At 59.2% G+C, this 115343-nt stretch carries 99 protein-coding genes, 1 tRNA gene, 2 pseudogenes and 1 riboswitch (2 of these 103 cut by a window edge); of the genes and pseudogenes, 52 read left to right on the top strand and 50 right to left on the bottom strand.

Annotated elements, in window-relative coordinates; all coding sequences use genetic code 11:
* The 3 genes from AAA138_RS01675 to AAA138_RS01665 form a co-directional block, all read left to right on the top strand.
* Positions 1 to 1074, top strand: the 3' portion of a protein-coding gene (locus tag AAA138_RS01675) for a hypothetical protein (protein WP_349089312.1). It extends 531 nt beyond the left edge of the window; 1074 of the gene's 1605 nt are visible here — the last part of the coding sequence; its start codon lies beyond the left edge, outside the window; its stop codon occupies positions 1072 to 1074.
* A 271-nt stretch (positions 1075 to 1345) separates the two neighbouring features.
* The gene (locus AAA138_RS01670; protein WP_349089311.1) at positions 1346 to 3127 is read left to right on the top strand and encodes a hypothetical protein; all 1782 of its coding nucleotides are present in this window, start codon (positions 1346 to 1348) and stop codon (positions 3125 to 3127) included.
* Between the two features lie 207 nt (positions 3128 to 3334).
* Positions 3335 to 4000 (top strand): alpha/beta hydrolase-fold protein, encoded by a 666-nt coding sequence (locus AAA138_RS01665; protein ID WP_349089310.1) that lies wholly within the window; start codon positions 3335 to 3337, stop codon positions 3998 to 4000.
* A 61-nt stretch (positions 4001 to 4061) separates the two neighbouring features.
* Here the strand turns inward: AAA138_RS01665 and AAA138_RS01660 are convergent, their stop codons facing one another.
* From AAA138_RS01660 to AAA138_RS01645, 4 genes are all read right to left on the bottom strand, one after another.
* Positions 4062 to 5396 (bottom strand): uracil-xanthine permease family protein, encoded by a 1335-nt coding sequence (locus AAA138_RS01660; protein WP_349089309.1) that lies wholly within the window; start codon positions 5394 to 5396, stop codon positions 4062 to 4064.
* Positions 5397 to 5518: 122 nt separating this feature from the next.
* On the bottom strand, positions 5519 to 6652 hold the full coding sequence (locus AAA138_RS01655; RefSeq protein ID WP_349089308.1) for a 5-methyltetrahydropteroyltriglutamate--homocysteine S-methyltransferase: 1134 nt from the start codon (positions 6650 to 6652) through the stop codon (positions 5519 to 5521).
* Between the two features lie 155 nt (positions 6653 to 6807).
* Positions 6808 to 7704 carry a LysR family transcriptional regulator gene (locus AAA138_RS01650; RefSeq protein WP_349089307.1) on the bottom strand — a complete coding sequence of 299 codons (897 nt, stop codon included), beginning with the start codon at positions 7702 to 7704 and terminating at the stop codon, positions 6808 to 6810.
* A 10-nt stretch (positions 7705 to 7714) separates the two neighbouring features.
* Positions 7715 to 8623: an HAD family hydrolase gene (locus AAA138_RS01645; protein WP_349089306.1), complete on the bottom strand. Its 909-nt coding sequence runs from the start codon at positions 8621 to 8623 to the stop codon at positions 7715 to 7717.
* Between the two features lie 93 nt (positions 8624 to 8716).
* Positions 8717 to 8827: riboswitch (TPP riboswitch) on the top strand.
* A gap of 51 nt (positions 8828 to 8878) precedes the next feature.
* On the opposite strand from AAA138_RS01645, the gene thiM reads away from it, so the two are divergent.
* From thiM to AAA138_RS01630, 3 genes are read left to right on the top strand one after another with little or no spacing between them, the layout of a single operon-like run.
* Positions 8879 to 9718 (top strand): hydroxyethylthiazole kinase, encoded by an 840-nt coding sequence (gene thiM / locus AAA138_RS01640; RefSeq protein WP_349089305.1) that lies wholly within the window; start codon positions 8879 to 8881, stop codon positions 9716 to 9718.
* A gap of 3 nt (positions 9719 to 9721) precedes the next feature.
* A complete protein-coding gene (locus AAA138_RS01635; protein WP_349089304.1) occupies positions 9722 to 10063 on the top strand; it encodes a thiamine-binding protein in 342 nt (113 codons plus the stop codon).
* A complete protein-coding gene (locus AAA138_RS01630; protein WP_022093951.1) occupies positions 10060 to 10755 on the top strand; it encodes a thiamine phosphate synthase in 696 nt (231 codons plus the stop codon). The genes AAA138_RS01635 and AAA138_RS01630 overlap by 4 nt, the downstream gene beginning before the upstream one ends.
* Before the next feature lie 101 nt (positions 10756 to 10856).
* Here the strand turns inward: AAA138_RS01630 and AAA138_RS01625 are convergent, their stop codons facing one another.
* Entirely contained in the window at positions 10857 to 11726 is an 870-nt protein-coding gene (locus tag AAA138_RS01625) for a patatin family protein (RefSeq protein ID WP_349089303.1), read from the bottom strand.
* A 322-nt stretch (positions 11727 to 12048) separates the two neighbouring features.
* Between AAA138_RS01625 and AAA138_RS01620 the strand changes: the two genes are divergently transcribed.
* The 7 genes from AAA138_RS01620 to AAA138_RS01590 all read left to right on the top strand — a co-directional run bounded on the left by AAA138_RS01620 (position 12049) and on the right by AAA138_RS01590 (position 20675).
* On the top strand, positions 12049 to 14766 hold the full coding sequence (locus AAA138_RS01620; protein WP_349089302.1) for an EAL domain-containing protein: 2718 nt from the start codon (positions 12049 to 12051) through the stop codon (positions 14764 to 14766).
* A 127-nt stretch (positions 14767 to 14893) separates the two neighbouring features.
* The gene (locus AAA138_RS01615; protein WP_349089301.1) at positions 14894 to 16423 is read left to right on the top strand and encodes a diguanylate cyclase; all 1530 of its coding nucleotides are present in this window, start codon (positions 14894 to 14896) and stop codon (positions 16421 to 16423) included.
* Positions 16424 to 16534: 111 nt separating this feature from the next.
* Positions 16535 to 17158, top strand: a complete 624-nt coding sequence (locus AAA138_RS01610) for a flavodoxin family protein (protein WP_349089300.1) — start codon at positions 16535 to 16537, stop codon at positions 17156 to 17158.
* 12 nt (positions 17159 to 17170) lie between these two features.
* Positions 17171 to 17512 (top strand): ArsC/Spx/MgsR family protein, encoded by a 342-nt coding sequence (locus AAA138_RS01605; protein WP_022093957.1) that lies wholly within the window; start codon positions 17171 to 17173, stop codon positions 17510 to 17512.
* A gap of 86 nt (positions 17513 to 17598) precedes the next feature.
* Positions 17599 to 18729, top strand: coding sequence for a GTP-binding protein (locus tag AAA138_RS01600; protein ID WP_117797701.1), 1131 nt, complete (start codon positions 17599 to 17601; stop codon positions 18727 to 18729).
* Positions 18730 to 18830: 101 nt separating this feature from the next.
* Complete coding sequence (locus AAA138_RS01595) at positions 18831 to 19430, top strand: tRNA (cytidine(34)-2'-O)-methyltransferase (protein ID WP_349089299.1); 600 nt, start codon at positions 18831 to 18833, stop codon at positions 19428 to 19430.
* Positions 19431 to 19574: 144 nt separating this feature from the next.
* Positions 19575 to 20675, top strand: coding sequence for an ATP-binding protein (locus AAA138_RS01590; protein ID WP_324252968.1), 1101 nt, complete (start codon positions 19575 to 19577; stop codon positions 20673 to 20675).
* A gap of 40 nt (positions 20676 to 20715) precedes the next feature.
* Here AAA138_RS01590 and AAA138_RS01585 read toward each other — a convergent pair whose 3' ends face one another.
* The 4 genes from AAA138_RS01585 to AAA138_RS01570 form a co-directional block, all read right to left on the bottom strand.
* The gene (locus AAA138_RS01585; protein WP_349089298.1) at positions 20716 to 23211 is read right to left on the bottom strand and encodes an excinuclease ABC subunit UvrA; all 2496 of its coding nucleotides are present in this window, start codon (positions 23209 to 23211) and stop codon (positions 20716 to 20718) included.
* A 10-nt stretch (positions 23212 to 23221) separates the two neighbouring features.
* Complete coding sequence (locus AAA138_RS01580; RefSeq protein ID WP_349089297.1) at positions 23222 to 24340, bottom strand: ATP-binding protein; 1119 nt, start codon at positions 24338 to 24340, stop codon at positions 23222 to 23224.
* A gap of 93 nt (positions 24341 to 24433) precedes the next feature.
* Positions 24434 to 26437 carry a translation factor GTPase family protein gene (locus tag AAA138_RS01575; RefSeq protein ID WP_349089296.1) on the bottom strand — a complete coding sequence of 668 codons (2004 nt, stop codon included), beginning with the start codon at positions 26435 to 26437 and terminating at the stop codon, positions 24434 to 24436.
* Positions 26438 to 26743: 306 nt separating this feature from the next.
* A complete protein-coding gene (locus AAA138_RS01570) occupies positions 26744 to 27232 on the bottom strand; it encodes an N-acetyltransferase (RefSeq protein ID WP_195621516.1) in 489 nt (162 codons plus the stop codon).
* Between the two features lie 77 nt (positions 27233 to 27309).
* On the opposite strand from AAA138_RS01570, the gene AAA138_RS01565 reads away from it, so the two are divergent.
* Positions 27310 to 27606 (top strand): hypothetical protein, encoded by a 297-nt coding sequence (locus AAA138_RS01565; RefSeq protein ID WP_349089295.1) that lies wholly within the window; start codon positions 27310 to 27312, stop codon positions 27604 to 27606.
* A gap of 48 nt (positions 27607 to 27654) precedes the next feature.
* Here AAA138_RS01565 and AAA138_RS01560 read toward each other — a convergent pair whose 3' ends face one another.
* A complete protein-coding gene (locus AAA138_RS01560) occupies positions 27655 to 28359 on the bottom strand; it encodes a class I SAM-dependent methyltransferase (protein WP_349089294.1) in 705 nt (234 codons plus the stop codon).
* A gap of 436 nt (positions 28360 to 28795) precedes the next feature.
* On the opposite strand from AAA138_RS01560, the gene AAA138_RS01555 reads away from it, so the two are divergent.
* Positions 28796 to 29197: a hypothetical protein gene (locus AAA138_RS01555; protein WP_349089293.1), complete on the top strand. Its 402-nt coding sequence runs from the start codon at positions 28796 to 28798 to the stop codon at positions 29195 to 29197.
* A gap of 128 nt (positions 29198 to 29325) precedes the next feature.
* Here AAA138_RS01555 and AAA138_RS01550 read toward each other — a convergent pair whose 3' ends face one another.
* Complete coding sequence (locus AAA138_RS01550; protein ID WP_349089292.1) at positions 29326 to 30141, bottom strand: putative RNA methyltransferase; 816 nt, start codon at positions 30139 to 30141, stop codon at positions 29326 to 29328.
* 178 nt (positions 30142 to 30319) lie between these two features.
* On the opposite strand from AAA138_RS01550, the gene AAA138_RS01545 reads away from it, so the two are divergent.
* Positions 30320 to 31702, top strand: a complete 1383-nt coding sequence (locus AAA138_RS01545; RefSeq protein WP_349089291.1) for an MATE family efflux transporter — start codon at positions 30320 to 30322, stop codon at positions 31700 to 31702.
* Between the two features lie 27 nt (positions 31703 to 31729).
* Here AAA138_RS01545 and AAA138_RS01540 read toward each other — a convergent pair whose 3' ends face one another.
* A complete protein-coding gene (locus AAA138_RS01540; protein WP_349089290.1) occupies positions 31730 to 32596 on the bottom strand; it encodes a LysR family transcriptional regulator in 867 nt (288 codons plus the stop codon).
* Between the two features lie 158 nt (positions 32597 to 32754).
* Here AAA138_RS01540 and AAA138_RS01535 point away from each other — a divergent pair, with 158 nt between their 5' ends.
* The gene (locus AAA138_RS01535) at positions 32755 to 33657 is read left to right on the top strand and encodes a DMT family transporter (protein WP_349089289.1); all 903 of its coding nucleotides are present in this window, start codon (positions 32755 to 32757) and stop codon (positions 33655 to 33657) included.
* A gap of 88 nt (positions 33658 to 33745) precedes the next feature.
* Entirely contained in the window at positions 33746 to 34471 is a 726-nt protein-coding gene (locus AAA138_RS01530; RefSeq protein WP_349088460.1) for a uracil-DNA glycosylase, read from the top strand.
* Positions 34472 to 34521: 50 nt separating this feature from the next.
* Here AAA138_RS01530 and AAA138_RS01525 read toward each other — a convergent pair whose 3' ends face one another.
* The 3 genes from AAA138_RS01525 to AAA138_RS01515 all read right to left on the bottom strand — a co-directional run bounded on the left by AAA138_RS01525 (position 34522) and on the right by AAA138_RS01515 (position 37703).
* Positions 34522 to 35202, bottom strand: a complete 681-nt coding sequence (locus tag AAA138_RS01525) for an SDR family oxidoreductase (protein ID WP_349089288.1) — start codon at positions 35200 to 35202, stop codon at positions 34522 to 34524.
* A gap of 9 nt (positions 35203 to 35211) precedes the next feature.
* Positions 35212 to 35934, bottom strand: a complete 723-nt coding sequence (locus AAA138_RS01520) for a VUT family protein (protein WP_229090641.1) — start codon at positions 35932 to 35934, stop codon at positions 35212 to 35214.
* 155 nt (positions 35935 to 36089) lie between these two features.
* Positions 36090 to 37703 carry a peptide chain release factor 3 gene (locus tag AAA138_RS01515; RefSeq protein WP_055252215.1) on the bottom strand — a complete coding sequence of 538 codons (1614 nt, stop codon included), beginning with the start codon at positions 37701 to 37703 and terminating at the stop codon, positions 36090 to 36092.
* Between the two features lie 552 nt (positions 37704 to 38255).
* Between AAA138_RS01515 and AAA138_RS01510 the strand changes: the two genes are divergently transcribed.
* The 4 genes from AAA138_RS01510 to AAA138_RS01495 all read left to right on the top strand — a co-directional run bounded on the left by AAA138_RS01510 (position 38256) and on the right by AAA138_RS01495 (position 41562).
* Positions 38256 to 38636, top strand: a complete 381-nt coding sequence (locus AAA138_RS01510) for a GntR family transcriptional regulator (protein WP_117820855.1) — start codon at positions 38256 to 38258, stop codon at positions 38634 to 38636.
* 23 nt (positions 38637 to 38659) lie between these two features.
* The gene (locus AAA138_RS01505; protein ID WP_195625359.1) at positions 38660 to 39541 is read left to right on the top strand and encodes an ABC transporter ATP-binding protein; all 882 of its coding nucleotides are present in this window, start codon (positions 38660 to 38662) and stop codon (positions 39539 to 39541) included.
* Positions 39538 to 40236 carry an ABC-2 transporter permease gene (locus AAA138_RS01500; protein ID WP_195568652.1) on the top strand — a complete coding sequence of 233 codons (699 nt, stop codon included), beginning with the start codon at positions 39538 to 39540 and terminating at the stop codon, positions 40234 to 40236. The genes AAA138_RS01505 and AAA138_RS01500 overlap by 4 nt, the downstream gene beginning before the upstream one ends.
* 450 nt (positions 40237 to 40686) lie before the next feature.
* Complete coding sequence (locus AAA138_RS01495) at positions 40687 to 41562, top strand: EamA family transporter (protein ID WP_195625358.1); 876 nt, start codon at positions 40687 to 40689, stop codon at positions 41560 to 41562.
* 92 nt (positions 41563 to 41654) lie between these two features.
* Here AAA138_RS01495 and AAA138_RS01490 read toward each other — a convergent pair whose 3' ends face one another.
* The 3 genes from AAA138_RS01490 to AAA138_RS01480 form a co-directional block, all read right to left on the bottom strand.
* The gene (locus AAA138_RS01490; protein WP_349089287.1) at positions 41655 to 42944 is read right to left on the bottom strand and encodes a chloride channel protein; all 1290 of its coding nucleotides are present in this window, start codon (positions 42942 to 42944) and stop codon (positions 41655 to 41657) included.
* A 125-nt stretch (positions 42945 to 43069) separates the two neighbouring features.
* Entirely contained in the window at positions 43070 to 43603 is a 534-nt protein-coding gene (locus AAA138_RS01485; protein WP_349073756.1) for a TIGR00730 family Rossman fold protein, read from the bottom strand.
* A gap of 34 nt (positions 43604 to 43637) precedes the next feature.
* On the bottom strand, positions 43638 to 44063 hold the full coding sequence (locus AAA138_RS01480) for a potassium channel family protein (protein ID WP_271757070.1): 426 nt from the start codon (positions 44061 to 44063) through the stop codon (positions 43638 to 43640).
* Positions 44064 to 44308: 245 nt separating this feature from the next.
* Between AAA138_RS01480 and AAA138_RS01475 the strand changes: the two genes are divergently transcribed.
* The 3 genes from AAA138_RS01475 (at position 44309) to AAA138_RS01465 (ending at position 47634) form a co-directional block, all read left to right on the top strand.
* Positions 44309 to 45628, top strand: coding sequence for a transporter substrate-binding domain-containing protein (locus tag AAA138_RS01475; RefSeq protein ID WP_349089286.1), 1320 nt, complete (start codon positions 44309 to 44311; stop codon positions 45626 to 45628).
* A 248-nt stretch (positions 45629 to 45876) separates the two neighbouring features.
* Positions 45877 to 47112: an ATP-binding protein gene (locus AAA138_RS01470; protein ID WP_349089285.1), complete on the top strand. Its 1236-nt coding sequence runs from the start codon at positions 45877 to 45879 to the stop codon at positions 47110 to 47112.
* A 42-nt stretch (positions 47113 to 47154) separates the two neighbouring features.
* A complete protein-coding gene (locus tag AAA138_RS01465; protein WP_349073759.1) occupies positions 47155 to 47634 on the top strand; it encodes a pyridoxamine 5'-phosphate oxidase family protein in 480 nt (159 codons plus the stop codon).
* A gap of 95 nt (positions 47635 to 47729) precedes the next feature.
* Here AAA138_RS01465 and AAA138_RS01460 read toward each other — a convergent pair whose 3' ends face one another.
* Both AAA138_RS01460 and tsaA read right to left on the bottom strand, forming a co-directional pair.
* On the bottom strand, positions 47730 to 48944 hold the full coding sequence (locus AAA138_RS01460; RefSeq protein ID WP_349089284.1) for an aminotransferase class I/II-fold pyridoxal phosphate-dependent enzyme: 1215 nt from the start codon (positions 48942 to 48944) through the stop codon (positions 47730 to 47732).
* A gap of 111 nt (positions 48945 to 49055) precedes the next feature.
* Positions 49056 to 49793 carry a tRNA (N6-threonylcarbamoyladenosine(37)-N6)-methyltransferase TrmO gene (gene tsaA / locus AAA138_RS01455; RefSeq protein ID WP_349073760.1) on the bottom strand — a complete coding sequence of 246 codons (738 nt, stop codon included), beginning with the start codon at positions 49791 to 49793 and terminating at the stop codon, positions 49056 to 49058.
* Between the two features lie 141 nt (positions 49794 to 49934).
* On the opposite strand from tsaA, the gene AAA138_RS01450 reads away from it, so the two are divergent.
* The 3 genes from AAA138_RS01450 (at position 49935) to AAA138_RS01440 (ending at position 52162) form a co-directional block, all read left to right on the top strand.
* Positions 49935 to 50762, top strand: a complete 828-nt coding sequence (locus AAA138_RS01450) for a TipAS antibiotic-recognition domain-containing protein (protein ID WP_349089283.1) — start codon at positions 49935 to 49937, stop codon at positions 50760 to 50762.
* Between the two features lie 51 nt (positions 50763 to 50813).
* On the top strand, positions 50814 to 51059 hold the full coding sequence (locus AAA138_RS01445) for a glutaredoxin (protein WP_349089282.1): 246 nt from the start codon (positions 50814 to 50816) through the stop codon (positions 51057 to 51059).
* Between the two features lie 836 nt (positions 51060 to 51895).
* Positions 51896 to 52162: a ribbon-helix-helix protein, CopG family gene (locus AAA138_RS01440; RefSeq protein WP_349073763.1), complete on the top strand. Its 267-nt coding sequence runs from the start codon at positions 51896 to 51898 to the stop codon at positions 52160 to 52162.
* Between the two features lie 151 nt (positions 52163 to 52313).
* On the opposite strand, the gene AAA138_RS01435 is transcribed toward AAA138_RS01440, so the two are convergent.
* Complete coding sequence (locus AAA138_RS01435; RefSeq protein ID WP_349089281.1) at positions 52314 to 53267, bottom strand: tRNA-dihydrouridine synthase family protein; 954 nt, start codon at positions 53265 to 53267, stop codon at positions 52314 to 52316.
* Between the two features lie 396 nt (positions 53268 to 53663).
* Between AAA138_RS01435 and AAA138_RS01430 the strand changes: the two genes are divergently transcribed.
* Positions 53664 to 54677: a hypothetical protein gene (locus AAA138_RS01430; protein ID WP_349089280.1), complete on the top strand. Its 1014-nt coding sequence runs from the start codon at positions 53664 to 53666 to the stop codon at positions 54675 to 54677.
* Between the two features lie 271 nt (positions 54678 to 54948).
* Here the strand turns inward: AAA138_RS01430 and AAA138_RS01425 are convergent, their stop codons facing one another.
* From AAA138_RS01425 to AAA138_RS01410, 4 genes are all read right to left on the bottom strand, one after another.
* Complete coding sequence (locus AAA138_RS01425; protein ID WP_349089279.1) at positions 54949 to 58197, bottom strand: ABC transporter ATP-binding protein/permease; 3249 nt, start codon at positions 58195 to 58197, stop codon at positions 54949 to 54951.
* A 254-nt stretch (positions 58198 to 58451) separates the two neighbouring features.
* Positions 58452 to 59423, bottom strand: coding sequence for a TlpA disulfide reductase family protein (locus AAA138_RS01420; protein ID WP_349089278.1), 972 nt, complete (start codon positions 59421 to 59423; stop codon positions 58452 to 58454).
* Positions 59424 to 59453: 30 nt separating this feature from the next.
* Entirely contained in the window at positions 59454 to 60356 is a 903-nt protein-coding gene (locus AAA138_RS01415; protein WP_349089277.1) for a 4Fe-4S binding protein, read from the bottom strand.
* Positions 60349 to 60495, bottom strand: a complete 147-nt coding sequence (locus AAA138_RS01410; RefSeq protein ID WP_040219972.1) for a CD1871A family CXXC motif-containing protein — start codon at positions 60493 to 60495, stop codon at positions 60349 to 60351. Before AAA138_RS01410 ends, AAA138_RS01415 begins: the two co-directional genes overlap by 8 nt.
* Before the next feature lie 90 nt (positions 60496 to 60585).
* On the opposite strand from AAA138_RS01410, the gene AAA138_RS01405 reads away from it, so the two are divergent.
* The 5 genes from AAA138_RS01405 to AAA138_RS01385 all read left to right on the top strand — a co-directional run bounded on the left by AAA138_RS01405 (position 60586) and on the right by AAA138_RS01385 (position 68003).
* Entirely contained in the window at positions 60586 to 61260 is a 675-nt protein-coding gene (locus AAA138_RS01405) for a response regulator transcription factor (protein ID WP_349089276.1), read from the top strand.
* Entirely contained in the window at positions 61257 to 62408 is a 1152-nt protein-coding gene (locus AAA138_RS01400; RefSeq protein ID WP_349089275.1) for an ATP-binding protein, read from the top strand. Before AAA138_RS01405 ends, AAA138_RS01400 begins: the two co-directional genes overlap by 4 nt.
* A gap of 68 nt (positions 62409 to 62476) precedes the next feature.
* Complete coding sequence (locus AAA138_RS01395) at positions 62477 to 63481, top strand: LuxR C-terminal-related transcriptional regulator (protein WP_349089274.1); 1005 nt, start codon at positions 62477 to 62479, stop codon at positions 63479 to 63481.
* A gap of 155 nt (positions 63482 to 63636) precedes the next feature.
* Positions 63637 to 66549: a hypothetical protein gene (locus tag AAA138_RS01390; RefSeq protein ID WP_349089273.1), complete on the top strand. Its 2913-nt coding sequence runs from the start codon at positions 63637 to 63639 to the stop codon at positions 66547 to 66549.
* Complete coding sequence (locus AAA138_RS01385) at positions 66483 to 68003, top strand: hypothetical protein (protein WP_349089272.1); 1521 nt, start codon at positions 66483 to 66485, stop codon at positions 68001 to 68003. Before AAA138_RS01390 ends, AAA138_RS01385 begins: the two co-directional genes overlap by 67 nt.
* Positions 68004 to 68092: 89 nt before the next feature.
* On the opposite strand, the gene AAA138_RS01380 is transcribed toward AAA138_RS01385, so the two are convergent.
* The gene (locus AAA138_RS01380; RefSeq protein WP_349089271.1) at positions 68093 to 68677 is read right to left on the bottom strand and encodes a hypothetical protein; all 585 of its coding nucleotides are present in this window, start codon (positions 68675 to 68677) and stop codon (positions 68093 to 68095) included.
* A 9-nt stretch (positions 68678 to 68686) separates the two neighbouring features.
* On the bottom strand, positions 68687 to 68917 hold the full coding sequence (locus AAA138_RS01375; RefSeq protein WP_055286736.1) for a helix-turn-helix transcriptional regulator: 231 nt from the start codon (positions 68915 to 68917) through the stop codon (positions 68687 to 68689).
* 319 nt (positions 68918 to 69236) lie between these two features.
* Here AAA138_RS01375 and AAA138_RS01370 point away from each other — a divergent pair, with 319 nt between their 5' ends.
* Both AAA138_RS01370 and AAA138_RS01365 read left to right on the top strand, forming a co-directional pair.
* Positions 69237 to 71234, top strand: a complete 1998-nt coding sequence (locus AAA138_RS01370; RefSeq protein WP_117820832.1) for a toprim domain-containing protein — start codon at positions 69237 to 69239, stop codon at positions 71232 to 71234.
* A gap of 45 nt (positions 71235 to 71279) precedes the next feature.
* On the top strand, positions 71280 to 73520 hold the full coding sequence (locus tag AAA138_RS01365; protein WP_349089270.1) for a DNA gyrase subunit A: 2241 nt from the start codon (positions 71280 to 71282) through the stop codon (positions 73518 to 73520).
* Positions 73521 to 73623: 103 nt separating this feature from the next.
* Here AAA138_RS01365 and AAA138_RS01360 read toward each other — a convergent pair whose 3' ends face one another.
* The 5 genes from AAA138_RS01360 to AAA138_RS01340 all read right to left on the bottom strand — a co-directional run bounded on the left by AAA138_RS01360 (position 73624) and on the right by AAA138_RS01340 (position 76641).
* The gene (locus tag AAA138_RS01360; protein WP_349089269.1) at positions 73624 to 74154 is read right to left on the bottom strand and encodes a flavodoxin family protein; all 531 of its coding nucleotides are present in this window, start codon (positions 74152 to 74154) and stop codon (positions 73624 to 73626) included.
* A gap of 148 nt (positions 74155 to 74302) precedes the next feature.
* Complete coding sequence (locus AAA138_RS01355) at positions 74303 to 74941, bottom strand: alpha/beta hydrolase (protein WP_349089268.1); 639 nt, start codon at positions 74939 to 74941, stop codon at positions 74303 to 74305.
* 38 nt (positions 74942 to 74979) lie between these two features.
* Entirely contained in the window at positions 74980 to 75273 is a 294-nt protein-coding gene (locus AAA138_RS01350; protein WP_349089267.1) for an alpha/beta hydrolase, read from the bottom strand.
* A 2-nt stretch (positions 75274 to 75275) separates the two neighbouring features.
* Positions 75276 to 76040: a carboxymuconolactone decarboxylase family protein gene (locus AAA138_RS01345; RefSeq protein WP_349089266.1), complete on the bottom strand. Its 765-nt coding sequence runs from the start codon at positions 76038 to 76040 to the stop codon at positions 75276 to 75278.
* A 61-nt stretch (positions 76041 to 76101) separates the two neighbouring features.
* The gene (locus AAA138_RS01340; RefSeq protein WP_349089265.1) at positions 76102 to 76641 is read right to left on the bottom strand and encodes a flavodoxin family protein; all 540 of its coding nucleotides are present in this window, start codon (positions 76639 to 76641) and stop codon (positions 76102 to 76104) included.
* A 105-nt stretch (positions 76642 to 76746) separates the two neighbouring features.
* Between AAA138_RS01340 and AAA138_RS01335 the strand changes: the two genes are divergently transcribed.
* The 5 genes and pseudogenes from AAA138_RS01335 (at position 76747) to AAA138_RS01315 (ending at position 81301) form a co-directional block, all read left to right on the top strand.
* Positions 76747 to 77187, top strand: a complete 441-nt coding sequence (locus AAA138_RS01335; protein ID WP_349089264.1) for a MerR family transcriptional regulator — start codon at positions 76747 to 76749, stop codon at positions 77185 to 77187.
* 478 nt (positions 77188 to 77665) lie between these two features.
* A pseudogene (locus tag AAA138_RS01330) lies at positions 77666 to 78199 on the top strand (YjdF family protein).
* Positions 78200 to 79421: 1222 nt separating this feature from the next.
* Positions 79422 to 80051 (top strand): class I SAM-dependent methyltransferase, encoded by a 630-nt coding sequence (locus AAA138_RS01325; protein WP_349089263.1) that lies wholly within the window; start codon positions 79422 to 79424, stop codon positions 80049 to 80051.
* Positions 80038 to 80403, top strand: a complete 366-nt coding sequence (locus tag AAA138_RS01320; RefSeq protein ID WP_349089262.1) for a class I SAM-dependent methyltransferase — start codon at positions 80038 to 80040, stop codon at positions 80401 to 80403. Before AAA138_RS01325 ends, AAA138_RS01320 begins: the two co-directional genes overlap by 14 nt.
* 67 nt (positions 80404 to 80470) lie before the next feature.
* The gene (locus tag AAA138_RS01315) at positions 80471 to 81301 is read left to right on the top strand and encodes a class I SAM-dependent methyltransferase (RefSeq protein ID WP_349089261.1); all 831 of its coding nucleotides are present in this window, start codon (positions 80471 to 80473) and stop codon (positions 81299 to 81301) included.
* Positions 81302 to 81396: 95 nt separating this feature from the next.
* Here the strand turns inward: AAA138_RS01315 and AAA138_RS01310 are convergent, their stop codons facing one another.
* From AAA138_RS01310 to AAA138_RS01275, 8 genes and pseudogenes are all read right to left on the bottom strand, one after another.
* Positions 81397 to 82281, bottom strand: a complete 885-nt coding sequence (locus AAA138_RS01310) for an ROK family protein (protein ID WP_349089260.1) — start codon at positions 82279 to 82281, stop codon at positions 81397 to 81399.
* 79 nt (positions 82282 to 82360) lie between these two features.
* Complete coding sequence (locus tag AAA138_RS01305) at positions 82361 to 83485, bottom strand: glycoside hydrolase family 172 protein (RefSeq protein WP_172676343.1); 1125 nt, start codon at positions 83483 to 83485, stop codon at positions 82361 to 82363.
* Positions 83486 to 83497: 12 nt separating this feature from the next.
* Positions 83498 to 83896 carry a hypothetical protein gene (locus tag AAA138_RS01300; protein ID WP_316366619.1) on the bottom strand — a complete coding sequence of 133 codons (399 nt, stop codon included), beginning with the start codon at positions 83894 to 83896 and terminating at the stop codon, positions 83498 to 83500.
* A gap of 26 nt (positions 83897 to 83922) precedes the next feature.
* Positions 83923 to 84753 (bottom strand): PTS system mannose/fructose/sorbose family transporter subunit IID, encoded by an 831-nt coding sequence (locus AAA138_RS01295; RefSeq protein WP_260698762.1) that lies wholly within the window; start codon positions 84751 to 84753, stop codon positions 83923 to 83925.
* Between the two features lie 2 nt (positions 84754 to 84755).
* The gene (locus AAA138_RS01290; protein WP_349089259.1) at positions 84756 to 85541 is read right to left on the bottom strand and encodes a PTS sugar transporter subunit IIC; all 786 of its coding nucleotides are present in this window, start codon (positions 85539 to 85541) and stop codon (positions 84756 to 84758) included.
* Positions 85542 to 85550: 9 nt separating this feature from the next.
* On the bottom strand, positions 85551 to 86024 hold the full coding sequence (locus tag AAA138_RS01285; protein ID WP_349089258.1) for a PTS sugar transporter subunit IIB: 474 nt from the start codon (positions 86022 to 86024) through the stop codon (positions 85551 to 85553).
* Positions 86025 to 86145: 121 nt separating this feature from the next.
* On the bottom strand, positions 86146 to 88887 hold the full coding sequence (locus AAA138_RS01280) for a PRD domain-containing protein (protein ID WP_349089257.1): 2742 nt from the start codon (positions 88885 to 88887) through the stop codon (positions 86146 to 86148).
* Positions 88888 to 89113: 226 nt separating this feature from the next.
* Positions 89114 to 89335: pseudogene (locus AAA138_RS01275) on the bottom strand (5'-methylthioadenosine/adenosylhomocysteine nucleosidase); the annotation flags it as partial.
* Between the two features lie 66 nt (positions 89336 to 89401).
* Here AAA138_RS01275 and AAA138_RS01270 point away from each other — a divergent pair.
* Positions 89402 to 89569, top strand: coding sequence for a hypothetical protein (locus tag AAA138_RS01270; RefSeq protein WP_349089256.1), 168 nt, complete (start codon positions 89402 to 89404; stop codon positions 89567 to 89569).
* Positions 89570 to 90066: 497 nt separating this feature from the next.
* Here the strand turns inward: AAA138_RS01270 and tet(W) are convergent, their stop codons facing one another.
* Together tet(W) and AAA138_RS01260 are read right to left on the bottom strand one after the other, a co-directional pair.
* Positions 90067 to 91986, bottom strand: a complete 1920-nt coding sequence (tet(W), locus tag AAA138_RS01265) for a tetracycline resistance ribosomal protection protein Tet(W) (RefSeq protein ID WP_349089255.1) — start codon at positions 91984 to 91986, stop codon at positions 90067 to 90069.
* A 392-nt stretch (positions 91987 to 92378) separates the two neighbouring features.
* The gene (locus AAA138_RS01260; protein WP_233541788.1) at positions 92379 to 93566 is read right to left on the bottom strand and encodes a plasmid recombination protein; all 1188 of its coding nucleotides are present in this window, start codon (positions 93564 to 93566) and stop codon (positions 92379 to 92381) included.
* Positions 93567 to 93829: 263 nt separating this feature from the next.
* Between AAA138_RS01260 and AAA138_RS01255 the strand changes: the two genes are divergently transcribed.
* The 4 genes from AAA138_RS01255 (at position 93830) to abc-f (ending at position 100016) form a co-directional block, all read left to right on the top strand.
* A complete protein-coding gene (locus AAA138_RS01255) occupies positions 93830 to 94297 on the top strand; it encodes an XRE family transcriptional regulator (protein ID WP_349089254.1) in 468 nt (155 codons plus the stop codon).
* Between the two features lie 642 nt (positions 94298 to 94939).
* The gene (locus tag AAA138_RS01250) at positions 94940 to 95902 is read left to right on the top strand and encodes an Abi family protein (RefSeq protein ID WP_075844146.1); all 963 of its coding nucleotides are present in this window, start codon (positions 94940 to 94942) and stop codon (positions 95900 to 95902) included.
* A 1144-nt stretch (positions 95903 to 97046) separates the two neighbouring features.
* Entirely contained in the window at positions 97047 to 98285 is a 1239-nt protein-coding gene (locus tag AAA138_RS01245; RefSeq protein WP_349089253.1) for an MFS transporter, read from the top strand.
* Positions 98286 to 98546: 261 nt separating this feature from the next.
* The gene (gene abc-f, locus AAA138_RS01240; protein WP_005987409.1) at positions 98547 to 100016 is read left to right on the top strand and encodes a ribosomal protection-like ABC-F family protein; all 1470 of its coding nucleotides are present in this window, start codon (positions 98547 to 98549) and stop codon (positions 100014 to 100016) included.
* A gap of 205 nt (positions 100017 to 100221) precedes the next feature.
* Here the strand turns inward: abc-f and guaA are convergent, their stop codons facing one another.
* Complete coding sequence (gene guaA, locus AAA138_RS01235; protein ID WP_117635915.1) at positions 100222 to 101820, bottom strand: glutamine-hydrolyzing GMP synthase; 1599 nt, start codon at positions 101818 to 101820, stop codon at positions 100222 to 100224.
* A gap of 268 nt (positions 101821 to 102088) precedes the next feature.
* On the opposite strand from guaA, the gene AAA138_RS01230 reads away from it, so the two are divergent.
* A complete protein-coding gene (locus AAA138_RS01230) occupies positions 102089 to 103102 on the top strand; it encodes an asparaginase (protein WP_349089252.1) in 1014 nt (337 codons plus the stop codon).
* A gap of 22 nt (positions 103103 to 103124) precedes the next feature.
* Here AAA138_RS01230 and AAA138_RS01225 read toward each other — a convergent pair whose 3' ends face one another.
* Complete coding sequence (locus AAA138_RS01225; protein WP_035136926.1) at positions 103125 to 103343, bottom strand: helix-turn-helix transcriptional regulator; 219 nt, start codon at positions 103341 to 103343, stop codon at positions 103125 to 103127.
* A 76-nt stretch (positions 103344 to 103419) separates the two neighbouring features.
* Here AAA138_RS01225 and AAA138_RS01220 point away from each other — a divergent pair, with 76 nt between their 5' ends.
* On the top strand, positions 103420 to 103809 hold the full coding sequence (locus AAA138_RS01220; protein WP_349089251.1) for a hypothetical protein: 390 nt from the start codon (positions 103420 to 103422) through the stop codon (positions 103807 to 103809).
* A gap of 9 nt (positions 103810 to 103818) precedes the next feature.
* Here the strand turns inward: AAA138_RS01220 and AAA138_RS01215 are convergent, their stop codons facing one another.
* The 5 genes from AAA138_RS01215 to AAA138_RS01195 form a co-directional block, all read right to left on the bottom strand.
* The gene (locus AAA138_RS01215; RefSeq protein ID WP_055309951.1) at positions 103819 to 104202 is read right to left on the bottom strand and encodes a DUF1648 domain-containing protein; all 384 of its coding nucleotides are present in this window, start codon (positions 104200 to 104202) and stop codon (positions 103819 to 103821) included.
* A gap of 11 nt (positions 104203 to 104213) precedes the next feature.
* Entirely contained in the window at positions 104214 to 105290 is a 1077-nt protein-coding gene (ychF, locus tag AAA138_RS01210; protein WP_055309950.1) for a redox-regulated ATPase YchF, read from the bottom strand.
* A gap of 114 nt (positions 105291 to 105404) precedes the next feature.
* Positions 105405 to 106658: a 4Fe-4S binding protein gene (locus tag AAA138_RS01205; protein ID WP_316366601.1), complete on the bottom strand. Its 1254-nt coding sequence runs from the start codon at positions 106656 to 106658 to the stop codon at positions 105405 to 105407.
* A gap of 151 nt (positions 106659 to 106809) precedes the next feature.
* The gene (locus AAA138_RS01200; RefSeq protein ID WP_349089250.1) at positions 106810 to 107877 is read right to left on the bottom strand and encodes a glycerol dehydrogenase; all 1068 of its coding nucleotides are present in this window, start codon (positions 107875 to 107877) and stop codon (positions 106810 to 106812) included.
* A gap of 120 nt (positions 107878 to 107997) precedes the next feature.
* A complete protein-coding gene (locus AAA138_RS01195) occupies positions 107998 to 109221 on the bottom strand; it encodes an iron-containing alcohol dehydrogenase (protein WP_117583326.1) in 1224 nt (407 codons plus the stop codon).
* 500 nt (positions 109222 to 109721) lie between these two features.
* Between AAA138_RS01195 and AAA138_RS01190 the strand changes: the two genes are divergently transcribed.
* From AAA138_RS01190 to AAA138_RS01175, 4 genes are all read left to right on the top strand, one after another.
* The gene (locus tag AAA138_RS01190) at positions 109722 to 110798 is read left to right on the top strand and encodes a hypothetical protein (RefSeq protein ID WP_349089249.1); all 1077 of its coding nucleotides are present in this window, start codon (positions 109722 to 109724) and stop codon (positions 110796 to 110798) included.
* Positions 110798 to 111841 (top strand): hypothetical protein, encoded by a 1044-nt coding sequence (locus AAA138_RS01185; protein ID WP_349089248.1) that lies wholly within the window; start codon positions 110798 to 110800, stop codon positions 111839 to 111841. Before AAA138_RS01190 ends, AAA138_RS01185 begins: the two co-directional genes overlap by 1 nt.
* A 45-nt stretch (positions 111842 to 111886) precedes the next feature.
* Entirely contained in the window at positions 111887 to 114064 is a 2178-nt protein-coding gene (locus tag AAA138_RS01180) for a MurT ligase domain-containing protein (RefSeq protein ID WP_349089247.1), read from the top strand.
* 220 nt (positions 114065 to 114284) lie between these two features.
* Positions 114285 to 114361 (top strand) — tRNA-Glu (locus AAA138_RS01175).
* A gap of 263 nt (positions 114362 to 114624) precedes the next feature.
* Here AAA138_RS01175 and AAA138_RS01170 read toward each other — a convergent pair.
* Positions 114625 to 115343, bottom strand: partial view of a glutamine synthetase III gene (locus AAA138_RS01170; protein WP_349089246.1) — the 3' end only. Its footprint extends 1369 nt past the window's final position; only the last 719 of its 2088 coding nucleotides appear in the window; its start codon lies off the right edge, out of view; it ends in the stop codon at positions 114625 to 114627.

The raw sequence follows: 115343 nt of genomic DNA, 5'->3' as shown, positions 1-115343 counted from the left end.
GGCAGTGACCTGATCATCAAAGGCGGTGGCAAGGTAGAAGCAAGCTCGATAGAAGAAGCGGCGATTTGGGCTGACGGCAACATCGACATCTTGGGCGGCAGCCAGGTTAAGGCAAACTCCGAGGAGGATCTTGCCGTCGACACTGAGGGCAGTCTCGCGATCACGAACGCCTCCCTTGACGCAAGCGGTGTTGAATATGGTGTCTATGCCTACAAGGGCATCACGCTCGATGGCGCAACCGTGACGGTCCGTACAAGCGCGAGTGGCGGCCAGGCCATCGCCCTCATCACCGACGGGGACGACATCGTCATCAAGAATGGTTCCATCGTGGACGCGTTCGCGGAAGGCAAATTCTCGGTTGCAATCTCTACCAGAAACCACCAGCCAAACGTCGCTGGCGGCCACATCCACATCAGCGACTCCGTTGTTAAGGCTATAGCCCGCTATATCGAGACCGGTGGCGATGGCCCCGATCACTACAGCAACGACCAAAGCGGCGCGGTCATCCCTGAGCCTAGGGGTCTGAACATCGGTATCTTCGCCCAGACCTACGAGGGCATCACGCCCGCGAGTATCTCGATCGTCCGCAGCAAGCTCACGGCCGAGGGAGACACGGCGGCAATCTTCGCTCTTGCCATAAGCGAGGATGGCAAGGCGATTGGCACCATCGAGATCGAAGGCGCTCCCATCCAGACGCCCGCAGGCGGCAAGATCATTAACTATCGCTACGAAGAAGAGTACGGCCCCAGCATCTCCTACGAGGCAGGTCAAACCATCGGCACGGGCGACGCCACGATCGACTCCCCCTACGATGCAGCCGTCGCCAAGAGCACGGTCATCGTGCCTCCCGAGGAGACCAAACCCGAGGAGAAGCCCGGCGAGACCAAGCCCGAGGGCTCCAAGTCCGAGGGCACGAAGACAACCAAGACCGTTGCAGTTGCAGCCACGGGAGCCAAGATCGCCGGCAAACTCGCGGCAACCGGCGACGCCTCGAGCGCAGCCATCGTGGCAGCCACCCTTGCGGGAACAGCCGCCATCGCCGTAGGCGCCGTGGTGAGCCGCAAGCGCTCGTAAACACTTTTTCGCACGGGACGGGTGGATCGCGGCCCTTGCCTTCCTCGTCTACTTCTTCGTAGCGTAAGGGCAAGGCTGCAAAAGCTGAACAATAAAGCGCGGAATCGCCATGCGGCCCCGCGCTTTTCTTTTAGCGCCGGTCCCTGCGCCGGCGTGCGGCCTATTTCTCCCCCATTTTGGCCATTTTGCCCTCCAAACGGCACTACCGCCGGCAACATCCAGCAGATACGCTGAATCTAGTCGTATAGGCCCTATGAGAACGGGAGCAACCATGGCAGCCTTGTTCACGACCCCCAGACGCAATGACACTACCGCCGGAACCCATGTTGCCGAACCCGACGTTCGCCGTCGCATAGGACTCGCGCACGGCAGCTGGCGCCGCGTGACGCGCCGCATCGTCGCGGGCGCCGTGTGCGCGCTCACGGTGAGCTCGCTGCTCAAGCCGAGCGTCTCGCTCGCAGCGGAATGGGTCAAGGTCGGCGGCAACAAGTACAACACCGCGGCGAGCGACGAGGCCGGTACCTGGTCGTGGGACGGCGCCGACGACTTGAAGCTCAACAACTATAACGGCGGCGAGATCCAGGCCGCAGGCAAGCTCAACGTGAATTACTCGGGAACCAACATCGTCACTGCCGAATGGATCGAAAGCATCAAGGTTTCTCATGGCACTAACGAGAATGCCGAGCTCAATATCCAAGGCGACGAGGGCGGCACGCTCAGCGTGACATCTACTGAGGACGCTATCCTCTCCACGGGTAATATCAACATCGACGGAGCCGGATCCGTCAACGCCACGAGCACTGGGTTTGATGCCATCAATGCCGGAGGTGATCTCGCTATCAAAGGTTCGGGCAACGTCAACGCCACGGGTGCATCGGATGGCATCAGGGCAAACGGCAATATCACGATTGACGACAGCGGAGCCGTCACCGCCAGGGCTACCAAGGACAAGGGCATTGGAGCCGACAAGAACCTCACCATCAAGGGTGGCGGGACGGTCGAGGCAAGCTCAGCCGATGGTGAGGCCCTTTGGAGCGGCGGCAATATCAACATCTCGGACGGCAGCCAGGTCAAGGCAAGCTCCGAGAAAGACGCTGCCGTCGAGGCCAAGGGCAGTCTCGCGGTCACGAACGCCTCCCTTGACGCAAGCGGTGTTGAATATGGTGTCTATGCCTACAAGGGCGTTACGCTCGATCACGCGACCGTGATGGTCCGTACCAGCGCGAACGGCGGCCAGGCCATCGCCCTCATCACTGACGGGGACGACATCGTCATCAAGAACGGCTCCACCGTGAACGCGTTTGCGGAAGGCGAGGTTTCGGCTGCATTCTCCACCAGAAACGATCGACCCAACGAGAAGGGCGGCCACATCTATATCAGCGACTCCGTTGTCAAGGCCATAGCCCGCTATGTCGAGAACGGCGACGGCCCCATCCCCTACAGCGAAAACCAAGATGGCGAGACGAGGCGCGAACCCCAAGGCGAGAACATCGGCATCATCGCCCAGACCAGCGAGGGCGTCACACCCGCAGTCATCTCGATCATCCGCAGCAAGGTAACGGCCGAAGGAGATACAGCGGCAATCTTTGCCCGTGCCATGAGCGCTGACGGCAAGACAATCGGCACCATCAAGATTGAGAACGCCGCCATCCAGACGCCCGAAGGCGGCAAGGTCATTGACTATCGCAAGCTCCGTGACGGCATCTACGAGGCAGGCCAGGCCATCGGCACGGGCGACGCCACGGTCGACTCCCTCTATATCAAAGCAGTCGCCAAAAGTACGACCATCGCACCTCCCGAGGTAGCCAAGCCGGAAGACCCCAAGCCCGACGAGACCAAGCCCGCAGAAAGCAAGCCCGCGGAGTCCAAACAGAACCCCAAGCCTGAGGGCTCAAAGCCGACCAAGGCCGTTGCGGCTTCAACCACGAAAGCCAAGACTACCGGCGTGCTCGCGGCAACCGGCGACACCTCGGGTGCGGCCATCGTGGCAACCGTCCTTGCGGGAACAGCCGCTATCGCCGCAGGCACCATGGCGAGCCGTAAGCGTTCTTAAACGCCTCTGCGCACATGGCAGCTCCCGCGAAGGCCCCGAGCCCCAGCACCGTTTAACAACGCCACCGCCGAGCTCCCCTCCGGCGGTGGCGTTTTCCATATGAGTCCGCAGGGGATGCACGAGATTGTCTTTGGTCTAGCCCAACCGGCATACGCTGGCGTGCGACAATTGGGGCTGCCGATATCACAACACTGAGAGAAGCCCGTCATGGAAGCGCATCAAAAGCAGATAACCGTTTATTCGAATCATACGGAAAGCGCGCCTGTCATCTACCTTCCTGTGGTCGTGGGCGACGGCAGCGAGGTTTATAAGTGTTGCCGAGAGCTCGACTGTCCGCCATTCGCCCTCGTCACCATTGGCGGGCTCGATTGGAATCGCGAGCTGAGCCCCTGGGCATGCGACGGGACCGTACGCGATGCCGAGCCTTTCGGCGGCCAAGCTGCCGGTTTTCTTGATGAGCTGCTGAATCAGATAATCCCCCAGGTGGAGTCGTCGCTTCCTCAGCCGCCCACCTGGCGCGGCATTGCCGGCTACTCGCTCGCGGGCCTCTTTTCGCTTTGGGCCCTCTGGCAAACCGACGCCTTTGGCCGCGCGGCGAGCGCATCGGGGTCGCTATGGTTTCCCGACTTTGTCGATTGCGCCAGCACGGCGCCATTTGCCGGCAGTCCACAAGCTGTCTATCTTTCGCTCGGCAAAAAGGAAACCAAGACGCCCAACCGCATGATGCGGCATGTACTCGACGACACACGCGCGATGGAAGCGTTGCTCGTCGAGCGCGGCATTCCAACAACGCTGGAGCTCAACCCCGGCAATCACTTTGCCCAAACCGACTTGCGCATGGCCCGCGGCATCCACTGGATACTGACACATTAAAAATGGTGCCCACGCGTATATACGCATGGGCACCATATCTTGTTTTAGCTGAACGCAGCTGCTACTCAGCAGCCTCCTCAAGCTCGGAGACATCAAACTCAAAGTCGTTACCCGGCAGGATGGCGTTGAGCACAATGCCCACCAGTGAGCCCACGGCAATGCCGGACAGTGAAATGGTCACGCCGCCCAGCTCCAACACGATGGCGCCGGCGGCGCTGTACGCGATGCCGAGCGAAAGCACGAGCACCAGCGCGGCAACCAGCACGTTGCGGTTGTTCTGGAAATCGACCTGGTTCTCGATGAGATTGCGGACGCCCACAGCGCTGATCATGCCGTAGAGCACGAGCGACACACCGCCGATAACGCATGCCGGCATGGCGGCGATGACCGCGGCGAACTTGGGGCAGAACGAAAGCACGATGGCGCAACACGCGGCAATTCGAATTACGCGCGGGTCGAACACGCGCGTCAGGGCGAGCACGCCGGTGTTCTCACCATACGTAGTGTTGGCCGGAGCGCCAAAGAGCGAAGCCAGAATCGTGGCAAGGCCGTCGCCGAGCAGCGTGCGATGCAGACCGGGATCGGCAATGTAGTTGCGCTCGCAAGTCGAACCGATAGCAGAGATATCGCCGATATGCTCGATCATGGTCGCGAAGGCCAGCGGCATGATGGTGATGATGGCCGTCGTGGCAAGACCGCTATCGAACTGCGGCCCAAAGAGCGCAAACACGGTGTTGTCCCACACGATGGGCAGACCGACCCAGGGAGCGGCTGCGACGCCCGAAAAATCGACCTCGCCCAGCGCAGTCGCAACGGCATAGCTCACCACAACGCCCAGCAGAATCGGCACAATCTTAACCATGCCACGGCCCCAGATGTTGCAGATGATGATCACGGCCACGGCGATAACGGCGACAAGCCAGTTGGTCTGGCAGTTGGCGATGGCAGAGCTCGCCAGAATCAAGCCGATGGAAATGACGATGGGGCCAGTCACCACCGGCGGAAAGAAACGCATGACGCGCTTGGCGCCAAACGCGCGGAAGAGCGCCGCCAGCACCGGATAGAGCAGGCCGGCGCAAGCTACGCCCAAGCAAGCGTAGGGCAAAAGCTCCGTCTCGCCGTTGGGGGCGATGGCCGCGTAGCCGGCGATAAAGGCAAACGACGAGCCCAGAAAGGCCGGCACCTTGCCGCGCGACAGGAAGTGGAACAGCAGCGTGCCCAAGCCGGCAAACAAAAGCGTTGCCGATACCGAGAGGCCGGTGAGCACGGGCACCAGCACGGTGGCGCCAAACATGGCAAACAGGTGCTGTAGGCCGAGCAGGAACATGCGCGGGCGGCCGAGCGACGATGCGTCGTAGATGGCATCGCTGAGGGCGGGCGTCGAGGACTGGGACATGGATGTCCTTTCAAATGGAAGGGCGATCAGGCATATCGGATAACCTGCCCGAACGATACGATCCGAACCATTGTACGCGATACACTATGCCTCGCACGCGCCGCCACCTGCAAACACTAGCGCTATTTCCAAACGCACTCGGCAATGCGCTTGACCAGCGCGATCTTTGCCCATTGCTCATCCTCGGTCAGCTTGTTGCCAATCTCGCAGCTGGCAAAGCCGCACTGAGGCGACAGATACAGGTTCTCGAGCGGCACGTACTTTGCGGCTTCACGGATGCGCTCGACGATAACATCCTCGTTCTCGAGCTCTGCCGCCTTGGTGGTTACCAAGCCCAGCACGACCTTCTTGCCCGGGGCAACGTACTTGAGCGGCTCAAAACCGCCGGCGCGCGGCGTATCGAACTCCAGGTAAAATGCATCGACATCCTCGTTTGCAAACAGGTACGGCGCGATGGGGTCGTAGCCGCCCTCGAAGGCATAGGTGGAGTGGTAGTTGCCGCGGCACACATGCGTGTTGATGACCAGATCGTCGGGCTTGTCCGCGATGGCGGCATTGTTGAGCGCCACGCCCAGCTCGCTTACCTTTTGCAGGTCGACCGGGCTCATGCCGGTTTTGGCGACAAAATCGGTGTCGCAGTAGATGCCCCAGGTGCAGTCATCAAACTGGATGTTGCGGCAGCCTGCTGCGTACAGGTCGGCGATCACCGTGCGATAAGCGGCTGCGATGGCGTCGGCAAGTTCCTCATCGGTCTTATAGACAGCGCGCAGGCTCTCCTGCTGGCCGTCGCAGCGGTCGAGCGTGACTTCGGAGAACGTCTGGATCGGCGCCGGAATGGTTTGCCGCGCGACCTGGCCCTCCCCCTCGAGCGCCTTGACAAATTTAAAGTGCTCGACGAACGGATGGTTCTCGCCGCTAATGGGGCCGGTTACCACGGCGGTGTCGGCTGTGGTCTCCTCGTCGTGGAACATATAGCCCGTACGCGAGGTACGGCGTTCAATGCCGTTGAGCCCCCACATAAAGTCGAGGTGCCAGTAACTGCGGCGAAACTCGCCATCGGTAATCACCTGCAGGCCAGCGGACTTTTGCTTGTCCACCAGGTCGCGAATGGCCTCATCCTCGACGGCCTTAAGGCCGGCGGCGTCGAGTGTGCCCGCAGCATAGGCGGCACGGGCGTCCTTTACGGCCTGTGGACGAAGAAAGCTGCCGACGATATCGGCGCGAAACGGCGCGTTCAGCGTGGTTAAAGCACTCATAGATATCTCCCTTTGAATTGGTTGCTTTACTGGGACAAAGTATGAGCGCTCATATGGCCATCGTAAAATATATGTTTATAACAGTTCGATATAGATGCTTCCTATATCAGTTGGGACCGCCATTAAGAGATTTGAGCCGTGCAGAACGCAGCAGTCTAAATATGCTGGCGGATCGCGTCGATATAAGCTTGGCCGTAGCGCGTGAGCGTCGTGTTCTTGCGCGTAATGATGCCGATCTCCATGTACTCGTCCACATCGAGCGGAATCGAGATGATGCCGGGGCCGTTGAGCTCATGGCTGATCACGCCCGAACACACCGTGTAGCCGTTAAGGCCCATAGCCAGGTTGAACAGTGTCGCACGGTCACGCACGCGGATATTCTTGCGGCGCTCAAAGGTCGAGGTCAGTTCCTCGGAATAGTAGAACGAGTTATAACTGCCCTGCTCATAGGACAAGAACGGGTAGTCTTCCAAGTCCTCGAGCGTCACGCTGGCGCGGTCCGCCAGTGGATGGTCGGCACATACAAAGACATGCGGCGCGGCGCAGAAGAGCCCCTCGAATACGAGCTCGTTGGCGGCGAGCATGCGCTCGACAACCTCGCGGTTATGCTCGGATAAGTACAGGATGCCCAGTTCGCTTTTCATATGCGCGACGTCCTCGATAATCTCGTGGGTCTGCTCCTCGCGCAGGGTAAAGTCGTAGCGCGCGGCATCGAACTCGCGGATCACGTCGACAAACGCGTTAACGGCAAAGGAATAATGCTGGCAGCTCACACTAAAGTGCGGCACCTGCTCGGACGCGCCCTTGTACTTGCCTTCGAGCAGATCGGCCTGGTCGAGCACCTGGCGCGCGTAGCCCAAGAAGGTCTCGCCCTCCTCGGACACAATGACACCCTTGTTGGTGCGCTCAAAGATATGCACACCCATCTCGTTTTCGAGATCGCGGATCGATGCGGTAATCGAAGGCTGCGACACAAAGAGCCGGCGCGAGGCCTCGGTAATGCTGCCGCATTCGGCAACTTTGACGACATATCTGAGCTGCTGAAGCTTCATAGCTTTCTCCCTAGACGTTCGTGACGTCGAAACCCGTCGCATCCATCTGACGCATAAACGGCGGTATCTCCCCCGTCGCGGCGCAGGCGGCAATCTGATGCAGAGCCCCGGCAACCGCATCGTCTGCCGCAGCGCCGATATGCCAGCGCGCGGCAGCCGTGACAGCCTCGTTGGCATTGGCGACTGCAACGGAGTTGGGAACGGCACCGATCATGGGCAGGTCGTTATCGGAATCGCCAAATACGACCACCTCGTCGGGCGTCAGGCCCAAAGCGCGCGCCAGCTCCAGCGCAGCGCAGCCCTTGTCCCAACCAGCCGGAAGGATGTCAAACAGGCGCACGCGGTTGTTGGGAAACACAAGCGAGAGCTCCGGCACCTCGGCGGCAATGTGCTCGCGCAGCTCAGTGAGCTCTTCGCGCGAGCGGGCGCTCCAGATATTCGCCTTGTATACCGGGGCATCATCGACAACAGGACGGCACGGGGCCTCTTCGCCCTTGAGCCACGCGTTGCCGCCCGACTCCATGGCGCGGCGCACGCGCTCGGGGTCGCCCGTCACGCAATAGGCATCGTTATCCCAAAAGTCGTCACCCAGGCTGTAGACCTTTAGATAGGTATCGTCGGTCTCTTGCTCGAGGTAATCGGCCAGACGCGTCAGGGCACCGTTGTCGGTCGCGCGCGAAGCGACCACCTGACCGTCGACAAACATTACCTGGCCGTTACAGAATGCGCCAGTCGAAAAACACTCGGAACGGTTTTTGAACATCCAGCCCATCGCGGACGGCTGACGACCCGAAACCGGCCCAAAGTGCAGACCCGCCGCCTGCATGGCATGAATACCCTCAATGGCGTAGTCGCTGGCGCCGTCATGCCCGGCTGGAATCAGCGTATCGTCCATATCGGTCAGCACAAGTTTAATCATAAGGCCCCCATTCGTATCGGTCCTACCTATTGTAACGACCCGCCAAAATAAACCTGTCCCTTTTTGGCAGGTGCGTTAGTATAGGGAACAACAGATTCGATGCGGGAGTGCCGGCGGTGCAAACCACAAGGCTGAGAGGGCATGGGGCCCAATCCTTTGAACCTGTCAGTTAATGCTGGCGTAGGGAGCATGCCGCCTTTACAGGGGCGCTGTCTATGCACAGCGCCCCTTTTCTATGCCAAGGAGGCATGTGCAGTGATTGATTCGGAACAGCTTAAGCAACATATGGTCAAGGCCGTGGATGAGATTCGCGCCACCAATCCGATGGCCGGCTCCATCACCAACACGGTGACGATCGACTTTGTCGCCAACGCGCAGCTCGCCGTGGGCGGTTCGGCCGCCATGGTCTATCTGCCCGACGAGGGCGAGGCGCTCGTTGCCGGCGGCGGCGCCATCTATCTCAACATGGGCACGCTCTTCCCCATCTACGAGCAGACGATTCCCCGCGCGGCCAAGGCGGCACACGACGCCGGCAAGCCCTGGGTGCTCGATCCGGTGGGCCTGGGCATCGGCAGCCTGCGCACCCAGCTGGTAAACGAGCTCAAGCAGTACAAGCCCGCCATCGTACGCGGCAACGCCTCCGAGATCATCGCGCTCGCCGGCCTGTGGGGCCTTGAGGGCGAGGCGGCTGATCTGAGCCGCGTGCGCGGTGTCGATACCACCGACACGGTCGACGCCGCCTGCGCCGCTGCCGTGGCGCTCGCTCGCTACACCGGCGGCGCCGTAGTGGTCTCGGGCGAAGTCGACCTAATCACCGACGGCACGACCGTGGCCAAGTCCCACGGCGGCAGCCCGCTCATGTCCAAGATCACCGGCTGCGGCTGCTCGCAGGGCGGCGTGCTGGCCGTGTACGCCTGCGCTGCCGATCCGTTTACGGCAGCCGTCTGCGGCACCGCCGTCTACAACGTTGCCGGCACGCGCGCCGCCGCTGTCGCCGATGCCCCGGCAAGCTTTAAGGTCGCCTTTATCGACGAGCTCTACCGCGCAACCGCCCAGGACATTGCCGATAACCAACTCGAGCTCGAGGAGGCATAGGCCATGTCCGAGCCCACAACCAATGCCGGCATGAACACGCTCGTCGCCGTGGCCATCGCCCCGTGCGGCACCGGCGATGAGCTCTCCGCCGAGGTCGCCGAGGTCGTGCGCGTCATACGCGAGAGCGGCCTTCCCAACCGCACCACCTCGATGTTTACCGAGATCGAAGGCGACTGGGACGAGGTCATGCAGGTCGTGCGCGACGCGACCTTTGTTCTGGCAAACAAGGGCATCCGCACCGAAGTCGTGCTCAAAGCCGATATTCGTCCCGGATTTACCGACACCATGACCGGCAAGCTCGAGCGCATGGAAGCACAGATCAAGAAGCAGGAGGAAGCACGATGAGCATCCGCGACAACCTTGATATCTCGGCCTACCTAGTACTCGGCCCCGAAAACACGCTGGGACGCCCCGTGGGCGATGTGGTGGCCCAGGCGCTCGACGCAGGCTTTACCTGCATCCAGGTGCGCTCCAAGGTGGCAAGCGCCCGCGAGATCATCGCACTGACCGGCGACGCCGCGCAGGCAATCGCACAGGCTGGCAAGACCGGTCAGGTCGCCCTGTTAATCGACGACCGCCTGGACTGCGTACTCGCCGCGCGCGAGCAGGGTATTGCTGTCGATGGCGTGCATGTAGGCCAGAGCGATATTCCCGTCGAGGTCTGCCGCAAACTTTTGGGCCCCGATGCCATCGTGGGCCTTTCGGCCCGTTGCGAGGAGATGCTCGAGTACGTCAAGACCGCCGACATGAGCCTGGTCGACTACCTGGGCATCGGCCCGCTCCACGAGACCGAGACCAAGCGCGACTGCGGACGCGCAGCCGATGGCTCCATCATCACCAAGAGCTTTGAGGATCTGGCCGCACTCCACGCGGCAAGCCCCGTGCCCATCGTAGTGGGCGGCGGCGTCAAGACGGCCGACCTGCCGCAGCTCAAGGCCACCGGCGTCGATGGCTTCTTTGTGGTAAGCGCCGTCTGCAGTGCCGACGACCCCCACGCTGCCGCCAAGGAGCTTGTCGACACCTGGCAGCAGGCATAAGCCTAGGCCGAGCAGTTTATTCGCAGTCTCATATCTTCTAGAGCGGAAAGCGCATCCCAGTTTGGACCTCCATTCCGGGATGCACTTTCCGCATGCGACCCTTACCCCGCCAGATATGCTTCCAACGCCGGCAAAGTCGCCTCCGCATCGCGGCGACCGACCTGGTAGATGCGCTCGAGCTCATCCGGTTCGCGGCATAGCGACGGCACCTTCACCGATTCGCTCGGACGCACCACAAAGATATCGCCGGCGGCCTCACGACGTGCCAGGTCATCGAGCGTGGTATTGTAAACCTCATGCCGGTGCTCAAGCGCTGCGACAAACTCCGGGTAGTGACGGAACACGCGACGCAGCATGGGCATCACGCTGTTGGGCTGCTTCACAAAGCCCGCCGGCTGCGTGAGTACCACGATATTGCGGTCATACCCCTGTGAAAACAACCAAGCGCTGGGAATGGAATCGGCCACGCCACCATCCAGATACTTATGCCCGTCAATAGCAACGGGACGCGTCGCCACAGGAATCGCCGACGATGCCCGGATCCACTCGATATCCCTCTCGTCGCCATAGGGCAGGTCGTGGTAGACGGCCTTGCCCGTCTCGATATCAGTACACACGCACGTAAACCGCATGGGACAGGCGCGATACGCCTCCAAGTCAATGGGATCGCGCTCGATAGGCACCTCGTGATAGGCAAAATCGGCATTGAACATGTCGCCGGTCCGCAGCCAGCTTGCTACACCCGCATAGCGCTTGTCGGCACAATAGGCCTTGTTGTAGCGAATGGCACGTCCGATCTGCCGCGATTTAAAGTTGTAGCCAAACGCCGCGCCCGCCGAGACACCCACCATATGGTCGCAGGTCAAGCCGTGCTCCATCCAAACGTCGAGCACGCCCGCCGTATACATACCGCGGTAGCCGCCTCCCTCGAGTGCCAGCCCCACCGTGCGCGTCGTATCCGGCTGTGCCATGCGACCATCTCCGTTCCTGCGTTTAAAACCGGGACAAGTATACCCGTCAACATATATCGTCTCAGTCGCATTTTTATCGGACATCGCATCGTCGCGCTACCATTTGTCGAATAATAGCCGCCCACAGCATGTGCACCCATATATAATTCTGCACTGTTGTTTATACTACTCAGCAGTTATCAACAGCGAACATTAGCCGGTAAATTAACCCAACAACGCAGCGAGGCGGGGCCTGGATACACGCAAAGCGCCGAACAACAACGCGTGTGCACAACGAGCTCGCCCGACGCAATTCGCCCGACCTCAGAAAGCCGCTTACGACATGGATACTGTCAGCAATTACACCGAAACGCTCGAAAAGACCGTTCGCGACCTTCTCGAGCGCCAGGATGATCTGATTAGGACTGCCTTTACCGACCAGCTTACCGGGCTTGGCAACCGTGGCGGCTTTGCCCGTTCCCTCGAGGAGCTCTGGGAGCAGGACACCCCCGTTACCATGGCGTTCATCGATATCGACAATCTCAAGCACTGCAACGACGTCTTTGGGCATGACGAGGGCAACCGCTATATCTTGCAGGTAAGCCTCTATCTCAAGCTGTATATGAAAGTGGACGAGGCGGCGTTTCGCATAGGCGGCGACGAGTTTGCCATCCTGTCTACGATTGCAACCGAGGACGACCTCGCCGAACGTCTGGAACACTGCCGAACGATCCTGCTCAAAAACAACGATTCCGAGATGCCCCACTCGTTTAGCTATGGAGTGTCGCATGCCGACCCCGCCCTGGGCGAAGCCACCAACCGTATGACACTCGATGCCGACCATCGCATGTACGACTACAAGCTACGTCATGCCGTGCACCTCGATCGACGTAATATCACGCAAGTCCACGCCGACGACTTCGAAATAAGCGATCGTATTTTCGACGCCTTTTCGATGCTCAACGAAGGTCGTTATTTCTTTATCGAGAACTTGTACAAACATCGCACCCTTTGGTCACAAGGTGCCTTGCGCGATCTTGGCCTTCCCTCAGAGCACATAGACAACTGTCGCGATTACTGGAAAACGCGCGTCCATCCCGACGACCTTGAGGCCTTCGTCAACGACATCGACCAAGTCTACAACGGTACCAAGCACCGTCGCGTCATGCAGTATCGTGTGCGCAACGCCGTCGGCGACTACGTCCTTTGCCGTGCTCGCGGGTTTCGTATCGACGGCGACGGAAATGTCCCCTCGCTCTATGTCGGCGAGCTCGTCAACCACTCACTTGCCGAAACCGTCGACGCCGCCACAGGCCTCGGAACGCAGCGCATGCTGGTCAATGCCATCGATACCTGCCGCCTCGACCGTTGCAAGACAGGGCTTATAGCGGTGCGCGTTCGTGGCACGACAAAGCTCAACGAGCTCTACGGGGCCGAGGCTGTCGACAACATGCTTGCCGAATACGCGGGCCGCATGCTGTCGATCACCCGCGGCAGGAGCCGGGTCTACCGTTCACGAAGCGTCCAGTTTGTCGTGCTCAGCAACGATTTGGACCACGAGGCATTCGAGCAACTGACCCGCCACCTTAAAGAGGCCGTTTTCGCTCCTGTGCAAATCGCAGGCGACACCATTGCTCCCGTCTGTCTTGTCGTCCCAACCTTTTACGAACGCCTGGACTCCCAAGCATCGACTGTTTTGGGCGAACTCGATCGTCGCCTTCGCACAGCTGGCGGGCTTGTCCCCAACGACAGCCTCCCTATACCCGAGGTCGAACGCAAAAGCGCAATCGCCGAACGCATCGATATGCTCACGGGCCTCTATCGACCCAGCGAGTTTATGCGGCGCGCCAACGCATTTCTCGAGGCAAGGCGCGACGGCACCTGGTGCATCGCCACGGTCGACATGGGCCACATGCGCCTGTTTAACGAATGGTATGGACAGGCCGAGGGCGACCGCGTACTCGCCGATGTGGGCACGGTCCTCAAGGACATCGAGAATGCCGATATGGGCATCGCAGGGTACTGGGGCCAAGATGACTTTTGCGTACTCATCCCTTTTAAGCACATCACCGTCCATCAAATCTACAACCGCGTTCGCGAGGCCGTAGCCAGACATGATGATGGCGTAGGTTTTTGGCCGTCCATGGGCGTTTACCCCATCGACTCCAATGAGGAAATCACTATCGACGCGCAGGCCAAGGCCATGTTTACCAATCGACGCGCCAAAAACGACTTTAAGGAGCGCATTGCCGTTTTCCGCCCCGAGGAATATGAGCATGAGGTTGCGTTCCACCACACGCTAACCGAGTTCCAGTATGCGCTCTCAAACGGCCGCATCACGTACTACCTGCAGCCCCAGGTCGACATGGAAACCGGTGAGATTATTGGCGCCGAAGCACTCACCCGCTGGATTGACAAGGACGGCTCTCTCATTTCGCCCGCAACGTTTATCCCCGCACTCGAGGAAAGCGGCTTTGTGGTGACGCTCGACAAGTACATTTGGCAGGGTGTCGCCTCGTGGCTGCGCGAGCGCATCGATCGAGGGCTTCGTGTGGTTCCGGTTTCGCTTAATGTGTCGCGCGTGGATATCCTTGCCTGCGACGTTGCCGAGCATATGGGGGCGCTCGCCGCCCAATACAACCTACCGCCCGAGCTCATGCGTATCGAGATCACTGAGACGGCTTATACGGGGGAGTCCGAGGCCGTGGACAAACTGACGGCCGACCTGCACACCCGCGGCTTCTCGACCTATATGGACGATTTTGGCACCGGTCAGTCCACGCTCGCGATGCTCAAGAACGTCAACGTCGACGTCATCAAGCTCGACCGCGCCTTTGTACCCACCGATCGCGATCAAGGCCGCAGCACGCAAATCATTTCATCGATGCTCGAAATGGCGCAGTCGCTCCATCTGCCCGTCGAGGTCGAAGGCGTCGAGACAAATGAGCAGGCGAACATGCTACGACAAATGGGCGCCCGCTACGCTCAGGGCTTCCTCTACTACCGCCCCATGCCGGCGAAGGATTTTGAGGCATTGCTCGATGGTGGCAATAACGACTGATACGCTCGCGCGCAAAACGCCACCGCCGAAGGGGGCATTTGCCTCCATTAGCTGACTTATATCCCCAATTCAAACCGAATTGGGGATATGATACAAACCATTGTTCCGCCCAAGGAGGTTATCCATCATGAACGAGTCATATCGCCTGGGCGAGCAATCGATTATTGCCTATCTTCAGCGACTTGCGAATGGCATCTCGACCGCCGAACTCGATGTTGCTGCGCTGCCTGCTGAGCTACGCGCCGTTGGTGAGCAACTGCAAAAGACGCATGCTATCCTGCAACAAGAGCGCCAGCTGCTTGAGCGCAACGCCTATATCGATCCGCTCACCAACTTGGGCAACCGCAACGGACTCGACCGTCACGTCGAGCAACTCTGGCGCAAAGGCGACCCCTTCACCTGCGCCTATATTGACATCGACCATCTCAAACATTGCAATGATAGGTTTGGCCACGCCGAAGGCAATCGCTATATTCTGAGCATCTGCCGCACGCTCTCCGAAACCATGGAGCACGATGAGATGCTGTTCCGTATCGGTGGAGACGAGTTTGTGCTTATCTCGCTCTCTGCAAACGAGACTGAACTCGAGCAGCGCTTGGAGCAGGTACGTGCCGGGCTGATCGAAGCGAGCTCAGGCGGCAAGGCGCCCATGATCGGCAGCTTTAGCTTTGGCTGCTCGCGCGTCGATCCACTTGCCGGCGACACGCGTCGCCAGATGACGATGGATGCCGATCGCAAGATGTATCGCTATAAGCTTATGCATCGTGTGCAGCAACCGAAAGACAATGACGCGCCGCAACGCCCAATCGTCGATCAACTTCCTTGCAACGACCGCGTATTCCAAGCGATCTCCATGAGCTCCGAGACGCGCTATCCGTTCATCCTTAACCTCGATACTGGAGAATCGCAATGGTCGGTTAACGCCGTGCGCGATTTTGACCTGCCTTCCCAGCACCCTTTTAACTCACTCGACATGTGGCTCGCCCGCGTTCATCCCGAGGACCGCGACAACGTACGCGCCGAGCTCGACATGGTGATAAACGGCACGTGGCACTTCCACTACATGCAGTATCGCGTAATGGATGCCACCGGAAAATACGTGCTTTGCGACTGCACGGGCTACCGCTTGGACGGCACCGATACCGAGCCCAGCATGTATGTGGGCATTATCATCAACCGAAGCCTAGCAGATACGACCGACTCGGTAACGGGCCTGGGCGATGTCCACGCGCTGGTCAACGCTATTGGAGAGATGCGTCGCGTGGCGCGCGAGGCAGGCTTTATTGCCATTAAGGTCGACGATATCGCCGAGGTCAATGCCCGCTTTGGATTCGATGCAGGCGACCGTGTGCTCGCCGAAAGCGCCGCCTGCCTCATGGATTGTTCGCGCGGCAAGGGCCGCCTGTTCCGCTCGACGGGGCCAACGTTCGTGGCGCTTTTCGATGAGCTCGGCCCCGAGGCAATCGACGAGCTCGCAGACGAAATCGAGCGGTTCCTGGGTTCTCCTGTGCTCATCGGCTCGCTTGAATATCAGCCACCCATTCGTGTGGCCACGCTTCATCTGGACGCTGTCGATCGACAGCCCGTTTCCATTTTGAACGAGCTCAAAGCGTTGCTTAAAGAGGCACCGCAAGTACCAGGCACCAAGCTGGACTAGCGTTGTGGGGCGCGATGTGAAACACAAGCCGTTTCACATCGCGCCCCACGCCATCTACCCTCTCGTGCGATAATCCTCCGCAGAAGTCACCGACAGCAGAGGGAGTTTGTGATGAAAGTTCTTTTGGTCAATGGCAGCCCCAAGGCAAACGGCAACACCGCCCGCGCACTCGCCGAGGTCGCCGAGCAGCTCAATGCCGAAGGCATTGATACCGAGGTGTTTCAGCTGGGCGCCAAGCCCATTCGCGATTGCATCGGTTGCGGCCAGTGCGGCAAACTTGGCGGTCGCTGCACCTTTGACGATGACGTGGTGAACGAGCTCATCGCTGCCGCCGAGCAAGCAGATGGTTTTGTCTTTGGCTCACCCGTCTACTATGCGCACCCCAGCGGACGCATCCTTTCGGCCCTCGATCGCGCCTTCTATGCAGGCGGGCATGCCTTTGAGCACAAACCCGGCGCCGCGGTCGCCGTCGCCCGTCGCGGCGGCACGTCAACCACGTTCGATGTGCTCAACAAGTACTTCACCATTAAGCAAATGCCCGTAGTTGCTTCCACCTACTGGAACAACGTGTTTGGCCGCGTGCCCGGCGACGCCGATGGGGACGCCGAAGGCCTTGCCACCATGCGAAATATCGGCAAAAACATGGCGTGGCTCCTGCGCTGCATCGAGGCAGGACAGGCCGCCGGCATCAACGCACCCGAGGCAGATCACGCAACGACCAACTTCATTCGATAGAGCGGCGGAACCATGAATATTCAAATCTTCGGGACTAAGAAGTCGTTCGACACCAAAAAGGCCCAGCGCTATTTTAAGGAGCGCCGCATTAAGGTGCAGTTTATCGACCTTAAGGAAAAGGAGATGAGCAAGGGCGAGCTCACGAGCGTGATGCAAGCGGTCGGCGGCATCGACAAGCTGCTCAACCCCAAAGCCAAGGACGAGGAAACGCTCGCGCTCATCCAGCACCTTACCCCCAGTCAGCGCTTCGACAAGCTGCTCGAGAACCAGCAGGTCTTGGCCGAACCCATCGTGCGCAACGGCAAAAAGGCCACCGTCGGTTATTGCCCCGATGTATGGGGAGCCTGGGAGTAGCTTGTGTTATTTGCCGGCGCGTGGGTATAAGAGCAGGCGTTTGGCATAAGATTCAACTGTAAGCCATGTCTAACAAAGGAGGGCACATGCCCAACAAACCCGTGAAGATCATCATGCTTACCGGATACCTCGGTGCCGGCAAGACCACGCTGCTCAACCACATCCTCGCTAACGACGGCGGTATCCGCGCCGCCGTGATCGTCAACGATATCGGCGAGATCAATGTGGACGCCAGCCTTATCGCCGACGGCGGCCTTTCCGAGACCGACGACCTCATCCCGCTCACCAACGGCTGCATCTGCTGCACGCTTTCGGATGACCTGGCCAACCAGCTGCAGGGCATCGCCGATTCGGGCAACTTCGATTACATCATCATCGAGGCCTCGGGCATTTGCGAGCCCATCCCCATCGCCTACACCATCTCGAGCTTCTGCGACGAGGCCAAGGTGGGCGGCGAGCCTAAGCTCGCGCTCGACAACATCGTGGCCGTGGTCGACTGCGCCCGCATGTACGACGAGTTCAACGGCGGTCGCGACCTACTGGCCGAGGATATCGACGAGGACGACATCGAGAGCCTGCTCATCCAGCAGATCGAGTTCTGCTCCACGCTTATCCTCAACAAGACCGATACCGTGACGCCCGAGCAGATCGCCGAGCTTAAGGCCATCGTGCGCAGCCTGCAGAAGGACGCTGTGATTGTCGAGGCTCAAAACGGCGAGGTCCCCATGGAGGAGCTGCTCGACACCGACCGCTTCGACTTTATGCGCGCCTACAACTCCGCCGCCTGGATCGAGGCCATGGAGCATCCCGAGGAGCACGACGACCCCGAGGTGCTCGAGTACGACATCGAGACCTTTGTGTACTCGCGCCGCAAGCCGTTTGACCTGCAGAAGTTCACCGATTTTGTTGAGCAGGAGTGGCCCGACGAGGTCATTCGCGTCAAGGGTCCGCTGTGGCAGACCGGCGATCCGGACATGTGCTACATGTTTGAGCAGGCCGGCCACCAGATGCGCCTGATGGAGAACGGCCTGTTTGTCGACTCGGCGCCCGAAGGCGAGAAGCAGAAGATCATCGACGAGAACCCCGAGATCATGCAGATTTGGGACGACGAGACGGGCGACCGTATGACGAGTCTGTGCATCATCGGCCGTCACATGGACAAGGATGCGCTCATCGCTTCCCTCGATGCCTGCCTGACCGACTGGCACCGCGCCTAGGTTTATCCAAGCGGGCATTTTCCCGCCTACGTAACCGCCAAACCACCACGAAGGTGCCTGTCCCCTTCGTGGTGGTTTTTCGTTCTGAGCCAAGGAGATTCATGTTAAACATCGTGCTGTATGCGCCCGAAATCCCGGCCAATACGGGCAATATCGGCCGTACCTGCGTGGTCACCGGCGCCCGTCTACATCTGGTGGAGCCACTGGGCTTTTCGCTCGACGACAAGACAGTACGTCGCGCCGGCCTGGGCTACTGGCAAAACTTGGACGTGACCACCTATGCCGGCTGGGAGGATTTCCTTGCACGCAATGGTCTCTCCCCTGCCGACGAACGCCTGCATCTGCTGACCAAAAAGGCACGCCGCACCTATGCGCAGAGTGCCTACCGCGATGGCGACTACTTGGTCTTTGGCAGCGAGAGCTCGGGCATTCCCGAGCCACTGCTTGCCGCGGCGCCCGAGCGTTGCGAGCGCATCCCGATGCTGCGCGATTGCGACTCACTCGATAACGCCGAAGCTTGGGAAGCTCACGAGGAATCGCTGGGGCATACCGAGGACAGCCACGAGGCCATCCTTCAACAGGATATCTGCGGCAACTTCGTCAACCCGGACGACTACCGCATCAGCGCACTTAACCTCTCCAACAGCGCCGCCATCGTCCTCTACGAGGCCCTGCGCCAGGCAGGCTTTCCGGGAATGTGACAAAGGAACTATCCCTTTGTCACATTCAAGCGCCACGCCGATGGCACACGCGCCTAATTGATGCTCTAGATAAAGAGCCCTCACTTTTAATCAGAATTAACTAAAGTAAAATGAAGTTAAACGACGGTGTGAAAGGAGAGCCTTGTGGAATATCTCGAGAACCCGTTTACCCCCAGTTTTGGTGAGGTTCCTGCCCATCTCGCTGGCAGACAACAGATTATTCGGGATTTGGACCGCGCCTTCTTGAGCCAGCGTAGGCGCCCAGAATTGACCTCGATCTTCTCAGGCGCGCGTGGAACCGGTAAAACCGCTCTCATGTCGTCGCTCGCGACAAGGGCGGAATCCCACGGCTGGATTGCCGTAAAGACGACCGCGCTCCCGGGAATGCTTGAGGAAATCGAGTTCGGGGCGAAACGTGCTGCCGGCCATCTTATCGACCCGTCTAAGAACTTCGAAGTCACCGGTCTCGGAATTGCACCGCTCGGCAGCATCGAAGTCAATCGCGTTCACGATGCCTCAACCTGGCGTTATCGCATGAGCGACATCATCGACCAGCTCAACGAGGCTGGCACCGGTCTGCTCGTCACAGTTGACGAGGTGGACCCGACACTCGACGAGATGATTCAGCTTGCAGCGACGTATCAGCACTTTGTGACCGATGGGAAACGCGTCGCCCTGCTCATGGCGGGACTTCCCAACAACGTCTCGACGTTGCTGAACCACAAGACGGTCTCGTTCCTTCGCCGCGCCCAACAATATCATCTGGGTCGCATTGCCGACTATGACGTACGCGAGGCCTTGATTCGCACAATCCAGGAAAACGATCGCCTGGCAGATGCTGGGGGAATCGATAGAGCCGTTCGCTCGATCTCTGGTTTTCCCTTCCTATTGCAACTCGTAGGCTACCGTGCCTGGGATCTCACAAGCGATTCGAAGGAAATCTCGTCACGCGACTTTGACCTGGGAATCAAAATCGCGCGCGACGAGATGGACGACCGAATCCTCGCGGCAACCTATCGGGAACTCACTGCAGAGGACAAGCGATTCCTCATCGCCATGCTCGATGACGAGGAAGAGTCCACCACCGCCGACCTTGTCGAGCGCCTTAAGCGTTCGCCGCAGCAGGTCTCCCGCTACCGACGCCGAATGATAGATGCCGGCATCATCGGGGAACGAGGACGAGGGCTCGTCGCATTTGAATTGCCATTCTTCCGCGACTATCTCGCGGCTCAATGCGTGAAATAGGCATCAATGAGGCAAAGGGGCTGTCCCTTTGCCTCATTGTCTATAGGTAGCGGCCGGTGATGCTTGCGGAGCAGGCCACGATGTCGCCCGGCGTACCGGCGCAGACGATTTGCCCGCCCGCGTCGCCACCGCCCGGGCCCATGTCGATCACGTAATCGGCGTTACGGATAAGGTCGGGATCGTGTTCGATCACGATAACCGTGGCGCCCTTGGCAACGAGGCCGTCAAACACACTCAGCAACAACTGAACATCGAGCGGATGCAGGCCAATCGTGGGTTCGTCGAACACGAATACGGCATCATCCTGCACGCGGCCCATCTCGCTCGCGAGCTTAAGGCGCTGTGCCTCGCCGCCCGAAAGCGCCGGCGTGGGCTCACCGAGCGTGAGATAGCCCAAGCCCAAGTCGTGCAAGGTCTGCAAGCGCGCCTGAACCTTCTTGAGCCCCAGTGTGGCGTCGATGGCCTCGTCCACACTCATGTCCATGAGCTGCGGCAACGTAAGGAGACTCCCGTCCTTGCCCTCGCGATGGATATGCGAAGCCGCGTCTGCATAACGTGAGCCGCGACATGCCGGGCAGACGATCTCGACGTCGGGCAAAAACTGCACGTCGAGTGATATCGAGCCCGTGCCATCGCACGTAGGGCAGCGCAAGGCGCCGGTGTTGTAGCTAAAGGCACCCGCCTTGTAGCCGGCTGCCTTGGCCTCGGACGTACGGGCGAAGGCGCGACGCAGCTCGTCATGAATGTCGGCATAAGTCGCCACTGTCGAGCGCACGTTGGCGCCGATAGGCGTAGCGTCAATCAGGTTTGCGCGGGCAATGCCCTCGGCATCGACCCAGCGCACATGTTTTGGCAGGCGCTCGCCGGCTGCCTGCGCCTTGAGCGCCGGGATGAGCGTCTCGAGCACCAACGTCGTCTTGCCCGAACCCGAAACGCCCGTCACCGCGACAAGGCGGCCGCGCGGGATATCGACTTCGAGCGGTTTGACGGTATGGATGGCCTCGGTTGCCATGCGGATATGGCCCTGGTCGAACATTTCCTCATCAGTCACCTGCGGACGCAAGCGCTTGGACTCTGAGCGCAAAAACGGCGCGATGCGACTGCCCTGCGATTGCTCGACCTCGTCTACCGTACCAGCGGCGATCACATTGCCGCCGCCTGCTCCGGCAACGGGACCCATCTCGACCAGATAGTCGGCATCCGCCAGTACGCGCGTATCGTGGTCGACAACAACCACGGTGTTACCGTCATCCACCAGATCTCGCATCACGCCTACCAGGCCGTCGACATTGGCAGGATGCAAGCCGATCGAAGGCTCGTCCAGCACATAAAGCACGCCTGTCGATCGGTTACGCACCACGCGAGCAAGCTGCACGCGTTGGCGCTCACCCGTGGAAAGCGTGGCGCCGGCGCGGTCGAGTGAAAGGTAATCGAGACCCAAGTCGACCAGACGACGGGCCGCGCTCAAAAACGAATCGCAGATATCCGTCGCCATGGGCCGCATCTCGGGCGGCAAGAATGCGGGCACCCCGCGCACCCACTCAATCGCCTCGCCCAGCGTCATAGCCGCCGCCTGCGCCAGATTGATACCGCGCACCTGGGGCTGGCGCGCAGCCTCGGAGAGACGCGTGCCGCCGCAATCGCGGCATGGGCCCTCGCGCAAAAAGCGCGCAACGCGTTTTAAGCCCTTATCGTCCTTGACCTTGGCGAGCGCATTCTCGACGGTATAGACGGCGTTGTAATAGGTAAAGTCGAGTGGCGTAGCGCCCTCGCCGTTTTTGGGCACGTAGAGGATGTGCTTCTTAACCGCCGGACCATGAAACACGATGTCGCGCTCTTGAGGCGTGAGCTGGTTAAACGGCACGTCGGTGCGCACGCCCATCTCGCCGGCCACCTGCTTCATCAGATCCCACATGAGCGTGCCCCAAGGAAGCACCGCGCCCTCGTTGATAGTCTTTGACTCGTCGGGTACCAAGCTCGCCTCGTCCACCTCGCGCATGACACCGGTGCCGCCGCAGGTGGGACACGCACCGCCACTGTTAAAGGCAAGGTCCTCGGCACTCGGCGCGTAGAACTCGCGGCCGCATGTCGGACACGTGAGCGACAGGCCCGCAGCCACGTTAAGGCTCGGCTCCACGCGTGCCCCGCAATGCGGGCACACGTGATGGGCGCAACGGCTAAAGAGCAGACGCAGGCTGTTGTTGAGCTCGGTCATGGTACCAAAGGTCGAACGCACGCCCGGCACGCTGGGGCGCTGATGCAATGCGAGCGCCGCCGGCACGTGCAGCACCTCGTCCACCTGGGCGTGTTCGGCCTGCGTCAGGCGACGTCGAGTATAGGTGCTGAGTGCTTCCAAGTAGCGACGCGAGCCCTCGGCATAAAGAACCCCCAGCGCCAGCGAACTCTTGCCCGAACCCGATACGCCGGCAATGCCCACGAGCCTTCCCAGCGGAATATCGATATCGATGTCCTTGAGGTTATGGACGCGCGCACCGCGCACCTCGATAGCCTGCGGGCCCATCTTCTGTTCCGTCACCTTTATCACCCTACTCATGCCATAAAACTCGATCGCGAATGTACGCGCCCAGCATGGGCACGGTAAACCGGACGAGGCCGTATCCGGCAGCCTCGATGATGCGCTCGCGAATCAGGCTTGCGCGATATTTACTCGCCCAGCTTTGGGTTCGGTCGCAACGCTCAATGATGTCCGCCATGCGCGTCGGCTTGTCCTCGTCAACCGCCATAGCCTCGATAAAGAGGCGCTGTGGACTGCGCAGCCCGTAATACAGGGGCGCGTCAACCGCTTCGTAGAACTCGGAGACGGCATCCGCGTGCCCAGCCTCAACATCGCGCTCTTCAATGACCTGCGAGTTACGTCGGACAGCAGAGCGCCACATGTAATAGCCCACCAGCTGGACCATATAGGGATGCCCCATGCTCCTGCGCGCCGCAAGGTCCGCCGTCTCCGCATCAATGTAAAGACCAGCGTCTTTGACCGTCTGGACATACGAATCGCGCACCTTGGGCAAAGATATCGCTCCCAACGTACGCTGCTGGGCACGCCGCAAAAACGTTACGCTCGGCTCTTCGAGCAAATCGTCAACCATGCTGGGTAAGCCGGCGAACACCAGCGCAAGACCGCGCTGGTCGCTATCGGGCAAGCCCGTGGCATCCTGATCTCCGAGCACTTGCTGGTAGAGAACGGCAAGAGCCGCCAGTTCCTCGATAGACGCAGATTGCGCCTCGTCAATCGCAAACAATATGCCCTTGCCTGGACCGAGCTTCTTGAGGCGCTCGTTGACCAGCCCCCGCAACGTTTCGCCCTTTGCCCGCGCCGCCTCGACCGACGTCCGGCCAAACGACGGACCGAACCCCAACGACTTCACAACGGGTTTATTCGAGCAAAGCGCGTCGGCCAAGCGGTCGCATAAGCCAAGCGAAGCGGAATCGGAGACAACCGCCCATCCGCGTTCGTTGGCCAGACGTTGCAGCTCCCGCAGGAGAACCGTCTTGCCGCAGCCGCGGTTTCCCGTAATGAGCATGAGCCTACCCGGCGCTCCGGCGCCGTTGTCGAGTCCTTCCTCAAAATCTTCGATGACCGACTCGCGGCCGATGAGTATCGGAGGCCGCTTGCCGGCAGTGGGCTTAAAGGGATTTGGATTCATGTCGGACTCCTCGGATTGGCAAACCCTGCCTATAGTTATACCAACTTATACCGAGTTATACCAACAGCAGGTGACAAAGGTGCCGCCCTTCTATCACCTATGGCCGAAAAACTCGGCGTCCGCCGCTCGCCAGGGGCGGAAGGTGGCGGGATCGACCTTTACGTGAGCTGCGGCGGGCACGTCGTACCATTTGACCGTGTAGCCGGCGCCGTGAGAGCAAAAGACCGAGTCGGGCGTGTTGGGCAGATCGGCCTCGGGCTCATAGGCGGCCGCCTCGATGACGCGCTCGGCATCATGGCAAGCCGCATAGCCGGCGAACTCTAGGTACAGATGTCCGCGACCACTCGTGTAGGCAGCCACCTCCAGCGCGTAATCCTGCACCTCAGATGCCGGCACGCAACCCACAAGCTTCGCCCGGTCTCCCGCCATCGTCGGCGGCTCGTACTCGGCACCCATGCGCGTGGCATCCGAGAGCGCCCGACCCACGCACTCCCCCGGCACCTCGAGCTCAAAGCGATACCACGGCTCCAACAGCACCGCCGCGCCGGCGTCGCGCGCCTGCATGAGCCCCTGGCGAATCGCGCGGTACGTGGCCTGGCGAAAATCGCCGCCCTCGGTGTGTTTGGCATGCGCGCGGCCACCTGTGAGCGTAATGCGCACATCGGTGATGGGCGAGCCGGTCAGCACGCCCAGGTGATCGCGCTCCATGGCGTTGGTGAGTGCCAAACGCTGCCAGTTAAGATCGAGCTCGTCGGTCGAGGTCACGGTGCCAAACTGTACGCCCAAACCCGCTGCCAACGGCTCCAGGCACAGATGCACCTCGGCATAGTGGCGCAGTGGCTCAAAGTGGCCCACGCCCTCGACCGGCTGCGAAATAGTCTCCTTATAGAGAATGCCGCCGGGCTCAAACTCGACCGCAAGGCCAAAACGATCGGCAAGCACGCGCTGCACGACTTCGAGCTGCACCGCTCCCATGAGCTGCAGATGTATTTGCTCGAGATGCGTATTCCAGCTTACGCCGAGCATAGGATCCTCGTCGGCCAGCTCAGTCAACGCTTTGAACACCGCATGGACATCGTGTTCGCCCGGAAGCACCGTATAGGTGAGGACCGGCGCAATGACGGGTGCATCGCACGCGGATTCCGCGCCCAAGGCGTCCCCTGGGCGAACGTGCGCAAGGCCCGTCACGGCACAAATGCCGCCAGCAGCAACTTCTTGGACAAGCTCATACTTTTCGCCGTTATAGATGCGCACCTGATCGACCTTCTGCTCCCATGCCTCGGCGCCGGAACTTCCGTTAATCAGCTGTTTGGCATGCAGCGTGCCGCCGGTCACTTTAACCCATGCCAAGCGCTCGCCGCGATCCCCGCGGCTCACACGGTAGACGCGCGCGGCAAACTCCGGGTGCCATGCCCTTTCACGCATCAGCGCGCACATGCCATCCAGCAGCTCGTCCACGCCTTGGTCCTTGAGCGCCGAGCCGGCAAAGCAGGGAAAAAGCTTGCGCTCGGCAACCATGCGCGACAGCGTCGCGGAGGAAAGCTCACCCGCCTCAAGAAACTCCTCGAGCGCCGCCTCGTCCAACGCAGCAGCGTCCTCCTGAACGGCGCCGCCCGTCAGCAGTTCGTTGGCATCCAGGCAGCCCTCGGAAAGACGTTGCCCAAGCTGCGCCAGCAAAACATCGCGACCGGGATTCTCCAAATCAATTTTGTTGATAAAGATGAACGTCGGGATGTCATAGCGCGCAAGCAGGCGCCACAGGGTTTCAGTATGCCCCTGCACGCCATCGTTGGCGCCCACAACCAAAATCGCATAGTCGAGTGCGCGCAGCGTGCGCTCCGCCTCGGCAGAAAAATCGACATGCCCCGGCGCATCCACGAGCATGACGTGGGTATCGCCATGGTCGAGCACGGCCTGCGACGAGAAAATCGTGATGCCACGCTCGCGCTCGATCGCGTCAGTGTCCAGGTGCGAATCGCCATCGTCAACGCGGCCGCGCTTGCGAATACGACCTGCGTTGAACAGCATGGCCTCGGCCAACGTGGTCTTGCCGGCATCGACATGCGCCAAGATTCCAACGACCGCTTGCTTCGACATGGCTCTCCTCTTATATACAAGCCCATCACACGCGGCAACGGGCACTCACGCTCCACACTGGATGATACAATTTACGGGCCGGCGGGCGAAGCGGGCCCTATCCCCCGACCGAGCTCATCGTCCCGCGTTGCCGCGCGGCGATTTTCGTAGGTTCGCGCCTTGCGAAAGCCGGCACCTCCCCTTTTTGTCTGCCCGGGCTCATCTGGGGCGATAACAACGCGAGCCCCACAACAACGCGTTTTACCAAAAATGGCCCCACTCGGGGCCATTTTCATTTCGGTGAAACGCTGGTATGCGACTCGGCCTTTATGCCTCGCGCAGCCAATCAAACGCGACGCGCGGCGTACCGTCCGACACATATACGATACCGGCGCGCTTAAACCCGGCCTTGGCGATGGCGCCCTGCATAGGCAGGTTGTCTTGGTGCGTGTCGATACGCAGATGGTCGATACGTTCCTTGGCAAAGGCAAACATCGCGGCCGCAACGCCATGCGTGGTGCCGTCGGATGCCACGCGGTGCAGCACAGCGTACGGAGTGTCGCTACGCCATTGACCGTCCTCAATGACGTCATAGCACTCGTCCGGGCCCGGTAAAAAGGCAAACGTCGCCACCACGCGACCGTCGACTTCGCACACATAGCTGCCACCAGCGGCGATATCGGCTGCCAGCTGCTCGGCAGAAGGCGTGCCCTCGGGCCACTGCGTGGCGTTGCCATGCGCGCGCATAAAGGCGCGGGCCGCGTCATAGATAGCCATGACGGCGGGAATGTCGGTATCGAGGGTTTTTCTGATCATCACGCGGCGACCTCACGTTTATTGGTATCACTTTGATTGGGCAATGATACCAGCGTTTGGAGAGGGGCACGAAGCAGATGGGGAGCAAAAAGCGAGCCGCTTGGTCAAAAGCCAAAAGCGAGTTTTTAGGCGCTGCCACGGGCGGCGATATGAGCGACCTGTTTGCGCGCGAGAATGAGCGCCGCGACGCCCTGGACGCCGAGCGCGATGAAGCCTGGCGCTACAAGTCGTGCGAACGCAAAAACCGTTACGACACGCGCGCCGAGGCCGAGGCCGTTATGGCCGACTGCGAAAACCGCGGGCGGCGTGGTTTGGCCTGCTACAAATGCGAATACTGCGGCGGCTGGCACCTGACGTCGCATCCTTGGAAATAGGCCTCGCATCGGCACGGCACTGACGGAGCGCCAGTCATCTCACGAAAGCTACGGGCGCGGCGGCACCAAAACATCATAGCGAACGGCCTTGCCCGCAAGTTGATAGCTCGGCTTAACGCCGGCAAGCAGCGGGCCCTTTACCGGCCGCTTGATAACGACTTTGCGCGGATGCACCGCAAGCGCTGCCTGGACCAGCACCTCCTCATCGGCGCACGGCTGCTCCAAGTGATGCAGCAGCTGGAACTTCTTTTTAACCGCCGCGCTCTTGGTGCGCCCGGGAAACATGGGGTCCAGATACACCACGTCGGGAGCCGCGAGCTCGCCCCGCCCGATCAGCTCAGCCGCATGGCGAAGACCGACAATGCTGTCCTCGCCCGCATGTAAGCGCATGCGCGCCACGGCTGTCGCAAGCGCCGGATCATCTGCCGCGCGATCCAAAGCATCCTTGAGGAGCGCCGCGATCACGCAATCCTGCTCATACAGATCGACGGTAAAGCCCGCGGCCGCCAACAGCAGCGAATCCTCGCCAAAGCCTGCTGTGGCATCGATTGCCCACGGTTGCTCGGCACCTTTTATGCGTGCAGCCTTTACCAACAGCTCTTGCTGCAGACGGCCCTGCTTGAGCCGTGGAAGCATGCGGCCAAAATCGGCACGCAGCTCCATCGTACCGTCGGTGAGCGTGAGGCCCTCGGGCTTCCCGGTCAGCTCAAGCCCCGCGGCCCGAGCAACAGAAAAGGGATCGACGACGCCCATGGACACTCCTTAATAAACAAACGAATACGCGGGGCACCGTTTATGCCAGCACCCAACCGTCCGCTATTGTCCCACATGCGACATGGCCCACAGCATCCCAATGCAAAGCACCGCCATCAATCCCGTGCACACGGCAGCGATCACAGAATCACCCATGCGCCTTCCCAACGACCGCGGCTCACGCACTTGCCCTGCTCCGTACATCATGACTCCTCCTTGAGACCAGCTCCTTGTTACGGCCTCATCATCGCAGCGCCGCACATGAGCTGCCATCGATTTGGCTTACGTCCAGCTTTCCTTTTTGAAAGGTTGGACCGTACGGGCAAGAAACGCTTTCAAACGCATGCATCGCCCCGTTGAACTACAATGTGCTTCACGATATGTGCCGCAACCTGGGTGCGACAGATTCTCCGCGCCCGCATCGAAAGGACCAGCTATGAGCGCCGCTCGCAAGACACTCAAAATCCTTGCCCTGATTTATTTTGTTCTGGGCATCGCCAGTCTCGTCATTGGAATCGCCGGTATCGCGACCGGCAAGCTCGAGTCCACCTACGGGTCGAACGCCATGCTCGCCGCGGTCGTGCTGGTCGCCAAGGGCCTCATCGATCTCGCCGCGGGCGTTGCGGGCATCAAGGGTGCCAACAAGCCTTCGCAGGTGGATGGCGCGTTTAAGCTCGGCATCGTCGCCGCAATCGCCACGCTCGTCCAGGCCGCGCTCACGCTTCCCGCGCTCGGCGGCAGCTCCGTCAATATCGTCGCCTTTGTCATCGTGGTGTACGACCTGTTCTTTGTTCAGCAGGCGCACGCCGTTAAGGCCGAGAACAAGGATCGCCTGTAAGCGCTCGCTTCTCATAACCGCTGCAGCCAAGCAACTAAAAAGGGCCGATCGCGCATCTCCGCGGTCGGCCCTTTGCATTTGCCCAGATAAAACCTACCAAAACAAACCTGTCCCTTTTTGGCAGGTTGTTAGCTGTGGCGGTACTCGGCGATGATGAAGTCGATGTCGGTTTGAAGGGTGTCCAAGTTTGCCAGGCGCTCTTTATCGGCAGGGCGCGTGCGGTAGTAGTACGGCGTCATCTGGAACACCGCCTCGATGTCGGCCTGGGTTTGGAGCGTAATGTTCGCAGACAGCCGCCGCGTTCCGACCAACTCGAGTTCGGTGGTCTGCGGCAGCTTCTCGTCGTTAAGGTACGGTGTATCGTAGAGCACTTCCTTAAGCCCAAACAGATGACGGGCACCTGGCACGACGGTGTAGAGCGAGCCCTCGGGCGCCAGCACGCGGGCAAACTCGCGCTCGTTAAAGGGAGCGAAGAGCTCGGTCACCATATCGAAGGCGCCATCAGCCACGGGGATGTCCTTCATGTTGGCCACGAAGTAGGTCGCATCGCCGCGCTTGGCGGCAAGGCGCACCATCTCTTTGCCCAAATCGAACCCGTAAACGTCCACGCCCGGCACCGCGCCCATGGCACTGGTGTAGTAGCCCTCGCCGCAGCAAATATCGAGCAGCGTCATGGAGCCATTCGTAGACGCGGCGCGCCCAGACGCCTGTTTGCGCACCAGTTCGACCATCGCATCGCACAACGGCGCATAGTAACCGCGGTTCAAAAAGTCACGACGGCTGCGCGCCTGTGACTTGGGATCGCCCATAGAGTCGCCGCTCTTGGACGAGCGCAGTAGGTACAGATAGCCCTCGCGCGCACGGTCAAACCGGTGTCCGCCCGCGCATGCAGCACCGCGCTCATTGTCCGCCAACGGCTCATGGCAAACGGGACACAACAACATGGCAACTCCTTAGCGCGAACAACACAACGCCCACCATTGTCGCACGCCTTCCCCACCTAGTCATTGGGGACGTTCTTGAATAACCAGTCGTTTAAGAACGTCCCCAATGACTAGTCGATTAGGAGTATCATCGTCTGCGCAAATAAGCACGAAAGAGCATGTTAGAGATTGAGAGCGTATGGCTGATACCGCATCTAAGCACATTGACATGACAACCGGCTCGCTGTGGCGCAATATTCCCCTGTTCGCCTTCCCCGTGGCCGCCACGAGCATCTTGGAGCAGCTATCGAACCTCATCGCCACGGTCATCATCGGTAACTTCTCGGGCGACCAGGGAACCCTCGCCATGGCGGCGGTCGGCTCCAATGTTCCGCTTACCAGTCTTATGCTCAACCTGTTTATTGGCATATCGCTTGGCTCCAACGTGGTCATCGCCAACGCTATCGGCCGCAACGATCAGAACATGGTCAAACGCGCCGTCCATACCTCGATTTTAATGGCGCTCGTGGGCTTTGTCGTCATCGCTCTGGGCGAGATCTTTGCCGAGCCCATGCTCGCCGCGCTCAACGTTCCCGCCGAAACCATGCCGCTCGCCTCGCTCTACCTGCGCGTCTTTTTGCTCAGCCTGCCCTCAATCTTGCTCTACAACTTTGAGGCCGCGATCTTCCGCTCCGTCGGCATCACCCGCATGCCGTTGCAGGCGCTTGCCGTGTCCACCGTCCTCAACATTGGCCTGGACCTCATCTTTGTCCCCGTACTCCACTGGGGCGTCGCGGGCGTCGCCATCGCCACCGCCATCGCCTACACCGTCAGCGCCGCTACACTCTTTATCCGCCTGCTCAAGACCGACTCCGTCGTCCGCGTCACCCCACGCGACCTGGCTATCGACCCCGTCGCCCTCAAGCGCATCGTCAAGATCGGACTGCCCGCCGGCATCCAAAGCGCTGTCTTTGCCGTCGCCAACATCATCATCCAGTCCGCCATCAACAGCCTGGGCACCGAGGTCATGGCGGCATCGAGCGCCGCCATGAGCCTGGAGTACGTGTGCTACAACCTGCTCAACAGTTTTAGTCAGGCTTGCACCACCTTTGTGGGACAAAACCACGGTGCTCGCCAGATCGACCGCTGCACCAAAACGCTTAAGGTCTGCCTGGTCGAAGGCGGTATCGTTGCCCTCACCACGATTATCGTTATTGTCGGCCTCGGGCGCGAAATCCTATCGCTGTTCAACAGCGATCCCAACATCGTCTCGATCGGCTATATCCGCGTGTGCTCGATTTTCCCGGCGTACGCCTTTAGCATGTTCTACGAAAACATGTCCGGCTACCTGCGCGGCTTTGGTATCTCGCTCATGCCCGCCCTCATCACCATGATCTGTGTCTGCGGCATCCGCTTCTATTGGGTGTTCTGCGTGTTCCCGCACTTCCGCACCTTTGCGAACATCATGATGGTCTACCCCATCAGCCTGGGCACCACGGCGTTCTTTATGGTCGTGGCGGTACTACTTTGCCACCCGGCACGCACCTATCGCGCCACCCAAGCCAAAGCGACAGCCCGCTAAACACCGCACTCAAAGCCACGCCAGTCATTAATTGACAATATGCGAGCTCATATAGTCGATAAAGCGCCTCGTGGCGATGGGCATGGTATCCCAGCTGCGCCAGGCTGCCACTACGTCACGCGAGGGAGCGTGCACGATGGGCCGCACGCGAATATCGGCTCGCATGCCCTCCACAGTACGACGGTAGAGCATGCTCACGCCTAGACCCTCCTCCACCATCGCCATGATGGTGTAGTCGTCGGTGACCTCGCTCGTCACGTGCGGCGACAAGCCATGCGCCGCAAATGCATCGAGCACCAGGCTCTGTTCGCCCTCATCCAGCAGCACAAACGGCTCGGACGCTAGGTCGGCAAGCGTCACCTTTTCCTTTGCTGTCAGCGGGTGCGCAGTCGGTAACAGCGCCACCAGTTCGTCGTGATAGACCACGCGCTTCTCGAGCCCTGCGGTAAACCCACGCGCCGTAAAGCAAAAGTCAACCACGCCATCGTGCACCCACTGGGCGTTGCGCGTGTAATCGCCCTGCTTGAGGGTAAAGCGTACGCCCGGGTGCAGCGCCCCAAAGTCGCGGATCACGCGCGGCAACACGGTTCGACTCACGTTGGTAAACGTTGCAATGCGAATATCGGTCGACGAAAGCCCCAGCAGTTCCTGGCGCTTGCCCTCGAGCTCGGCCTCGGCGGTCACGATCTGGCGCAGGTACGGCAGATATTGCTTACCGTCGCGCGTAAGCGAAACGCCCTGCTTTCCGCGCTCGATAATCGTGGTGCCCAGCTCGCGCTCGAGTGCCTTGACGGCCTGGCTCACCGCACTTTGCGTATAGCCCAGCTCGTCCGCCGCGCCCTTAAGACTGCCGCAATCGACTACCATACATACAATCTGATACCGCGATGCCATCGTGCCTCCACATCGATGTAGCTGTAAAACGTTTTGCCAGGACTTTTCCCGCCAACATTAGCATTTCTTAATCATACTGAAGATACATTCGCTTTACTACATCCACATCTGGGAGCAGAATCCTTTTTGCGAAACCGTTCTGTAACAAAAGGAGTCCCATGGATCGCAAAAAAGCAATCGCGCTCTCATTTTCCGTTCCCGTCGCATGGGGCTTTTCGTACCCTCTCATGAAGATCGGCATGGACAGCATGAACGCCACGAGTATCGTTGCGCTGCGTTGCATTATCGCCTTTGTGGTCTGCCTGCTGCTCTTCCACAAGCGCGCGTTGCACATCAACCGCGACCTTATGGTCCGCGCCGCCATCATCGGCGCCATTATGGCAACCGAGCTCACCTGCATGTGCCTGGGCTCCAGCCTCACTTCTGCCTCCACCGCCGGCTTTTTGCAGAGCCTGACGGTCGTGATCGTGCCGTTTGCCAACGCCGCCCTGCTGCGTCGCGCCCCCGAGCGCAAGGTGCTCGTCGGCACGGCTATCGTCACCTGCGGCATGCTGCTGCTCTCGGGCGCCGACTTCACCAGCCTGAACCCGGGCGCGCTCATCATGCTGCTCTCCGCCTTTATCTATGCCAGCCACATTATCGTGGCCAAGCGCTTTGTCGAAGAAGTCGATCCGCTTGCTCTGGGCGTTTGGCAGCTGGGCTTCGGCGGCTTGTTCTCGGGCATCGCTGCATTCACCTTTGGCGGCTTCACGCTTCCCGGCACGCCCAGCGAGATCGTCGTTGTCGTCGCGCTCGCACTCATCTGCTCCGCCTACGGCTTTATCACTCAGACACTCGTACAGCCCCACGTGCCCGCCGAGACCACCGGCTTCGCCTTCTCGCTCGAGCCGGTCTGCTCCGCCGTCTTCTCGTTCTTCCTGGTCGGCGAGGTTCTGAGCCCCATCACCTTCTTTGGCGCCGCACTCATCCTAACCGGCGTCATGGTGGCAACCGTCGAGCTTCCGCGCCTCCGCGCACATGAACAGGCTCGCATGGCAGGAGCGCCCGAGCACGTCTCGTAGACCCCGCTCTTCATACAGCCGCGGCATAAAGGCAACCGGTGCGCCTTTACAATAGATGTAAACAGAGCATCTGACGTAAAGGAGCCCCATGGACGCCGCGACCCGCGACCGCAACATAGCAACTTGGTTGGGCGATGCGCCGCAGCCGGTACGTGACACTACGAACCGGCTGCTCGAGCGCATCGCCTTTTTGCGTGCCGAGCAGACCATCTACCCGGCACAAGACGACATCCTCAATGCCCTCGCCTACACGCCGGCCGACCAGGTCAAGGTTGTCATCTTGGGTCAAGACCCCTATCACGGACCCAACCAGGCCATGGGGCTGTCGTTTTCGGTCCCCGCGACGCAAACCAAGTTGCCGCCGAGCCTGCGCAACATCTATAAGGAACTCAAAGCCGATTTGGGTTGCCCCATTCCCGCCACAGGAGACCTAACACCATGGGCACAGCAGGGCGTCCTGCTCCTCAACACTACGCTCACCGTGCGCGAGCATGCCGCCAACTCGCACGCCAAACTAGGCTGGAGCACCCTGACCGACTACGTTATCGAACGCTGCTGTCAGCTGCCCCAACCGGTCGTCTTTTTGGCATGGGGCCGCTTTGCCCAACAGATGGTCGAAGGCAAGCTCGCCGCGACCGGCGCGGGCAAGGCAACCGGCAAGTTCTGCCTGGCGTCCACGCACCCCTCGCCACTTTCGGCCAACCGTGCCACGGCAGAACTCCCCGCTTTTATGGGGTCGCGCCCCTTCTCGGCAGCCAATCGGCTACTCGAACAGCACGGCTCGACCCCCGTCAACTGGATTTGCCTCGGCTAAAAATCGATACATCAAAAACGCGCCCGACGGCTTTCCATCGGACGCGTTTCCTATTCGGGCCAAATAAATTGTGTGCGGCCGGCCTCGCCGCCATCGATCAGCAGGCTCTGCCCGGTCATAAACCGGTTGGTCACGCCCACAAAGTAGATCCACTCGGCGATCTCTTGGGCGGTGGCCCAGCGCTTAAGCGGCGTGAGCTCCATAATCTGGTTCCACAGGTGCTCGTCTTCCATCACACAACGGTTGAGCGGCGTGATAACGCCACCCGGGTCCACACTGTTGGCGATGGCCTGCGGCGCCAGGCGGTTTGCAAGGTTTTTGGTGTAGGCAATAACGCCGCCCTTGCTGGCAGCATAGGCGGGAAACTCCGATCCCGTATGCCCGCTCGCCGACCCCACATTGACCACGGATTTAATAGCCGGCGTCGGCTTGGCGGCAAGCCCCTCCCCCACAAAGGCGTAGCGCTCGGTCACGTTGATGGTGCCACACAGGTTGGCGGCGATGTCGTCGGCCGAATCCTGCGTACCGGCAACGTTCACGATTACCTGGGGTTCAAGATCGTCTGGAAACGCGTCCGGCTTGCGGACATCAACGATCAGATGGCGGTAGCGCTCGTGTTCGATCGTCGATGGCAAAAGATCAAAGCCCACAACCTCGTGGCCCTCGTCCAAAAAGCGCTGCACGCACGCGGCTCCGATACCGCCCGAAGCGCCCGTGATCAAAACTCGCATACTTGCTCCTTAGGCGGTTGCGTGGCGCTCGAGGTACTCGGAGCCCACATTCTCGCGCTCCCAGCCGCGCACGACCTTGTAACCCACGGGGCTCAGGAAGACCTCGCACAGCAGCTCGGCAACAGCGCCGGTCAGCGAGCACATAAGGACCTGCACCCAGGTCCAACCAAAGAACGTGTGGCTCACCACAATGGCAAAGACCAGGTTGTCGATAAACTGGCCAACACCCGTAGACACATAGGAGCGGAAGGCAAAGCTCGCAAAATTATTCTTTTTGAGCATACGGCCCAGCGACTGGTTGAGCGTGGAGTTAACCACGGCAGAAACGAGCATTGCCAGCGAAGAGCCCAGCACCACGTACCAGGTGCCACCGATGGTGGCGTTAAGGGCAGTGTTGACCTCGATCATGCCGGTGTCGTAGTAGGCACCCCACATACCGGGCGTGAGCGAGCATGCCCAAAAGCACAGGCTCACGGCAAGGTTGACCGCCAGTGCGAGGATAGAGATTTTGATGGATGCCTTGGCGCCAAAGCGCTTGCAGATCATGTCCTGGCACAAAAACGAAACCCAGCTCACCACAAAGCCACAGTCGAGTGCCAGATACGGCAGGCTGATAAGCTCTTTGTTGGCCAGCAGGTTCATCATGATGACGCTCACGAAAAACAGCGAAACCGTTGCCGCGGGAATGCTCCGCAACAGGACCTTGTAGTCCTCCATGACCTTCTTGATCATTATGTACTCCTTTGGTTTTAGGTTTAACGAGCAGGATATCGGACCCGAACTGCTCGGACGTCCCGGTCTTGAGACGACGTGGGTATGATAGCCGCTCGCGCGGCATAAGGCAAACAAACGGCGCGGCAGCCCCACAGGACCACCGCGCCAATGCGTTAAAAGGCTACGTTGCCAAACTCCGACAGGATCAGGTCGGGGTTGTGGTCGGTTGCCCAATCCACGTTCCACGGGCTCGTGAACAGCAGCAGCTTACCGCCGCGCATGTCCTCGACACGCAGCGTGTCGCGCGTGAGCGAAAGGCCCGGGATATCGATAGTGTCGGGGTCGTTCTGGATCCAGCGGATGTCCGTATAGGGCAGCGGCTGGCGACGAACCTCAACACGGTACTCAGCCTTGAGGCGGCGCTCGAGCACCTCAAACTGCAGCACGCCGACCACGCCCACGATGACGCTCTCCATGCCGGCACCCAGTTCGCGGAAGATCTGGATGGCACCCTCCTGGGCAAGCTCCTCCATACCCTTGACGAACTGCTTGCGCTTGAGCGTGTCGACCTGCGTAATGCGAGCGAACATCTCGGGGGCAAACGTCGGGATCTGCGGATACTGCACGTGGCGCTTGCCGGAGCACACGGTGTCGCCGATGCTAAAGATACCCGGGTCGAACAGGCCCACGATATCGCCCGCGTACGCCTCGTCCACGATGGCGCGGTCATCAGCCATCATCGACGTGCCCGTGGCAAGTTTAAGCTTGCGGTTGCCCTGCACGTGGAAGGCGTCCATGCCGCGCTCGAACTTACCCGAGCAAATGCGCACAAAGGCGATGCGGTCGCGGTGGTTCTTGTCCATGTTGGCCTGGATCTTAAACACAAAGCCGCTAAAGTCGTCGCGGCAGGGATCGACCGGTTCGCTGGTGAGCGTATCGGTATAGGCGCGCGGCGTCGGGGCCAGACGCAAGAACTCCTTGAGGAAGGGCTCCACGCCAAAGTTGGTGAGCGCCGAGCCAAAGAACGCCGGGCTCAGCTTGCCGCAGGCCACAGCATCCAAGTCGAGCTCGTCGCCGGCGCCATCGAGCAGCTCGATGTCATCCATCAGGTTCTTATGGTTCTCCTCGCCGATGAGCTCATCCATGGCGGGGTCGCCCAGCTCGGCCTCGACCTCGGCGACCTTCTTGGTGGCGTTGGCGTGGCCATCGCCCTCAAAGGCGATAACGCGACGGGTCTGACGATCGAATACGCCGCGGAAGTTGCGGCCGCTGCCGATCGGCCAGTTCATGGGATACGTGTTGATGCCCAGGACGTTCTCAATCTCCTCCATAAGCTCAAACGGATCGCGAGCCTCGTGGTCGAGCTTGTTCACAAAGGTGAAGATGGGAATGTGGCGCAGCGTACAGACCTTAAAGAGCTTTTTGGTCTGGGCCTCGACGCCCTTGGCGCCGTCGATGACCATGACCGCGGCGTCGGCGGCCATAAGGGTACGGTAGGTATCCTCCGAGAAGTCCTGGTGGCCGGGGGTATCGAGGATGTTGACGCAGGCGCCGTTGTAGGTGAACTGCAGGACCGAGGAGGTAACGGAAATACCGCGCTCCTTCTCGATGTCCATCCAGTCCGAGACGGCATGCTTGGCCGAGCTCTTGCCCTTGACCGAACCGGCGGTCTGAATGCTGCCGGTATAGAGCAGCAGCTTCTCGGTAAGTGTGGTCTTACCGGCGTCCGGGTGGCTGATGATCGCGAATGTGCGGCGCGACGAGATTTCATCCGACAGGCTTGCCATGCGAATCCTTTCTTGCATTGAGTGCATTACGTCGTTGTAACCGCACTATTGTAGCCGCGAAATCCCGTTTTAGAGCGCCTATCAGGACAAATTCATCAGATGGGGCATGGGGTAGCAGTCGATGGCGGCACTCCGCAGCAGTTTGTCTCGATCTGTAACATCTAGACGGTTTTTGAACCTCTACCTGTTACAGATTTAGACAACCAGGTGGGCGTCCCAGAAAGATCTCAATCTGTAACATCTAGCCACTCAAAACGGGTCCATCTGTTACAGATTGAGATATAAGGATAGACGGTTGGACAATGTCTCGATCTGTAACATCTAGCAGCCAAAATCTTCTCCAGTTGTTACAGATTGAGACAACCAGGTGGGGCCCGCCGGCAAAATCTCAATCTGTAACAGGTAGCCGCCCAAATCGGTTCCAGATGTTACAGATTGAGATGAATGAACGAGCGGACAATCCATATTTGCCTCTTGCATAACTGTATATAGTGTATATATACTGTGCTTACCGGTTATATACACGTGTAGCCCATCAGCTAAGGAGCCGCTGTGGACATCATCCTATCCAATTCGAGCGACAAGCCCATCTACGAGCAGATAACCTCGCAAGTCAAAGCTCAAATCCTTTCGGGCACGCTCGCTGCGGGAGCCAAACTCCCCAGCATCCGTGCACTCGCGAGCGATCTTGGCGTGAGCGTCATCACCACCAAGCGCGCCTACGCCGACCTGGAGCAGCTCGGGTTTATCTGCACCGTGCAGGGCAAGGGCTGCTTTGTCGCCGAGGGCAACCAAGAACTCTTGCGCGAAAACCAGCTCTGCCATATCGAAGAGCTACTTGCGAAAGCGGCGAGCCAAGCCGAAACCCTGGGCGTCACGCGCGACAAGCTGCACGAGATGCTCGACCTGGTAGCCCCCGAAACCATGCAGTAGCCATCTGCAAGAAAGGCTATACCATGCAAAACCTTTTAGAACTCAAAGGCATCTCACGCCGTGTAAGCGACCGTTTTTCGCTGCGTGATGTCACACTCGCTGTGGAGCCAGGTCAGATCGTCGGCTTTGTTGGTGCCAACGGTGCTGGCAAAACAACGACGATTCGAGCTGCCCTCGGGCTTATAAAGCTCGATGCCGGCGAGGTGCACCTATTTGGGCAGCGCTGTGGCGCCGACGCGCCCGATGAGACGCAGCGCCATCTACGCTCCCGCGTCGGTCTTGTCCTGGACACGTGCCCCTTCCCCTCCACGCTCAAGGTGGGCCAGATCGAGTCGCTCGTAGGCCCGGCGTACCCCACGTGGGACCGCGAAACGTTCGCCGGATTCATCAACCGATTTGGCCTCGATCCTAAGACAAAAGTCAAGGACCTCTCCCGCGGCATGGGCATGAAGCTGCAGCTTGCCTGTGCACTCAGTCACAATGCCAAACTGCTCGTTTTGGACGAAGCCACCGCAGGCCTCGATCCCATGGCACGCGAGGAACTGCTCGATGAGCTGCTTGCCTTTGTCGCCGACGGTCAGCACAGCGTGCTGCTCTCGAGCCACATTACGTCCGACCTCGATCGCGCCGCCGACCGCGTCATCTGCATCGATAACGGCTCGATTATTTTTGACCTGCCGCGCGAGGACATTACCGACCGAGCCGGCATCGCCCACTGCACCCAAGCACAGGCCGCCGAGCTTATGGCTTGCGCCGAAGGCGCCCGTGCCGTCCACCACGCCTATAGCGTGGACGTGCTCGTGCCCAACCGTCGCGAAACGCTCGAGGCCTTCCCCGAGATTCCCAGCGATCGGGCAACCATTGATGACTATCTTCGCCTCATGCTGAAAGGAGCTTCGAAATGAAACGCGCCTTTATGTCCGAGCTCGCCATCGCTCGCTCGCTTATCCCGAGCATTGCAGGCGTCGGCCTGTTCATGTTTGTCGTGCTGACCCTTGCCAACGCGTCGGATGTCGATTCCGGCATGAGCGCCGGCGCCTGTGCGGTCAGCGCAATGTCGCCCATCATAATCATGAACTCGCTAGCTGGCTACGATAACCAAAACGGCTGGGAGCGTTATCGAGCAACGTTGCCCTTCTCGCGCAAAGACATCATCTGCGCACGCTACCTGTGCATCGTTGTCTTCTCGGCCATCATGGCCTGCGCCGCCGCGCTTCTGAGCATCGTCTCCATCCCGCTTTTCAACAGCGCGGGCATCCCCTCGACGGGACAGGCCGTCTTTGAGACCGCAATGGCCTCGGCGGCATCGATGCTCATCTCCCTCATGATGGTGTTTTTGGCGCAGCCGCTGTTCTTTCGATTTGGACACATGGAGGCGCTGCGCCTATCCGTTGGCCTGTTTGCCCTGCTTGGTTGCGGCACAATGGCCACGCTGAGCTCCTCCAACCCCATCAGCAACTGGCTCATGTCGATTGCCGGAGCAAATCCCGATCCCGCCGTTCTGGGCTGTCTGTGCGCAGGAATTGCCGTGCTGGCCCTCGCGCTATGTGCAATCAGCTGCACCGTCAGCACCAAGGTTTATCGAGTACGCGACCTGTAATCGACAGCTAAAAAAGCTTAGGTGGTACCCCGCTTATTTTTTCAATGAAACAAGGCGGCATAGCGTCACCACCGCCCCTCACAGCAGGCCGTCTAGTTCTTGGCAACCAAAAAGACACCGTCAGCATATCGAAGGTGAATACTTTTCCGAGAAGTGAACGAGTAAAAACAGTGCCCTGTAGCATCGACATTTTTAAGGACTCAATTCCTGCGGTTTTTGTCTAAGAATCCTGCAGTTTTGTTCGAAAAAAGTGTGCATGTTCCAGGGGTCCAGATTTACTCGTTCACTTCGCGGAAAACCATTCACCTTCGATTCGAGCCTTAACCAAATGCCCTCTCGAACTATGGCCCCTGTCTCACCACAGCGATATCAAAGCTTCATGGCGGGACGGTATCATCGGACGAGCGCCGTAAATCTGGCGCGGTCGTTCTTTGGGGAGGCATTTCACCCGTGTCGTGGGTCGCAGCAGCATTTGTGTCGGCTTTCTTTGCCGGCATCACATCTATCCTGGCCAAATGCGGCATCAAGCAGACCGACTCCGATGTCGCGACGGCCATTCGCACCTGCGTGGTGCTCGTTTTCGCCTGGGCAATGGCGGGCATTTCTGGATCCATTGGAACCATCGGCAGCATCGAACCCAGATCCTGGCTCTTTCTCGTCCTCTCGGGACTCGCTACCGGTGCTTCGTGGATCTGTTACTTTAAGGCGTTGGGCATCGGAGACGTCAATAAGGTCGTACCGGTCGACAAGATGAGCACCGTACTCGCCGCACTGATCGCCATCGTACTTTTTGGCGAGACGAGCAACCTTGCGGTTAAGCTCGTGGGAACCGCTGTCATCACCCTCGGCACGTTTTTAATGATCGAGAAGAAGCAGTCTGCCGGACCCGAGCAGCAGCAAGACCGGACCTGGCTCGCTTACGCCCTCGGCGCCGCCGTGTTCGCGGCGCTCACGTCCATCCTTGCCAAGGCTGGCATCGAAGGCGTCGAATCCAGCCTGGCCACGGCAATCCGTACCTGTGTGGTACTGGTTATGGCATGGGCAATCGTGGCAGCTAAAGGCAAGATGGGCCAAGCCGTGCACGTAGACCGCTATGAACTCGTATTTCTCGCGGCATCGGGCATTGCGACTGGCGCATCGTGGCTGCTATACTACTACGCCATCGCCACAGGCCAGGTGAGCGTCGTGGTGCAGATCGACAAACTATCGATTGTCGTATCGGTACTATTTGCGCGCCTGGCATTCAACGAAAAAGTCTCGCGACGCAGCGCTATCGGTCTCGCCCTCATCGTACTGGGCACCGCCGCGCTCGCGGTTTGGAAATAGCGCCGATTCCGAGCGAGATCTAGGCGCTCGCAAATCCATGACACAGCGCCACACCGGGCCTAGGGTGCTTGTATCGACCGTGCGCCACCGTGCTACTTGCGCAGCGACTTGGGCAGCGGAATGCCGGCGGCGATGACGGCGGCGATGATCATACAGACGATGCCTTTGAGCGGGAAGCACATGAGCAACAAGCCCACGACCATAACGGGTTGGCGCATGACGGCGCCCATCGTCGATGCCGTGCAGACGGCGACGCAAAAGACCGGATCGGCGCCGGTGAGGATGGCCAGTCCGTAGCCCAGGCTTACGCCCGAGAAGATAACCGGGAAGAAGTGACCGCCGCGCCAACCAAGGTTGATGAGGGCGGGGGTCAGCATGGCCTTGACCAGACCGGTCGCGATAAGCACGCCGGCGGGAATGGTCAAGTAGGTTTCCATGAGCACGTCGGCCTGGGTCTCGCCGGCAAACATGGTGTAGGGCAGGACCGTGCCGCAGATGGCGAGCGCCAGACCGGCTAGCATGGCCTTGACGACAGGACGCTCCCCTATTGCATGGGCAAGCGCTTCGCTCGCGTGCTCAGAGACAAAGTACAGCCAGCCGCAGATTGTTCCGATCAACGACAGAGGGACGAGCCAGGTAAGCTCTAGGTTGCCCACCTCGGCGGACTCGAACCTGGGCATGCCCATGCCGCCGCCCACAAGCTGGCCAAGCAGCAGGTAGGCACCCAGACCGCCGGCAATCGCAATACCGTAGACCACCGTCTTTTGCGCCTTGGGCAGCTTGATGGTGATCTCGCCGGACGCGGAGCCCTCGTCGCCGTCGGCACTACCGGCAAGCGGCGCCACAAAGCCAAAGACGGGCGCAGTAAAGAGCGCCGTCAGGGCAGCCTGGGTACCCAGCAGCGTGAGCTCCCTAAACTCGGCGCCAAAGCGACGCGTACGGTCGCCGACCCAGCTGCACAGACCCGCGATAACGCCGGTCAGGCCGGCCTCCGGTCCAATGCTTCCGCCAAACAGCAGCGGCAGCAATGCCGCGAGCGAAAGCTTGCCCAGGTTGTCGTACGGGTAGCGCCCGTCTTGCTTAACCTTAGCCATCACCTGGTTGAGGTCATCGGTCTTGGTGCCTGTCATCTTTTCGTACAGACCGATTAACAGGCCGCCCAGCAGGCAGACAAAAAACGGGTACGGCAAAAAGCCAAACGGGCCGCTGGCAAGCTCGGGCGAAGAGACGCCCAGCGCGTGCGGAATCTCGGTCCATAGATAGTCGATACCGTGCTCCATCGCAAAAAAGAACAGCCAGACCGCGGCACCTGCGAACGCACCGGTCACGGCAACGCTAAGTAAAAACAGCGCGCGGTTTTTGGGTTTGGCAAGGTTATCCATCGGGTCCTCCCGCGGTCAAAGTCGACATAGTTACGTTTTATTGTAGAGTGAGCGTTGCCCGAACGAGCCAACCGTCTGCGCCGCGAACGGCACCATTGGGAGCCATAGTGGGGCAAGCTCAAGACTTATCCGTTGATAATCGAGGCAATCTCGCGCAAATCGTCGGCAAAGTAGATACCTTGCTGGCGCTGCGGGCTCGATAGGCCCTTATCAATCATGTGCCCGAGCAGCGCCTTGAGGTCGTTGTAGTAACCGTCCAGGTTATACAGGATGCACGGAGCACTCAGGTGCCCCAACGACACAGCGGACATGACCTCGGCAATCTCCTCGAGCGTGCCCGTCCCGCCGGGAAAGGCGATGAACACATCGCCGAGCTCAATCATCTTGGCTTTGCGCTCGGCCATATCGCTCGTCACGATAAGGTCGTCGATGCCGTCATGTTGAAACTCGGCCTCGATAAAAAAGCTCGGCTCAACACCCGTCACGTGTCCGCCGGCATCGAGCACGCTATCGGCGAGCGCGCCCATCAGGCCCGATTTGGACCCGCCGTATACCAGCGCGTGTCCGTTGGCGCCAATCCAGTTGCCCAGCTCCTGTACCGCGGGCAGAAATGCCGGGTCATTGCCAGTGTTGGCACCCAGGTACACGGTGATGTTCATATTTGTCCCCCTGTTGTGGCGCACGACGTTCGTCTTAGCGCTGGCGTCGACGATACTCGCGCACGCGGCGTGACAGATCGGCGAGCTCGTCACGATCGAGCTCTTCCAAATGCTCAAGATCGTCCATAAAACGAGCCATGGTGTCCTTTTGACGCATCTTGATAAGCGTATTGCAGTAGTTCACCGCCACGCCCGTGAGCATGGCGATGTAGAAGATGCTGATGACGCTCAAGACGACGGTAATAGCGCGGGCAACCGGTGTCTCGGCCGGGATGTCGCCAAAGCCGATCGTCGAGACCGTCTCAAAGCTAAACCAGAGCCCATCGCCAAACGTGAGGGTCGTAGGCTCGGACAACCAGACGGCCGTCGAGCACAGCAGGTAAAAGACGAGGAACAGCTCCGTAATGCGCACGAAGCCCGCCTGGCGTAACACGTCAGCAAGCGTCTTGAGCTTTTTCATCGCGACCCCTTTTCCCAGACGCCCAATCACGTTCGCTCGGTATTGTCCCACGCCTCCCCCGCAAACGGAACTAGTCATTGGGGACGTTCTTAAATGACTAGTCAAACAAGAACGTCCCCGATGACTAGTCGTTTAAGAACGTCCCCAATGACTGCCGGGCGGGAGCGTTTAGCGGTGCAGCTGCCGACTGGGCGGGCTGAGCTGGTATCCTTATGCGGTAATGTCTCGATTCGTTAGGATTGCATGTGAGAGCTGCCACTGTCCTTCGTTCAGTTATATGTCGCGCCCTGGCCATTGTGCTCGCCGCGCTTGCCGTGCTGAGTTCTATCGCGCCTGTCCAGGCTTTTGCCGCTGACTCTAGCCAGCCAGTCAAGACGGTCCGCGTTGGTTGGCTCGTCAACAACGAGGGCTTCCAGGACGGCACCCCCGGCGAGCGTCTCTCGGGATGGGGTTACGAGTACCTCCAGACCCTGTCGTACTACACGCCCGGCTGGCGGTACGAATACATCTCCGGCACCTTCACCGAGCTTATGGACATGCTCGAGGCAGGCGAAATCGACCTCATGCCCAACATCTCCTACTCCGAGGAACGCGCCCAAAAGCTGCTCTTTTCCTCGAACCCCGAGGGCACCGAGCGCTACTACATCTACGCCAAGCCCGATCGCGACGATCTGGCCAAGGGTGACCCCCAAGCGCTCCAGGGTCTCACTATCGGTTGCAACTCCGGCGTCATGCAAACCTTCGTTGGCCAGCAGTGGCTCGCCAACGAAGGCATTACCTGCACCTATAAAGAAATCGACACTGGCAGTGCCCTCTTTGACGCGCTCGCAAACAACGAGGTCGATGCCATCATCATGAACGACACGACCTCGTCGCCCAGCGCCTCCCCCATGTTCTACATTGGTTCGAGCGACTACTATTTTGCCGTCCCCAAAAGCCGCCCCGACCTGATGGACGACATCAATGCCGCCATGTCGGCAATCGCCCGCGTCAACCCACGCTATATCGACGAAGTCAAATCTAACTACTCGGCCCAAAGCAGCGGTTCATCATCGCTCAACGGCCCCGAACGTTCCTGGCTCAAAGCAAATGGCAACACCATCACGCTCGGCTACATTACGGGCAAACTCCCCTACTGCAACGAAGACGAAAACGGCGAAATGGAAGGCTCGCTCGCATCGCTTGCGACGACGCTGCACGATAAATTTGGCATTACGGTCAAAACCGTCCCCTTTGATAGCTACAAGATGATGTCAAAGGCCCTGTCAAAGGGAAGCATAGACGTTGCGCTGCCGGTATACCGAGATTACTGGTTTGCCGAGCAATCAGGCGTTGTGCAGTCGGTATCGTTGGGGACCGTGTCCCTCACCGCCATCCACACCGACGGCAATCTGAACAAAGACCTTCAGAACATCGCCTGCACCAAATCATCGTTTGTCAACCAAAATGTACTTGAAAGTCTGTTCCCCACAGCGACCGTGACCGAATACCAATCCGACGATGAAGCGTTCGACGCCCTCAGGAAGGGAACGGCGCACTGCATCGTGCTCCCAGCTCACGCATAAAAACCATCGGCGATCGTCATGATCTCGAAGGCTACGAGACGGTCGAGCTCCCTGACACCTGTGAGCTCTCGTGCTGGATTTCGCGCGGAAAGCCCGAGCTGCTGGGAATCATCAACAAGGGCATCATCAATGCCGGAGAATCGCTCTCCGCAAGCAATTACTCCTCCACGTCGTACACGGCCCAGGAATCAAACACGCTTCAATTCCTTTATCGCAACCGTGCCGCCGTTGCAGCTACCCTCATCGGTATGTTGTCGGTCGGCATCGTCCTGCTCATCTGGGCGCTCGCACGCGCTCGAACCGAGCGCAAAAAAGCCGATGCTGCCAACGCCGCTAAGACGGCATTCCTCACGCGCATGAGCCACGACATCCGAACGCCGCTCAACGGTATCCTGGGCCTTATCGAGATCGAGGAATTGAAGGAAGGCGATATCCAGGTCGCCCGCGAGAGCCGTGCCAAGGCGCGCGTTGCCGCCAATCACCTGCTCTCGCTGATCAACGACATCCTCGAGATGGGCAAAATCGAAGACCGCAAGCTAACACTGGAGCATACGCCTTTTAACCTCAAAGAGCTCTGTGACAATACGCTGGTGCTGTGCAAGCTCCGCGCGTCCAGTAACGGCATCACCATGCAGGACAATAGTCTGCCGTACGCCACGGGGCCATACATGATCGGCAGTCCCACCCATATCCGACAGATCATGATCAACCTGTTAGACAACAGCATTAAGTACAACAAGCACGGCGGCTCCGTCACCTTTAGTTCAAAGACCAAGCCACTCGATAACGGGCGCGCGCTCTTTTGCTTTAGCGTTTCGGATACCGGCATTGGCATGACTCCCAAGTTTTTAAAGCATATCTATGAGCCGTTTGCCCAAGAAGGCGACGATGCGCGCAGCAGGTTCCAAGGAACCGGCATGGGCATGCCAATCGTCAAGTCGCTTATTGAACTGATGGGCGGTACGATTGAGATTTCGAGTGAGGTTGACGTGGGAAGTACGTTCAACGTCCAGATTCCGCTCGATATCGACAAGAACCCTCAGACGCGGGCAGATACGGTCGAGAGGGCGCTCGACTGCTCGCTCGCCGACATGAACGTGCTGCTCGCCGAAGACAACGAATTGAATGCCGAGATTGCCCAGGCGCTGCTCGAAAGCGAAGGCATTGTCGTAACTCGCGCCGCCGATGGCAACGAAGCGGTCGACCTATACGTTGGCCGTCCCGCCGGCAGCTTCGATGCGATTCTGATGGACATCATGATGCCGGGAATGGATGGTTACGAGGCGACCCGCGCGATTCGTCTGAGCGAGAAGATCGATGCAGCCGATATCCCCATCATCGCGCTCACCGCCAATGCCTTTGCCGAGGACGCCAAGGCGGCACACGACGCCGGTATGAACGCCCATCTGTCCAAACCGCTCGACTTTAACAAGCTCAAAAACATGCTCGCCCGCATCAAGAAAAACGGATCCGTTTCGCTATAGTTTGTGCTCAACCACCACGCACGACCAGAAAGGAAGCCAACGATGTTTAGGCCCTTACGTCGAAAGAAGCGCGCCATCACCGACGAAGAAGCGCGCGAACTGCTCGCTACCTGCAAGCGCGGCGTCTTTGCCGTCAACGGCGACGATGGCTACCCGTACGCCATTCCCGTCAACTACTTCTTTGACGCCGAGCACGACAAGATTTATTTCCATGGCGCCAAGGCCGGCCACAAGGTCGACGCACTCAAGCGCGATGACAAGGTCTGCTTTACCGTTTACGGCAACGAGTGGTACCAGGACGGTGACTGGGCTCCCTACGTTATGAGCACCGTGGTCTTTGGCCGCTGTCGCCTGGCGAATGACACCCCCGCGCTTATCGAGGACAAAGTCCGCCAGCTCGCGCTTAAGTACTACCCTTCTGCCGAAGAAGTCGAGGAGGAAATCGCCAAAGACATCAAGGGCGTCCAACTCTACGAGATTTCGATTGAGCATCTTTGCGGCAAGCAGATTCAGGAAAAATAAACCTCCGCAGCAGGTCTGCGCCCAATGGTTACAGATGCCTTACCACACGGGGCCTTCCAGCCGACTTGGCAGAAGACCCCGCATGCAGTGCTCACTTACCGTGCATTAAAAACGTAGCGGTCCAGGCGGTCGCACGCTTCCCTTACGCGCGAAAGCGGCAGCGCCAGATTCACGCGAATGTGGCAGGGCCCGTGGAACGGGCGGCCGTCCTGATATCCCACGCCTACGCGCGCCCCCTCGTCGAGCAGCCACTGAATATCGCGGCCATGCTCGCGGCACCACTCGGTGCAGTCCAGAAACACCATGTACGTGCCCTGCGGACGCGAATAGGACACGCCCTCAAAATGCTCGTCCACGTAATTGCAGAAGTACTCGATATTGCCGGCAAGCACCTGGTTGAGCTCGTCCACCCACTCGTAGCCCTGCGGCTGGTAGGCACCGACAAGCGCATGCATAGAGAGGACGTTCATCTCGTTGTAGTGGGTCTTGTCGGACACGGCGTACACGCGGTCGCGCAGCGTCTCGTTATAGATGATGTGGTAGCTGCCGACCAGGCCCGCCAGGTTGAACGTCTTGCTGGGCGCATAGAGGGCAACCGTGCGCATGCGGGCGTCCTCGCTTACCGACTGCGTCGGAATATGCTTGTGTCCCGGCAGGATGATATCGGACCAAATCTCGTCCGAGATCACCACGCAATCGTGCTGGCGGTAGATGTCCATGGCGCGCTCGATCTCGTCACGCTCCCATACGCGGCCGCAGGGATTGTGCGGTGAGCAGAACACCGCGGCATGGATGTGGTTTTGGGCGAGTTTGCACTCCATGTCCTCAAAGTCCATGCGCCACACGCCCTGGTCGTCGAGTTTAAGCGGGCTGTGGACAATGCGATAGCCCGCAGCTTCGATGGACTTGGTAAAACCAATGTAGGTGGGGCTATGGACCAGCACTGCATCGCCCGGCTGGACATACGCGCGCAGCGTCGACACGACACCGCCCAGCACGCCGTTTTCGTAGCCGATATGTTCAGGGCGCAGGCCCTCGACGCCATTGCGGCGGCTCTGCCATTCGATGATGCGGTCGAAGTACTCGGCGCGCGGGTTAAAGTAGCCAAACATGGGATGCTGAGCGCGCTGAATGATGTGCTCCTGGACCGTGGGCACCGTGGCGAAATTCATGTCGGCCACCCACATGGGAATGCGGTCGAAGCCCTCGTCGGGTGCGTTCGGAGCCATGCCGGGGATCTCGCCCCAAGAGTCAACGGCGATGGAGTCCATGCCGTGGCGGTCGATAAGCGAGCTAAAGTCGTATTTCATGCTGAACTCCCGTGCAAAGTGATTGTTTTGGTAGGCGTTATTGTCCACCAGCACGGGCGATTTTGGCATGGGGTTTGGCGCTTAATTTGACGGGTGCGGACGAATGGCTGGTTAGTCTTGCGCGTCGTTGACGGCGACCACGGTTAGCTGGGTTTTATCGACCGTAAAAGATATGTCAAGCCCGGCGAAGGCCAGATGATAGACGCGGTTTGGCTCGTGCTTGCTGCCCGCGCGGCGCGGATCTTGGCGAAGAACCTCGACCAGACCGGGGAGCTTTGCGGGCGGGACCATGTCTTGAAGAGCCTGCGGGAACTCAACATCGAGCTCTTGCCACGGAGCATCCTCAATCCAGCCGCCCGTTGCATCCGGGTGACAGTCCGCAAACGGAATGTAGGGCTTAATGTCGTAGATGGGCGTGCCGTCGCGCAGGTCGGCCCCCAGCACATGAATGATGGGGCCATCATCGGTGAACTCGACACGATCGAGCTTGACGCAGGTGAGACCGATGGGATTAGGGCGAAACGGACTGCGCGTGGCAAACACGCCCACGCGCTCGGCTCCACCCAAACGCGGCGGGCGCACGGTTTTCGACCACTTGACGTTGGTGCCGGACCTGTCCTGCGACTTGGCATCGGCAGCTATGTCCTTAGCCGTGCCGCCGGGCGTTCCGTTTTCGAAGCGCCACAGCAGCCATAAGTGAGAGAAGGAATCCAGGCCCTCAACTGCTGCGTTGGAGGCAAATTCCGGCTCAAAAACGATGCGTCCCTGCAGATGAGGCGCCAAAAAGCTGTTGCGCGGAATGCCGAACTTCTGCGGCAGGTCGGTATGTATGTGTGCAATAGGTTCCATGCCGGTCATTGTACGGCATGGAGGCGTGGGGCATTGCGCGCAATTCTTCGCCGCGGTCTCCCGTCGCGCAACCAACGGTTGCTTGGAAGGGCGCCTGCCGCCGCGTATGCTTAAGCCATCAACCAGCAGAAAGGAGCCGCTATGGCCTTTGCAGAAAAGCTCATTGCCATCCGTCGCGCCCATCACCTTACTCAGGAGCAGCTCGCCGCTAAGCTCTTCGTCACACGCCAGGCCATCAGCCGTTGGGAACGCGGCGAGGTCACACCGGGCATCGACATGATGAAACTCATTGCCGCCGTGACCGGCGAGCCCCTGCCCCACCTGCTCGAAATGCCCGAGCACTATTGCCAGAGCTGCGGCATGATACTCACGCCCGACGACTGCGGCACCGACGCCACGGGCGCCACGACCGACCATTACTGCAAGTGGTGCTACGACCACGGCAAGTACACCTACGACACCACCATGGAGGCGATGATTGAGGATTGTGCCCCGCGGCTGGCGCAAAACACCGGCATGTCGCTCGACGAAGCCGTCTCGCTCATGGGCGCCGTCCTGCCGCAACTGGAGCGCTGGCACAACGTGCAGGAAAACGAAGAGCGCTACGGCGCCGAGGCGCGGGCGCGCTATGGCAATGAGGCTATCGATGCAGCAAACGAAACGTTACTGGACATGGATCCTCAGACATGGACCGACATGAAGGAACTTGAACGCGCTATTCTGGGTCAGCTCTCGATTGCCATGGGCGACGGCGATGCGGATGGAAGCGAGGCTCGCAAGCTCGTCGCGATGCATCACCGCTGGATAGCTCTCAACTGGGGCAGCGAGCCCCAAGACGAGGCCTATCTGGGGCTCGCCCACGGCTACCTCGCCGATCAGCGCTTTATCGACTACTACGACAAGCCATGCGGCACCGGAGCCACGGCGTTTCTAGTTCAGGCCATCGAGTCGTCGTTGACGCGCGCATAGACCGCGGCGGCTTTGGGTATTTCAATCAAAACCTCAACCGATTGGAGACCCATGGCTACTGATCACGAGCTCGTGCTCTACGTTATGACCGGCTGCCCGTATTGCATAAAGGTCAAGCGCTTTCTGGCAGATAACGGCGTGACCATTCCCGAGCGCAATATCTCGACCGATTCCGATGCCGAACAGACACTCATCTCCATCGGCGGAAAACGCCAGGTTCCCTGCCTGTTCATCGACGGCAAACCACTCTACGAGTCGAGCGACATCATCGCATGGGTACAGAAGAACCTGCTCTAGCACGCGCATCCCGTCCGTCCAAGACCCCACCTCATACGGCCTAAACATGTACACCAGCATCCAAAGTCGACTTTTTTCGACATCTTTGGATGCTGGCGTACAACTTTTGGGTAGCCATGGACGCTCTTAACCGGCTAATTGTTTGAGGCGACCTTTGGATTATGGCTGTTTGATGCCTCGGGAAAGAGTTTCCGAGGGAGCTATGGTCAAAAAAGGGCAAATATGAGTACTACTACCTGTTTAGTAGCAGCAATTTTGATCATTTCAGGAACTATTCAACGTTCCACTCGTCCGCAGACGACGTTATTTCTCCTCATATGTTCAATAAACGTAGCTCTTAATGGGAACAAATCTCATCAGGAGCTACTATTTATAGCAAAATAAATGCAACCATAATTGCAACAGTACTCATATTTGCCCTTTTTTGACCACGACCCTCCAGAATAGTCGCTGAGAACGACACTAAATGACAAAATCCGGCACTTGGACGTTCTTGTATGACTAGCCATTGAAGGACACCCAACGACTACTCCAATTCGCGACACACTGTGTCGCGAATTAAGCTGGTCCCACTATCGAAGACCGGTGAGAGCTCCTGCCCAGAATCTCGATAGCTTAATAAAACGCTCCCCTACGGAAGTTCAACGAGCATCCAAATTCCAAGCTGAAAAGCAAAGGAGTATCGAAGCCGTCAATGCTCATTTCCTATCGAGCAGGCGGATCAAAACAAGCTAATTAGCCCGATAAACTGCTTGTATTTTTGTCTACAAAACTGTATACAAAAAAGGGAATCCGAGAACCAGCGCTCGACATTATGTCGATCGATAGGAGGCGCCATGGATGCTGAGCAGCTTGAAAAAATGATGGGATTTGCCCCTGGAGAGTTAGAGAAAGCCGCGGAAGCTTACGAAAAAGATGAATGGCCGAAAGGCCGCACCGTTAAGCTGGGAAGGCCGCCGATCTCTGATGAGCCGAGCGCTGTCTTGTCGGCACGTGTGGGCGAATCGGTTCTTGAGGCGTTTGACGAAAAAGCCAAACGCCATGGGCAAACGCGCACGGAACGGCTCAGGGAACTCATAACACTTGATGCAATGATTGCCTAGGCACCGCTCCCCCGCCGAACCCAAACATGTACGCCAGCATCCAAAGTCGACATTTTCGACATCTTTGGATGCTGGTGTACAGCTTTTTGCTACATAGTCGTTGGGGACGTTCTTAAATGACTAGTCGTTAAAGAACGTCCCCAATGGCTAACTAGCCGTGGAAGCGGGCTATGGGTGCAAGTGGCTGCTCGCGAAAGACGCGCTCGACGGCGGCGCGGTATTCGTCAACCTTTTTGGTCTTGCGCACGATCTTGTGGACGGTAGCGGGATCAGCGAAAGCGCACTTGGCGTAGAACCACCACTCCTTCATGCGGAAGACCGCATTGCCGCCAATCTCTTCTGCATATGCCGCAAACAGCGTGTCGTGGAAGCGCTGCAGCTCAGCAGCCGTTGCCGCTGGGCCGCCCTTGACCCTGCGAGCCAGCGCGGGGTTCGCGAGCAGGCCACGCCCCAACATCACATGGCGCGTGCCGGGATAAGCCTCCACCAGCGCGTCCATATCCTCAAGATCAAAAATGTCACCGTTATAGGCGACCGGAAACGGCGCGCGCTCCAGCGTTTCGCCATAGAACTCCTTGCGCGGCGTGCCCGTATAGCGGTCCTTTTGCACGCGCGGGTGCACGATCAGCTCTGCCAACGGTATGCGGCAATACAGATCGAGCACGCGCTCATACTCGTCATCGCTCTCCAGCCCCAGCCTGGTCTTGACCGATACCGGCAACGGCGAGCGTTCGCACACGTCGCTCAAGAACACCTCAAGTTCGTCGAGATTACGCAAGAAACCCGAGCCCTTGCCCTTGGCGACAACCGTCCCCGAGGGGCAACCCAAGTTGAGATTGACCTCGCGATAGCCCATGTCGGCGAGCACCTGTGCCGCCCACACAAACTCGTCCGCGTTCTTGGACATCAGCTGAGGCACTACGTTAAGCCCCTGGTTATTGGCAGGATCGATCTCCTTAAACGCCTTGCCGCCAAAGCGGTTGCCCACCCGCGGCGGCGGCAAAAACGGCGTGTAATAGCAATCGAGTGCGCCGAAGCACTCCGCATGCACGCGACGGAACACATGCCCGGTAATCCCCTCCATGGGGGCCAACGATAGAATCATCAACATCTACTCTCAGATCAATGCGGCAAAGGGACTGCCCCTTTGTCACATGCATTATGCCTTGTCCTTGAGGCGGCCCACAAGGCGGAGGCGGTTACTTGACGCCAACCAGCCAACCAGTCGTCGCTGTGCAACGAAGGTGAATGGCGCCCACGATCAAGCGAGCACCAACAGCACGCTGTTGACCGCCATGTATGAACAACAGACATCCTCCACTCATCTATACTCAAGAGCGTGTGCGCATCGCCCCCGAAAAACGATGAGAGTCGAGGCCCCATGCAGCAGCTCACCGAGCAAGAAAAGAAACGCATCCAGCGGTACTGCACATACCCCAAAATCGCAGCGACCGCACTCGTCATGTCGTTCGTAGCATGCCTATTGATGTTGCCGCTCCAAATGATCAACGATATCGCGTTCCATCAAAAGGAATTCCAACCCGCGGGCATATATACCGCCATCGCACTCACCGCAATCGAACTCGCCATCTTTTGCTATTGCGCTCTTGCGCCGCGCTTTGGAATGCAGGGCAAACAGTGGAAGGAGCTGCAGGGCAGGCTTGCGGTGGCCCAGACCAACAAAGACCGCTCCGCGGAGGTCGCCGGTGTGCTCGCCACGCAAGCTGCCGGCCACCTGCTCAAGAACAGTGATAACGATCTCGCGCGCAACCTGGGCGGCGCCGCGGAGGTCGCCGGCGCCGTAGGGGCAGTCGCCACGGCGGCAGACGTGCTGGCCGAAACCTCGAGCAATGCCGAGGCCATGGCGGCCGCATACGGCGTTGTGATTCCGAGCGCCAAGAAACAGATTATCGTGCTCATCGCAGTGCCCGCCATTGTGCTGCTTGGCGTCTACATCCCGCAGTTTGTCCAGGGAAATAACGAGCTTCAGGTAAGAAAGGCTGCAGCCGCCGAGCAGCTCGCCATCGCGCAAGATGCCTTGGAGCCCGTGTGCGAACGCGTCGCGGCAGACGACCCATACGAGTCGTATCACGACTACGGCTACCGCATAATCGGCTATCTACGCGACAATGACCTCGGCGCTCAAGCAGCCTATGTCTACCTTTCTTTTGATGCAGACGGCATGCTCACGGACGTCGATTACATCAGTCAGATCGACCCCGAGGCAAGCCTTGCAGACGACCTCGCCCGCGCCGAGCAGGATATCGCGACGCTCTGCGCCCCGCTCAACGGGTTGGACATTTCCGTTGCCACACCGGACCTCCTCACGCCATGCAGCCTGTCGGATGAATTTAAACAGGCATTTTTAGCCGGATCCCTATATGAAGAAATCAGCATCAAGACGGAGGACGAATCTATCAAGTCGTACTACACCTTTGACACCGAGCCCAAGGAAGAGTTCGACGAATACACCCACCCGGAAATTAGGCTCATGCTCTCTGCAAAGAAGAACTAAAGGCTTACGCCCTAATTGCCGCTCGCAAACATCGTCTATATCTCGAGGTCTAATACTTTTCCAAGAAGTGAACGACCGTTTTTGGACCCCCGAAGCATCGACATTTTCTGACGCCAAAACCGCAGGATTCAACAATCAAAACCGCAGGAAATTGCATCTCAAAAGTGTCGACGCTTCGGGGGTCCATTTTGACTCGTTCACTTCTCGAAAAAGTATTAGACCCCGATTCCGCAAGGCCCTCAATGTGACAAAGGGACCGTCCCTTGTCACATTATTCAGAGCGCAGGGCCTCCACGGGATCCTTCCTGGACGCGCTGCGAGCGGGCAGCAGGCCGGCAACGACCGTTAGCAACACAGAAATCGCAATGAGCACCAGCGCATCCTGCACGGGCAGGCTCATCAGATTGGGTACCTGTTTGGCAGTAAGCGCCCAGGCATTAACCGGAAAGCTCACAGCCACCACGACGACGATGGCGAAGACGCCGGCAATGAGGCCCTCGATAAAGGTCTCGGCATTGAATACGTTGGCCACGTTACGCTTCGACGCACCGATCGCACGCAGGATGCCAATCTCCTTTTTGCGTTCCAGCACGCTGATGTAGGTGATGATGCCGATCATGATGGAGCTCACCACCAGGCTGATACTCACGAATGCGATGAGCACCAAGCTGATGGTGTTCACGATGTCGGTCACCGAGCCCATGATGATACCCATGTAGTCGGTGTACGAGATCGCCTGCTCATCGTGGCCGACGGCTTTGACCTGCTTGTTGTACGCATCGATGTGATCGAGCACACGCTCCTTAGCCTCAAAGTCACGCGGGAAAATCTTGACCGAGATGGGGTCTGCCTCGTCTGCATAGCCCAGCGTGGTCAGGTTGTTGTCGTAGGTGAGTTTCGATGCCTTCGCATAGCTCATCATGAGCGAGCTCAGGTCCTCGGCGTCCATGTTGAAGTGAATGGCATGAGCAAAGGCACTCGCATCCACGCGCATGGCGCTCGCCAAGCTAGCAAAACTCGACGACATCCGCGTCGCCATCTGGCCCATGAGCCCTGCTGCGCCTGCCTTGAGCTGAGCTGACACCGTCGCCGCAATCTGATCGCTGATCGACTTCATCATCTGATCCATAGCCTGCTGCAGATACGGAGCCAGCTGCTTTTGCACATAGTCGGTCATCGCCCGCTGCAGGCGCTCGGCCAGGGCATCGCCACCGAGTGCCTTGAGCTGAGCCAGGTATTGCTGGGCTGCCGTATCACTCTCAAGATACGTCGAGAACGCGGCGGCAAGCTTTGACGCGTCCTTAAGATCATCGGGTGTCAGCGCCTTAAACTGATCAGACTGCAAAAAGCCCTCAAACAGCTGGTTGGCAAGCGTTCCCACCTGCTGCATTTGCTCGGGCGTGAGTTCCAGACCGTCAAAGACGCCCGAGAAATCTGGGGTTGGCGCTTTGGCCATGATGTCGCTGAAGTCGATGTCCCTACCAACGCCCGAAAGGTCAATATCCAGCCCGGACAAATCAAGACCCGACAGGTCCATACCGCCGGCAACACCCGAGAGCGCAGACGCATCGAACGAGAACGCGCTCTTGAGCGCCGCCTCGTCCACACTGAACATGCTGCCCAAATCCACGCCTTGCTTGGCCTCGCCCTGCAGTTCATCGAAAGACTTGCCCGTAAAGACATCCGTCTCGGGATGGGCGAGCTGCTCCTGCACAATCTGAGATTCGGCAGCGCGCTCCATAAGCTCACGAGTTAGCGCATGCGTATAGGCAATACCCGGGGACAGCGCACTGGCATTGGCAGTCTCGTTGGGACGCACCACGCCCACAATGCGCACGTCGATACCGTCGGCAACCTTGGCTGCCATAAAGTCGGTGTCGCCAGACATATCGGTCCACATACCGGTCTCTTCGTTTTTGCGATACGCATCGGCCGGCGACAACACCTTAAACGTCGTGGACAGCGCATCGTCGTAGGTAAAGTCGGCGGCGGTCTCGGGCGTTTCGACCTCGCCATCGGCCGTCATGGCGCTGTTGACCAGGTCGTTGAGCTCATTGATATCCAGCGCGCCGATGCTATAGAGCGTATAGTCGCCCACCGTGCCACGGCTCGAAAGCACCATCACGGCCTCGTTGGCAGACGTAGGCCAATGACCGGCGACGACGTCGTACTGGCTGTCGAGCAGGCTCTGGTCGTCAATCATCTCGTTGAAGACCGAGGTCCCCATGGACTCCATGCTCACCGTTGCCGCCGAGCTCGCGCCTCCGCTCATAGCCTCGGTCATCGCGTTGGGCACCAGGCGCACGGGCTTCTCGTCGCCCTTGCCCGCGCGATACACGACCGGCGTCACGCCGTAGCTGTACTGAATGGCGTTGACCTCTTTGTCGATGCCGTCGCCGCCATCGTCGAGCCACGCCTTAAAGCTCGTCATATCGTTGGACTTAACGCTCGCAAACATATCCTTTACGGCCGTGACCACGGGAATCTTATCGGACTTCTTAGCCGAACTGTCCGCACCGGCGGAGGCGCTGCTCGCTCCCCCGTCATCCTCCGCGGCCTCCTGCCCACCCATCATGGACGACAGGTCGTAATCCTGCTTGGAGATGGTGAGCGGATAGCTCGAGAGCGTATCCTCCTCGACCTTTTTGATGTAGTTGTTCACGCCGTTGGAGAGCGCCAGAATCGCCGCGATGCCGATAATACCGATCGAGCCCGCGAATGCCGTCATAGCCGTACGGCCCTTCTTGGTCATGAGGTTGCGTGCCGAAAGCCCCAGCGCCGTCACAAAGCTCATCGAGGTTTTGCGCGTGGGCTTGGCTTCGCGACGCGCAGCCCCAGCGGCGTCGAAGGGGTCGGAATCGTCGGTGATCTTTCCATCTGCGAGATTGACGATGCGCGTGGCGTACTGGTACGCCAGCTCGGGGTTGTGCGTGACCATGATGACCAGGCGGTCGCGCGCAACCTCCTTGAGCAAGTCCATGACCTGCACGGACGTCGTCGAGTCCAGGGCGCCGGTCGGCTCGTCTGCCAACACGATCTCGGGGTCGTTGATCAGGGCACGGGCAATGGCCACGCGCTGCATCTGTCCGCCCGAAAGCTGGCTCGGACGCTTGTTCACATGCTCGCCCAGACCAACTGCCTCAAGCGCCTCGCGCGCACGCTGGCGACGCTCGGCATGGCCAACGCCCGTGAGCGTGAGCGCCAGCTCCACGTTTTCCAAGATGGTCTGATGCGGAATAAGGTTATAGCTCTGGAACACAAAGCCGATGCGGTTGTTGCGGTAGGCGTCCCAATCGCGGTCGCGGAAGTCCTTGGTCGAAATACCGTCGATGAGCAGATCGCCCGAGTCAAAATGATCGAGTCCGCCAATGACGTTGAGCATCGTAGTTTTGCCCGAGCCCGAAGGGCCCAGAATGGCCACGAACTCGTTGTCGCGAAACGCCAAGCTCACGTTATCGAGCGCCACCTGCGTAAACGACTGCGTGACGTACCTTTTGCAAATATCCTTGAGCTCCAGCATGGACGGCAACCTCTCCCGCGCGGGCGCCCTCGCCCGCTCTCCCCCGCCGTTCGTATTCGACGCGTTTGTCCTACTCTATCCCCATTTTTTGCCGGCGCCAGTGAGGAATGTAGGGAACCGCATCAAAAAACGAACGGGACGGCGCCTAAAATAAGAGGTCCCGAGCGGGACCTCTATATGGTGAAGCTTGTCTTGAAAGGCAGCGGACCACTCCGCACAGCGACACACGATCCTCGCGATGCTTTACGCGTTTTTTACTGCTCGCTATTCGCAATCGCCTGGTCGATAAGCTTGTCGAGCGCTGCGCGCTGCTCGGCGGAGCTAATGGCTCCCACGATTGGATCCCCTACGATGTTGCCATTCTGATCGATGACATACGTTGTCGGGAACGAGAACAAATTTGACGTAAACTTACCGGCCTCGCTATCCGACTTGAACCAGATGTTCTTATATGTCACGCCCTTCTTGCTCAGCACGTCCTTGGCATCTGCAATCTCGCCCTTGTTGCCATCGAGCGTAAAGGAATTGACGCCCACGACCTGGCCGCCCTTCTTGGCAAGCTCCTTATTCAGTTTCTCAAGATCGCCCAGCTCGCCCACGCACGGCTTGCAAGTGGTGAACCAGAAGTTCATGACGGTGACCTTGTTCTTGGAGAACAGCTCGTCGCTGCTCACGTCGTTGCCATCCAGGTCCTTGCCCGTAAAGCTGGGGAACTTCGTCGCCTCGCTCGAAGCATTGGCACCAGCCGTCATGCCAGCGGTCGAAGCGTCGACGCTCTCGCCTGCGCTCGGCGTGCTTCCACAGCCGGGGAACTCCTTCTCCAAGCTCTCGAGCTTGTCCTCGATCTCCTTGATCTGCTGTGCACCGGCCTTGAGCGTCTTAAGCTCATCCGCCGTGAACTCATCCTTGGCGCCGTCGATGGTCTTGAGCAGGAAATCGCCGTAATTGCTGCCGTCCTCAATCATTGCCGAGTCTTTATTTGCCGCATTGAATACCTTTTCCCACAGCGCGTTACCACTCGAAAAGATATCGTTCTCCTTTTGCATGAGTTTTGCATACAACTCGGCGGCCTCGTCGGCATTGGTCGGCTTCTGCGCAGTGAGTTCTGCGATCTTAGGATCGGGGCCCGCAGATTCGCTCGCATTGCCACCAGGCGCCGAACACGCCACAAGACACAAGGCCAGCACCGGCACCATAAACAGGGCCGCAATCTTAGAAAGCTTCATAGTCATTCCTCCGTTATTGTCGAAGCTTGTTTACTTTTTATCGGCGGTCAAGGGGAGCTTTTCCGCCGACACATCCAGGCCATAGCGATAGCTGATGGCATCGACGGGACAGGCCCCGATGCACTTTCCGCACCGGATACATTCGGCATGATTGGGCGCCCGGACCACATCAACGTCCATCTGACAAACCCTTGAACACTTGCCGCACGAGACGCATTTGCACGCGTCGACCTGAATCCCCAACAAGGACACCTTATTCATGAGCGCATAGAATGCGCCGAGCGGGCAAATCCATTTGCAGAAGGGGCGATAGAACAAAACGCTCAGCACTACCACGGCAATGAGAACGGCAAGTTTCCAAGTAAAGAGCTGTCCCAACGCAGATCGAATGCCGGCATTGGCAATGGCCAGCGGAATGGCGCCCTCGAGCACACCCTGCGGACAGATGTACTTACAAAAGAACGGGTCGCCCATGCCCACGTCGTTAACCACCAAGACGGGTAGCAGCACCACGGCAAACAGCAACACGACGTACTTGATGTACGTGAGCGGCTTGAGCTTTTTCGTGGAGAACTTTTTGCCGGGAATCTTGTGAAGCAGCTCCTGCAGCCAGCCAAACGGGCACAGAAAGCCGCATACAAAGCGTCCCAGCAGCACGCCGAGCAAAATGAGCGTACCGGTAACATAGTAAGAAAAGTTGAACTTGGATGAACCTACTACCGACTGGAACGATCCGATGGGGCACGCACCCGATGCCGCGGGGCACGAATAGCAGTTAAGTCCAGGCACGCAGACGGTTTTTCCCGCGCCCTGATAGATGCCGCCTTTGGCAAAGTTCGGCAGGTGAATGTTGGTGACGAGCGTCGCCGCCGCCTGAATGAATCCGCGAAATCGAGCCAAAACATGCGACGCAGTGTTTTCTCTTTTATCCAATTCCGATACACTCCAAGCACAGCCTAATCGCTTTGGCCAGCACGGCATCTGCCTCGCCACGCATAACGCCAAAGCACACCATGGCAATTCCGACGATCAACAAAGCGACCTGTACCACGGGTTTTACCGCTTTGAACAACCTGACCACTCCTTTCGTTACGCGACCATTGGACCATATCGGCTATAAAATCCGTGTTAAGCGCGATTTGAAATGTGCAAGGAGACTGTTATGCGTATTTTGATCGTCGAAGACGAGCGAGCACTGTGCGATGCAATCGCGCGCAGCTTGCGAAACTTGGCGTACAGCGTCGACTGCTGTCACGACGGACAGGAGGCGCTCGACCTACTGGACGTTGAGGCCTTCGACCTCGTGGTACTCGACCTCAACCTTCCCCGTATCGACGGCATGACTGTGCTCAGGGAACTTAGGAAAACCGACTGCGAGACCAAGGTACTGATTCTGTCCGCACGTGGCGGAGTATCCGATAAAGTCGCCGGACTCGATGCCGGCGCCAACGATTACCTCACCAAGCCGTTTCATCTGGACGAGCTTGCGGCAAGGATTCGCAGCCTTACCCTCAGACGCTTTACACAAAGCGACATAGTTTTAACCTGCGGAAAGCTCCGCTTTGACACCAAGGCGCGCATCGCTTCCGTGGACAGCGAGGCTTTATCTCTTACGCGCAAGGAAACGGGAATCTTGGAATACCTGATGCTTAATCAGGGGCGACCGGTAAGCCAAGAGGAGCTTATAGAGCACGTTTGGGATAGCAGCGTGAACAGCTTTAGCAACGCAACCCGCGTTCACATCTCGTCGCTCCGAAAAAAGTTGCGCAGCGCTTTGGGATACGACCCGATTCGCAATCGGATTGGAGAGGGTTACGTTATGGAGGATAGCGAATGAAAAGGCTTTCTCTGCAATGGCGCATAACGATCATGACGGCACTGCTGACGTGCGCGGTGTGCGTGCTGACGAACTGCCTGGTCGGCTATACGGGCATGCGCTACATGGATGCCATCGGCAGCAACATCTCGGCCTTTAACGCTGCCGGCGCGAATTCGCCTCAGGCGTTCGACCCAACGAAAACGGCCCTCAATGACGAGGTCACGATCGTCGTAAACGACGCACAGGAATCTTTTGGCGCGACAGCCTGGTACATCACGGCTGGAGTCACACTCCTTGGCGGCGTGCTGGCATACTTTGTGAGCGGCCACGCGCTCAAGCCGCTACGGGATTTTGCCGCCCAGGTGGAGCGCGTGCAGCCTGACAACCTAAGCGAAATCAGACTCAGTGAAGATGTACCCACCGAGCTACAACGATGCAGCGCCTCTTTCAACGACATGATCGCCCGTCTTGGCGAAGGGTTCTCTGCACAGCGTCAGTTTACCGGCAACGCCGCACACGAGCTGCGCACCCCGCTCGCCCTTATGCAAGCACAGATTGAACTATTCATCTCCGAGCACCCCGGTTTGCAACCCGAAACGGCCGAGCTGCTCGGCCTGCTACAAGAACAAACCGAGCGCATGTCTCGAATGGCCAAGGTATTGCTCGAGATGAGTGAGCTCCGCAGCGTTCCTTGCGAGGACGATGTGGAACTTGGTCCCTTGTCCGAAGAGGTCCTCACCGACCTTGCGCCACTTGCCGAAAATAAGGGCATAGCCCTCAATTGTGCTGGAGACGCTTTAGTAATCGGGAGCGACACGCTCCTCTATCGGCTGGTGTTTAACCTGGTCGAAAATGCCATCCATTACAGCCGCCCCGGCTCGACTGTCAACGTCTCCATCAGCGACAGCGACAACCACGTGCTCCTGCGAGTCAAAGATGAGGGCCCGGGAATACCCAAGCAGTACCGAGAGAGCATCTTCCAGCCGTTCTTTCGTCTAGACAAATCCCGCAGCAGGGCATACGGCGGCGCAGGGCTCGGGCTAGCGCTTGTTTGGGAGATTGCAGCACTTCACGGTGGCACGGTAGAGGTCGAAGCAAGTTCCGAGAACGGGACCACCATGCTCGTAAGCCTTCCAAAACGATCCGCAGCGTTAACCGAACAGTAAAACGAAAGGGGTCCCGAGCAACAGGAGTACAATTGCTGCTATTGTTGCCAGCTGTTGGGAGATGGAAGATGGACTGCGATGGCTACCCATGCGTTCCCATGCCGTTGATGTGCACCGCTTTTGTGCCGGGGCAGATTGACGCTGCGGTTGCAGGCATTTCCGACCCCAATTCGCGCGCCATCGCCACGGCAGAAGCGCTGTACTTTCGCGGGCAGGCCACCCTCGCTGCTGAGACGGCACGCCCCTATCTTGACGCCACCGATCCCGCACTGCGCTATTCCGCATGCTTTATCTGCGGATACGCCAGTCTGTCGCTCAACCGTATCGCCGACGCCCGCCGGTGCCTTGCTGGCATCCTCGATACGCCGGCCGACGAGGAATCATCCGCTATCCACGCCACGCATATCCTGTTCGCCTCCGCCGCGAGCGTCCTGCTGCACTTGCCTTCCCCGTATTCCGCCGAAGAGTTTTATCCTCTTGCGGCGCATCTGCCCGAAGGCCTGCGCCTGTTCGCCAGCTACGTGATGGCGCACGCCTTGTATCTGCGCGGCGAATACGGCCGCAGCCTAGGCATGGCGGAAAATGCCCTGATCATGAAACAGGGAAGCTATCCCATCTCGGAGCTATTCCTGCACTTGTCGGCTTCTATGGCATGCATGAGCCTCAAGGACATCGACGCCGCAAAATCGCACTTCGGAGCTGCTTGGAACATTGCGCGCCCCGACGGCCTTATCGAGCTCATTGGCGAGCACCACGGCCTTTTGCAGGGTCTTATCGAGGCATGCCTAAAATCGCAATACCCTGACGATTTCGCACGCATCATCGAGATTACGTATCGATTCAGCTACGGCTGGCGGCGCATCCACAACCCCGATTCGGGCGAGGACGTGGCCGACGATCTAACGACCACGGAATTCACCATGGCCATGCTCGCCTGTCGTGGGTGGACCAACGCCGAAATCGCACGCCATATGGGAGTATCGCCGGGCACCGTCAAAAACCGCCTATCAGGAGTGTATGCCAAGCTTGGTATCGGAACTCGCGCCGAGCTGGTTGCCCACATGTTGCGCTAGCGGCAGACTGCCCGTCGTATCGAAAGCGCTCCGGGGTCATGCGCTTTCGCACGCTCAAATTGGACATTTTGGCCATCGAACGGCACTACCGCCACGGGGCACCTTCTCGCAAAATTGGATTATTTCCACCGATACCTGCGGGATGGGAGCCAAAGATGCTTGATCGCCGTTCGCTACTTGTTGCCGGAGCGTCCTCGCTGGCGAGCATTATGTTGCCGCGCGTGCCGGGAAGCGCAAACGCCTTCATATTGCCGATCGCGCCCACCGAAGCCCATGCCGACGAAAAAGACCCCTTCAGGGTGCTCGTTCTCTCGCGCACCATGTTTGGTGTGGTCGTGGTCGACGTCGCCAACAAGAATACGCCCATCACAGGTGCCCAGGTCACGCTCACATCGCGCTATGCCGCAGGCAAGCAGCTCACCGCCACTACCGATGAAGAAGGCACAGCCATCTTTGAAATCGCCCCTCTTTCGGAAGGCTACGCGGACGAGGCAACGCTTCTCGACGCGTACGACTTTAACGGCGGCATCTCCATTAGCATGGCGGGCTACCGTGATGTCGAGATTCCCCTTGCGCGTATCCAGGGCGGCACCGCCATAACCGCGCCCACGCGTCCGCGCTCCGATAGCGAGCCGTACTTCCGCCAGCTCACATTCGACGAATGGGACATCCAGTACGCTGAAGCCACGTTCATGGCATTGCCAGCGGACGAAGCAGCAAACGATCAGCCCGACACGCACGCTTTTACCGTGCAGGCCCATCTGCCGCAGGGCGGGCAGGCAACGTTGCATATCAATAAAGTGATGCCCGCTGCGGGCAGCTCATCCGAAACCGTCACGCAGATTGGCCAAGTCAAGGCCAGCGCATCGGGCGCGGATAATCTGGCGACGTTCACGCTCGAAGACAAGTTCCTCGACGTGGCATCGAGCCTTCTGGAAGAAGGATGCAAGCTGCGCTTTGTCCTCGACTACCAGGGCAAGACCTACACGCTCTCCTCCCCCATGGCCGTTGTCACTGCGCCGGCGGCAAAGGCAGAATCGGGCTCGACCACTATCGTCCCCACCACCATGGACCAAGAGATCACTCCGTTTGATTTCCCCGCGGCGTTTCCCGGCATCGGCGGCAATAAGTTCACGTGCTGGATGCCCACATTTCCGATCCTCTTCGATTTCTCGTTTGCTGGATACGTGCTGTTTGGCGGAGGATACAAACCAGCCAGCTATATGAACGATTCGGGCAATCCGGATCCGGAGTACTGGAAGAAGTCACCGCGTGAGTCGGGCGCCAAGCAGGCAAACCGCTACCTCGACGAGATGGAGGGGAAGTGGAATCAGTACAAAAGCATGAGTGCCGGTTCGGGCACCGATCCAAGAAACACCAAGCTCCTTCGCCACCATTGCACGCCGCTGTTCACGATGGATATCGCCACACAGCTGTACGGCTCGCTCGCCTACGATTGGGTGGGCAAAACCTGGGGCAACAACAACGACCCCGCATACGGCAATATTAAGGCCCTCTTTCAGGTAAGAACCGATCTCAATTGGACCGAGCAGTTTACCCTAGGACCGGTGCCGTTTTTCCTGAACGTCAACCCCTGGGTGCTGGCAAAACTGGCACTCGCCGTGGGTGCCCACACGCACGGCAGCGGCGCGGCGTTTTTTAAAAACATTTCGCTCGACTATTCCAACACGTCGGGCTCATTCACTATCCAGATCGGGCTTGCCGTCACCTTTGGAGCCGGCGTTGCAGGCGTCGCTTCGTCTGCCGTGCGCGGCGCCGCATCCCTCACGCTGTTCATTGGGTACGAGAAGGCAGATGGACACCAGCTTCCGCGACTGCGCGTAGGTGCAGACGTCGATGTCGATGTGATACTCCAGTTCGTAATGTTCAAGTGGACCACCAAGGCTTGGTCGGGGTCGTGGCCCACACTCCTCGATTCATGGAATATGTCGGTGAACAATGGCAACCAGTATGTGCTCCAGCGCTCTGAGCTCGCATTGGGTGGAGATATGCCTTACACGTTGGATGCCCGCTTCGGCACGCCCAGCAACATCGAGGCGGGCGGCGTGCCGCAATTCATCGCATCGGCCACCATCGTCACCAACGCTGAGCTGCTCGCACGCGCCGAGGTTAAGGCCACTGCCGTAAACGTCGCGCCTATCGTGCGCGATTGGGACCGGTCGGTCACGCGCATTGAGCTCGAGGCGGATGCAGAAAGCGACGACACGGGACAGATCGAGCATTTCGTCCACGCACTGATAGAGAACGACGAAAACGCCGCGCCGATGTATGAGTACACCTATATCGGGCAGGCGGCGAACGCCGTTGCGGACCCCAACGCCAATTCTGCTGGTGTATCGGAGGACGAGCGTGGCGGCATCAAGCCCTCGAGCGACAACGTGCTGTTTTCCGGCGTGCTCAGCGAAGCCCACATGAGGCTAACGATGATTGCCGGCATGGAGTGTCTATTCCGTATCGCCTCGGTGCGCTACGGCGAGAATGGCCGCTCGCGCCTGGTGGTACATACAAAGACGAACGGCACGTGGTCCGCTCCCACGCCCGTAGACTTTCCCCTTGGGTTTGGCGAGGGCGACGTGGAGCGCGACGGCATATACGATTACGACTTCGACGTGGTGGAATATACGGACGGAAGAGGAAACCAGGACGCCTACGTGCTGCTGGTCTCGGGCGAGCGCCCCGACGGCGACAACACCCTTTTCGATACGGCAAGCACAGCCGGCATACTGTCCGTTGTGCGCCTGCGCATAAGCAACGACGGAGTTCGCGTGATGTCGCACACGTCGTGGCGCAGCATCTCGCGCGGCCGCCTTCAGGAGGATGGCTACCATTGCCTGCAGTGCCCACGCATCACGTGGGCAAGACACTTGTCGACGGACGTCTGTCGGGCGCCTACCTCCGCCGCCACGGAACCACCGCAGAAAAGGCGCTCGGCAGCGAGGCCGAGGTTGCGCTGGAATGCTTTGCCCTGTGGTCGGATGATTTGGGCGACAGTCTCACGTTCCGTCAGGTCCTCCGCTTTCCGCAGGCACCGTCGAGCATCGAGCTAGGCGCGCCCGAGAATATCAACGGCAAAATGGTGGTACCCGTTGCATACGAGACTGCAGGCGGTTGTGGCTGCGCATCGTACGCCGTGATCGGCCAGTCCATTGCGGGCTGGGGCGTTATGTCGCCAGATGCCACAGTACCCCACGCGGTGCCGTGGCCACAACATTCGGGCTTTTTGGCAACCGTCAACGAGCAACTGCAGCATATTACTTGGACGCGAGGCGCATCGGCATTTGCAACGCAGCCCGTGGGTGCCGCAGGCTGTGGCCCGGCATCGTTTAGCGTAAGCAACAACGGCAGGTGCGTGCTCTATGTAGAGAACACCGATGGCAAGGTGGGACAAACCTACGACGAAGAAGGCAACCCGGTAGCAGTGATGGGCAAGCACTTCCGCATCTTCGCCAGTACCTTGGCGGGCGATCTGTTCACGGAGCCGTTTGTGATGTGCGAGCTGGACCATCCCGTCGATCAGATAACGACATTTTTGACGTCGGGAGGCATGCTCTCCGCGCTCGCCACGCACATTGTGAGCGCGGAGCAGAGCAAGGCGGAGCTGCACGGCATCGAAGTGCCCTTGGTGGCATGTGCCACTCCGACGGGCGCGGTCGCCACCTCGGGCGCGGTGGTGCCCGGAGCAGCAGGCGAATCCTTCATGGTCACGGTGCGAAACGACGGCAACACCTTGCTGACCGCCGGCACGATCGATCTGTACCGAGAGGGCTCCAGTCAGCCGTTCTCCAGCGCATCCATCGGGTTCGGAGTGAACGCACGCATGGCATCGATCTACGATCCAGAGCTTGCCGAGGACGCTTCGGCCAACGACATGACACACGTGAAGTACACGCTCGAGACGCTGGGCGCACATTTTGCAACGCACCCGCTGGTAGCCGACAGTGGCAACGCCGTGCTGGCACCGGGTTGCACGGCACAGTTCCGCATGAGCTTCGCCATCCCCGAGAGTTGGAGCGACGAGGTGGGCAAACGCGTAACGCTATATGCGAAGGCGCGTAAGCTGGTGGCGCTCGATCCCGTAACGCTCGAAGAAATTCGACCGGGCGCGAACTCGGCGCTGGGTGCTGTACTGCACGAGCTCCACGTGCCCGACGCGGCATGCGAACGCTCAGAAGTTCAGGTCGGCGTATGCGACAGCGCGGACGCCACAGGGCTTCACGACGCCCCGATGACGGCGGACGGCGATGGTGGCTCAAGTGGCGGCGGTACTAACGAGGGCGGCGGCTCCGGCGGAAGCAGCTCCGGCAGTGGCAAGGACCACGGCAATAACAAGCGCTCCGGAAAAGCGGGCGCGCTTGCGGGCACGGGCGATGTCAACGTCCCCCTGACGGCAGCCGCTGCAGCACTCGCCGCGGCAGGCGCCGGTCTTATCGCCTACAGCGCCCGCCGCACGGCACTCGAAAAAGACACCGCCGATGAGGTCAATTCGGATGAGCCTTGCTAGCTCCTAGTTGCTTTTACGAGAGACGCCGACTCGGCTCATCGAACATCAAATGGGCTGGTTCTGGATACCCAAAGCCAGCCCATTTCGCATTAGATATCGTCAGTGGAGTCGAGTTCTGCCTCGAGCTTGGCACGGCGTCTTTTCGCCGTGAAAAACGTTGCGCACAGGCCAGCAAACGTGGCCGCGAAAATCGTCGCACCGCAGAACACGCCCGTAGCCAGGTTCGCCAACCAAAAGACGCTTTCGAGCGGTACGACCTGCGCCTCAGCGATACAGCGCATTGCGGCAATAACAAGCGCGAACGCGGTGCCGCTAAGACAGCTGAGAAGCAGGAAATATCCAACAGGAAGATGCTCGGTTTGCCCAAAACGATTGGTATCGACATAGCCCCTCCGCGTTTGCAGTCCTGCGCAAATCAACATCACGAGAACGAGCCACAAATACATGGCCGCCTCGAACGGCGTTGCAAAGCCATGCGGCATTTCACTGGCGTCGCTGTGAACCCACGCAACCTGTCGAGCTATAAACTGGTAGAAAAAGATCATCAACATGCCAAACGAAAGCAGCACGAAACCAATCTTGTAGATCTTCGCGTTCTCAGCCTCCAGGCGCTCATCCTTTGGGCCGGCATATTCACGCCACTTTTGCACGAGTTTTAAATCTTCAAATTTCATAGCGAACTCCTAAAGAGCGTCAGGGTCGACGTCGCTCTCGTCTTCCCAAAACAAGTCGTTCAACGTAACGCGTAGCGCTTTACAGATTGCCACGCACAAATTGAGCGTGGGGTTGTAGCCGCCCGCCTCGATCAGGCCGATGGTCTGGCGCGTAACGCCCACGGCCTCGGCCAAGTCAGCTTGCGAAAGGCCAACCGCCGCGCGCGCCGCCTTCATGCGTAGGTTCTTTTTGCCCGGCATGGAGTTCCTTTCGTGGTAATGGACAGATATCCGTTGCAACATGGCAGAAATATATTGCATCTATCAGAAGATGTCAACTATATCTGTCATTATGGAAACCATGTTCGTCATCGCCATGCGGACATTACAACTTCGGTTCACTATTCAAACTTACTCGGACAGAACCGACTCGGTTTTGTCCGAGTAAACGAATCTCCATCGAACTCCGAACGATTGTTCGATGGATTTCGTGTTGGTTGGAATCGCCTATGGGCTGGGCTATGCTACCTTGACTATCTATATGACTAAAACGCAGCAAAGGAGCATCGAGAGAGCGAGTATGGCAAAAAACACCGCAAACTATGGTAACGACAGTATCCGCCAGCTCAAGGACGAGGAGCGCGTACGTCTGCGCCCCGCCGTTATCTTTGGCTCGGACGGGCTCGACGGCTGCGCGCATGCCGCCTTCGAGATCCTGTCCAACGCCGTTGACGAGGCGCGCCAGGGCTACGGCAAGCTCATCACCCTTACCGCCTTTCGCGATGGCTCTATCCAGGTAGAGGACAACGGCCGTGGCTGCCCGCTCGACTGGAACCCTTCCGAGAAGCGCTTTAACTGGGAGCTCGTCTTTTGCGAGCTCTACGCCGGTGGCAAGTATAACAACAACCAGGGCGGCGACTACGACTTCTCGCTCGGCACCAACGGCCTTGGCTCCTGCGCGACCCAGTACGCCTCCGAATACATGGACGTCACGGTTTGGCGCGACGGCAACAAGTACTCCCTGCACTTTAAGAAGGGCAAGGTCGTCGGCGCCAAAAAGAAGGCACTCGAGATTGAGCCCAGCGACGAGGACCGCACCGGTACCACCATCAAGTGGCGCCCCGATCTTGAGGTCTTTACCTCGATTAGCATTCCCCACGATTGGTATCGCGAGACCATGCGCCGCCAGGCCGTGGTCAACGCCAACGTGACCTTCCGCCTGCGCATCGAGGGCGACGACGGCGAGTTTTCCGAAGAGGACTTTTGCTATCCCAAGGGCATCGAGGACTACGTGCTCGAGAAGGTCGGTACCGACTACCTCACCGAGCCCTTCTTTATCGAGGCCGACCGGCGCGGTCGCGATCGCGAAGACCTGCCCGACTACAACGTAAAAATCACCGCATGCATGTGCTTCTCTCGCACCTTCATGATGCAGGAGTACTACCACAACTCATCGTGGCTCGAGAACGGCGGCTCACCCGAGAAGGCGGCCCGTAGCGCCCTCACCAGCGCCATCGACGCCTACATTAAGCAACAAGGCAAGTACAACAAAAACGAGAGCGGCATCAAATGGCAGGACGTCCAGGACTGCCTGGTGCTGGTGACCAACTGCTTCTCCACCCAGACGTCCTACGAGAACCAGACCAAGAAGGCCATCAATAACCGCTTTATCCAGCAGGCCATGACGGCATTCTTTAAGGAGCGCCTCTCGACCTACCTGATCGAGAACAAAGACGCCGCCAACAAGATCATGGAGCAGGTGCTCATCAACAAGCGCTCGCGCGAGAACGCCGAGAAGACGCGCCAGAGCATCAAGACCAACCTGCAGCAGAAGACCGACATGGCCAACCGCGTGCAGAAGTTCATCGACTGCCGCTCCAAGGACAAGAGCCGTCGCGAGATCTACATCGTAGAGGGCGACTCGGCAGCAGGCGCCATTCGCACCTCGCGCGATGCCGAGTTCCAGGGCGTTATGCCCGTCCGCGGCAAGATCCTCAACTGCCTGAAAGAGGACTATCCGCGCATCTTTAAGTCCGACATCATCATGGACCTCATGCGCGTGCTGGGCTGCGGTGTGGAGATCAAGGACAAGCGGATCAAGAACCTCGGTGCCTTTGACCTGGACAACCTCAACTGGAACAAGGTCATCATCTGTACGGACGCCGATGTCGACGGTTATCACATCCGCACGCTCGTGCTCACCATGCTCTATCGCCTGGTGCCCACGCTTATCGACGAAGGCTACGTGTATATCGCCGAGTCGCCGCTCTACGAGATCAACTGCAAAGAAAAGACCTACTTTGCCTACACCGAGCTCGAGAAGAACGGGATCCTCAAGGAGATTGGCGACCAGAAGTGCTCCATCAACCGCTCCAAGGGTCTTGGTGAGAACGATCCGGACATGATGTGGCTCACCACCATGAACCCCGAGACGCGTCGTCTGATCAAGGTGGAGCCCGAGGACGTCACCAAGATGGAGACCATGTTCAACCTTTTGCTGGGCAATGACGAGGCAGGCCGCAAGCGCCATATCTCCGAGCACGGCAAGGAATACCTGGACCAGCTGGACTTGCAATAGCAGCAAATCGATAACGACGGCCCATAACAAGTTCAAGAGGAAATCGTGGCAAAGAAGAAGACGAAGAACCAGCCCAAGAAAAAGCAGGTCAACGCCGAGAACGTCATCGGCCTGCACTCCGAGGTCACCGACCAGCCGATCACGCAGACGCTCGAGGTCAACTACATGCCCTACGCTATGAGCGTCAATGTCTCGCGTGCGTTCCCCGAGATCGACGGCTTTAAGCCCTCGCACCGCAAGTTGCTCTACACCATGTACAAGATGGGCCTGCTCAAGGGCGAGCGCCAGAAGAGCGCCAACATCGTGGGCCAGACCATGAAGCTCAACCCGCACGGCGATGCCGCGATCTACGAGACGATGGTGCGCCTGGCGACGGGCAACGAAGCGCTGCTTGCGCCCTTCGTGGAGTCGAAGGGCAACTTTGGCAAGTACTATTCGGGCGACCTGAGCTACGCCGCCTCGCGTTACACCGAGGCCAAGCTCTCCCCCATCAGCGCCGAGATCTTCAAGGACATCGACAAGGACCCGGTCGACTTCGTCGACAGCTACGACGGCGCCATGAAGGAGCCGCGCCTGCTGCCCACCACGTTCCCCAATATCCTCGTCTCGGCCAACAAGGGCATCGGCGTCGCCATGGCGTCCGACATCTGCGGCTTCAACCTCAACGAGGTCTGCACCGCCACCATGCACTACCTGCAGGATCCCGACTGCGACCTGCTCGAGTACATGCCCATGCCCGACTTCTCGACCGGCGGCGAAATTATCTACCGCCGCGAGGAGATGGAAAAGATTATCGAGACCGGACTGGGTAGCTTCCAGATTCGCTCCCGCTGGCGTTGGATTCCCGAAGAGCGCATCATCGAGGTCTACGAGATTCCCTACACCACTAAGACCGATGTCATCATCGAGCGCATCGTCAAGCTCTCCAAGGAGGGCAAGGTCAAGGAGATCGCAGACATCCGCGACGAAACCGACCTCTCGGGTTTGCGCATCGCCATCGACCTTAAGCGCGGCGTCGACCCCGATAAGCTCATGGCCAAGCTCTATCGCTCGACCACGCTGCAGGATTCGTTCTCGTGCAACTTCAACGTGCTGGTCGATGGTTACCCTCGCGTTATGGGCGTGCGCCAGATCCTGCACGAGTGGGTCAAGTGGCGTATTGAGTCCACGCGTCGCCGCATTAACTTTGACCTGGGCAAAAAGTCCGAGCGCCTGCACCTGCTGCACGGCCTTGAGGCAATTCTGCTCGATATCGACAAGGCCATCGCCATCATCCGCGGTACCAAGCTCGAAGCCGAGGTCGTGCCCAACCTTATGCGCGGCTTCGACATCGACGAGACCCAAGCCGAGTTTGTTGCCGAGCTTAAACTCCGCAACATCAACGAGGAGTACATTCTCAACCGCACCAAGGACATTGCAAAGCTTGAGGGCGAGATTGCCGAGCTTGAGGAGATCCTTTCCAGCGAGGAGAACATCAAGAAGGTCATCAGCGACGAGCTGGCCGCGGTCAACAAGAAGTACGTGATGCCGCGCCGCACGGGCAGAATCGAGCCCCATGAAGTTATCGAAGTAAGCTTGGAGCCCGAGGTCGAGGAGTACCCGGTCACCATCATGCTCTCGCGCGATGGCTACCTTAAGAAGATGACGGACCGCGTGCTCAAGAAGGCGACCACGCTCAAGTACAAAGACGGCGATAAGCCCTTTATCGAGTTCCCGTCCTCCAACACGCACGAGCTGCTCGTGTTTACCAACAAGAGCCAGGTATACAAGTGCAAGGTCGCAGCGTTTGAGGACACCAAGTCGGCCCAGCTGGGCTCGTACCTGCCGACCGATCTTGAGATGGAACCCGACGAGAGCGTCATCTGGGTCATCGACCCCGAGAACTACAAGGCCGATGTGCTGTTTGTCTTTGAGAACGGTCGTGTGGTGCGCGTCGCACTTGCCGGATACGTTACCAAGACCAACCGCAAGCGCCTTAAGAACGCCATCTACGGCGGCAGCAAGCTGCTGTATGCCCAGGTGCTCAAGGAGGACCGCGACATCGCGCTGGTCTCGAGCGACTATCGCCTGATGAACTTCAACACGTCGCTGCTCAAGACCAAGACGACCACCAACACGCAGGGCGTCCAGGCCTTCACGGCAAAGAAGGGCCGCTCGGTCACCACGGTCGGCACGACCGAGGAGATTCTTGGCGCCGGCGTCTCGGCCGAAAAGTTCACCGCACAGAGCCTACCCTCCGCCGGTGCCCTCATGAAAGAAAACGACATGCCGAGTCTGTTTGACTAGCAGCCGACTGGCCGGTTCCGATAGCCTAGTTCCCTTGCAACGCAACAAGGCCCAAATGGTTCTAATGAACCTTTCGGGCCTTGTTCGTTATTAGAAATGCGCGCTAGGCAAGCTTGCGAGCGAGCTCTCGCACCCCTTCCAACTTGGGCGAGGAGGCCATGCTGTCGCGATCGGTCATACCGCTGATGGTGACAATGCCCTGGTCCTCCCACTTGCAGTACGCGCAGGTTGACTTGTACATAGCGATCGCCGCATCATAGACGCCCTCGCTGTGGCTATCGAGCAAAAGGGCCGTCTTGGTGAACGGGAAGCCCGTAGCACCGAAGGCGTACAGGCGGTCGATGGCGGCCTTCTCCTGCGCAGTGATATCGAACCAGTAGATAGGCGAGGCGAAGACGACCATATCGGCGCCTTTCAGAGACTCGATCACATCGGCCATGTCATCCTTCTGCACACAGGTGCCCTCATGGGCGAAGCAGTACTGGCATCCCAGGCAACCAGCGATCTTTTTGCCGGCAACACGGATGACCTCGACCGTATGGCCGACCTCGCGCGCGGTCTCGGCAAACGCCTCGACCATGGTGTCGGTATTGGCGCCCTTACGCGGGCTACCACTCAATACAACGATATTCATAGAAATCTCCCTCCTTCATGCCGCAGGCGCGCGGCATATTTTTTTGTTTTAACCAAAACGTATGGAGTTATTCAGTCGCCTCGTTTCAGCTACTCCCACTCTTTAGAAGAATCGTTGCTGGAGACTTGGCATTGAATCGAGGCACGCCTTATTTCAGATATTCCTCAAAGAATGCCTTCAGCTTTCCAAACGGAATGATGTCCATCTGATCGTAAAGGTCGGTGTGGCTGGCACCAGGGATAATGAGCAATTCCTTGTTGTCCCCCGTCAGCTTGCCGTACGCGGTTTCGCTGAAATAGCGGGAGTGCGCCTTCTCGCCATGCACCAGCAGTACCGCAGAGCGAATTTCGCTGCTGTATTGCAAAATCGGCATATTCAAAAACGACAGCGAGGACGTCACATTCCAGCCACCGTTGGAGTTCAGGCTGCGGGGATGATAGCCTCGCGGAGTTTTGTAGTAGGCGTAATAGTCCGCTACAAACTGCGGCGCATCCTCCGGTAGCGGATCGACCACGCCGCCCGCCAGCGCATAGCTGCCGTTTTTATAGTCCTCAGTGCGCTGCGCGTTCAGCGCTTTCCGCTTTCCAAAGCGCGCCTGCTCGGAATCCTCGGCGTCAAAATAGCCGTTTGCGGTCACGCGGGTCATATCGTACATGGTCATAGCCGCGGTAGCTTTGATACGGGTGTCGATGGCTGCTGCATTGACTGCCATGCCGCCCCAACCGCAGATACCGATGATGTCGATACGCTCCGGATCAACGCTTTCCTGTACCGAGAGGAAGTCCACCGCTGCGCAGAAGTCCTCGGTGTTGATGTCCGGTGATGCTACATAGCGGGGCGTGCCGCCGCTCTCGCCGGTATAGGACGGGTCAAAGGCAATTGCGAAAAGCCCAGCTCCGCCATTTTCTGCGCGTACAGACCGGAGGACTGCTCTTTCACCGCGCCAAACGGGCCGCTGACGGCGATGGCGGGCAGCTTGCCTTCCGCGTTCTTCGGCACGTACATGTCGGCAGCCAGCGTGATGCCGTATCGGTTGCGGAAGGTCGCCTTGCTGTGCTCAACCTTGTCGCTTTTGGGGAATACTTTGTCCCATTCCTGCGTCAGATTCAACTGTTCCATACCTAAGCCTCCTTGTCAGTCGCTTTAAGGTATTGCTCGTCATCCACGAGCTCCAACCACTCGTTGGAGGCCTCCTCGCCCGGAACCTCCACCGCGAGATGGGAGAACCAGCTGTCGGGCGCCGCACCGTGCCAGTGCTTTACGCCCGCGGGAATATTTACTACATCGCCGGGGCACAGCTCCTGTGCCGGTTTGCCCCATTCCTGGTAAAACCCTCGACCAGCCACGCAGACAAGGATCTGTCCGCCACCGCTTTTGGCGTGATGGGTGTGCCAGTTGTTGCGGCAGCCGGGCTCAAACGTAACGTTGTAAATGCCGACCTGCTCGGTGGAAAGGGGCGCGAGGTAGCTTTGCCCGATAAAGTACTTCGCAAATGCGTCGTTGGGGGCACCGATGGGAAAGGCCATCTCGTTTTGATGCTTGGTTCTTGCATCGGCGGCATTGTCATCCGCCCAGACCTCCTTCGCCATGCGGAAGGCCGCCCATGCCTTGGGCCAGCCCGCGTAAAACGCCGCGTGCGTAAGGATTTCCGCTATCTCAGCCCTGGTCACGCCATTGTTCTTTGCGGACATCAGATGGTATTGGAACGAAGAATCCGTCAGCCCCTGTGCCATCAGGGCCACCACCGTCACCACGCTTCGGTCTCGAAGTGAGAGCTCGTCCTCCCGGCTCCATACCTCGCCAAACAGCACGTCATCGTTGAGCTGAGCGAATTTAGGGGCAAAGTCCCCCAGGGCATCTCTGCCTGCCGTCTGTTTAATTGCCATGATCGATTTCCTCCTGTCGATGGTTTTGAGTACAAGCTGCTTTCGCGCAGCTAAGCCGCGCCTAGATTTCCATGCCCATTCGTTGCGCCTGCTCCAGAGCAGGATGCCCGGCGATTTCGCCCACGCCATTCACGCCGCCGGCAAATACCGTTCCGGCAAGCGTGCAACGGGGGAAGCAGTCGACCCATCCCTGCACCGCCTTCTTCGCGCCGTCGAAGGTCGAGTGCCCACCGTCCGCCGCCGTTGCCAACAGATACGCCTCGGTAAATGCGTAATCGGAACCGAAGAGTGGGTTGGCGCGGTCCAGCATGGTCTTGAGCTGGCCGCAGACGCTGTAGTAGTAGACGGGCGTTGCAAACACCAACACATCCGCATCGTGCATCTTGGCGGCGATTTCTATGGCATCGTCCTGGATGACGCAGTACCCCAGCTTTGAGCAGGCAAGGCAGCCCTTACAGAAGCCGAGCTGCTTTTCGCGCAGGTGCACGGTCTCCACGCTGTGGCCCGCTTCTTGCGCACCTTTGGCGAAGGCATCCGCCAACGTCTCGGAATTGCCATTCTTTCGAGGACTTGAAGAGACTATCAAAACCGTTTTGCTCATTACGGAATACCCCTTGAAATCGCGATTTATATTGACGAGAATGAAGGTAATACCTAAACCTGACTTTAAGTCAAGGGATGAACTCGAGATTTATCCGGAGGGACCATGTACACAATCGGACAGGTAGCGGAGATGTTCGGTCTGCCCGTTTCCACGCTGCGGTATTACGACAAGCAGGGGCTGTTCCCGGGATTGGAACGGACATCCGGCATTCGCCGATTCGGCGATACGGAACTCGAGGCGCTTCGGGTCATCGAATGCCTGAAGAAGGCTGGGATGGAGATCAAGGACATCCGGCTGTTCATGGAATGGTGTTCGGAGGGCCCATCGACATATCCCAAGCGCAAGGCCATGTTCGAGGAGCGGAAGACCCACATGGAGTCGGAGATCGCGAAGATGAACCGCGCGCTGGATATGCTGAGGTTCAAATGCTGGTACTACGAGCAGGCGATCCAAGATGGCAACGAAGATAGAGTGAAGACGCTGATTCCCGACAATTTGCCAGAAGAAATCAAAGATACCTACGATAACGCCCACGCTCAATAATGCCGCCCGATCTCAAGGGAATTCGGCGAGGAGTCCTCTTCGGGTAGTATTGCAAAAAGAAGGCCTCCGAACCAGAAGGTTCGGAGGCTATTTGATTTTCCGCCAGGAGGGCTTCCAAGTGCCGGGACGTTTCCCTCAGCTTTTTCTTATCCGGCAGAATCCCGCGATATCCCCGTATGACGCTCAGAACTCCTGCTCGCCGAGCAGCCACCTCGCGAGATCCAGCACGAGAACACCATCCCGGGTATAGGGTTCATGCATCGTGCGGGCGATGAGAACCTTCGGAAACGTATCCCTGACGGACAGCAGCGGCGCGAGCTCCCTCTCGGTTTCGAAACTCGAGATGTTTTTAAGTTTCGAAACTGAGGGGCGATGCACGTAGGCATATTATCGAGAATTCGAAATTCCGACCCCAATCACAGCATGCCGGCAGCGAGGTCAATGCGCATTCGCACGTGCTACAATCCAACCACCAGAGATGAAAACACAGTCCCCGTCGGGTAGTCGTGGGCGTGCGCTAGTCCGCATCAATAACCTGCCTCCTTGGTTGTCCCTTCTCTGCATGGTCATCTACATAAAGGAGGAACCAACCATGCAGATCAGCGTGTCGTCCACCCTGACCGTATATCACGACGGTCAATTCTGGGTCGGGCTGGCGAAGCACGTCGAGGGCGGAAGGTATGGCGCCGCCCGCATCGTCTTCGGCGCGGAGCCGTCCGATTAGGAGATCCTGCGATTCGTTACAAGCAAATGGGAGAAGCTCTCGTTCTTCGGCGACGAGGCCACGAAAACAAGCAAGCCCGCGAAGAACCCCAAGCGGCGCGCCCGCGAGGCGGCGAAAGCACTTAAGCGGCCCGCAGTGAGCACCAAGGCGCAGCAGGCGCTCGCGAATCAGCGGGAGACGATGAAGCGGGAATCAGCTCGAGCAAGAAGCCAGCGTCGCGCGGATGAGGCGGAGGCGCGCTTCAAGCAGCGAAAGCTGAAGCGTAAGCAGAAGCATCGTGGGCATTGATCGCCATTTGCAGCAAGACAAACCATATACAGCAGCGGCGCCAGTTCCACTTGAAGCCGACGCCGCGTAGACGCTGATGGTGACGGCTATGCACGGGCACGGGCGCGCCACTGCACTTCACAGCTTGTTTCTCAAGTATTTGGGACGCACACGCGGCGTTCAATAATGCGGAGCGACTCCGCATGGCTCGAGACTGAGCCGAGGTGCCCTACTTCTCGCCCTCCAGCAGCCCCACGATGCGGTCGATGTCGACGGCAAAGCGAGGCCTTCCCTCGCGCTCGTAGCGGTCGAGGCACGCCTGACACTCGGAGACAATGCGCTTGGTGTTGCAGTCGATGATGCGCTGGAGCGTCTCATAGTAGGCCGAGCCCTCGGTCCTAAAGCGGCGCTGGTAGGCCTTGGTTATATGGGGAACATCTTGATGTGGTGGATGCCGTGGCGGCAGCCGGGGCGCGTCGTGGGGCGGGGCGGCAGCGCGAAGTACTGGTCTTTGGGCACATTGGGGCGATGTTGGAGCGCAGCGGCACGGCGAAGTCCCTGCGCTTTCCGCGGAAACGCAGCCTCGCCACCACGATGCAGGGGCGATTGTGCTTGAGCATAAGTTCGCGGTCGCCCTCGACGATGTTGAAGAAGTCCTGGGAGATGGATACGATCTTCACCGGTTGAGCCCCTTCATACGAAGCGGGGCCCGCATCGCTGCAGGCCCCTACAGGTGGGCGATACTCTACGCCTTGCGGCACCCCGTCGCCCACGGAGGTTAAACGTACACGTAAGCCGTACTCTGAAAGCCGCGGCTTCCGGCGAGTAGTTTATACCACGAAAGGTCGATTTCAATGCGCATAGCTCGCAAAATAACACTCGCTGGGCCGTCACCCCTGGCAGTTACCCTCCAATCTTCATTGGAGTCAGCAGGTCAATTCATATAGTTATGGGGGTGTATCCTAAAGGGAATCAAATTTATACCCCCATAACTAAGGAATTTTCTATTCCCACTCAATGGCTAGAGCCCTGGTGTAATTGACTGGATCACCGTTCCGGGAACCGGTATCGACCTACCTGTCCGCCAAACTCCTTCTTCAGCTCCAGCCTAGTATCTGACTCGCGCTGTTATAAGCGAAAACCGAAGAGATGCATCTTTGCCAAGAAAATAAGGTTAGTCTTATTTTACTGCATGATTCGTGTGTTATGGTTAGATGGCTCTAACTTTTTGGGGGCGATAGCCATGCACGAACGCAAGGACTTCTGGGACAAGAATGCCGGTCGGTACGACCGCTTCATGCGAAACGACCGGGCGGCGTATGAGAAGATGTATGGGCTGATCCGGCCGGTGGTGAAAGCAAAAACCGTGCTGGAGGTTGCCACCGGCACGGGGCTTATCGCAAAGAGCATCGTGAATGCGGCGGCGCACATCGAGGCTACGGACGCTTCTGCAAAGATGATCCTTGAAGCAAAGCGGGACCATCAATCCGCAAAGCTGCACTTTTCCGTACAAGATATGTTCCGCCTGCCCTATGCACGGAAGTCCTTCGAAGTGGTGATCGTGTCCAACGCGCTTCACATAGTGCCGCATCCGGAAAAGGCCCTGCAAGAAATCAGGCGGGTGTTGAAGGACGACGGCGTGCTCATCGCGCCAACCTTCACCCACGCGGGGAACTCGGTTTCCGGCAAGGCAAAAGCCTTTTTCATGAGTATGGCGGGATTCCCCCTCCACAGCAGGTGGACAAGCGAGGAATATCTACGTTTCCTGCGTCAAAACGGCTGGGCGGTGCAGAAAAGCGCGGTGCTGAAGGCCTCGTTCCCGTTGACCTATGCGGAATGCACGAAATCGGAGGGGCCAGATGTCGTTCTTTGAAAACACCCGCAAGCCCGTGGGCCTCGGCGGAAACCTTATGGTTGCCATGATGAATCTGGGCCACAGCCCTATGGCGCGGTGGGGGCTTCGATTTTTACGACTTGCGCCAAATGCCGAGGTGCTGGATTGCGGCTGCGGCGGCGGGGCGAACATAAAACGGCTGCTGAAAAAATGCCCGCATGGCGTCGTCAAGGGCATCGACTATTCGCCCGTCAGCGTGGAAAAGGCCAGAAAGCTCAACCGAATTGCAATTCAGGAGGGGCGTTGCGCCGTTCTGCAAGGCAGTGTGGCGGATATGGTGTTTGAGGACGTCATGCGGGCATTTTTGCATCCATCCTGCACATGGCGATAGGCATGACGGTCATAGCGGCTGTGCTGGCGGCAATTATGACAGTTCTTATTCACTGAGGAAGAAACCTATGAAATGTAAAATTGAGAAAAACACCGTGCAGGAGACGCTGATCCTCCCGCTGTATTCCCGGAAGCTGTGTACGGAGCTGTACCCGAACCTTTACAGGGATGAAACAGCGGTTCGCCTGCTCGACCAGATCGACTACGACTTTTCAGAGGCAGAGAAAAGCTCCCGCAGCCTGATGCAGCGCTTTGGTGCGCTGGAGGTGGCCATGCGACAGGGTGATCTTGCTTTCGAGGTGCAGGATTACCTGAAAGGCCACCCCAATGCAGCGGTGGTCAATCTGGGCTGTGGGCTGGACAACACCGGCAGAACCTGCGACAACGGTAGATGCAAGATCTACAATCTGGACTTCCCGGATGTGATTGCCTTGCGGCAGCAGCTACTGCCCGCCGGGGATCGAGAACAAAATATCCCCTGCGACCTGAAAGACACCGCATGGTTTGGCAAAATCGATGCCTCCGGCGGGGCGGTGTTCTTTGCCTCCGGGGTGTTCTATTACTTTCTGACCCAGCAGGTCCGGGAACTGGTGCGGGGGATGGCGGACGCTTTCCCCGGTAGTGTGCTGGTCTTTGATGCTGCCAATCGGACGGCAGTAAAGATGATCGCAAAAACATGGCTTAAGACTGCAAAAATCAAGGATGTGGGGGCATATTTTGCGGTTTCGGATGCCGCCAAGGAAATCGGCACGTGGGACAGACGTCTGCAGGTCACAAGTCGCGGCTATATGCTGGGTTACAACGATTTGAGAGACCCTTCTGTCAGCGGCTTTTTCCGGTTTCTCGCAAGGGTCGGTGACAACGGGATGAAAATGCAAATCGTGAAAATAAGATTTTGAGAGACAAAAATGCAAAAGACGAGCGCTTCTTGCCGCCCAATTGGCAAGAAGCGCTCGTCTTTTCTTAACGCGTTGTATGGCGGAGAGAGCGCAAGTTACGCGAGCGCCCTTCTTGCCAGCTCGGCCGCGCCGAGGATTCCTTGGTCGCCACCGCAGCCCGGGGCGCAGATGTAGCTCTCTATGTCCTTAAGCTCGGCGGTCTGGATGTAGCCACCCAGATATTCGAGGGTCTTCTTGCGAACGATGCCGTAGAGCTGCTCCTGGTGCATCACGCCGCCGCCGAGGACGATGCGGCGAGGCGAGTACATGAGCACGAGGTTCGCGCACATCTGCCCCAGATAATCCCCCTCGAGCGCCCACACCTCAGCGTTGTCCGCGAGCTCGGCCGCGGGCTTTCCCCAGCGTGCGGCGATGGCGGGGCCGGAGGCGAGGCCCTCGAGACAGCTCGCGTGACTCGGGCAGACGCAGCGTCCCTCCTCGGTGGGACGAATCCTTACCAGCATGTGGCCGGCCTCGGGGTGCAGCATGCCGTGAAGGAGCCTGCCCGCGCACATGACGCCCGCGCCCACGCCGGTGCCGATGGTCACGTAGACGGCGTCCTCGAGCCCCTTGCAGCAGCCGAAGACCACTTCGCCGAGGCAGGCAACGTTCACGTCCGTGTCGTAGGCCACCGGAATCCCGAGGGCGTCGGCGAACGCGGCGCGAAGACCATAGCCTCGCCACGCGAGCTTGGGCGTCTGGAGGATGGAGCCGTAGCGCTCATCGTTGGGGTCGACGCAGGTCGGGCCGAAGGCGCCGATGCCCAACGCGTCCACATCGCGGGCGGTGAACCACTCGACCATTTGCGGGACGGTCTCGGCGGGCGTAAGCGTCGGGGTCTCCATACGGTCGAGGACCTCGCCGTCGCCGGACACCACGGCACAGACCATCTTGGTCCCGCCGGCCTCGAGGGCGCCGAGCCTCATTTGCTTTTCGCTCATGTGGTCCTCCTTACAAAGGGACGCCCGCAGTCATGGTCAACCGCGGGCGCCCATAACGTTGGCTTGTTTCGAGGCGACCCTACCTGGGCACGCGGTCCTGCCTTGCGGCAAACGGGGCGAGCACGGCGTGCGGCTCGCTTTGGTACCAGTAGGCGACGGTGGAGATGTCGTCCTCGCGCTCGTAGAGCTTGATGTCGTCGTTGCCGAGGTCCTGGAACGTCACGCGCAGGTCCTCCTTGAACGAGATCGGGTCGGGAAGGTGCCACCTGTAGAGGCCGTGCCTGGGCAGCGCGTCGTCGTTGGTCGCGAGCATCGGGTTCGGGTTCGGCTTGCCCGCGCTGAAGCGGTCGCGCGTGGCGTCGCGCGTCGAGCGGTACGGGTAGCCGGCGAACAGCGTGTTGAAGCACTGCGCCTCGGGCAGCGCGTGGGGCGGCCTGTCGAGGAAGGCCCAGGCACCGCCGAAGTAGTCCTCGGCTCCCGTCGAGGTGACCGTGGGGAACTCCTCGTCGCCGTCGAGGAAGAACTTCATCTCGCCCTCGCCCCACCAATAGCGCTCCAGGGCGCACAGGGCCATGTAGGTGCCGACGTAGTAGCCCTTACCGCGCACGCCGTCGAGCACGGTGTAGTCGACGCCCCTGCGGGTGCTGCGCTCGCGGTTAAAACGGGCGTGGAAGTACATGGCGTCGTCCGGCACGTCGGTGAGCGCGTAGTTGAACGTGTAGAAGATGTACTTAATGAACCCGGGGTGCTCGCTCGTAAGCGTGACCTTGGCGTGCTTCCTGAAAGGCATCTCGAAGTAGCAGTTCATGCCGCCCGTCGGGTTCACGCAGATGGGCATCGAGTTGACGATGGCGCGCTCACCGAAGCCGTTGCAGAAGAAGTCGCCGACAGGGCACTCGACCGAGGGGGTCTCCTCGTCGTCCCAGTAGAAGCGCAGTACGAGGTCGCGCATGACGAAGCTGCCGGCGGCGGTCTTGTCGGGGACGGTCATCCAGATGTGGCGGATGATGCCGGGGCCCTCGATGTCCGCGAGCGTGATGGTCTCGCCGGACTCAAGGGGCACGCAGCACGAGCCCTTGCGGCCGACGCCGAGGTGGCTGGCCGACATGGCGGCGCGGCCCTTCTCGCCCGTGATGTTCTCGGGGGTGATGGCGCGGCTTTCCTCACCACCGTGCATCCACACGTCCTTAAGGAACTCTCTCATCGTCGACCTCCTCTATTCGTCGTCTTCGCACTCGGCGGAACTGGCACCGTTCACGTAGACGATCTGCTGGCGCGCCTCGTCGACGAGGGCGTCGAAGTCGAGTTTCTCGTCGGGGCGCGCGAGCGCGACCGTCATGGCGAGCGGGAGGTTGACACCCGCGATCACGTGGATCCGGTCGGAGGCGAAGCGGGAGAAGCGCTGGTTCACGCTGCCGCCGAGCGCGTCGGTGAGGACGACGACCTCGTCAGTGCCCGAAAGCGCCGCCTCGACCGCCGCGTCGAGCCCCTCGCCGTTGTCGTTCACGTAGGCGCACACGGCGTTGATGGCGTCGCTCTTACCCGTAAGGAACTCGAGGGTGTCCTTGAAGCCCTGGGCGAGAAGGGAATGGCTCGCCACAACTATCTTTCTCATTGATTCACCAATCTCTTGGGTCGAAGCTAGGCGAGGATGCCGGCGGCGGAGGCGACCATCGCGAGGACGATCACCACGAGGATGAGGGCCGTCATGCTCGCGTTCTTCTTGGTAAGAAGGTAATACGCGCTTCCCGTGATGGCGGCGGGGATCATGGCAGGCAGGATCTTGTCGAGCAGCGGCTGAATCTCCATCGAGACGTCGCCGAAGCTGAAGCTAATCGGGCAGGTGACGCCGATGACCGAGGCGATGAGGCAGCCGACCACGGTGAGGCCGAGCACGGAGGCGGCGGCAGTGAGGTTGGGAAGCTTCTCGCTGAAGTCGGTGACGAGCTTCACGCCCTGCTTGTAGCCGAACTCGAGGGCGTGCATGCGGACCCAGAAGATGGCCAGGATGAGCGCGAACCAGATGCCGGCTCCCACGGGGTTGCCCTCGATGGCCATGTAGGCGGCGATGGAGCCCATGATGGTCGGGATCATGGTCATGAGCAGGGAGTCGCCGACGCCGGCGAGCGGTCCCATGGTGCCGATCTTCAGGTCTTGGACGGCGTCCGCCGCCGCTAGGCCGTCGCGTTCCTCCATGGCCACGCAGGCGCCAAGGATGATGGCGGCGAGCCAAGGCTGGGTATTGTAGTAGCGGAAGTGGTTGTTGAGCGCTTGCTTATAGTCCTCGTCGTTCGTGTAGATCTTCCTCAGGATCGGCGAGAGGGCGTAGGCGACCGAGGCGCCCTGCTGGGTCTGGTAGTTGAAGGTGCACACGCTCATGAGCCAGCGCCAGTTCGCGTTGCGCAGGTCCTTCTTGGTGACCTTATAGCCGGAGGGCTTGCCCTCGGCGGCGGTGATGTTCTCGTTTTCCATGGTTACTCATCCTCTCCGATGAAGGCGTCTGCGGAAGCGTGGGCGGTGAGCTCGGCGTCCTTCTCGGCACGCTGATAGAACGCGATCGCGAGGGCAACGCCGACGATGGCGGCACCGATGATGGGCACGTTCAGGAAGGCCGAGAGGAAGAAGCCGGCGAGCAGGTACTGGAAGTACTTAGCGGTGGGCATGTAGCGAAGCAGCATGGCGATGCCGACGGCCGGGAGCATCTTGCCGGCGAGGGTGAGGCCGGAGAGGAACCACTGGGGCATGACCTCGAGGAGCCAGTTGACGGCGGGCTGGCCGAGCGTCACGGAAACAAAGACGGGCAGGGCGGCGCACAGACCGAAGAGCGCGGGGCAGACCCACAGGATGGCGTTCATCTGCTTGAACTTGCCCTCGTTGCAGAGCTTCTGGGACTTCTCCACGACGAAGCCGTTGAGGATCTTGGCAATGACGTCGAGCTGGATGCCGAGCATGCCGACCGGCAGGCCGATGGCAAGGCCCGTGTCCGAGCCCAGGGTCACGCCGTAGGCGGTGGCGATGATGGCCATCGTGCCGTAGTCGGGGATCGAAGAGCCGCCGAAGCCCGCGACGCCGAGCTGCATGAGCTGGATGGTGCCACCGATGACGAGGCCGGTCTGCCAGTCGCCCATGACGACGCCGGTGATAAGGCCCCAGAAGACGGCATAGTTGACGAAGATCATCGGGATGCCGTAGTAGTCCACGTGCTTTATGAAGGCAAGTAGGGTCAAAAGGACGACCTGCAGGATAGTGAAGTTGACCATGATCCCTCCTTAGATGAGGTCGGCGACGGAGACGGGCTTGTCGGCGGGCACGAACTGTGCCGTCACCTTGACGCCGCGGGCGATGAGCGCCTTGTAGCTCTGGACGTTCTCGGCGGAGGCATAGGCGCGCTGGGTGAGCTGGACGCCGTCCTCCTTGACAAGAGAGCCGCCGACGATCAGCGACGGGAACTCGACGCCCGACTCGGCCAGGTGAAGCATCGTCTCGGGCTCCTTCGCGATGACGAAGACCTTCTCGCGGTCGTACTTGCCCGCCGCGAAGTTCTTGAGCGCGGTCTCCTCGGAGATGATCGAGACGGCCATGCCCGCGGGGCGCGCCATCCTCATAGTGGACTTCAGGACCTCGTCGCCGGCGACCTTGTCGTCGATGACCATGACTCGGGTCGCGCCCGACACCGGGGCCCACTGCGTCACGATGATGCCGTGAAGCAGGCGATTGTCGATTCGTGCCATAACAACACTCATGTTTGCTCCTATCAAATGAAGTTTTACGTTCGGTACTGCCTTGGCGCTATCCGGATTCGCGCCGGGCAAGGGGTTATCGGATTATTGAAGACGCACGGTCAGCTCGTGACGGCGCGGGGGGTCACTCGTCGAACAGGAGGCTCGAGGAGCCGAGACGCTCCTCTCGCGCCGGGGCGGCGCTCACGCTGATGTAGTCGAAGACGTAGGCGATCTCGCTTACAGGAACCTCCACGCGATAGCGCGTCGAGATGCTCGAGAAACTCTGCCTGAAGGACTCGATGAAGTCGGTGTGCTCTTCCTCGAAGCGATCCTGGCCGACGTAGGTCTCGATGGGGTTGCGGGTGACGAGGCGCTCAACGAGGCAACAGAGGTGAACGTACAGCCCGATGATGGCGTTGCTGCCGATCTTCTCGCCCGTTCTGCGCTGAAGCTCGTGCACGGCGCTCTCGATCTCGTGGAATAGCCGCTCCGGGTCGAGGATGGTGATGGAGCGGATAACGTTCTGCAGCGTCATGTTCGAAAGCAGCTTCTCGTGGAAAGAAGAGAGCTCGGAAGCGTCAAGCCACCTGCCGAACACGGCATCGACCTTCGAGGCGGACGCCGTCGACATAATGTCTTCGAGGGCGACGAAGGGAACGGAGGCAATCCCGGGGTCTCCCGTGCCGATGACGGCGCAGACGCGGTGCTCGGAGAAAACGGCGTCGTTCGACCCGTTCGTGACGAGCTGCTTGAAGGGCCTCGTGAGCAGGCGTGCGCCTATGGTGCGCGGGAGGCTCTGCGAGACGAGCTGGCGTATCCTCTCCGCGGCGTCGACCCCGGACTCGGAGCAGAAGACGATGGCGTCCTCACGGTTGACGCGCTCGATCACCTTGCAGTGCGTCACGCACACGGCGGTCGCATCGCCAAGAACCTCGGCGATGGACTTGCCGCCGAGCAGCCCGGACCCGATCTCGAGCGCGAGCCCGGTGGAGACGTTGTTCACCACCCCGATGGTGGAGTCGGTAACGTTCTCGAGGGCCTTATAGGCCTCCTCCAAGGAGCCCATGTCGACGAGGAACACGACCCCGGTGCAGTAGGAATGGCGGTCGACGAGGCGCTGGAGCGGACCGACGATGTCCTTCAGCTGCTGGTCGTAGGGCATGTCGACCGCCTCGTACACATGCATGCCGAGCATACGGTTCGCCGCGTCGGCGATGCTCGTCGCCGTTGAGTAGCCGTGGGACAAGATGACGCAGAGCGTTCGAAGGGCCTTCGCGTCGCGAGACTCCGATGCGACGCACAGCGTCAGAAGCGTCTTCGTGAAGTGATCGAGCGAGATTCCCAGCGCCCCTTCCACGTCTGCGGCGACCTGATCGGAAACGCTCGAGGCAAACGGTAATTCGGAGGTCACGGCACCGAGGAGATGGGAGATTTGCTCCGCACAGGCAGACTTTCGCTTAGCCAGGCCGATGCCCGGCCACAACTGCAGGCAAATCTCCTGGGCCAGCAGAAAAGCGACCTTCCTCGAAAGCTCGATGCCATAAGAAGAGCCTGCGTCGGCAAGGACCGCGCCCACGATGCGCTCGAAGGCGCGCGACCTCGAGGAGGTAACGCCGCGGCCGAAGATCAAGTGATCCTCAACGCCGCGCACAGCGGAGACAGCTTGCGAGACGAGCTCGGAGACAGAGAGCTCCCCGGCGCAGAATCGCTCATCGAGAGAGCACAGGGCATCGAGCGCCTGCTCGACCGGCCCTGTGCTCTCGGCGGCATCCAGGGACGCGTCGATCAGAACGCCATCGTCGGGCTGTTGATCGATCTGCGCGGAGGAGAGGAGCCCGCTGGGAAGAAGATACGGGCGAACGACGACGTAGTCGCCCTCGCGATTGAGGAACGCTTTGGCGCAGCAGTTCGTCACGCAAGCGCGCAAGCCGGCGATGTTATCGGAAAAGTCCGCGTTCACGAGGCAACGGTATGCGCCGCGGCTAATCTTCACATCAGAACCGATTCGGCACCCCTCGCTGCGCAGGAAGCTCAAGATGAGATCCTCGCGCTCCTCGGGGGTCCGCTCCTTGAGTGAGGGGACGCGGGCACAGATGGGCATTTTGCTGTAGGCCGAGGAAACCTTCAGGTCATCGGCGGAAAGCGTCGTCGAAAGAACGAGGCGAGCGCGCGGCGCATCCTGGGAGGCATCGAGCCCGAGGGCCGTCGCAAGGCAGTGCTCCATCGCAGAGGGAGAGAGTGCCTCGATGCCGTTGACAAAAACCACACCCCCGCGCGATTTCGCGATCGACTCGTCAAGAAGCCCGTTGAACGAGGCGGCGTCCGGGACCCCGGCGCAGTCGATGCGCACATAGGAGGAGTCGCGGGACAGCAAGCCCTGGTTCTTGCCGTACTCGTACACAAGACGAGAAAGGAAAGACTTGCCGACACCCACGCCGCCGCTCAAGAGGATGGGCAGGCCAAACGGAGGGTACTGAACCGCAGCCTTGCACTGCTCGACAACGGAGCTGAGGCACAGGTCAAAGCCCACGGCACGCGCGAAGTCACGGTGATCGGCGATTCCCGTCGCCTGGATGAGGTCGGCGAGCGAGGCGTACTCGCTTGCAGAGAGCTTTACCTGAAAACGCTTCTGGAACGCGCGGCGATGAAAATAACGGACAGGCCTGCCCGCCACCTTAACCACAAGGCCGGCGCGGACAAAGTCGTTGAGGTACTGGCTCGCCAGGCTCCTGGAGATGATGAGCGTCTCGGCGATGTCGGAGGCGGACAGACGGGCAAGGTCGTCGAGCGAGACGGCAGAGGTGAGGGCCTCGAGATGCTCGAGAATCCTGTCCCTCGTGTCGACGGGCTTCTTTGCCAAGCTGTCCTGTGCGGTCTTGTCCATGACTTCTTACCTCCTCGTACAAGGAGTATAAGGGGAGAACAGAGGACGGAAGGGGGCGCGTGGAGGAATCAACAGCCCCGAGGAAAAGTCCACCACTTGAGGGGCAGAAAACAACGGCCATTGAACATTCAGGGCCGACGCTCAACACTTCGGCTCGACACTTCGCTTTGGAAAGGGCCCTGCGCGCCGGGGTCCCAACATAAAGAAGGGCCCCGGCGCGCAGGGCCTAAAGCTTAACCATGCGCGCGGCGATGCGGGCGCAGTCGCAGGCGGCCTTCTTCTCGAAGGTGTTGTAGTCGACGACCTGGCCCTCGGCGCAGGGCTTGTCGCTGATGGCGCGCACGACGACGAGGGGCACGCCGTTGAGATAGGCGGCCTGCGCGATGGTGCAGCCCTCCATCTCGCAGCACAGGTCGCCGAAGGTCGCGAGTATGCGCTCCTTCTGTTCCGTGGGCGAGACGGCTCGGTGCGCAAGGTCCTCTCAAAAGGGATCGTCCGACGCCGCAGGACCTCGATGGCCGACTACCGCCTCGAGCAAGTGGCGGATTACCTCTGCACCATCGAACTTGCCTTGGTCAAATACGAAGCCAAGGAGAACGGTGAGACGTACAACAAGTTCTTCGGAGGTATAGGCTCTTTCAAGAGGAACTGGCTCAAGCAAGCCCGCGGCAAGCGGATATAGGTGGTTCCGTAGTCTCATAGGGAACGGCCATCTCTCCTCCGGCGAGGAACTCCCGACGACGTGCTTCGAGCAGCGGAAGCTGAAGCGCAAGCAGAAGCAGCGCGGGCAATGATCGGTGCCGACATGGGCCCAGACGCGAGCAGTGCTACGTCCCCTGTTCGCGGGGCGCGAAACCGCAAAGGTTGCACAGAGGTTGCAAAATAAGAAGCCTCCGACCTGTTTTCGCAGGTCAGAGGCTTGAAATCAACGAATATCGTTTATTCCCACTCGCAAAATGAAACTTAATTCTAAACGCTTTTGTTTGGGGGATTTGATACCATTTGATTTTTCCTGATACCTATTATCCTTATCCTATGGGCTTGCCAAACTTTTGCTATCATTTGGCTATCAAGGAAATGGCTATCAACGGTAAAATTAGATTGGTTTCTCTGGTGGTTTACAACTACATTTTACCACGAAAGACAGGGAAATGCAATAACCTTCCTCGCTGTGGTGTATCAAGTGATCTTACTGAACATATGGCGCACCTTGTCCAGGCGGCTGTTTGGACGGCGGGGCTGGATGACCGGCTCGCCGACAACGGCCTGATATCCTTTCAGCTCTGTAAGGCATACGCTCCGCCCGTTGGTGTAAAAGGCCAGATCAGTACGGTATGCCTGTATACAGCGGGCGGGAATCTCGCCAGTAAAGACAACTTCATCCTTTTTTACCTGGGCCGTTTCGATGGTGGCACAGTATTTCGGTGCATCATGATAAGCCCTGGAAAGGTATTCCTGGGGCGCATGGAGGATGAAGGAGAGATAAGGTTCCAGCAGCTGCGTCCCTGATTCCTTCAATGCCTGTTCCAATACAATCGGGGCCAATGAGCGGAAGTCCGCCGGCGTGCTGACCGGACTGTAATAAAGCCCGTATTCAAAGCAAATCTTACAGTCCGTTACGTTCCAGCCGAACAAGCCCTGCTCCAGCCCGTAACGGATACCATCCCTGACAGCGTTTTGAAAACTCTGGTTCAAGTATCCCAGCGAAACCCGGCTCTCGTATTGTACACCGGAGCCAAGCGAGAGTGGTGTAACAGACAGTCCTATGGATGCCCAAAACGGGTTGGGCGGCACCTCGATATGGATGGTGTGGCTGGCTGCTTTGAGCGGCCGCTCCATATAAATGACGGTGGGTTCCTTCACCGCTGTTTCAATCTTGTACTTTTCCGCCAGCAGAGCGGAAACAACCTCCAACTGCACCCGGCCTAAAAAAGAAAGAATGATCTCGTGGGTGATGGAATCCACCTCGTAGCGCAAAAGCGGGTCAGTATCCGCAATTTGCGTAAGAGCGTCCAGCAGCCGTTCTCTTTGCGCTGCCGTTTTCGGCGCAATCGTCGTCCGCAGCATGGGGAGGGGGGCATCGCGCCACCTTTCACGAGGAAGCCGGGTGTCGTCCCCCAATACGTCGTTTAATCCCACGCTGTCGCTGGGAAGAATGACAATTTCGCCCTTATGGGCGGTGTCTGTCCGAACAATCTCCCCTTTGGATGGAATACGCATCTCTGTGATTTTCAGCTTTTCTCTCCCGGCCAGGGCCACCGTATCCCGCAGGTGCAGCGTTCCGCTGTATAGCCGCAGATAGATGAGCCGCTGGCCGCAATCTGTATACTCCACCTTGAAAACGCTGCCGCATAGGGCGGCGCTCCCCTGTTCCCCAATCGGTTGGAACAGCCCTGTCACCGCATCCATCAACGGTTGAATGCCAAGGCCCTTTTTGGCGCTGCCATGATAGACCGGGAACAGGGAGGCGTCTTGAACCCGCCGCTGTTCCTCCCGCGCAAGTTCTTCCCGGCTGATTGGTTCTCCTGCGATATACTTTTCCAATAATTCATCGTTATTTTCGATGACCGCATCCCATGCTTCTATGTCGGTATTTTCCTCCAGGACTATTTCCGGGGGCAGCGACACCGTCTGCTTGATGATAATATCGACGGAGAGCTTATCCCGAACAGACTGATACACGCCCTGCAAATCAACGCCAGCCTGGTCGATCTTGTTGATAAAGATAACGGTGGGAATGTTCATTTTCCGCAGGGCATGGAACAGAATACGGGTCTGGGCCTGCACGCCATCTTTAGCGGAGATCACCAAGATGGCCCCATCTAAAACAGCCAAAGAGCGGTACACCTCCGCCAAAAAATCCATGTGGCCGGGCGTATCCACAATGTTGACTTTACATCTGTGCCACTGGAAGGAAGTGACTGCCGCTTGAATGGTAATCCCACGCTGCCGCTCCAAAAGCATGGTGTCCGTCCTCGTTGTTCCTTTTTCGACGCTCCCCGGTTCTGAAATGGCTCCGCTGGCATATAGCAGGCTCTCCGTCAAGGTTGTCTTTCCAGCGTCTACATGGGCAAGAATCCCGATATTGATAATGTTCATGTCTATCCTCCGTACAAGGCCCAAATGGGCGCAAAAATCCCCAGCGGCTAATACTTTTACCGCTGGGGATCATGACTTCGGACACACAAAAACACACACGGCTTACATAAGCTGCTGTCCGTCACGATATTTGCTTAAAAGGCAAAAGTATTCTTAAATTGGGTACAAAAACCAAGCCCCTGCAAGGGGCAAGCATTTTTGCGCCCATTATCAAATTTTATTTAAGAATACCTTGCCGCATATTTGGTAGACTCCTCAAATCTTTGGTAGACTCCTCAAATCAGGATAATAACAGTATATCATAGTGCGCTCTAAAAAACAAGAAATTATTTTACCCGATTCCCCAAATAAAACTGGAGGGCATTCACTGGAACACCCTCCATTTTTGGTGATTATCGCACACCTACCCTTGTTTTTTGCCTTGCGGCCCGTTTCCGTTCCTTTTCAGCCTGCTCCTGCTGGTAAGCGGCCTCTAATATCCTGTCCGCCTGTTCCGGGCCAATGGCTCGCCTGACCCGCTCGTAGTCCCTGACCTTTCCCTTTAGACTGTCTCTCTCGGCGCAGACCTCGTAAATCCTTTCTGACAAAGAACTGTTTTTGCTGACCTCCCGGCCATAGTCCGCTTGTAGCCGCTCAAATTTGGATTTGAGGTCGAGATAGGCCCGGTAGACCGAGCGCAGCACCTTGACGATCTTTGCCCATAAAGGCTTGGCCTTTTTCTCCCGGTAGGCCCTGGCCGATTCCAGCGGCCCCGGCTCTGGTAAGACTTCCTCCGGGTCTGCCGAAAACTCCGCCGCCAACCGCTCCATGTTCTTTACTGCCGGGGCCAATTCCTTCAACCGCTGTTCCTGTCCCGCCACCTCTTTTTGCTTCTTGGCCTTTACCTTATCCAGTTGGGCAATCTCCTTGGCCCTCTGCTCCTTTTTGTAGTCCAGCACAGACAAGTGCTGGTCGTGGGTGCCCTTGTCCTCCCACTCTATCCCGTGACGCTCCATCACGGCGGCAAGCTGCTCCTTTTCAGAGCGTACCCACTGGCTCCACTCTGTGTCCCCTCTGGTGCCTCCCTTGAAACCCTGGGCCGCTAGCGCCTGTTTGAGTGATACCCTGGTATCCAGGCCCCGCTTGCTGCCGGTGGTGAACGGTACAAAGTCGATGTGCAGATGGGGCGTGGCCTCGTCCATGTGGAGATGAGCCGAGAACACCCGAAGCTGGGGGTTGCGCTCTTGAAAGCCCCTCATATACTCGTCCAGCACCGTCGCCGCAAGCTGGCCGTCCTCGCTGTCGGCGCACATGTCGTCCTTATTGCCCACTTGCAGAATGATTTCATGGAACGGCTTCTCCTGCTTGCTGGAACGTATCTTCTCATAGTAGTTCTCAATCCTGCGGTCTGCCCTGGTCTGCTTGTCGTTGTACCGCTTGAGGGCCTCGTCAAACATCTCACGAAAAACTGCCTTGATATTTTCCTGGCAGTAGGTTATATTCAAATGGGAGCGTTCCGGGTCGGTGTTCTTGGCGTTGAACTTCCTGCTGTTGTGGCTTACCGAACCTTGCCCCACCATTGCGCTGATCGTTCTTTTCAAATCAACACTCCTTTCGCCGCGCCAGCGGCGGCCTTTGTTACTTTCTGCGAAAGTAACGCAAAGGCACTTTTGACACTTCGTATCAAAAGTGCCTTTGCGCCCTACGGGGTGGAATGGGGGCTTTGCCCCCGCCGTCTGCGGACGGCTCCCCCAGCAGGGCCGCCCTTTGAAAAGGGCACCCTGCACCCCGCCTAAACTTTGCCACTCGCCGTTGGGCAGGTGGGAAAGGCAGAGCCTTTCCCACCACCCGGCAAGTGTTCTCCGTGGGCCAAAAGTCAAGGGGTACGGGTTGTATTGACTACCGTGTTCCGAAAAGGGAACTACTGGACAAGATTGCCCAAGCGTTGCGTGTAGACCGACAGAATTTCTATACCATTCAACCTGGCTGCGCCGAGGACTTCATGCGGACATTCTTCTGGCTGGACGAGGACAGCCCCGGCTCCATCCGCTTGTTTCAGCTTGTCCGCAATCCCGGCAAGACGGGGGCCTCCGATGATACCGCCGTCCGATACAACGACACAGACGACTGGCCCGCTCAACCTCCTGTGGGCATTTATTTCAACTATGGGCTGGTAGATGAGTTCATGCGGGAGTGGCTTTTGCGCCAGCAGGAGCTTCACGCCGGGGAGATCACCAGGGACGAATACTTTGAATGGAAACTCAACTGGCCATGTACCTGTGACGACAGCAAAAGGTTTGACTACTATGTTCCCTGGAAAAAAGAAAAATAGGACAAGCGAAGCCGCCCTGCTGAATTTGTCGTTCAGCAGGGCGGCTTGCTTGCCCTTTGCAATCATTCTCTTGTGTGGCCGGGTTGAAACGAATAGTATCAATCCAGTATCACAAGGCAAAGTGACAGGTCAAAAACCCTGTATTCATGCGGGTTTGAGCCGTTTTAACGGTCACTCCCACTCGATGGCTTCGGTTCTGTCGTCCCGTCATTCCAGTTGCACCCAGTTTTCGGCATCGACACGGAACGCGTGCCGCCGAATGACGCGATGTCGCGTTTCGTCGGCTTCGTGGACAAAAGCTGGGACAACCTCAAAAACTTTTTTTCAAACTCAGGGCATTGAGTTTTTGTTTTTGTCCCAAAGTGCGCGGCGGGTCGCCTTTGGAGGCTCGATGGCGCCGAAAACGCCCGTTTTGAAACTCAACCGCCCTTTTGCCCGCAAGCCGCCAGCTGCAATCGCAAGTGAATTAACGTGGGTGGCTTGCGCGCCATTTGCAAAACCCCAGGTCGCAGGTCTTCGCCATTCGTGAACAAAGTGAGTAGTCTCAGGTGGCTTGCTTATGAGTTGGCGAACGGGCCTTCAGGATTCAGGGCAAACATGCTGGTAGAATAGGATTCTCAAATCAATGACAGGAGACCGAGCATGGCCGAACCCCACGATAGGAAGCCGATCCTCACGATCGAGCAGCAGATAGAGCACCTCAAGCAGAAGGGCGTAGCCTTCGAACTGTGTTCCGAGGAAGAGGCCGCGGACTACCTGCGCGACAAGTGCAACTTCTTCAAGCTCGCATCCTACCGCAAACTCTTCTCGAAATACGAGGGAGGCCCGCGCGACGGCCGCTACGTAGACCTCGACTTCGGCCAGCTGCGCCTGCTCGCGGCGCTCGACCAGGAGCTGCGCCACGCCCTGCTCGGCATGACGCTCGACATCGAGCATTTCCAGAAGGTGACACTGCTTCGCGAGATGGAGGACCGTGGAGAGGACGGCTACGCCATCGTGGCCGACTACATGGCATCGCTTACCACTGCAAACAGGGAGTACCGCCTGCGCGAGCTCAAGATGAGCGGCCGCAGCCCCTACAGCTCGAGCCTCTACGCGAAGTACTCCGGCGACATGCCTGCCTGGGCCTTCCTTGAGCTCACCTCGTTCGGCACCCTCATCGACTTCGTGCGCTTCTGCGCCAGGCGATGGGGCGACAGGCGCCTCGAGGCCTCCCACTACGACCTCAAGCGCGTGAAGTCCGTCCGCAACTGCGCCGCGCACGGCTCGTGCCTGATCAACTGCTTCGCCGAGAGGGGCGCCGCCCGGGGCTCGGCGTCCAGCGGCGTCTCCCGAAGGGTCGCCGCCGTGGGGATTCCCAAGGCGACCAGGAGGAAGTGGATGGGGAATACGGCCATGCAGGAGGTCGCGACCGTGCTCGTGGCGCACTCCGGCTTGGTACCCGAGGGCTCCTCGCGCTCGCGCGCCGCATCCGAGCTCGCCGAGATGTTCGCCAGGGCCGACGGCGAAACCGAGGCGCTGCCCGACAAGGGGCCCGACGCCGCAGCTCGCTCCGCGCTCGAGTTCCTTCGCAGGTTGACAGAATCGCTCGGGTTGGTAGAATAGCCTGCAGATAGCAAAACCTTCACGGTTTTAGGGGCGGACTTGCGCAAGCGACTCTGCCCTATTTTTATATTCACTCGCTATAGGAGACGGATGATACCTGGGTCAATGACAGAACTGAGAAGCCCGGAATAATGGAGCCAGTTAGAAACCCTCGGGTTTGCGGGGCGGGATCGTGAGAGCGATTCTGCCCTATTTTTTTCCTCCGTCTGCCCCAACCAAGTAGTTCGAAGATAGCCTGTAGGTGTCCTCGTGGGCGCCTTTTATTTTCAGGGAATCGGCCGCTTCATGAACGAGCGACCGGCTTGACCTAGATCGAACCGCCTTCATCTCCGTCTAGGCGCCGGCAATCAACATCGTGAATCCGCGCGTGCTACAATGCGGGCACCAGAGATGAAAACACAGTCCCCGTCGGGTAGTCGTGGGCGTGCGGGAGTCCGCATCAGTAACCTGCCTCCTTGGTTGTCCCTTCTCTGCATGGTCGTCTACATAAAGGAGGAACCAGCCATGCAGATCAGCATGCTTGCCCTTCTTGGGTCACGGACCGGGGAGGCGAGGGCCTCCGTCGGGACCGCCCCGAGCAACCGGCATATCCAAGGAATGACAAGGCTCGATCGCTGTGCTGGTCAGGATGCCGAAGCGGGCCGTCCGCCAATCGGAATGCGGGTCAGGATGCTGCAACGTGATTCCAGCTGCAGGATACGGCTCCTTTGCGGTTGCCGCAAAACCTGCTGGCAACATTCTTACTATCCGAATGATGTACGCATCCCTTGGGATCGTTTCGCCTGACCAGGGCCATCTTCAGCGCCTCATCGGCCAGCTCGGCAGGCGCCTCTTCCACGCGTAATAGCCCTGGCGGGTCACCTATGCAACCAAAGATACAAAAGGAATCGAATGGCCAGAGAGGATTGCCCTTACCGATGCTCGATTCTTGACAGGCAAACTCAAGCCTCGTTAATATTACATGGTTTGCCAGACCGAATTAACAAAGGAGGGGTGTCGTGGTTGGTCTTTTCCGCACGTGGATGAGCGCCTAGAAAGCGGCGCTGTTGTGGCGTCGCGCTGTTTTTCTGCACGCCATTTCACGATTGGACATAACCATGATATTTGAAACCTCTCGGGGCAGGTCTGTTCTGCTGTGCCATTCATGGCAATTCAAGCTTTGTTTCGTATGGGGCGGGGAGCTCGTTTCGAATTGACGAGTTCGATTCTCCAAATGGGTCTTATTTGGCATCTCGCCCTCACGACAGGGTCGTCTTCTCTCCTCTCCTTAGCATCGCTGGCAGGCTTTCTGCCGATTGCTTTGTTCGGAATCCTTGCGGGCGCCGTTGTCGACAGACTGCCTTTGAAACGTGTCCTCATCGGCGCCGACCTCTTCATTGCCGCGGTGGGTGCCGCCTTGGCGATTGCCTCGTTGGCCGGCAGCTTACCTGCATGGCTAATTCTCATCGCCCTGTTTCTCCGTGCAGTTGGTACTTCGTTCTACACGCCAGCCTCCCAATCTCTCACGCCCCATCTCGCCCCGCCAGAGCATCTCGTTCGCCTATCGGGGGTGACTCAGGCGATTCAGTCCGGCGGATACATTCTTGGCGCCGCGCTTGCAGCAGTGATTTATCCCGTGGCGGGCATTACCGCTATGATTGTCCTCGACGTGCTGGGAGCGCTTTTCGCTTCTTTAGCCGTCCTCGCCGCACAGATAGACGCAGGGGGCCTCGATGAAGCCGACCGCAGCTTGTCCTTTTCCAATAAGGTTCGAGAGCTCTTCTCTGAGATTTCGGACGGCTACAAGCTGATTAGGGAGTACAGGGGGCTGTTCGCCCTTCTTTGGTGCGGGTTCGTCTTCGCTTTCGCGTTCTCTCCGCTCGCGGCATTGTTCCCAATAATGACCTTGGGGCATTTTGGCGGTAGCACGGGGGATGCCGCTTTGGTGGAAATCCTTTTTTCTGCAGGCATGCTGGCTGGGTCCGGCATTTTGGCGGCCACGGGAGGGTTCCGCAATAGGTCGTTCACCATGGTCGCCGCGATTGCCGGCTTCGGCATTGCCGCAATCGTATCCGGATCGCTCGGCCCGTCATTGTTCGCTGCTTTCCTGCCGGTGAGCTTTCTTATGGGCGCATGCTCCCCGTTGTACGCGGGAACCCAGACTGCCCTTATGCAGGAGCAGATACCTCCTGAGTACCTAGGCCGCGTTTTCGGCCTCTACGGAACCATCATGGCGTGGGCCATGCCCATGGGCCTCGCAGCCCCCTCCGTTTTTGCGGATCTGCTTGGAGCTCCGTTATGGTTCGTCGGCTCTGGAGCGACCATGGTACTGCTTGCGATGGCTATGCTGCTTGCTCCGAGCGTCCGAAACGCGGGGAAAAGAGATACCGGGCAGATTCAATAGCCCAAGTATTCGAAAAAAAGAGGCAGCAGCCATCGGTTCAAGCGTCAGCCTTCAAGCCCTTGCGACGACGAGGTATTGCACCGACATTCCGCATCGCGCTCCTTATTCGTCGCCAACTATCATTTTCGGATTTGCCGGCTTGCGCAAGGTCAAAACGCTCGCGCCGGCAATTGGGCAAAGGCGAAAAATCGACGTGAGCAATCTTTTTTGGCATGGCTGCGCTTCCAGTAAAACGCTAATACACAAAAGGCGGTTCAACCTATGGAACTCATAGTCAAAGCTAAAGACATCTTTTTGGAATATGCCGGCCGCGATATCCTAGATATCGAAGAGTTGGAAATCTACTCCTACGATCGCATCGGCTTGGTGGGAGACAATGGCGCAGGCAAAACCAGCCTGCTTAAAATTCTGAGCGGCAATCTTACCATTGCGGACGCCGACGTCAGGCGCTTCGGCAGCATTGCCCTCATCGGCCAACTCGATGAACTCGACCTTGATGCGGCTCAGGACAGTGGTGAGATGCTCTCCCGTCTCAACGTCGCCGGAGTGGCGCAGGAGACGATGAGCGGCGGGGAGGAAACACGCGCCAAGATTGCCTCTGCACTCTCCCAGCATGCAAGCGCGATCTTCGCCGACGAGCCTACGAGCCACCTCGACCAAGACGGCATCCGCCTTCTCGTCGGACAACTCAAGGCATTTGATGGGGCTCTGCTCATCGTGAGCCATGACCGTCATTTTCTCGACCAGGTGGTAGACAAGATCTGGGAGCTCAAAGACGGCGGTATTTCCGAATTCTGGGGTGACTACTCCGACTATCTGCGACAGAAAGAAGAAGAGCGCAAAGCTCAGGCGACTCGATACGAAGAGGCGATGCGCGAGCGCGATCGCCTCGAAGCCGCCATCGAAAAACAACGGAAAAAAGCACGGCAGGTCGACGCCAAGCGGAAGGCTGCGAAAAAAAGCAACGAGTATGCAGGTCGATTGGGGCATCAGAAAGCAACCGGCACCAAACAGAAGAGGATGTACCAGGCGGCTAAGGACATGGAGAAGCGCCTCGAAGCGCTCGAAGGGATTGAGGCCCCAGATAGCATTCGCGCCGTGCGGTTCCGCCAGAGCAAGGCCCTGGAACTGCATAGTAAATTTCCCATCTCGGCAGACGATTTCAGCTTGAGCTTCGGCAACTGCATGCTCTATGACCACGCGAAATTCGAGATACCGCTCGGTGCCAAAGTGGCCATCACCGGTGGCAACGGTACAGGAAAGACCAGCCTGCTGAAGGCAATCGCTCGACGCGCCGACGGTATCAACATCTCTCCCAAGGCAGAGATCGGTTACTTCGAGCAAACAGGCTACAAGTTCGACGCCCGTCAGTCTGCGATCTCGTTCATGCAGGATGGTTGCGAGTACAGCATGACCGAAATTCGAGGCATCCTCGCCTCTATGGGAATCGGACCGCGCGACCTGACAAAGGACGTTGGCGTTCTCTCGGGAGGCGAAGTCATCAAGCTGCTACTCGCGAAGATGCTGCTGGGCAGATACAACATCTTGCTCATGGACGAGCCTGGAAATTACCTGGACATCAAGAGCGCCGAAGCCCTCGAGCAGATGATGAGCGCCTATGCCGGAACGATAGTGTTCGTCTCCCACGATAAGAGGCTGGTCGAGAACGTCGCAGACATTGTCTACGAAATAAAGGACACCAAGCTAGTCAAAATCTTTCAGCGCGAATAGCCCTAAATGAGCAAGAAATAATCCCCGAACGGAGACAAGGGAGTAAAACGGCAAAGAAAGAGCCTCCGTCCCAACGCAGGGAACGGAGGCTCTTTAATCGCTTTTACTCATCTCCGTCGCTGGTGGCTTTGTCATGACTCTCGTACGAAACGAAACTCAGCGGCACAGTGCGGCACTCAAAATCGCAGGTCAGAACCCTATCGGCCTACTCCCACTCAATCGTCGCCGGCGGCTTGGACGTGATGTCGTAGCACACGCGGTTGGCGCCGGGGACCTCGGCAACGATGCGGCCGGAAATGCGGGCCAGCACATCGTAGGGCAGCTTGGCCCAGTCGGCGGTCATGGCATCACTGGACTCGACGGCGCGCAGGATGATCGGGCGCTGATAGGTGCGCTCGTCGCCCATAACGCCGACAGACTTGATGTCGGGCAGGACCGCGAAATACTGCCAGCAGCTGTGCTCGGAGTTGCGCTCGCCGGTCTGCTCAAACAGGCGCTGGTTGTAGGCATCCAGCTCCTCGCGCACGATGGCATCAGCGTTTTTGAGGATCTCGAGCTTCTCCTTGTCGACCGCACCGATGATGCGGATGGCCAGACCCGGGCCCGGGAAAGGCTGACGGAACACGATATGACCCGGCAGGCCCAGTGCCAGACCAAGCGCGCGGACCTCGTCCTTAAAGAAGTGATCAAGCGGTTCAATGAGGTCGAAGTGTACGCCCTCGGGGAACGGGATCAGGTTGTGATGGCTCTTGATGGTGGCCGTCTTGCCGCCCGTCTTGCGAGCGCCGGACTCGATGATGTCGGGGTAGATGGTGCCCTGAGCCAGGTACTTGACCGGCTTGCCATCGGTCTCGAGCTGCTGCGCCACGGCGAAGAACTCTTTCCAGAACTGCGTACCGATGATGCGGCGCTTCTCCTCGGGCTCGGTCACGCCGGCCAGAAGCTCGGCATAACGGTCCTCGGCGTGAACGTGGATAAAGTCGACATCGAACTGCTTGGTGAAGACCTCCTCCACCTGCTCGGGCTCGCCCTTGCGCAGCAGGCCGTGGTTGATGAACACACAGGTCATCTGCTTGCCCACGGCGCGAGCGCCCAGCGCAGCCACGACGGAGGAGTCGACGCCACCGGACAGGGCCAAAATCACGCGGTCGTTACCGACCTTCTCGCGGAACTCAGCCGTCATGGTCTCGACCAGGTTGTCCATGCTCCAGTTGGGCTCCAGGCCGCAGATCTCAAACAGGAAGTTGCTCAGCAGCTGCTGACCATACTCGGAGTGCTTGACCTCGGGGTGGAACTGCGTGGTGAAAATCTTGCGCTCGACGCACTCCATGGCGGCAACCGGGCACACGTCAGTGCTGGCGGTAACGGTAAAGCCCTCGGGCACCTCGGAAACGGCGTCGCGGTGGCTCATCCACACGGTCTGCTCCATGGGCGTGGAGTTAAAGAGCTTGGCGCCGGCCGTGCGCGTGATGGTGGCGCGGCCGTACTCGCCCACCTCGGAGTGGCCGACCTTGCCGCCGAGCGTCACGGCCGTGATCTGATGGCCGTAGCAGAAGCCCAGGACGGGAAGGCCCAGGTCAAAGATGGCGGGATCTATAGACGGAGCGTCCTCGGCATACACGGAAGCCGGACCGCCGGAAAGGATGAGCGCAGAGGCGTTCATCTCGCGAATCTCGTCGGCCGAGATGTCGCAGGGGACAATCTCGGAATACACGTTGAGGTCGCGGACGCGACGGGCAATGAGCTGACCGTACTGCGCACCAAAGTCGAGTACGAGGACCTTTGCGGAAGCCTTTTGATCCATGGTATCCCCCTCTTGTTGGCGGGGAGCCGGTGCCCACCCGCGTGAATGAACGAAAATAACCTCCATAGTGTACACGTTATATGGGGTTTCTCGTCCCTCGCAGCCATCAGCGCACGGCAAACGCACGACCTGGGCCCCTATTTGACGGCAATTGAAGTGTTACCAGACGTTACAGATGATGTAATACGTTTGAACATTGAACGCTCTGTGCCACAATACTGCCGAACGACTCCGCCTCTGCGGCGGCAAATACGATAGGAATACCAGCATGAAGCGCATCCTTCTCATCGCCACGGGCGGCACCATCGCATCGACCGAGGACGGCAACGGCCTCTCCCCCGCCCTGACCGGTGAGGAACTCGCCCAGAGCGTCCCCGAGATCTCGGGCCTCTGCGAGCTCGACGTCGTGCAGCCCATGAACATCGACAGCACCAATATGCGCCCGAGCGACTGGATGCGCATCCGCGATGTCATCGTCGAAGGTTATTCCGACCACGACGGCTTCGTGATTCTGCACGGCACCGACACCATGAGCTACACCGCGGCGGCGCTTTCCTATCTGATTCAGGACAGCCCCAAGCCCATCGTGCTCACCGGCTCGCAAAAGCCCATGGGCAACCCCTTTACCGATGCCAAGCTCAACCTGTACCAGAGCCTGCTCTATGCGCTCGACGAACACTCGCACGACGTCTCAATCGTGTTTGGCGGCGTAGCCATTGCCGGCACGCGCGCCCGCAAACAGCGCACCATGAGCTTTAACGCGTTCATTAGCGTCAACTATCCGCCCATCGCCTATATCCGCAACGACCGCATCGTGCGCAACGGGCTTCACGGCACGCATCAGGGCGAAAACCCGGTGCGTTTCTACGACAGCATCGACCCGCGCGTGTTTGTCCTTAAGCTCACGCCCGGCGTAAATCCGGGCATCCTCGACGCCCTTGCCGATAGCTACGACGCCGTGATTTTGGAGACCTTTGGCATTGGCGGTATCCCCGAGTTTGGTGAGTCGGGCGAGTCGTTCCAAGAGGCAATTTTCCGTTGGGTCGATTCGGGCCGCACCGTCGTTATGACCACGCAGGTCCCCGAAGAGGGCCTCGATCTGGGCGTTTATGAGGTCGGCCGTGCTTACGCCAATCAGCCGGGCATTCTACGCGGCGACGACATGACCACCGAGACGCTCGTGGCCAAGACCATGTGGGCACTCGGCCAGTCACGCGATGCCGCCGAGATCCAGCGCCTGTTCTACAGCCAAGTCAACCACGACCGCATCCCGATGGCGTAATTCAGTTTTCGACGGGTATCCCCTATTCGATGCCCTCGAGAAGCTCTGACACCGTCATGCCGAGTGCGGGCGCAATCTTAAATAGAACCTTGAGCGTGAAATTTGCCGTCCCATCCTCGATTCGGTCGAGGTAGGGTCGGCTGATTCCTGTCGCCACACAAAAATCAACCTTGGAGATACCAAGGTCCCTGCGTGTCTCTTCGACCCGCCTGCCAAGAATCTGTTTCGCACGTTCGTCCATGCAGACGAGTTTGAAATGGGGCCGAACATAAACGTAAACTATAGTTTACGTTTTGCCGAATACACAGGAGTTTTCTATGTCGGGTTCTTCGGTCCGCATGCACCGAACTACGCTTCGCACAAACAGCGCACCGCCCAAGCTCGTCATCGTTGAAGCCGAATGCCTTTCACCCGATGAGCGCACAGCATTTGCATTGCTATCAAGTCGCGTCGCCGCCGTTCTGGTCCCTTGCCCGGCGCAAGGTGAACTTGCCATCCAATGCCAAGCGCACAGCTGCTCGCTCAATCAGGCTGCCGTAATCGCAACCAGCCAACACGGCCTGCCGCTCCTTTTAGAAGCCGGTATCGCACTCGCCCTTCGCGGCGCCGGATACGAAAACGAGGCCGCCGCCGACATGGTCTTTAAACCACGATCGAGCGGCGGCCTCGCAGCAGCCATTGAATATGCGTGCAGGCTCGTTGCCTAAAAGAACAAGCTAGAAACCAAAGCCAAAGCCCGTTCCGGTAATCGCCGAGTACATAAAGTAAACGTTGATCACGTTGAGGAATACACCCGTGATGCAACCGTTGCGCAGGTAGCGCTCGCACACGATGCGTGCCATGGCGGCGGAGTCATCATTGTTTTTAGCCTGGCGTCCTGCCGTAAAGTACGTCGCCACGCTCAGCAGTAGGTTGAGCACCGGCAGTGCCAGCAGCTCGTAGCTCTTGCCCCAGCGCGTCACCTCGCCGGCTGCGTTAAACTTCGTTGCCACCTCAGGACCAATGTTGGGGATCACAAACGCTGCAACCACCAACGGAATCACCGCAAGTACGAGCAGCGCAATGCCCATGTAGCCAGCTTTTTTGCCGTATTTAAACATATGCGTCGCCCTTACACGTTAAAGCGGAAGTGCACGACGTCGCCATCGGCCATGACATAGTCCTTGCCCTCAATACGCAGCTTGCCGGCGGCCTTAGCGCCCTGCTCACCGCCGAGCTCGATGTAGTCGTCATAGCCAATGACCTCGGCCTTAATAAAGCCACGCTCAAAGTCGGTGTGGATGACGCCGGCGGCCTGCGGGGCGGTCGCGCCCTGGCGAACCGTCCAGGCCTTGACCTCCATCTCGCCAGCCGTAAAGAACGACTGCAGACCAAGCAGCTTGTAGGCAGCCTGCGCAAGCACGTCCAGACCGGGCTGCTCCAGGCCCAGGCTCTCCAGGTAGTCGGCCGCATCCTCGGGATCGAGCTCGGAAAGCTCGGCCTCGATCTTGGCGCAGATCGGCAGTGGCTTGACGCCATCGATGGGCGCCAGGTCCTCGTTGAGCATGTCCTCGTCTACGTTGGCCACATACAGGATGGGCTTCATGGTGAGCAGGAACAGGCCCTTGGCGGCGGCACGCTCCTCGTCAGTCATCTCCATGGATGCGGCGCGCTTACCCTCGTTGAGCCAGGCGAGCAGGCGCTTGGCAACCTCGAACTTGGGCATGAGCTCCTTGTCGCGCTTGGCCTCCTTCTCGAGCTTAGGCAGCTGCTTCTCGAGCGTGCCCATGTCGGCCAGGATGAGCTCGGTCATGATGGTGTCGGCATCGCCGGCGGGATCGACGAACTCGCCCGTGCGGCCCACCTCACGCATGACGTTGGGGTCCTTAAAGTAGCGCACGACCTCGCAGATGGCGTCGGTCTCGCGAATGTTGGCCAAGAACTGGTTGCCCAGGCCCTCGCCCTCGTTGGCGCCCTTCACCAGACCTGCGATGTCGACGAACTCGACCGTCGCCGGCACAATGCGGCCCGGGTTAACGATGTCGGCAAGCTTTTGCAAGCGGCTATCGGGCACGTCGACGATACCCACGTTGGGGTCGATCGTGGCAAACGGGTAGTTGGCGGCAAGGCCGGTCTTTTTGGTAAGCGCGGTGAACAGCGTCGACTTGCCCACGTTGGGCAGGCCCACGATACCGATGGAAAGGGACACGACAGCTCCTTTTGGTACAGGTACTTCAAACCGTATAAGTATAGCGCCGCCGCAGCATCCGGGCGAATCCGGACACCGCGGCGGCGCAAATGAAGCAGAGATAGAGCTCGCTGACTAGTCCGCGAGCTTCTCCACCTGATCGAGCATCTTGTCAAGCTTGGCCTTTGCCTCGGCCTTGGCCTTCTGGGCCTCTTCGTGGGCCTTGGCCTTCTGAGCGGCCTTTTCCTCGGCCTCGGGGTCGACAACGACCAGATTGGACGCGTCATGCTCAACCAACTTGAGCGCATGCTCGGGGCACACCTTGACGCAGGCTCCGCAACCCAGGCAATACGTGGACTCCAGTGCAAAGCGACCGCTTCCCACCAAATCGCAGGCAAACGTGGGGCACACGTTGACGCACTCGCCGCACGACGTGCACTTGTCAAAGTCGCATTCCGGCGTGCTCACCTGCATGTTCTGGGCAAGCTCGGGATGGTTCTGCAGTGTCGAGAGCACCAGCTGCCGCCCGTGCGTGAGCGAACGGCGACGCTTGGTCGTCGTGGTGCCGCACATGGTGTTGAGCGTGCGCTCCAGCTGGGTAATCTGATGGCGATGGGCTTTGAGCTTCTGCGTCACCGAGGCCAGTGCCGCCGTCGCCGGATTGAGCTTGGTCACCGTCAGGCCCGTGGTGCGGGCAATCTTTTCCATGTACTCCTTGCGCTCGTACTCGCGGCGCTTATGGCACTTGAGGCTCTTGGGGTCGACCTCCAGGCCCATGCCCGTTCCGGCCCACTCCTCGGCAGTGGCAATGGCCTCGCCCAGAATATCCTCACCGCCGGTGTTGCGGCATTTATCGCACACGCCCAACGGCAGGTACACGCTCACGTTGGGATAGTCGGCCAGTACCGAGAACCAGGTCTCGGCCGTAATATCGCCCACGCAGGCAACGACGACCTCGTTTTCGCGCGGCATGCGCTTAAGGGCGCGCGTGCAGGTGACGTAGGCGGTCTCGTGGCTCGTAGCCGCCGAGACAATGTCGTCGTAAAGGTTTTTGGGCGCCAGGCGCGGCGAGATGATCGCCTCGGTCGGACAGGCAGCGGCGCACAGGCCGCACTTGCGACAGGAGTCGAGGATCTCAATGGCGTCTTCCTCGACCTCGATAGCGTTGACAGGGCACACGTCCATGCACGCGGTGCAGCCGCTCTTTTCGTTTTTGCAGGTCAGGCACGGAATGGTGTTGCCGCGCGGGCGCTCCTTGTAGTCGGCAGGATTCCACTGCGGCGCCGACGGATCGAGTGCATCGGTCACGCCGCCAAGCGGGTTTTTAAGAAAGTCGAAACCCTTGCTGATCTCGATAATGTCATCAAACAGATCGTGTTCCTGCGCCATGCGCGGCCCCTCCCTGAGCAGTGCAAACAAGCAAGAGATAATGATACGCCATCGGCCCACGCCTCGGGCAAATTACACGCGGCGCATCTTTGCGGCAAATAGCCTATAGCCTATCGCCGCCTCGATTGCACAAGGTCAATCAAATGCCAAGCTATGCCTCGCGCATGAGCTGCACGAGCTTTTGTTTGGTCACCCTGGCCTGCTCGTTGGCCATGTTACGCTCGTTCTTAAAAGTTGCGTCCGCAACGCTCAGCAAGTCGGCATCGGAAATCTCGCCAAGGCCCAGCTCCTCGAGCGTCGTCGGCAGACCAACGCGCCGGCAAAACTCGAGCACCTGATCAAGCTCGGGCGCACGCTCCAGGCGCAGCTGCACCACCAGGCCAAACGCTACGGCCTCGCCGTGCATGGCCTTGCACTCGGGCAAAATCGTCAGGCCGTTGGCGATCGCATGCGCCAGCGCCAAACCGCCACTCTCAAAGCCAACGCCCGAAAGCAGAATATTGCACTCGATCAGGCGCTCAACCGCCGGCGATGTACGGCCCTTTTTGAGATCGCGCTTGGCAGCGACGCCGCACTCCATGAGTGTGTCATAGCAGGCACGAGCCGCAACCAAAGCCAAGTGCCCCGGCGCGCCACCGTGCTCGTTGGCGCCGTGCGCCGCGGCGCACGAACGCGCCTCGAAGTACGTTGCCAGTGCGTCGCCCATACCAGCGACTGTCATGCGCAGCGGGGCTGCCGCGACCACATTGGTATCGACCACGACCAGGTCTGGATTCTTCTCGAGCATCAGGTAGCGGTCGAACGACCCATCCTCGTGATACAGCACCGAAATCGCGCTGCACGGACCGTCCATCGAAGCCGCCGTGGGGCATACGCACAACGGCAACTCGGCATAAAACGCAACGGCCTTGGCGATATCGAGCATCTTGCCGCCGCCAATGCCCACCACCATGTCACAATACTCGGCCCGGGCTTCCTTGGCCATTTCGACAACGGCATCTTCCGTACACGGACCGTTGTAAATCTTAAAGAACGGCTCGCTTAGATCTTCATCCAGAAATCCATCGACGATCTGCCTGCACAGCCGATCCTCGGTGCCCTGGTCAAACAAGACATAGGCAGCGCAGCCCAACCATGACAAATACCTGCCCTGACGCGAGAGCTCACCCGGCCCCTGAACATATCGTCCGGGACCGCCATAAACCATGGGAAGCGCCATACGAGAATCCGCCCTTTCATAAACAACAATTGGTGCAAAGCAACCTGACCCCTTTGCACCATAGCAAAAAGGGGCCTCGTGCATAGAGCACGAGACCCCTTGCAAGACAGCGAGAGTCGATTAGAAATCGATGTCGGTGTCGTAGTAGCAGGCCTTGAGGATCTTCTCGAAGTCGGCAGCCTTGGTCTCACGCGGGTTCTCGGGCGTGCAGGCGTCGGTCTCGGCGTTCGCGGCGATCTCGGGCAGCTTGGCGAGGAACTCCTCCTCGGAAACCATCTGCGGGTTCTCGGCGTCGACCTTCACGCCACCATTCGCGTAATCCTTGATGGACTGCGGAATGTTGAGCTGGTCGTTGAGGTCGCGAATCTTCTGGACGAGCGCAGCGATGAGCTCCTCGTTGGTCTCGCCGGGAAGGTGCAGGATCTCCTTGGCCACGTAAGCGTAACGCTCAGCAGCGCGCGGGTCCTTGGAGTTCCACTGGATAACCTTGCCCAGGTACATGGCGTTGGCAGCACCGTGGATGATGTGGCCGTTCTCGAAGGCAGCGCCGGTCTTGTGAGCCATGGAGTGAACGATGCCGAGCAGGCCCGAGGAGAAGGCGATACCGGCGATGCACTGAGCCTCGTGCATGTGCTGACGGGCCTCATGGTCGCCAGCATAGGACTTGGGCAGCCACTCGACGATCTCGCGGATGCCGTGCAGAGCGTTGGCGTCGGTGAACATAGAGGCGCAGGTGGAAACGTAGGCCTCCATGCAGTGGGTCAGAGCGTCCATGCCGGTATGAGCGCACAGCTTGGCGGGCATGGTGTAGGTGAGCTCGGGGTCGACGATGGCGACATCAGGGGTGATGTTGAAGTCGGCCAGCGGGTACTTGATGCCCTTGGCGTAGTCGGTAATGACGGAGAACGCGGTGACCTCGGTAGCGGTGCCGGAGGTAGAGGAGATGGCGCAGAAATGAGCCTTTTGACGCAGCTCGGGGAAGCTGAACGGCTGGATGATGTTATCGAAGGACTCCTCGGGATACTCGTAGAAGACCCACATGGCCTTAGCGGCATCGATGGGCGAGCCGCCGCCGATGGCGATAATCCAGTCGGGCTCGAACTCGCGCATGGCCTCGGCGCCCTTCATGACCGTCTCGATGGACGGGTCGGACTCGACGCCCTCGAACAGCTTGACCTCGAAACCGCCTTCCTTAAGGTCGGCCTCAACGTCCTGCAGGAACCCGCCGCGGCGCATAGAGCTGCCGCCAGAAACGATGATGGCCTTCTTGCCCTTGAGGTTCTTCACCTCGTGGCGAGCGCCCTCACCAAAGTACAGATCGCGAGGATTGGTAAAACGTCCCATACTGTGCCTCCTAAACAAGCCCCTCTTAGACTTGCGTATATAACGGAGCACCCGATTGGCTCCGTTAGGACCGTTTTGCGCGTTGCCGGCGATGACAATGCGCGATGTCTGAACGTCTCAACGCTCAAACAAACACTATTTTACCGTTCTGGTTGGTCAGTTATTCACCTAAAGCCGATAATGATGAAACGTTTTTTCTATCCCTGAAGACCCTTGTGGGGCATTCATACTCCCAAGCTGGGCAAACGTTTTATCAGGGTTAACTACATATCCCGGGCAGGGCTGTGCCCCTCAAAAATGTGCCCCGTTCGCCGTCAAAAATCGACCGTTTACGGCACTGTGATACCACTCGGTCGTCCAAGGTGCCGACATTTGTGCGACATCCGTCTTCGTGGTGCAAAGGTGCAAGTCCAAGTGCGGCACCCCCGGTGTGCCACATGCGGGTAAACTAGAACTTTATATAGAGATATTTGAACCCTAACCGCAGCAAAGGAGGCCCCATGGCATTCGACCCCATTCAAGAGGATTGCCATCGCCTCGTTCTTGAGGCCTTGCGCCGCGACAATATTCCACTCACCGACGGCCCCGCCGTCGAGCGTCTGATGGAACAGTTTACCCGTAACCCCGCGCCGCTCATCGTGCACGACCGCGACCGAGCTGGGCATCTGATTGCCAAGGTCGTCGAGGCTGTCGACTACCGCATCCCCTTTATCCCCGACGACGCCCAGGCAGAGCAAGAAGAAGCCGCAGCCGAGAACATGCTCCGCGAGGCAGCCGCGCTCGATCCGGCCAACTGGGATGCCCAGCGCATGCTGACGGCGCTCACCGCCGAATCCAACGAGGAATACGTACAGTATCTGGTTTCCAAGTGCGACGAGGTGGAGCACGATCTGGCGCTCAAGATTGCCTCGGCGCAGGACCCCTACGAACGTGAGGCCGCAGGCGACCTGACCCGCCGTCCCTACCTGCGCTGGCTTGCCGCCTTGGCATCGCGCGCGCTCATTAGCGGCCGCTACCGCATGTCGCTGGATGCCGCGAATCGCAGCCTGGACTTTGCGCCCAACGACCCCGCCGGCGTCCGCCATACCGCGATGCTTGCCATGGCAAAGCTCGAATACCCTGCCGAGGAGCTCAAGCGTTTTCGTTCCGCCCACTCCGTGCCCTATCTTGCCAACGCGCCGCTGCGCCGCCGTCCCAAAGATGCGGAGCGCGACCTGGACCCGTGGACGCTCATCGCACTGATGAGCGCAGCCTGGCGCGAGCTGGATTACGAGGGCGCCGAGCACTACCTGCGCATCCTGGTGCGCTCATGCCCGCACGCGGCCGAAGCACTCTACTTCCAAACCGAGTTTCCCGATGGCGTCTATGCTCGCGTCAACGTAGGTCCGGGCTCCACCGATGAGCTTGTCCTTGCCCTGTCCGAGGCGACGCCGGTGCTGCAGGAGGGCCTAGGCGCGCCCGACAACGCCAGCTTTGCCGCCTGGGTCGCCACCAACGACATCGTGCGCTCCCAGATCGACGAACGAATCCTGCGCGCGGCCGAACAGGGATTGCCGTTTAAGGGAGGAGACCTCTAATGGATCCGAGCGTCTACATCCCCGCCTATCTGGAACGCACCTATCTGGCGTCGCACCCCAAACTCACCGATGCAGCACGCGAGCTTGTCCATAACGACATCAGCGCAAACCCTCACAAGTATGCGCAGACCGAGCATGCCCAAGCGCTGCTGTCCTATGCCGGCGTTCATCGTCACTTGCTTGACGAGCTTCGTCGCATCGAAGACATGGGCAGCGACGAGGAGTTTGAGCAGACGCGCAACCGTCTGTTCGACGATATGCGCGATGAGCTGCTCAAGATCGTCCGCGTCGATGCACTTGCCGTCGATGCTCAGTTGCTCGCCATCATTTTGGCGGACACGCCCGTCGACGCCTGTCTGGGCGACCTGATGAAGCTCGAGGCGAGCACGGCCGACTACCTGCAACAAAGCGTGCCCGGGTTTGATATGGAGGCCCCGCACTACTGGGCCAATAATGTTTTGGCCGACGGTGTCACCGCAGCAGACCTTACCGTGAGCGAGCCGGCGCTTATTGGCTGGCTTCACACGCTCGAGGCCATCTCGCAGCTGTGCATGGCGAGCGCTCGTTACCGCGCCGCCGCAAACTATTCTCGCCGTGTCCTTAAGGCGGAGGGCTATCCCACCCGGGCCGCCGGCACCGTGTTGCTTGCCCTCGCCCGCTTGGAAGACCAGGACGGCTTTTTTGCCCTGGCCCACCAGCTCGAGGAGCAGATGGGGGCCGACGCCCTCGAGGACTCCCCCTGGTACCTGCTCGCCCGCACGATCCTGCTGTTCAAAACGAACAAGATGCGTCCGGCGACACGCGCGCTGCGCGAGTTTGCCAACCGCTGCGAGGGCGGCGCGTTCTTCTTGCTGAACCCCATGTACCAGACGCCGTATCTTCCCTGCCGACCCGAGCCGCACGACCCGTGGGATCTTTCGCACCAGGCCGTTTGGGAGGCCGACGGCATTATCTCGGATACTCCCGACTTTGCCCCCTGGGCCAACGCCTGCGAAGACGTATCGCAACTTGCCCAGGAATTTGCGCGCCGTTATGGCTTTTAACGGCGCAAACGCCACGACCATGTCATTCACGTTAGGAACGGCTTCATGAACTTCCGCTCTTCTCTCGCCTGCACCTCGAGCGATATCGCCCGCTGGGGGCTGCGCTCCGTCCTTAAGCGCCAGGGCGGCGTACTCCCCGGCCGTATCGCCATGAAGATCGACCCCGAGCTGCTGAACGACCTCGCGGGCCTTGTCGACCGCAGCGTGGTGATCACCGGCACCAACGGTAAGACCACCACCTCCAACCTCATCGCCGATGCCGTTGCCGCCAGCGGCGCCACCGTGGTATGCAACCGTGCCGGAAACAACATGGAGCCGGGCGTGGTTGGTGCCCTGCTCGAGGCGCGCAGCGGCCTCAAGCGAGCCGGCGGCAGCAAGCGCGTGGGTGTTTTTGAATGCGATGAGCTCTACACGGTGCGCATCCTGCCCAAACTCAAGCCGACCTACTTTGTGCTGCTCAACCTGTTCCGCGACCAGCTGGACCGCTACGGCGAGATCGACCACACCCAGGACGTCATCGCCCACGCGCTGGAGCTTTCGCCGGCAACGACGCTCATCTATAACGCCGACGATCCGCTCTGCGCCTCGATCGCCGCACGCGTCCCCAACACGAGCATCGCCTTTGGCATCGACGGCGCCACGGGCACCGAGTCCGATCGCATTAGCGACTCGCGTTTTTGCTCGCAGTGCAACGCGCCGCTGGAGTACGACTATGTGCAGTACGGCCAGCTCGGAGCATACCATTGCCCCTCGTGCGGCTGGGGTCGTCCCGCGCTGGTCCGTCGCGTAACGGGCGTGGAGCTCGGCTGCGACGGCTACGGCTTTGACCTGGTCTTTGGATCTGCGTCCGACGCGGCTGCCGTACACATCGCCACGCGCTACAACGGCCTGTACATGGTATACAACGTTGCCGCTGCATTCTTTGCCGCACATGAGTTAGGCGTTGATACAGCGCACCTACAGCCCACGCTCGATGTCTACGTCCCCGCCGGCGGACGCATGGGCCGCTGGGATATCGCCGGCCGCACCGTCGAGGCCAACCTGGCCAAGAATCCCGTAGGCTTCGATCGACAAATCCAGTCCATCAAGACGGCAGGCGGCAGACTCTGCGCTTTCTTCCTCAACGACAACGATGCCGACGGTCACGATGTCTCGTGGATCTACGACGTCGACTTCGAGCGCATCGCCGACACACCGGGCCTTGTCGCCTTTGCCGGCGGCACGCGCGCACACGACATGCAGGTGCGCCTCAAGTACGCCGGCATCGATGCCGCGATTATCTCGGACGTCGCGCAGGCAATTGGCGCCGTGGCAGACGAGGCCGCCGATGACACCTTCTACGCCGTCGCCAACTACACGGCCTTCCCGCCACTGGTCAAGGAGCTCGACGAGCTTAAGGGTGCCGATGCGAGCTCGGTTGCCTCCCACGCTGTAACGCGCGTCGATGGCAGCGCTGTCCCCACGGATATTGCGCCGGTCGAGCTTTCGCGCCCGCTGCGCATCGTCTACCTGTATCCCGATGCCCTCAACCTCTATGGCGACGGCGGCAACGTCATCGCCCTCGAGCGCCGCTGCGCCTGGCGTGGCATTCCCGCGCGCGTGGACGAGGTCCGCATGGGCGAGGTGCTCGATCTCACCGACGCCGATATCGTCATGATGGGCGGTGGCTCCGACCGCGATCAGCTGGCTGTGGCACATGAATTGCTCGCTCAAAAAGACAAGGTCGCGGCCTATGTTGAAGATGGTGGCTCATTGCTTGCCATCTGCGGTAGCTACCAGCTGCTCGGCCGTTCGTACTATATGGGCGAAGATCGCATTGAAGGCTTGGGCATCATCGCCGCCGAGACCGTGCGCGGCTCCGACCGCCTGATCGGCAACGTCGCCGTCAAGACCGACCTGGCATCCGAGCCCTTTGTAGGATTCGAGAACCACGGCGGCCGCACTCTGCTCGACGCAGATGCCACGCCACTCGGAACGTCCGTCGTCACGGGAACCGGCAACAACGGCGACGACGGCTTTGAGGGTCTGATCTACAAGGGCGTCATCGGCACGTACCTGCACGGACCAGCGCTACCCAAGAACCCCGAGCTCGCCGACTGGCTCATTACCCACGCCCTCGAGCGCCGCGGCGATGCGCAGGCCACAGCCCTGCTGCCGCTAAAACCCCTCGACGACACCTACGAGCACGCCGCCCACGACGCCGCCATGAAGCTCCTCCCCTAACCACCCCACCACCACAAAGGGGACAGGCACCTTTGTGGTGGTTTTGACCCGTCCCAGCGGTTTGTCTCGATCTGTAACAGATAGAGCCGATTTTCCCGCCCAGATGTTACAGATTGAGATGTTTGAAGATCGAGGTAGAAGATCAACTCCTGTGTGGTGGTTTTCCAGTTTGCCAACGATATACGCGCCGGCAAAAAAGTCTGCTATACTCTTTCCCGCTGTCCCCATCGTCTAGCGGCCAAGGACGCCACCCTTTCAAGGTGGATATCGCGGGTTCGAATCCCGCTGGGGGCACCATTTAAACTGAGAAGCCCGTTACCCCCGCGGTGACGGGCTTTTTGCTGCCGATATGCCGGGATTCGAACCCGACAGGGTGCGGAGCTGAGGAAACGCGAAGCGTTTTCCAGCGCAGCACGCAAGGAGCGGAGCGACGCAGCGAAGGCGGGCGGCGCCAGCCGCACGCGGACACCAACTCTAGGCCGATTAACTATTCCACAAAAAGCCGGGGCCCGCGCGATGCGGACCCCGGCTCAATACCGTGACGATATGTCAGTTACGTTCTACACGTAGAACAGGATGTCGTCGTAGGTCGGGACCGGCCAGTAGTCGGCGGCCACGATCTCCTCCATGGCATCCACGGCGGCACGCAGCGTATCCATAGCGGGAACGACCTCGTGTGCATACACGTTGGCCTGCTCCTGGCCATCGAGGGCCTCGGCCTTCTGATGCACGGCGTCGAGCGCCTTGATGGAGTCGTTAATGGCGGTGATGCCGTTGCAGAGCTTGTTGAGCGTGTTCTGCTCGCACTGCATGGCGGCCTCAGCACCGGCGGCACGAATTGTCTCAAGGCCCTTAGCGACCTTGGTGGCATAGGCGGTAATGACCGGGCGATAGGTACGACGCGCCTCGCGAACCATCGTGGTAGCCTCGATGTTCATGAGCTTGTTGTACTTCTCGAGCTTGCAGTCGTAACGGCACTGGGCCTCGGCCTTGGTCAGGACACCCGTCTCCTCAAAGAGCGCAATGGCCTTATCGGAAACAAAGGCGGGCAGGGCGTCGGCCGTGGTCTTGTTGTTGGCAAGGCCGCGCTTCTCGGCCTCGACGGGCCACTCGTCGGAGTAACCGTCGCCGGAGAACAGGATGCGCTGGTGATCGGTCAGCACCTTCTTGCAGTACTCGAGCGCGGCGTCCTGGAACTTATCCTCGGGCGTACCCTCGAGTGCGTCGGCGAAGGACTTGAGCGACTTGGCCACGGCGGCATCGAGCACCAGGTTGGAGT

The sequence above is a fragment of the Collinsella sp. CLA-JM-H32B genome (assembly GCF_040098065.1).
Lineage (GTDB): Bacteria > Actinomycetota > Coriobacteriia > Coriobacteriales > Coriobacteriaceae > Collinsella.
This window is presented reverse-complemented; position numbering and strand designations above follow the sequence as displayed.

What these genes read in the sequence shown, in the direction of transcription:
- AAA138_RS01670 (WP_349089311.1), top strand. Translation starts at nt 1,346, where the DNA reads ATGGCAGCCTTGTTCACGACCCCCAGACGCAATGACACTACCGCCGGA.
- AAA138_RS01665 (WP_349089310.1), top strand. Translation starts at nt 3,335, where the DNA reads ATGGAAGCGCATCAAAAGCAGATAACCGTTTATTCGAATCATACGGAA.
- AAA138_RS01660 (WP_349089309.1), bottom strand. Translation starts at nt 5,396, where the DNA reads ATGTCCCAGTCCTCGACGCCCGCCCTCAGCGATGCCATCTACGACGCA.
- AAA138_RS01655 (WP_349089308.1), bottom strand. Translation starts at nt 6,652, where the DNA reads ATGAGTGCTTTAACCACGCTGAACGCGCCGTTTCGCGCCGATATCGTC.
- AAA138_RS01650 (WP_349089307.1), bottom strand. Translation starts at nt 7,704, where the DNA reads ATGAAGCTTCAGCAGCTCAGATATGTCGTCAAAGTTGCCGAATGCGGC.
- AAA138_RS01645 (WP_349089306.1), bottom strand. Translation starts at nt 8,623, where the DNA reads ATGATTAAACTTGTGCTGACCGATATGGACGATACGCTGATTCCAGCC.
- AAA138_RS01635 (WP_349089304.1), top strand. Translation starts at nt 9,722, where the DNA reads ATGTCCGAGCCCACAACCAATGCCGGCATGAACACGCTCGTCGCCGTG.
- AAA138_RS01630 (WP_022093951.1), top strand. Translation starts at nt 10,060, where the DNA reads ATGAGCATCCGCGACAACCTTGATATCTCGGCCTACCTAGTACTCGGC.
- AAA138_RS01625 (WP_349089303.1), bottom strand. Translation starts at nt 11,726, where the DNA reads ATGGCACAGCCGGATACGACGCGCACGGTGGGGCTGGCACTCGAGGGA.
- AAA138_RS01620 (WP_349089302.1), top strand. Translation starts at nt 12,049, where the DNA reads ATGGATACTGTCAGCAATTACACCGAAACGCTCGAAAAGACCGTTCGC.
- AAA138_RS01615 (WP_349089301.1), top strand. Translation starts at nt 14,894, where the DNA reads ATGAACGAGTCATATCGCCTGGGCGAGCAATCGATTATTGCCTATCTT.
- AAA138_RS01610 (WP_349089300.1), top strand. Translation starts at nt 16,535, where the DNA reads ATGAAAGTTCTTTTGGTCAATGGCAGCCCCAAGGCAAACGGCAACACC.
- AAA138_RS01605 (WP_022093957.1), top strand. Translation starts at nt 17,171, where the DNA reads ATGAATATTCAAATCTTCGGGACTAAGAAGTCGTTCGACACCAAAAAG.
- AAA138_RS01600 (WP_117797701.1), top strand. Translation starts at nt 17,599, where the DNA reads ATGCCCAACAAACCCGTGAAGATCATCATGCTTACCGGATACCTCGGT.
- AAA138_RS01595 (WP_349089299.1), top strand. Translation starts at nt 18,831, where the DNA reads ATGTTAAACATCGTGCTGTATGCGCCCGAAATCCCGGCCAATACGGGC.
- AAA138_RS01580 (WP_349089297.1), bottom strand. Translation starts at nt 24,340, where the DNA reads ATGAATCCAAATCCCTTTAAGCCCACTGCCGGCAAGCGGCCTCCGATA.
- AAA138_RS01575 (WP_349089296.1), bottom strand. Translation starts at nt 26,437, where the DNA reads ATGTCGAAGCAAGCGGTCGTTGGAATCTTGGCGCATGTCGATGCCGGC.
- AAA138_RS01570 (WP_195621516.1), bottom strand. Translation starts at nt 27,232, where the DNA reads ATGATCAGAAAAACCCTCGATACCGACATTCCCGCCGTCATGGCTATC.
- AAA138_RS01565 (WP_349089295.1), top strand. Translation starts at nt 27,310, where the DNA reads ATGGGGAGCAAAAAGCGAGCCGCTTGGTCAAAAGCCAAAAGCGAGTTT.
- AAA138_RS01560 (WP_349089294.1), bottom strand. Translation starts at nt 28,359, where the DNA reads ATGGGCGTCGTCGATCCCTTTTCTGTTGCTCGGGCCGCGGGGCTTGAG.
- AAA138_RS01555 (WP_349089293.1), top strand. Translation starts at nt 28,796, where the DNA reads ATGAGCGCCGCTCGCAAGACACTCAAAATCCTTGCCCTGATTTATTTT.
- AAA138_RS01550 (WP_349089292.1), bottom strand. Translation starts at nt 30,141, where the DNA reads ATGTTGTTGTGTCCCGTTTGCCATGAGCCGTTGGCGGACAATGAGCGC.
- AAA138_RS01545 (WP_349089291.1), top strand. Translation starts at nt 30,320, where the DNA reads ATGGCTGATACCGCATCTAAGCACATTGACATGACAACCGGCTCGCTG.
- AAA138_RS01540 (WP_349089290.1), bottom strand. Translation starts at nt 32,596, where the DNA reads ATGGCATCGCGGTATCAGATTGTATGTATGGTAGTCGATTGCGGCAGT.
- AAA138_RS01535 (WP_349089289.1), top strand. Translation starts at nt 32,755, where the DNA reads ATGGATCGCAAAAAAGCAATCGCGCTCTCATTTTCCGTTCCCGTCGCA.
- AAA138_RS01530 (WP_349088460.1), top strand. Translation starts at nt 33,746, where the DNA reads ATGGACGCCGCGACCCGCGACCGCAACATAGCAACTTGGTTGGGCGAT.
- AAA138_RS01525 (WP_349089288.1), bottom strand. Translation starts at nt 35,202, where the DNA reads ATGCGAGTTTTGATCACGGGCGCTTCGGGCGGTATCGGAGCCGCGTGC.
- AAA138_RS01520 (WP_229090641.1), bottom strand. Translation starts at nt 35,934, where the DNA reads ATGATCAAGAAGGTCATGGAGGACTACAAGGTCCTGTTGCGGAGCATT.
- AAA138_RS01515 (WP_055252215.1), bottom strand. Translation starts at nt 37,703, where the DNA reads ATGGCAAGCCTGTCGGATGAAATCTCGTCGCGCCGCACATTCGCGATC.
- AAA138_RS01505 (WP_195625359.1), top strand. Translation starts at nt 38,660, where the DNA reads ATGCAAAACCTTTTAGAACTCAAAGGCATCTCACGCCGTGTAAGCGAC.
- AAA138_RS01500 (WP_195568652.1), top strand. Translation starts at nt 39,538, where the DNA reads ATGAAACGCGCCTTTATGTCCGAGCTCGCCATCGCTCGCTCGCTTATC.
- AAA138_RS01490 (WP_349089287.1), bottom strand. Translation starts at nt 42,944, where the DNA reads ATGGATAACCTTGCCAAACCCAAAAACCGCGCGCTGTTTTTACTTAGC.
- AAA138_RS01485 (WP_349073756.1), bottom strand. Translation starts at nt 43,603, where the DNA reads ATGAACATCACCGTGTACCTGGGTGCCAACACTGGCAATGACCCGGCA.
- AAA138_RS01480 (WP_271757070.1), bottom strand. Translation starts at nt 44,063, where the DNA reads ATGAAAAAGCTCAAGACGCTTGCTGACGTGTTACGCCAGGCGGGCTTC.
- AAA138_RS01470 (WP_349089285.1), top strand. Translation starts at nt 45,877, where the DNA reads ATGTTGTCGGTCGGCATCGTCCTGCTCATCTGGGCGCTCGCACGCGCT.
- AAA138_RS01465 (WP_349073759.1), top strand. Translation starts at nt 47,155, where the DNA reads ATGTTTAGGCCCTTACGTCGAAAGAAGCGCGCCATCACCGACGAAGAA.
- AAA138_RS01460 (WP_349089284.1), bottom strand. Translation starts at nt 48,944, where the DNA reads ATGAAATACGACTTTAGCTCGCTTATCGACCGCCACGGCATGGACTCC.
- tsaA (WP_349073760.1), bottom strand. Translation starts at nt 49,793, where the DNA reads ATGGAACCTATTGCACACATACATACCGACCTGCCGCAGAAGTTCGGC.
- AAA138_RS01450 (WP_349089283.1), top strand. Translation starts at nt 49,935, where the DNA reads ATGGCCTTTGCAGAAAAGCTCATTGCCATCCGTCGCGCCCATCACCTT.
- AAA138_RS01445 (WP_349089282.1), top strand. Translation starts at nt 50,814, where the DNA reads ATGGCTACTGATCACGAGCTCGTGCTCTACGTTATGACCGGCTGCCCG.
- AAA138_RS01440 (WP_349073763.1), top strand. Translation starts at nt 51,896, where the DNA reads ATGGATGCTGAGCAGCTTGAAAAAATGATGGGATTTGCCCCTGGAGAG.
- AAA138_RS01435 (WP_349089281.1), bottom strand. Translation starts at nt 53,267, where the DNA reads ATGATTCTATCGTTGGCCCCCATGGAGGGGATTACCGGGCATGTGTTC.
- AAA138_RS01430 (WP_349089280.1), top strand. Translation starts at nt 53,664, where the DNA reads ATGATCAACGATATCGCGTTCCATCAAAAGGAATTCCAACCCGCGGGC.
- AAA138_RS01425 (WP_349089279.1), bottom strand. Translation starts at nt 58,197, where the DNA reads ATGCTGGAGCTCAAGGATATTTGCAAAAGGTACGTCACGCAGTCGTTT.
- AAA138_RS01420 (WP_349089278.1), bottom strand. Translation starts at nt 59,423, where the DNA reads ATGAAGCTTTCTAAGATTGCGGCCCTGTTTATGGTGCCGGTGCTGGCC.
- AAA138_RS01405 (WP_349089276.1), top strand. Translation starts at nt 60,586, where the DNA reads ATGCGTATTTTGATCGTCGAAGACGAGCGAGCACTGTGCGATGCAATC.
- AAA138_RS01400 (WP_349089275.1), top strand. Translation starts at nt 61,257, where the DNA reads ATGAAAAGGCTTTCTCTGCAATGGCGCATAACGATCATGACGGCACTG.
- AAA138_RS01395 (WP_349089274.1), top strand. Translation starts at nt 62,477, where the DNA reads ATGGACTGCGATGGCTACCCATGCGTTCCCATGCCGTTGATGTGCACC.
- AAA138_RS01390 (WP_349089273.1), top strand. Translation starts at nt 63,637, where the DNA reads ATGCTTGATCGCCGTTCGCTACTTGTTGCCGGAGCGTCCTCGCTGGCG.
- AAA138_RS01380 (WP_349089271.1), bottom strand. Translation starts at nt 68,677, where the DNA reads ATGAAATTTGAAGATTTAAAACTCGTGCAAAAGTGGCGTGAATATGCC.
- AAA138_RS01375 (WP_055286736.1), bottom strand. Translation starts at nt 68,917, where the DNA reads ATGCCGGGCAAAAAGAACCTACGCATGAAGGCGGCGCGCGCGGCGGTT.
- AAA138_RS01370 (WP_117820832.1), top strand. Translation starts at nt 69,237, where the DNA reads ATGGCAAAAAACACCGCAAACTATGGTAACGACAGTATCCGCCAGCTC.
- AAA138_RS01360 (WP_349089269.1), bottom strand. Translation starts at nt 74,154, where the DNA reads ATGAATATCGTTGTATTGAGTGGTAGCCCGCGTAAGGGCGCCAATACC.
- AAA138_RS01350 (WP_349089267.1), bottom strand. Translation starts at nt 75,273, where the DNA reads ATGGAACAGTTGAATCTGACGCAGGAATGGGACAAAGTATTCCCCAAA.
- AAA138_RS01345 (WP_349089266.1), bottom strand. Translation starts at nt 76,040, where the DNA reads ATGGCAATTAAACAGACGGCAGGCAGAGATGCCCTGGGGGACTTTGCC.
- AAA138_RS01340 (WP_349089265.1), bottom strand. Translation starts at nt 76,641, where the DNA reads ATGAGCAAAACGGTTTTGATAGTCTCTTCAAGTCCTCGAAAGAATGGC.
- AAA138_RS01335 (WP_349089264.1), top strand. Translation starts at nt 76,747, where the DNA reads ATGTACACAATCGGACAGGTAGCGGAGATGTTCGGTCTGCCCGTTTCC.
- AAA138_RS01325 (WP_349089263.1), top strand. Translation starts at nt 79,422, where the DNA reads ATGCACGAACGCAAGGACTTCTGGGACAAGAATGCCGGTCGGTACGAC.
- AAA138_RS01320 (WP_349089262.1), top strand. Translation starts at nt 80,038, where the DNA reads ATGTCGTTCTTTGAAAACACCCGCAAGCCCGTGGGCCTCGGCGGAAAC.
- AAA138_RS01315 (WP_349089261.1), top strand. Translation starts at nt 80,471, where the DNA reads ATGAAATGTAAAATTGAGAAAAACACCGTGCAGGAGACGCTGATCCTC.
- AAA138_RS01310 (WP_349089260.1), bottom strand. Translation starts at nt 82,281, where the DNA reads ATGAGCGAAAAGCAAATGAGGCTCGGCGCCCTCGAGGCCGGCGGGACC.
- AAA138_RS01305 (WP_172676343.1), bottom strand. Translation starts at nt 83,485, where the DNA reads ATGAGAGAGTTCCTTAAGGACGTGTGGATGCACGGTGGTGAGGAAAGC.
- AAA138_RS01300 (WP_316366619.1), bottom strand. Translation starts at nt 83,896, where the DNA reads ATGAGAAAGATAGTTGTGGCGAGCCATTCCCTTCTCGCCCAGGGCTTC.
- AAA138_RS01295 (WP_260698762.1), bottom strand. Translation starts at nt 84,753, where the DNA reads ATGGAAAACGAGAACATCACCGCCGCCGAGGGCAAGCCCTCCGGCTAT.
- AAA138_RS01290 (WP_349089259.1), bottom strand. Translation starts at nt 85,541, where the DNA reads ATGGTCAACTTCACTATCCTGCAGGTCGTCCTTTTGACCCTACTTGCC.
- AAA138_RS01285 (WP_349089258.1), bottom strand. Translation starts at nt 86,024, where the DNA reads ATGAGTGTTGTTATGGCACGAATCGACAATCGCCTGCTTCACGGCATC.
- AAA138_RS01280 (WP_349089257.1), bottom strand. Translation starts at nt 88,887, where the DNA reads ATGGACAAGACCGCACAGGACAGCTTGGCAAAGAAGCCCGTCGACACG.
- AAA138_RS01270 (WP_349089256.1), top strand. Translation starts at nt 89,402, where the DNA reads ATGGCCGACTACCGCCTCGAGCAAGTGGCGGATTACCTCTGCACCATC.
- AAA138_RS01250 (WP_075844146.1), top strand. Translation starts at nt 94,940, where the DNA reads ATGGCCGAACCCCACGATAGGAAGCCGATCCTCACGATCGAGCAGCAG.
- AAA138_RS01245 (WP_349089253.1), top strand. Translation starts at nt 97,047, where the DNA reads ATGGCAATTCAAGCTTTGTTTCGTATGGGGCGGGGAGCTCGTTTCGAA.
- abc-f (WP_005987409.1), top strand. Translation starts at nt 98,547, where the DNA reads ATGGAACTCATAGTCAAAGCTAAAGACATCTTTTTGGAATATGCCGGC.
- guaA (WP_117635915.1), bottom strand. Translation starts at nt 101,820, where the DNA reads ATGGATCAAAAGGCTTCCGCAAAGGTCCTCGTACTCGACTTTGGTGCG.
- AAA138_RS01230 (WP_349089252.1), top strand. Translation starts at nt 102,089, where the DNA reads ATGAAGCGCATCCTTCTCATCGCCACGGGCGGCACCATCGCATCGACC.
- AAA138_RS01225 (WP_035136926.1), bottom strand. Translation starts at nt 103,343, where the DNA reads ATGGACGAACGTGCGAAACAGATTCTTGGCAGGCGGGTCGAAGAGACA.
- AAA138_RS01220 (WP_349089251.1), top strand. Translation starts at nt 103,420, where the DNA reads ATGTCGGGTTCTTCGGTCCGCATGCACCGAACTACGCTTCGCACAAAC.
- AAA138_RS01215 (WP_055309951.1), bottom strand. Translation starts at nt 104,202, where the DNA reads ATGTTTAAATACGGCAAAAAAGCTGGCTACATGGGCATTGCGCTGCTC.
- AAA138_RS01205 (WP_316366601.1), bottom strand. Translation starts at nt 106,658, where the DNA reads ATGGCGCAGGAACACGATCTGTTTGATGACATTATCGAGATCAGCAAG.
- AAA138_RS01200 (WP_349089250.1), bottom strand. Translation starts at nt 107,877, where the DNA reads ATGGCGCTTCCCATGGTTTATGGCGGTCCCGGACGATATGTTCAGGGG.
- AAA138_RS01195 (WP_117583326.1), bottom strand. Translation starts at nt 109,221, where the DNA reads ATGGGACGTTTTACCAATCCTCGCGATCTGTACTTTGGTGAGGGCGCT.
- AAA138_RS01190 (WP_349089249.1), top strand. Translation starts at nt 109,722, where the DNA reads ATGGCATTCGACCCCATTCAAGAGGATTGCCATCGCCTCGTTCTTGAG.
- AAA138_RS01185 (WP_349089248.1), top strand. Translation starts at nt 110,798, where the DNA reads ATGGATCCGAGCGTCTACATCCCCGCCTATCTGGAACGCACCTATCTG.
- AAA138_RS01180 (WP_349089247.1), top strand. Translation starts at nt 111,887, where the DNA reads ATGAACTTCCGCTCTTCTCTCGCCTGCACCTCGAGCGATATCGCCCGC.